This is a genomic window from Streptomyces sp. NPDC050546, assembly GCF_044457425.1.
In the GTDB taxonomy this organism is placed as follows: Bacteria; Actinomycetota; Actinomycetes; order Streptomycetales; family Streptomycetaceae; genus Streptomyces.
This window is the reverse complement of sequence record NZ_JBITGX010000021.1, coordinates 1-112,998: the sequence shown is the minus strand read 5'-3', so window position 1 is coordinate 112,998 and position 112,998 is coordinate 1. Positions and strand designations below refer to the sequence as shown.

General features: G+C 71.3%; 101 protein-coding genes and 1 pseudogene (1 of these 102 only partly in view). 48 read left to right on the top strand and 54 right to left on the bottom strand.

The genetic code is table 11. The features are described 5' to 3' along the window. The 3 genes from ACIBK5_RS37725 to ACIBK5_RS37715 form a co-directional block, all read right to left on the bottom strand. Positions 1–259, bottom strand: the 5' end (the start) of a protein-coding gene (locus ACIBK5_RS37725; protein WP_399027011.1) for a hypothetical protein. It extends 521 nt beyond the left edge of the window; only the first 259 of its 780 coding nucleotides appear in the window; its start codon is at positions 257–259; its stop codon lies off the left edge, out of view. Then, the gene (locus ACIBK5_RS37720) at positions 256–531 is read right to left on the bottom strand and encodes a hypothetical protein (RefSeq protein ID WP_361880148.1); all 276 of its coding nucleotides are present in this window, start codon (positions 529–531) and stop codon (positions 256–258) included. Before ACIBK5_RS37720 ends, ACIBK5_RS37725 begins: the two co-directional genes overlap by 4 nt. Positions 532–913: 382 nt before the next feature. Further along, positions 914–1,708 (bottom strand): hypothetical protein, encoded by a 795-nt coding sequence (locus ACIBK5_RS37715; protein WP_399027009.1) that lies wholly within the window; start codon positions 1,706–1,708, stop codon positions 914–916. A gap of 500 nt (positions 1,709–2,208) precedes the next feature. On the opposite strand from ACIBK5_RS37715, the gene ACIBK5_RS37710 reads away from it, so the two are divergent. Continuing rightward, entirely contained in the window at positions 2,209–2,397 is a 189-nt protein-coding gene (locus tag ACIBK5_RS37710) for a hypothetical protein (protein ID WP_399027007.1), read from the top strand. Between the two features lie 71 nt (positions 2,398–2,468). Here ACIBK5_RS37710 and ACIBK5_RS37705 read toward each other — a convergent pair whose 3' ends face one another. Beyond that, entirely contained in the window at positions 2,469–3,053 is a 585-nt protein-coding gene (locus tag ACIBK5_RS37705) for a hypothetical protein (protein WP_399027005.1), read from the bottom strand. Positions 3,054–3,308: 255 nt separating this feature from the next. Here ACIBK5_RS37705 and ACIBK5_RS37700 point away from each other — a divergent pair, with 255 nt between their 5' ends. Both ACIBK5_RS37700 and ACIBK5_RS37695 read left to right on the top strand, forming a co-directional pair. After that, positions 3,309–5,816: an ABC transporter permease gene (locus ACIBK5_RS37700; RefSeq protein ID WP_399027003.1), complete on the top strand. Its 2,508-nt coding sequence runs from the start codon at positions 3,309–3,311 to the stop codon at positions 5,814–5,816. Positions 5,817–5,913: 97 nt separating this feature from the next. Then, positions 5,914–6,873 (top strand): D-2-hydroxyacid dehydrogenase family protein, encoded by a 960-nt coding sequence (locus tag ACIBK5_RS37695; protein WP_399027001.1) that lies wholly within the window; start codon positions 5,914–5,916, stop codon positions 6,871–6,873. Between the two features lie 174 nt (positions 6,874–7,047). Here ACIBK5_RS37695 and ACIBK5_RS37690 read toward each other — a convergent pair whose 3' ends face one another. The 4 genes from ACIBK5_RS37690 to ACIBK5_RS37675 form a co-directional block, all read right to left on the bottom strand. Then, entirely contained in the window at positions 7,048–7,326 is a 279-nt protein-coding gene (locus ACIBK5_RS37690) for a hypothetical protein (RefSeq protein WP_399027000.1), read from the bottom strand. A 164-nt stretch (positions 7,327–7,490) separates the two neighbouring features. Next, positions 7,491–7,760, bottom strand: a complete 270-nt coding sequence (locus ACIBK5_RS37685) for a hypothetical protein (RefSeq protein ID WP_382494047.1) — start codon at positions 7,758–7,760, stop codon at positions 7,491–7,493. Between the two features lie 159 nt (positions 7,761–7,919). Continuing rightward, positions 7,920–8,198 (bottom strand): hypothetical protein, encoded by a 279-nt coding sequence (locus tag ACIBK5_RS37680; protein WP_399026998.1) that lies wholly within the window; start codon positions 8,196–8,198, stop codon positions 7,920–7,922. Between the two features lie 83 nt (positions 8,199–8,281). Then, positions 8,282–8,560, bottom strand: coding sequence for a hypothetical protein (locus ACIBK5_RS37675; RefSeq protein ID WP_399026996.1), 279 nt, complete (start codon positions 8,558–8,560; stop codon positions 8,282–8,284). A 446-nt stretch (positions 8,561–9,006) separates the two neighbouring features. On the opposite strand from ACIBK5_RS37675, the gene ACIBK5_RS37670 reads away from it, so the two are divergent. After that, positions 9,007–9,300, top strand: coding sequence for a chaplin family protein (locus ACIBK5_RS37670; protein WP_399026994.1), 294 nt, complete (start codon positions 9,007–9,009; stop codon positions 9,298–9,300). 89 nt (positions 9,301–9,389) lie between these two features. Here the strand turns inward: ACIBK5_RS37670 and ACIBK5_RS37665 are convergent, their stop codons facing one another. The 4 genes from ACIBK5_RS37665 to ACIBK5_RS37650 form a co-directional block, all read right to left on the bottom strand. Further along, on the bottom strand, positions 9,390–10,256 hold the full coding sequence (locus ACIBK5_RS37665) for a tyrosinase family protein (protein ID WP_399026992.1): 867 nt from the start codon (positions 10,254–10,256) through the stop codon (positions 9,390–9,392). Next, positions 10,240–10,716 (bottom strand): tyrosinase family oxidase copper chaperone, encoded by a 477-nt coding sequence (locus ACIBK5_RS37660; protein WP_399026990.1) that lies wholly within the window; start codon positions 10,714–10,716, stop codon positions 10,240–10,242. Before ACIBK5_RS37660 ends, ACIBK5_RS37665 begins: the two co-directional genes overlap by 17 nt. A gap of 195 nt (positions 10,717–10,911) precedes the next feature. After that, on the bottom strand, positions 10,912–11,166 hold the full coding sequence (locus ACIBK5_RS37655; protein WP_399027072.1) for a hypothetical protein: 255 nt from the start codon (positions 11,164–11,166) through the stop codon (positions 10,912–10,914). Between the two features lie 551 nt (positions 11,167–11,717). Beyond that, on the bottom strand, positions 11,718–12,419 hold the full coding sequence (locus ACIBK5_RS37650) for a hypothetical protein (protein WP_399026988.1): 702 nt from the start codon (positions 12,417–12,419) through the stop codon (positions 11,718–11,720). Positions 12,420–12,820: 401 nt separating this feature from the next. On the opposite strand from ACIBK5_RS37650, the gene ACIBK5_RS37645 reads away from it, so the two are divergent. From ACIBK5_RS37645 to ACIBK5_RS37610, 8 genes are read left to right on the top strand one after another with little or no spacing between them, the layout of a single operon-like run. Next, positions 12,821–13,906 carry a DUF3344 domain-containing protein gene (locus tag ACIBK5_RS37645; RefSeq protein ID WP_399026986.1) on the top strand — a complete coding sequence of 362 codons (1,086 nt, stop codon included), beginning with the start codon at positions 12,821–12,823 and terminating at the stop codon, positions 13,904–13,906. Between the two features lie 50 nt (positions 13,907–13,956). Continuing rightward, complete coding sequence (locus ACIBK5_RS37640; RefSeq protein ID WP_399026984.1) at positions 13,957–15,207, top strand: glycosyltransferase; 1,251 nt, start codon at positions 13,957–13,959, stop codon at positions 15,205–15,207. Further along, positions 15,204–16,631 carry an exopolysaccharide biosynthesis polyprenyl glycosylphosphotransferase gene (locus tag ACIBK5_RS37635; RefSeq protein WP_399026982.1) on the top strand — a complete coding sequence of 476 codons (1,428 nt, stop codon included), beginning with the start codon at positions 15,204–15,206 and terminating at the stop codon, positions 16,629–16,631. The genes ACIBK5_RS37640 and ACIBK5_RS37635 overlap by 4 nt, the downstream gene beginning before the upstream one ends. A 3-nt stretch (positions 16,632–16,634) precedes the next feature. Further along, positions 16,635–17,975, top strand: coding sequence for an O-antigen ligase family protein (locus ACIBK5_RS37630; protein ID WP_399026980.1), 1,341 nt, complete (start codon positions 16,635–16,637; stop codon positions 17,973–17,975). Continuing rightward, a complete protein-coding gene (gene murJ / locus ACIBK5_RS37625) occupies positions 17,972–19,681 on the top strand; it encodes a murein biosynthesis integral membrane protein MurJ (protein WP_399026978.1) in 1,710 nt (569 codons plus the stop codon). The genes ACIBK5_RS37630 and murJ overlap by 4 nt, the downstream gene beginning before the upstream one ends. Beyond that, positions 19,665–20,429, top strand: coding sequence for a polysaccharide deacetylase family protein (locus ACIBK5_RS37620; RefSeq protein WP_382587397.1), 765 nt, complete (start codon positions 19,665–19,667; stop codon positions 20,427–20,429). The genes murJ and ACIBK5_RS37620 overlap by 17 nt, the downstream gene beginning before the upstream one ends. Before the next feature lies 1 nt (position 20,430). Further along, positions 20,431–21,603, top strand: coding sequence for a glycosyltransferase (locus ACIBK5_RS37615; protein WP_399026975.1), 1,173 nt, complete (start codon positions 20,431–20,433; stop codon positions 21,601–21,603). Beyond that, positions 21,600–22,256: a lipopolysaccharide biosynthesis protein gene (locus tag ACIBK5_RS37610; protein WP_399026974.1), complete on the top strand. Its 657-nt coding sequence runs from the start codon at positions 21,600–21,602 to the stop codon at positions 22,254–22,256. The genes ACIBK5_RS37615 and ACIBK5_RS37610 overlap by 4 nt, the downstream gene beginning before the upstream one ends. A 29-nt stretch (positions 22,257–22,285) precedes the next feature. Here the strand turns inward: ACIBK5_RS37610 and ACIBK5_RS37605 are convergent, their stop codons facing one another. Continuing rightward, a complete protein-coding gene (locus ACIBK5_RS37605; protein WP_399026972.1) occupies positions 22,286–23,569 on the bottom strand; it encodes a glycoside hydrolase family 26 protein in 1,284 nt (427 codons plus the stop codon). A gap of 169 nt (positions 23,570–23,738) precedes the next feature. Here ACIBK5_RS37605 and ACIBK5_RS37600 point away from each other — a divergent pair, with 169 nt between their 5' ends. Both ACIBK5_RS37600 and ACIBK5_RS37595 read left to right on the top strand, forming a co-directional pair. Beyond that, the gene (locus ACIBK5_RS37600; RefSeq protein ID WP_399026970.1) at positions 23,739–25,007 is read left to right on the top strand and encodes an ATP-grasp domain-containing protein; all 1,269 of its coding nucleotides are present in this window, start codon (positions 23,739–23,741) and stop codon (positions 25,005–25,007) included. Further along, the gene (locus tag ACIBK5_RS37595; RefSeq protein ID WP_399026968.1) at positions 25,007–26,275 is read left to right on the top strand and encodes an NAD(P)-binding domain-containing protein; all 1,269 of its coding nucleotides are present in this window, start codon (positions 25,007–25,009) and stop codon (positions 26,273–26,275) included. Before ACIBK5_RS37600 ends, ACIBK5_RS37595 begins: the two co-directional genes overlap by 1 nt. A 188-nt stretch (positions 26,276–26,463) precedes the next feature. Here ACIBK5_RS37595 and ACIBK5_RS37590 read toward each other — a convergent pair whose 3' ends face one another. The 11 genes from ACIBK5_RS37590 to ACIBK5_RS37540 form a co-directional block, all read right to left on the bottom strand. After that, the gene (locus ACIBK5_RS37590) at positions 26,464–27,183 is read right to left on the bottom strand and encodes a chaplin (RefSeq protein WP_399026966.1); all 720 of its coding nucleotides are present in this window, start codon (positions 27,181–27,183) and stop codon (positions 26,464–26,466) included. A gap of 147 nt (positions 27,184–27,330) precedes the next feature. Continuing rightward, entirely contained in the window at positions 27,331–28,839 is a 1,509-nt protein-coding gene (locus tag ACIBK5_RS37585) for a von Willebrand factor type A domain-containing protein (RefSeq protein ID WP_399026964.1), read from the bottom strand. A gap of 325 nt (positions 28,840–29,164) precedes the next feature. After that, positions 29,165–30,031 carry an ABC transporter permease gene (locus ACIBK5_RS37580; protein WP_399026962.1) on the bottom strand — a complete coding sequence of 289 codons (867 nt, stop codon included), beginning with the start codon at positions 30,029–30,031 and terminating at the stop codon, positions 29,165–29,167. After that, a complete protein-coding gene (locus ACIBK5_RS37575) occupies positions 30,028–32,685 on the bottom strand; it encodes a CocE/NonD family hydrolase (protein WP_399026961.1) in 2,658 nt (885 codons plus the stop codon). The genes ACIBK5_RS37580 and ACIBK5_RS37575 overlap by 4 nt, the downstream gene beginning before the upstream one ends. Positions 32,686–32,883: 198 nt before the next feature. Beyond that, positions 32,884–34,275 carry an APC family permease gene (locus ACIBK5_RS37570; RefSeq protein ID WP_399026959.1) on the bottom strand — a complete coding sequence of 464 codons (1,392 nt, stop codon included), beginning with the start codon at positions 34,273–34,275 and terminating at the stop codon, positions 32,884–32,886. Positions 34,276–34,469: 194 nt separating this feature from the next. After that, positions 34,470–35,972 carry a CoA-acylating methylmalonate-semialdehyde dehydrogenase gene (mmsA, locus tag ACIBK5_RS37565; protein WP_399026957.1) on the bottom strand — a complete coding sequence of 501 codons (1,503 nt, stop codon included), beginning with the start codon at positions 35,970–35,972 and terminating at the stop codon, positions 34,470–34,472. A 14-nt stretch (positions 35,973–35,986) separates the two neighbouring features. Then, positions 35,987–37,867: a 3D-(3,5/4)-trihydroxycyclohexane-1,2-dione acylhydrolase (decyclizing) gene (iolD, locus tag ACIBK5_RS37560; RefSeq protein WP_399026955.1), complete on the bottom strand. Its 1,881-nt coding sequence runs from the start codon at positions 37,865–37,867 to the stop codon at positions 35,987–35,989. Next, positions 37,864–38,676, bottom strand: a complete 813-nt coding sequence (gene iolB / locus ACIBK5_RS37555) for a 5-deoxy-glucuronate isomerase (RefSeq protein ID WP_399026953.1) — start codon at positions 38,674–38,676, stop codon at positions 37,864–37,866. The genes iolD and iolB overlap by 4 nt, the downstream gene beginning before the upstream one ends. 10 nt (positions 38,677–38,686) lie before the next feature. Beyond that, on the bottom strand, positions 38,687–39,577 hold the full coding sequence (locus ACIBK5_RS37550; RefSeq protein WP_399026951.1) for a deoxyribose-phosphate aldolase: 891 nt from the start codon (positions 39,575–39,577) through the stop codon (positions 38,687–38,689). After that, positions 39,574–40,524, bottom strand: coding sequence for a 5-dehydro-2-deoxygluconokinase (gene iolC / locus ACIBK5_RS37545; RefSeq protein WP_399026949.1), 951 nt, complete (start codon positions 40,522–40,524; stop codon positions 39,574–39,576). The genes ACIBK5_RS37550 and iolC overlap by 4 nt, the downstream gene beginning before the upstream one ends. A gap of 230 nt (positions 40,525–40,754) precedes the next feature. Continuing rightward, positions 40,755–41,651, bottom strand: coding sequence for an alpha/beta hydrolase (locus tag ACIBK5_RS37540; protein ID WP_399026948.1), 897 nt, complete (start codon positions 41,649–41,651; stop codon positions 40,755–40,757). 117 nt (positions 41,652–41,768) lie between these two features. Here ACIBK5_RS37540 and ACIBK5_RS37535 point away from each other — a divergent pair, with 117 nt between their 5' ends. Next, positions 41,769–42,803, top strand: a complete 1,035-nt coding sequence (locus tag ACIBK5_RS37535; RefSeq protein WP_399026946.1) for a PucR family transcriptional regulator — start codon at positions 41,769–41,771, stop codon at positions 42,801–42,803. 314 nt (positions 42,804–43,117) lie between these two features. Then, complete coding sequence (locus ACIBK5_RS37530; RefSeq protein ID WP_215121270.1) at positions 43,118–43,318, top strand: AlpA family transcriptional regulator; 201 nt, start codon at positions 43,118–43,120, stop codon at positions 43,316–43,318. A 34-nt stretch (positions 43,319–43,352) separates the two neighbouring features. Here the strand turns inward: ACIBK5_RS37530 and ACIBK5_RS37525 are convergent, their stop codons facing one another. Continuing rightward, positions 43,353–44,396 (bottom strand): zinc-dependent alcohol dehydrogenase family protein, encoded by a 1,044-nt coding sequence (locus tag ACIBK5_RS37525; protein WP_399026943.1) that lies wholly within the window; start codon positions 44,394–44,396, stop codon positions 43,353–43,355. Between the two features lie 135 nt (positions 44,397–44,531). Further along, complete coding sequence (locus tag ACIBK5_RS37520) at positions 44,532–46,742, bottom strand: MMPL family transporter (RefSeq protein ID WP_399026942.1); 2,211 nt, start codon at positions 46,740–46,742, stop codon at positions 44,532–44,534. Positions 46,743–46,902: 160 nt separating this feature from the next. On the opposite strand from ACIBK5_RS37520, the gene ACIBK5_RS37515 reads away from it, so the two are divergent. The 3 genes from ACIBK5_RS37515 to ACIBK5_RS37505 all read left to right on the top strand — a co-directional run bounded on the left by ACIBK5_RS37515 (position 46,903) and on the right by ACIBK5_RS37505 (position 50,268). Beyond that, positions 46,903–47,565, top strand: a complete 663-nt coding sequence (locus ACIBK5_RS37515) for a TetR family transcriptional regulator (RefSeq protein WP_399026940.1) — start codon at positions 46,903–46,905, stop codon at positions 47,563–47,565. A gap of 83 nt (positions 47,566–47,648) precedes the next feature. Further along, complete coding sequence (locus tag ACIBK5_RS37510) at positions 47,649–47,888, top strand: heavy-metal-associated domain-containing protein (protein ID WP_399026938.1); 240 nt, start codon at positions 47,649–47,651, stop codon at positions 47,886–47,888. Between the two features lie 142 nt (positions 47,889–48,030). Beyond that, on the top strand, positions 48,031–50,268 hold the full coding sequence (locus ACIBK5_RS37505) for a heavy metal translocating P-type ATPase (protein ID WP_399026936.1): 2,238 nt from the start codon (positions 48,031–48,033) through the stop codon (positions 50,266–50,268). Positions 50,269–50,879: 611 nt separating this feature from the next. Here the strand turns inward: ACIBK5_RS37505 and ACIBK5_RS37500 are convergent. Together ACIBK5_RS37500 and ACIBK5_RS37495 are read right to left on the bottom strand one after the other, a co-directional pair. Beyond that, positions 50,880–52,169: a citrate synthase gene (locus ACIBK5_RS37500; protein ID WP_399026934.1), complete on the bottom strand. Its 1,290-nt coding sequence runs from the start codon at positions 52,167–52,169 to the stop codon at positions 50,880–50,882. A gap of 178 nt (positions 52,170–52,347) precedes the next feature. Then, a complete protein-coding gene (locus ACIBK5_RS37495) occupies positions 52,348–54,618 on the bottom strand; it encodes an ATP-dependent RecD-like DNA helicase (protein WP_399026932.1) in 2,271 nt (756 codons plus the stop codon). A gap of 223 nt (positions 54,619–54,841) precedes the next feature. Between ACIBK5_RS37495 and ACIBK5_RS37490 the strand changes: the two genes are divergently transcribed. After that, positions 54,842–55,012: a hypothetical protein gene (locus ACIBK5_RS37490; protein WP_399026930.1), complete on the top strand. Its 171-nt coding sequence runs from the start codon at positions 54,842–54,844 to the stop codon at positions 55,010–55,012. Here the strand turns inward: ACIBK5_RS37490 and ACIBK5_RS37485 are convergent. Then, complete coding sequence (locus ACIBK5_RS37485) at positions 54,990–55,208, bottom strand: DUF397 domain-containing protein (protein ID WP_399026928.1); 219 nt, start codon at positions 55,206–55,208, stop codon at positions 54,990–54,992. The genes ACIBK5_RS37490 and ACIBK5_RS37485 overlap by 23 nt on opposite strands. Continuing rightward, the gene (locus ACIBK5_RS37480) at positions 55,195–56,019 is read right to left on the bottom strand and encodes a Scr1 family TA system antitoxin-like transcriptional regulator (RefSeq protein ID WP_399026926.1); all 825 of its coding nucleotides are present in this window, start codon (positions 56,017–56,019) and stop codon (positions 55,195–55,197) included. The genes ACIBK5_RS37485 and ACIBK5_RS37480 overlap by 14 nt, the downstream gene beginning before the upstream one ends. Positions 56,020–56,292: 273 nt before the next feature. Between ACIBK5_RS37480 and ACIBK5_RS37475 the strand changes: the two genes are divergently transcribed. Further along, positions 56,293–56,592: a hypothetical protein gene (locus tag ACIBK5_RS37475; protein WP_399026924.1), complete on the top strand. Its 300-nt coding sequence runs from the start codon at positions 56,293–56,295 to the stop codon at positions 56,590–56,592. Here ACIBK5_RS37475 and ACIBK5_RS37470 read toward each other — a convergent pair. Beyond that, positions 56,561–57,433: an alpha/beta fold hydrolase gene (locus tag ACIBK5_RS37470; RefSeq protein WP_399026922.1), complete on the bottom strand. Its 873-nt coding sequence runs from the start codon at positions 57,431–57,433 to the stop codon at positions 56,561–56,563. The genes ACIBK5_RS37475 and ACIBK5_RS37470 overlap by 32 nt on opposite strands. 68 nt (positions 57,434–57,501) lie before the next feature. Here ACIBK5_RS37470 and ACIBK5_RS37465 point away from each other — a divergent pair, with 68 nt between their 5' ends. Both ACIBK5_RS37465 and ACIBK5_RS37460 read left to right on the top strand, forming a co-directional pair. Next, positions 57,502–57,948, top strand: a complete 447-nt coding sequence (locus ACIBK5_RS37465; RefSeq protein ID WP_399026920.1) for a MarR family winged helix-turn-helix transcriptional regulator — start codon at positions 57,502–57,504, stop codon at positions 57,946–57,948. A gap of 218 nt (positions 57,949–58,166) precedes the next feature. After that, complete coding sequence (locus ACIBK5_RS37460; RefSeq protein WP_399026918.1) at positions 58,167–59,108, top strand: MerR family transcriptional regulator; 942 nt, start codon at positions 58,167–58,169, stop codon at positions 59,106–59,108. 323 nt (positions 59,109–59,431) lie between these two features. On the opposite strand, the gene ACIBK5_RS37455 is transcribed toward ACIBK5_RS37460, so the two are convergent. Beyond that, entirely contained in the window at positions 59,432–60,106 is a 675-nt protein-coding gene (locus ACIBK5_RS37455) for an SDR family NAD(P)-dependent oxidoreductase (protein WP_399026917.1), read from the bottom strand. A 129-nt stretch (positions 60,107–60,235) separates the two neighbouring features. Between ACIBK5_RS37455 and ACIBK5_RS37450 the strand changes: the two genes are divergently transcribed. Next, positions 60,236–60,949, top strand: coding sequence for a TetR/AcrR family transcriptional regulator (locus ACIBK5_RS37450; protein ID WP_399026915.1), 714 nt, complete (start codon positions 60,236–60,238; stop codon positions 60,947–60,949). A gap of 289 nt (positions 60,950–61,238) precedes the next feature. Here the strand turns inward: ACIBK5_RS37450 and ACIBK5_RS37445 are convergent, their stop codons facing one another. From ACIBK5_RS37445 to ACIBK5_RS37425, 5 genes are all read right to left on the bottom strand, one after another. Then, the gene (locus ACIBK5_RS37445) at positions 61,239–61,424 is read right to left on the bottom strand and encodes a hypothetical protein (protein ID WP_399026913.1); all 186 of its coding nucleotides are present in this window, start codon (positions 61,422–61,424) and stop codon (positions 61,239–61,241) included. Then, positions 61,421–61,711, bottom strand: a complete 291-nt coding sequence (locus tag ACIBK5_RS37440) for a hypothetical protein (RefSeq protein ID WP_399026911.1) — start codon at positions 61,709–61,711, stop codon at positions 61,421–61,423. The genes ACIBK5_RS37445 and ACIBK5_RS37440 overlap by 4 nt, the downstream gene beginning before the upstream one ends. A gap of 108 nt (positions 61,712–61,819) precedes the next feature. Next, entirely contained in the window at positions 61,820–62,371 is a 552-nt protein-coding gene (locus tag ACIBK5_RS37435) for a hypothetical protein (RefSeq protein WP_399026909.1), read from the bottom strand. 597 nt (positions 62,372–62,968) lie between these two features. Continuing rightward, the gene (locus ACIBK5_RS37430; protein ID WP_399026908.1) at positions 62,969–63,616 is read right to left on the bottom strand and encodes a dihydrofolate reductase family protein; all 648 of its coding nucleotides are present in this window, start codon (positions 63,614–63,616) and stop codon (positions 62,969–62,971) included. A gap of 81 nt (positions 63,617–63,697) precedes the next feature. Next, positions 63,698–64,063, bottom strand: a complete 366-nt coding sequence (locus tag ACIBK5_RS37425; protein ID WP_399026906.1) for a hypothetical protein — start codon at positions 64,061–64,063, stop codon at positions 63,698–63,700. Between the two features lie 200 nt (positions 64,064–64,263). Between ACIBK5_RS37425 and ACIBK5_RS37420 the strand changes: the two genes are divergently transcribed. The 5 genes from ACIBK5_RS37420 to rbsD all read left to right on the top strand — a co-directional run bounded on the left by ACIBK5_RS37420 (position 64,264) and on the right by rbsD (position 70,296). Beyond that, the gene (locus tag ACIBK5_RS37420) at positions 64,264–65,352 is read left to right on the top strand and encodes a LacI family DNA-binding transcriptional regulator (RefSeq protein ID WP_399026904.1); all 1,089 of its coding nucleotides are present in this window, start codon (positions 64,264–64,266) and stop codon (positions 65,350–65,352) included. Continuing rightward, the gene (locus ACIBK5_RS37415; protein ID WP_399026902.1) at positions 65,349–66,869 is read left to right on the top strand and encodes a sugar ABC transporter ATP-binding protein; all 1,521 of its coding nucleotides are present in this window, start codon (positions 65,349–65,351) and stop codon (positions 66,867–66,869) included. The genes ACIBK5_RS37420 and ACIBK5_RS37415 overlap by 4 nt, the downstream gene beginning before the upstream one ends. Next, positions 66,859–68,811, top strand: a complete 1,953-nt coding sequence (locus ACIBK5_RS37410; RefSeq protein WP_399026900.1) for a substrate-binding domain-containing protein — start codon at positions 66,859–66,861, stop codon at positions 68,809–68,811. Before ACIBK5_RS37415 ends, ACIBK5_RS37410 begins: the two co-directional genes overlap by 11 nt. A 109-nt stretch (positions 68,812–68,920) precedes the next feature. Beyond that, positions 68,921–69,910: a ribokinase gene (locus ACIBK5_RS37405; protein WP_399026899.1), complete on the top strand. Its 990-nt coding sequence runs from the start codon at positions 68,921–68,923 to the stop codon at positions 69,908–69,910. Continuing rightward, a complete protein-coding gene (rbsD, locus tag ACIBK5_RS37400) occupies positions 69,907–70,296 on the top strand; it encodes a D-ribose pyranase (protein ID WP_399026897.1) in 390 nt (129 codons plus the stop codon). Before ACIBK5_RS37405 ends, rbsD begins: the two co-directional genes overlap by 4 nt. A gap of 185 nt (positions 70,297–70,481) precedes the next feature. Here the strand turns inward: rbsD and ACIBK5_RS37395 are convergent, their stop codons facing one another. The 3 genes from ACIBK5_RS37395 to ACIBK5_RS37385 form a co-directional block, all read right to left on the bottom strand. After that, positions 70,482–70,985: a GNAT family N-acetyltransferase gene (locus tag ACIBK5_RS37395; RefSeq protein WP_399026895.1), complete on the bottom strand. Its 504-nt coding sequence runs from the start codon at positions 70,983–70,985 to the stop codon at positions 70,482–70,484. Between the two features lie 61 nt (positions 70,986–71,046). Further along, positions 71,047–71,850, bottom strand: coding sequence for a sugar phosphate isomerase/epimerase family protein (locus ACIBK5_RS37390; protein WP_399026894.1), 804 nt, complete (start codon positions 71,848–71,850; stop codon positions 71,047–71,049). 44 nt (positions 71,851–71,894) lie between these two features. Continuing rightward, positions 71,895–72,827, bottom strand: a complete 933-nt coding sequence (locus ACIBK5_RS37385) for a GNAT family N-acetyltransferase (protein WP_399026892.1) — start codon at positions 72,825–72,827, stop codon at positions 71,895–71,897. Between the two features lie 228 nt (positions 72,828–73,055). Here ACIBK5_RS37385 and ACIBK5_RS37380 point away from each other — a divergent pair, with 228 nt between their 5' ends. Then, on the top strand, positions 73,056–73,628 hold the full coding sequence (locus tag ACIBK5_RS37380; protein ID WP_399026890.1) for a dihydrofolate reductase family protein: 573 nt from the start codon (positions 73,056–73,058) through the stop codon (positions 73,626–73,628). Between the two features lie 297 nt (positions 73,629–73,925). On the opposite strand, the gene ACIBK5_RS37375 is transcribed toward ACIBK5_RS37380, so the two are convergent. Further along, entirely contained in the window at positions 73,926–74,975 is a 1,050-nt protein-coding gene (locus tag ACIBK5_RS37375) for a LacI family DNA-binding transcriptional regulator (protein ID WP_399026889.1), read from the bottom strand. A gap of 291 nt (positions 74,976–75,266) precedes the next feature. Here ACIBK5_RS37375 and ACIBK5_RS37370 point away from each other — a divergent pair, with 291 nt between their 5' ends. The 5 genes from ACIBK5_RS37370 to ACIBK5_RS37350 all read left to right on the top strand — a co-directional run bounded on the left by ACIBK5_RS37370 (position 75,267) and on the right by ACIBK5_RS37350 (position 81,437). Continuing rightward, entirely contained in the window at positions 75,267–76,418 is a 1,152-nt protein-coding gene (locus ACIBK5_RS37370; protein WP_399026888.1) for a Gfo/Idh/MocA family protein, read from the top strand. Beyond that, complete coding sequence (locus tag ACIBK5_RS37365) at positions 76,415–77,569, top strand: dihydrodipicolinate synthase family protein (protein WP_399026886.1); 1,155 nt, start codon at positions 76,415–76,417, stop codon at positions 77,567–77,569. Before ACIBK5_RS37370 ends, ACIBK5_RS37365 begins: the two co-directional genes overlap by 4 nt. Continuing rightward, positions 77,566–78,396, top strand: coding sequence for a sugar phosphate isomerase/epimerase family protein (locus ACIBK5_RS37360; protein ID WP_399026884.1), 831 nt, complete (start codon positions 77,566–77,568; stop codon positions 78,394–78,396). Before ACIBK5_RS37365 ends, ACIBK5_RS37360 begins: the two co-directional genes overlap by 4 nt. Positions 78,397–78,828: 432 nt before the next feature. After that, positions 78,829–80,655, top strand: a complete 1,827-nt coding sequence (locus tag ACIBK5_RS37355; protein ID WP_399026882.1) for a glycoside hydrolase family 3 protein — start codon at positions 78,829–78,831, stop codon at positions 80,653–80,655. A 128-nt stretch (positions 80,656–80,783) separates the two neighbouring features. Next, positions 80,784–81,437, top strand: a complete 654-nt coding sequence (locus tag ACIBK5_RS37350; protein ID WP_399026880.1) for a hypothetical protein — start codon at positions 80,784–80,786, stop codon at positions 81,435–81,437. A gap of 26 nt (positions 81,438–81,463) precedes the next feature. Here the strand turns inward: ACIBK5_RS37350 and ACIBK5_RS37345 are convergent, their stop codons facing one another. Then, entirely contained in the window at positions 81,464–82,906 is a 1,443-nt protein-coding gene (locus ACIBK5_RS37345; protein ID WP_399026878.1) for a S28 family serine protease, read from the bottom strand. A 98-nt stretch (positions 82,907–83,004) separates the two neighbouring features. Continuing rightward, complete coding sequence (locus ACIBK5_RS37340) at positions 83,005–83,397, bottom strand: hypothetical protein (RefSeq protein WP_399026877.1); 393 nt, start codon at positions 83,395–83,397, stop codon at positions 83,005–83,007. 206 nt (positions 83,398–83,603) lie between these two features. Here ACIBK5_RS37340 and ACIBK5_RS37335 point away from each other — a divergent pair, with 206 nt between their 5' ends. The 3 genes and pseudogenes from ACIBK5_RS37335 to ACIBK5_RS37325 form a co-directional block, all read left to right on the top strand. Further along, complete coding sequence (locus ACIBK5_RS37335; protein WP_399026875.1) at positions 83,604–83,813, top strand: hypothetical protein; 210 nt, start codon at positions 83,604–83,606, stop codon at positions 83,811–83,813. Beyond that, positions 83,810–84,355, top strand: coding sequence for an RNA polymerase sigma factor (locus ACIBK5_RS37330; RefSeq protein WP_399026873.1), 546 nt, complete (start codon positions 83,810–83,812; stop codon positions 84,353–84,355). The genes ACIBK5_RS37335 and ACIBK5_RS37330 overlap by 4 nt, the downstream gene beginning before the upstream one ends. Before the next feature lie 194 nt (positions 84,356–84,549). Next, positions 84,550–85,905: pseudogene (locus ACIBK5_RS37325) on the top strand (putative bifunctional diguanylate cyclase/phosphodiesterase); the annotation flags it as partial. On the opposite strand, the gene ACIBK5_RS37320 reads toward ACIBK5_RS37325, so the two are convergent. The 3 genes from ACIBK5_RS37320 to ACIBK5_RS37310 form a co-directional block, all read right to left on the bottom strand. Beyond that, entirely contained in the window at positions 85,833–89,567 is a 3,735-nt protein-coding gene (locus ACIBK5_RS37320) for an ABC transporter ATP-binding protein (RefSeq protein WP_399026871.1), read from the bottom strand. The pseudogene ACIBK5_RS37325 and the gene ACIBK5_RS37320 sit on opposite strands and share 73 nt — an antisense overlap. Before the next feature lie 136 nt (positions 89,568–89,703). Continuing rightward, positions 89,704–90,690, bottom strand: a complete 987-nt coding sequence (locus ACIBK5_RS37315) for an esterase-like activity of phytase family protein (RefSeq protein ID WP_399026870.1) — start codon at positions 90,688–90,690, stop codon at positions 89,704–89,706. A gap of 89 nt (positions 90,691–90,779) precedes the next feature. Next, positions 90,780–91,631 carry a serine hydrolase gene (locus ACIBK5_RS37310; RefSeq protein WP_399026867.1) on the bottom strand — a complete coding sequence of 284 codons (852 nt, stop codon included), beginning with the start codon at positions 91,629–91,631 and terminating at the stop codon, positions 90,780–90,782. Positions 91,632–91,774: 143 nt separating this feature from the next. Between ACIBK5_RS37310 and ACIBK5_RS37305 the strand changes: the two genes are divergently transcribed. The 4 genes from ACIBK5_RS37305 to ACIBK5_RS37290 all read left to right on the top strand — a co-directional run bounded on the left by ACIBK5_RS37305 (position 91,775) and on the right by ACIBK5_RS37290 (position 96,162). Continuing rightward, entirely contained in the window at positions 91,775–94,072 is a 2,298-nt protein-coding gene (locus ACIBK5_RS37305; RefSeq protein WP_399026865.1) for a glycosyltransferase family 39 protein, read from the top strand. Positions 94,073–94,220: 148 nt separating this feature from the next. Beyond that, positions 94,221–94,823, top strand: coding sequence for a hypothetical protein (locus tag ACIBK5_RS37300; RefSeq protein WP_399026864.1), 603 nt, complete (start codon positions 94,221–94,223; stop codon positions 94,821–94,823). A 206-nt stretch (positions 94,824–95,029) separates the two neighbouring features. Then, on the top strand, positions 95,030–95,638 hold the full coding sequence (locus ACIBK5_RS37295) for a hypothetical protein (protein WP_399026862.1): 609 nt from the start codon (positions 95,030–95,032) through the stop codon (positions 95,636–95,638). Between the two features lie 101 nt (positions 95,639–95,739). Continuing rightward, positions 95,740–96,162 carry an ATP-binding protein gene (locus tag ACIBK5_RS37290; RefSeq protein WP_399026860.1) on the top strand — a complete coding sequence of 141 codons (423 nt, stop codon included), beginning with the start codon at positions 95,740–95,742 and terminating at the stop codon, positions 96,160–96,162. A gap of 3 nt (positions 96,163–96,165) precedes the next feature. Here ACIBK5_RS37290 and ppk2 read toward each other — a convergent pair whose 3' ends face one another. The 5 genes from ppk2 to ACIBK5_RS37265 all read right to left on the bottom strand — a co-directional run bounded on the left by ppk2 (position 96,166) and on the right by ACIBK5_RS37265 (position 101,737). Further along, positions 96,166–97,158 (bottom strand): polyphosphate kinase 2, encoded by a 993-nt coding sequence (gene ppk2 / locus ACIBK5_RS37285; protein WP_399026858.1) that lies wholly within the window; start codon positions 97,156–97,158, stop codon positions 96,166–96,168. A 32-nt stretch (positions 97,159–97,190) separates the two neighbouring features. Further along, positions 97,191–97,433, bottom strand: a complete 243-nt coding sequence (locus tag ACIBK5_RS37280; RefSeq protein ID WP_399026857.1) for a DUF6411 family protein — start codon at positions 97,431–97,433, stop codon at positions 97,191–97,193. Positions 97,434–97,533: 100 nt separating this feature from the next. Beyond that, positions 97,534–99,219, bottom strand: coding sequence for a thiamine pyrophosphate-binding protein (locus ACIBK5_RS37275; RefSeq protein ID WP_399026855.1), 1,686 nt, complete (start codon positions 99,217–99,219; stop codon positions 97,534–97,536). Next, positions 99,216–100,199 (bottom strand): agmatinase, encoded by a 984-nt coding sequence (speB, locus tag ACIBK5_RS37270; RefSeq protein WP_376388231.1) that lies wholly within the window; start codon positions 100,197–100,199, stop codon positions 99,216–99,218. Before speB ends, ACIBK5_RS37275 begins: the two co-directional genes overlap by 4 nt. A 56-nt stretch (positions 100,200–100,255) precedes the next feature. Next, positions 100,256–101,737, bottom strand: a complete 1,482-nt coding sequence (locus tag ACIBK5_RS37265; protein WP_399026853.1) for a sodium:solute symporter — start codon at positions 101,735–101,737, stop codon at positions 100,256–100,258. A 144-nt stretch (positions 101,738–101,881) separates the two neighbouring features. Here ACIBK5_RS37265 and ACIBK5_RS37260 point away from each other — a divergent pair, with 144 nt between their 5' ends. Next, positions 101,882–103,399, top strand: coding sequence for a helix-turn-helix domain-containing protein (locus ACIBK5_RS37260; protein ID WP_399026851.1), 1,518 nt, complete (start codon positions 101,882–101,884; stop codon positions 103,397–103,399). A gap of 94 nt (positions 103,400–103,493) precedes the next feature. Continuing rightward, the gene (locus ACIBK5_RS37255; protein ID WP_399026850.1) at positions 103,494–104,282 is read left to right on the top strand and encodes a phosphatase; all 789 of its coding nucleotides are present in this window, start codon (positions 103,494–103,496) and stop codon (positions 104,280–104,282) included. A 20-nt stretch (positions 104,283–104,302) separates the two neighbouring features. Here ACIBK5_RS37255 and ACIBK5_RS37250 read toward each other — a convergent pair whose 3' ends face one another. The 3 genes from ACIBK5_RS37250 to ACIBK5_RS37240 all read right to left on the bottom strand — a co-directional run bounded on the left by ACIBK5_RS37250 (position 104,303) and on the right by ACIBK5_RS37240 (position 107,100). After that, a complete protein-coding gene (locus ACIBK5_RS37250; protein WP_399026848.1) occupies positions 104,303–105,187 on the bottom strand; it encodes an acyl-CoA thioesterase in 885 nt (294 codons plus the stop codon). A gap of 35 nt (positions 105,188–105,222) precedes the next feature. Then, positions 105,223–106,380, bottom strand: a complete 1,158-nt coding sequence (locus ACIBK5_RS37245; protein ID WP_391097710.1) for an acyl-CoA dehydrogenase family protein — start codon at positions 106,378–106,380, stop codon at positions 105,223–105,225. Positions 106,381–106,503: 123 nt separating this feature from the next. Beyond that, positions 106,504–107,100 (bottom strand): TetR/AcrR family transcriptional regulator, encoded by a 597-nt coding sequence (locus ACIBK5_RS37240; RefSeq protein ID WP_399026846.1) that lies wholly within the window; start codon positions 107,098–107,100, stop codon positions 106,504–106,506. 87 nt (positions 107,101–107,187) lie between these two features. Here ACIBK5_RS37240 and ACIBK5_RS37235 point away from each other — a divergent pair, with 87 nt between their 5' ends. From ACIBK5_RS37235 to ACIBK5_RS37220, 4 genes are read left to right on the top strand one after another with little or no spacing between them, the layout of a single operon-like run. Next, positions 107,188–108,804, top strand: a complete 1,617-nt coding sequence (locus tag ACIBK5_RS37235) for a carboxyl transferase domain-containing protein (RefSeq protein WP_399026845.1) — start codon at positions 107,188–107,190, stop codon at positions 108,802–108,804. A 14-nt stretch (positions 108,805–108,818) separates the two neighbouring features. Beyond that, positions 108,819–110,732, top strand: a complete 1,914-nt coding sequence (locus tag ACIBK5_RS37230; RefSeq protein WP_399026843.1) for a biotin carboxylase N-terminal domain-containing protein — start codon at positions 108,819–108,821, stop codon at positions 110,730–110,732. Further along, complete coding sequence (locus ACIBK5_RS37225) at positions 110,732–111,691, top strand: hydroxymethylglutaryl-CoA lyase (protein WP_399026841.1); 960 nt, start codon at positions 110,732–110,734, stop codon at positions 111,689–111,691. The genes ACIBK5_RS37230 and ACIBK5_RS37225 overlap by 1 nt, the downstream gene beginning before the upstream one ends. A 5-nt stretch (positions 111,692–111,696) precedes the next feature. Continuing rightward, a complete protein-coding gene (locus ACIBK5_RS37220; protein WP_399026839.1) occupies positions 111,697–112,857 on the top strand; it encodes an acyl-CoA dehydrogenase family protein in 1,161 nt (386 codons plus the stop codon). The last annotated feature ends 141 nt before the right edge of the window (positions 112,858–112,998 follow it).

The following is a 112,998-nucleotide window of genomic DNA, read 5'->3' as shown; positions in this document are numbered from 1 at the left end:
CCAGCCACGGCAGGTCGGCGTCCAGCCATACCGCGCCGCGCCACCGCTGCACCTTGACCTTGAACAGCACCTGGTCATCCACGGACCGGATGCGTTCGTGCTTGCCGTCCTCGTCCGCGAACTGCTCGGACGCTTTGGCCAGCACCGGGTGGTCGATCTCGTCCAGCGGCGCCGTGACCGGCGGCACCGCGAGGCACAAATCCTCGCGTAAGCAGCGCAGTGTCGGGCGGGCCGGGCGCAGCGGGCTGGGTCCGCTCATTCCTCGATTCCCCCGACCGCGTCGATCTCCTCCGCGGTCAGCCCGGTCAGCAGCATCACATCCGACTTCAGCGATCCATCCAGCACACTGAGCGCCTCCACCATGCCGGACCGCAGATCCTCACGGCGCTGCTCCAGATACGCCCGGACCGCCTCAGCCACCAGGTCCTTCTTCGTCAGCCCCAGGAAATGAGCGCCCTGGCTGATCAACTTGTCCGTCGCCGGGTCCACCTTCAGCGGGGACTGGCGTACCGGCTTCGCCGCTGTCGTCATCGATGACACACCTCCGCTGCCATAATACCCAAGTACCTCATGGTGGGGTTGTTGCAGCGTCACCGGACTCGAGCGCCTCCTGGCTCCGGCCGACGGCACGCGCCTTCGCCACCAGAGACGCCCATCGAGCAGAGATCCCGGAATCGACAGCAAGCGCTTTGACGATTTCCGTTCGTGGACGACCTGCGAACACGCAGGTGAGCACATCGCTCGGGCCCGCGCACCTTCTAAGCGCTTGGCCGCAGGTTCGAGTCCTGCCGGGGGCGCACACTCCTACCAGCACAAACGCCCCAGAGGGGGCGTCCCCTTTAGGGCGTTTCGCGTCTCTGACGCCAGTGCTGACGGCAACGACCGCGTGTCGGCGGACGATCGCGCACGCCGCCTATTGCCCCTCGAAGAAGCCGGACTTCAGGTCCCCGATGACGGCGTTGAGTGGATACCCACTCACGATGAACGGTCCACCCCACGGCGCGCTGAGTGCGAAGAGCAACGCCAGGCTCAGCCCGACCACACTCGCGACGCCCACGATGAGCAGCGACGTTCGCAGGCTGCTGCGGAAGACCAGGGCGCCGGAGTTCACGATCAAGGCCAGTCCGCTGACCACAAGTGTGACGACGTAAAGCGACGGGACATCACGCGAGGCGGCCGCGACGCGGGCGCGACGACTACTGGTGACACCGTCCAGGGAGGACAGCAACTCCGTCCCTGCCGCGCTTCCCGCCTCGGGCCGGGCCGCCTCGGCGCGAACACTCCGCTCCATCCGGGCGATTGTGCGAGCGGTGGCCGGGTCGTCACCGGACGCCGCCGCTGTGCCGCTCCACTCCCTGGCACGCGTGGTCTGCAGGTAGTCCAGAAGTGCCGCATGGATCGGCTCCGACTGGACTCGCGGACTTGTCGCCGCCCATGCCAGGCGGGAGGCCGCGGCCGCCTCGTCACTCACCAGCCCCTCGGCTGCACGCAGGTAGCCGGCCTCGCTGGCCAGTGAGAGTGCCGCAAAGATCGCGAAGGCGGCACCGAGTGTCGGCATCAGAGGTGTGGCGATCTGCGGCACCCGATCCCGTTCCCCGACGGGTACGAGCATCCGGACGCCGATGCGCGCCGCGGCCGCGACCAGTAGGGCAAGCAAGAGCCCGCCCACAACCAGCACCACCGCCGGCAGCGAGGTCAACCAGTTCATCAGATCACCTACAGCGTGTTTCCACCCGTGCCCCACGGCGGCGACGCCGAGGCCCCGCGACCAGGAACTTCTCGTCGATCACTTTCAATGAACGCCCCATGATCACAGCTCGAAGTCCTTTGACGCCCCCGACGCCCGGCACGGCATCTCGTTTCGTTGGCCAAATAGCCGAACGGCATGCCGCCAGCGTGCTGCACTTGGCGCGGGTTGCTGTACAGCGGCGGAGTACAGCAACTACCACGACCGCAGCCGATGGACGTCCTGCGGCACGTCGGAAACGAATGCGATCCCACCCCCTTCGACGTGGGGCCGACCTCGTGATCGCCGCCGTCGCGGCCACCGAGGGACTCCCCCTCTTCACCGCCGACCCCCGACGACTTCAAGAGCCTCGACGACTTGATCACCATCGTTCCCGTAACGCGCACGTCATGTGAGACCTCGATCCGCACAGAGACAGCGCCCGGAGCTTCGGTGCCGGTACGCGCCCATACAGTTTCCCGATGACGCCGATCAAGAAGTTCCAACTCACCTTCGACGTCATACCGCCGCCACCGGCGGGGTTTGCCACTTGGGACGATTTCAAGCGCTCGCAGCCACCTGAGAGCAGCGGGATTCCTGGGTTCGCCTGCGTCGATCCCGCACTTGAGGCGGAACGCGCACGACCGGTCCCACGACAGCAAGCGCTTTGACAGCGTTCAATCGCGAGCGACCAGCGAAGACGCAGGTGAGCACATCGATTGGGCCCTGACACCGGCCCGGGTCACGCTCTGGTTGTCAACGGCTCGTGCCGGTGCCAGATCAGGTAGCGGTCCTCGCGGCGTAACTCCGCGGAACCCCACTCGATGCGCATGACGCCCGCCTCCATGGAGCAGGTGTAGGCGACGAGGACGAGTCGTACGTCTTCGGGAAGCAGTTCCAGGTCTGGATGTACCTCGGATTCGTCGAGTTCTCCCCAGTCCAGGTCGAACGCCTGTTGCCTGGGAGGCGGGCCGTGGCGGCGGATCAGGTCTGCTCGGAAGCCTGAGGCCCGACGGAGGCGGGCGGCCGTGACAGGGACGTCCTTCTTCGCGTAGCGGAGGGGGTAGATCAGATGGCCCCGGACGAGCATCATCGTGCGTCCTTGCAGGCGCACGGCTTCCCCGATCCCGGCGATGCCGGCGGCCAGTTCCTCGTACTGCACCGCGTAGAGACCGTGTCCGTAGGCTTCGAGCGTCTGGGTGTGGACGCCCTCGTGCCCGGTGCGGGCCCGCTCATGGGCCCTGACGAGGCAAGCCGGGATGATGTCCGCCAGTTCACCGGCGACGTCTCCGAACGTCTCGCGTGCCCATGGACTGGCTGAACCCACGACGTACCGCCCTTCCCTGGTGATCCTGGAACACAGCACCGAGCAGCATCCGCCTCAACCGTGCGGCGCTCTGGCGGGTCACACAAGGTGGCACCCAGCGCACGAAGGGAGCGCATGCCACCTGAACAGGGTTCACCGCACGTGCCACTCGCGTGCTACAGCCAACGCCCACTTCGAAAGGCACCCGTGTTACGCATCGCATGGCGGACCCTTTCGGGGCGCAGGGCAAGCTGGGCGGCAGGTTTCGTCGTTCTCGTGCTGGCGCTGGTCATGACGACGGCGTGTGCCGTGCTGTTGGAGTCGAGCAACCGCGGGGAGTCATCCGCCGAGCGCTACGCGGGGACGGACGTGGTCGTCGCCGGGCAGCCGTTCGTGCCCCGGGCCGGGGAACTGCGGACGGCGCTGGAGCGGTTGCCGTCCGTCGAGCGAGCCGTTCCGGAACTGTCCTTCCCCAGCACGGCGGTGGACGCCTCGGGCAGGACGGTCGAGGCGCCCTGGGACGGGCCGTCCCTGGGGCACTCGTGGGAGAGTGCGGTGCTCGGCCCCTTCACCCTGCGGCAGGGCCGCGCCCCCGCCGGCGACTCCGAGGTCGTGCTGGACGGCGCGCTGGCCGGGCGCCTCGACGCCGGGGTGGGCGACACCGTACGGCTGGCCGGCCCGGACGGGCTGCGTCCGTATGAGGTGTCGGGCGTCGCCGACCCGCCGCGGCGACTGGCGCGTCAGTACGCGGCGTTCCACGCCTCGCGCGAGGCGGAGCGGCTCGCCGGCTCGGCCCAGCCGGTGCGGGCCGTGGGCGTGCTGGCGAAGGGGACGACGGACACGCAGGCGCTCCGGCGGCAGGTGCAGAAGGCCGTCTCGGCGCTGTACGGCGACGATGCCACATCGCTCGTGGTCGCCTCCGGCGCCGGGCGGGCGGACGCGGAGTTCTGGGACGTGCCGTCCCCGGCGGGCACTCTCTCCTCGCTCGTCGGGACGTTCGGCGTGCTGTCGCTGTTCGTCGCGGGCTTCGTCGTCTCCGGCACTCTGACGCTCGCGGTCGCCGGACGGCTGACCGAGATCGGACTGCTGCGGGCCGTCGCGGCCACCAAGGGGCAGATCCGCCGGATGATCGCGGTGGAGGTGCTGCTGGTGACGGTGGCGGCCGCGCTTCTCGGCGTACCGGGCGGGATCGGCGTGGCCATGCTTCTGCACCGGGTGCTGGTGGACGGGGAGGTGCTGCCTCCGTCGTTCGCCCTGTCCGTGGGGCCGGTCGCGCCCTGGGCGACCGTCGTGCTGGCCGCGATCGTGGCGCAGCTCGCGGCGTTCGCCGCCGCGCGGCGCGCGTCGCGGGTACGGCCGGTGGAGGTGCTCCGCGAGTCGGCAGCTCCGACCCCGAAGCTCGGCCCGCGACGGGTACTGCTCGGTCTGGGCGTGCTGGCCGGTGCGGGCGGCTGTCTGGGCGCGGTGGCGACCGGCCGGCTCGACGGTGGCGGCGGGACGACCGAGAGCATGGTGCTCGTCCTGATGATCGGGATGGCGCTGCTGGCGCCGCTGATCTGCCGGGTCGCCGGTGCCCTGTTCCTGGCTCCGGTGGGGTGGTTCCTGCCCGGGGAAGGTGCGCTGGCGGTCCGTAACCTCCTCCGGCAGAACGCACGGCTGGCCGCCACCGTGACACCGCTCGTGCTCGCCCTCTCCCTCACCGGCACCCTGCTCTGCGTGCCGCTGATCACGTCGCAGGGCGCGCAACGGGCGGAACGGGAGCGCCTGCTCGCGGATCACGTCGTGTCCTCGGCCGGCGGGCCGGGCATCGCGCCGGGCTACGCGGAGCGGGCCGCCCGGCTCCCCGGCGTGGCGGCGGCCTCCGGGCAGTTGTCCGTGGACGGCGAGCTGAGCCGCGCGGACACAGGCCAGGACGGCGAAGCGTCAGTCGTCGGCGGCAGTCTCGTCGCGATGCGGGCCGAAGCGGTGCCCGACCTCCTTGATCTCGGTGTCCGCGCGGGCTCGCTCGCCCGGCTCGGGGACTCGTCCGTGGCGCTCGGCGACAGCGCGGCCCGCGGTCTGGGCGTCACGGTGGGCGACCCCGTCCGGGTGAACTGGGACGACGGCGGCCGGGACACCTACCGTGTCGCGGCCGTCTACTCCCGTGACCGGGACTTCGCCGACGCGCTGCTGCCCCGCGTCTCGGCGGCCCGGCACGCGGCCGCCCCGCTGGACGACACCGTTCTCGTACGGAGCGCCCCCGGAGCCGATCGCAGCGCTGTCGAGCGAGAGCTGAAGGACCTGGCAGCCGATTTCCCGGGCGCGCGGATCGGTGACAGAGCCACGGAGGGCGCGGTGGATTCCGGCGCGGCGGATTCCGGCAAGGCGGATTCCGGCACGGCGGCCAACCTGTTCGTCCTGCTGCTGCTGACCATGATCAACGTGTTCACGGCCGTCGCCGTCGTCAACACCCTGAGCATGGCGACGGCGGGCCGCCGACGGGAGTTCGCCCTGTGGCGCCTGGCCGGCGCACAGTCCGCGCAGGTCCTGCGCATGCTGGCCTGGGAGGCCGTGCTCACCTGCGTGGTCGCGCTGCTGCTTGCTGCCCTGGTCTGCGCGTCGGTGCTGGTGCCACTCAGCATCGCGGTCACCGGTTCCGCGGTCCCGGCCCTGGCCGGTGGGCCGTTGGCCGCGCTGGCCTTCGGCGCGGTGGGGGTCGCCGTCGTTACGGTCACGATCGCCGGCCAACTGTCCATACGGAGCGCGGCGGCCACACCAGGGGGCCTGGCGAGGGCCCTCTCCTGACATACCCCGCCGTCCGCCGCTGAGGGGGCTTCCCGCTGCCCGTCCCAGGCCCGATCATGGTCCTGGAACCGGAGCTGGGCCGAGGAAGGGGTGCGACATGCGGCTGCGCTGTGCTGTGCTGGACGACTTTCAGAGGGTGGCGACCGAGATCGTCGACTGGTCAGCGATCTCGGGCGAGGTGGAGGTCGTTTCGTTCGACACCCATCTGGACGGCGAGGACGCCCTGGCCGCCGCGCTGGCCGGGTTCGACATCGTGGTGACGCTGCGCGAGCGCGTGTCGTTCCCCGGGTCGCTGATCGCCCGCCTGCCCCGGCTGAAGCTGATCGTCGCCTCCGGGATGCGCAACTCGGTGATCGACTACGCGGCCGCCGAGGAGCACGGCGTCACCGTGTGCGGGACGGCCAGTTCCTCCACTCCTCCCGTGGAGTTGACCTGGGCTCTGCTGCTCGGTCTCGCCCGCGGTGTCGTCGAGGAGAGCAACGCCCTGCGCTCCGGAGGCCCCTGGCAGTCCACCGTCGGCGCCGATCTGCACGGGCGTCGCCTCGGGCTTCTCGGTCTCGGGAAGATCGGCAGCCGGGTGGCCCGGGTCGGCCTCGCCTTCGGCATGCGCGTCGGTGCGTGGAGTCAGAACCTCACCAAGGAGCGCGCCGACGAGATCGGCGTCGAACTCGCCCCCTCCCGCGAGGAGCTTCTCGCAAGCAGCGACTTCGTCTCCGTCCACCTCGCGCTGAGCGACCGCACCCGGGGACTGCTCGGGCCCGCCGAACTCGCGCTCCTCAAGCCGACCGCGTATCTGATCAACACCTCACGCGCGGCCATCGTCGACCAGGAGGCCCTGCTCGCCGCCCTGTGCGAGGGCCGGATCGCCGGCGCCGGCATCGACGTCTTCGACATCGAGCCCCTGCCCGCCGACCACCCGATGCGCACCGCCCCCCGCCTCCTCGCCACCCCGCATCTGGGCTACGTCTCCGAGGCCAACTACACGACGTACTACGGTCAGGCGGTGGAGGACATCCGCGCGTTCCTCGCGGGCGAGCCAGTGCGACGGCTGCCCTGATGCCGTAGGGCACGGCACGGGACACGGCAGGAGGGGACACGGCAGGAGGGGACACGGCAGGAGACACACCAATGGCCGGGACCCGGATCGGGTCCCGGCCATCCTCCGCTGCGCGGGTGGACTCTCGCCAGGGGCGCCGACGTGGACAGGGCGGCGCCTCGGGCCCGGCGGGAGTCAGGCCCTCTTGCCGGGGACGACGGCGCTGCTGGTGCAGGAGACCTGGCTGTGCGCCGTCGGGCAGTCCTGCGTCGAGTTGTTGACGACGGTGACCTTGCCGCCCTTGTCGGTGGTGTACTCGTACTGGCTCAGTTCCACGCAGCGAACCTGGCCGTTGCCGTCGTCGACGCACTTGCCGGGGTCACCGAGGGCGGAGGCCTGGGCGGCACCGACACCGATCAGGGCGAAGCTCCCCAGGATTCCCGCTGCCGCCGCGATCTTCTTCGAATTGAGCATTTACCTTTTCCTTTGCGGTCGACTCCCCGCCACCGGGCGAGGAGTCGTTCCTGACGCATATACCGGCCGAGAAGCCAATACCGGCTGAGAAACCAAGAGGCAGGCCCCGCGGCTCGGACACCTGGTTCGAGCCCCGGGGCCTGCCTGCATCACCTGGTCGGTGATTACTTGCCCAGGGAGAAGGCCTGCGAGCAGGTCACAGACTCGCGCTCGCTGTTGTCCTGGTTGGCGAGACCCAGGATGGCGAGGTTGACGTTGACGTCGTCGATGTTGATGAGACCCTCACGCGAGTCGTTCTGCTCGCACGACTGGGCCTGCTTGTTCTCGAGCTTGAACTGCTCGTCGCCGTCCGCAGCGTGACCAACGCCAGCGCCGAGGAAGCTGACGCTGCCGAGCATGGCCACGACGACTGCGGCCTTCTGGTACTTGCGCATTACTTCTCCGATTTCTCGATTTGACACAGACCGTTATGGGCTGGTCACCGACAGTCGCCAACTTTAGGCGGCGTGTGCGCCTCTTGCTGGGGCGAAACGCCCAATCACGTAATTTTCTGGATAAAACCTGTTGTACGACCGCGCCGACCGACGGAGTCGTCAGCCCCTCCGGCCGGGGGCGGTGACGCTGTCGACGCAGCTCACCTGGCTGTGAGCGGTGGGACAGGTCTGCGTCGAGTCGTTGCGGACCGTGACGTTGCCGCTCTTGTCCCTGAGGACCTGATACTCACTCATCTGCACGCAGCTGACATTGCCCTTGCTGTCCTGGACACACGTGCCGGGACCACCCTGCGCGGAGGCCTGGACGGCGCCGACGCCGATCAGGGCGAAGCTCCCCAGGATTCCCGCTGCCGCCGCGATCTTCTTCGAGTTGAACATCTACCTTTTTCCTTCAGCAGGGCGGCAGGCCCCGGGGCTCGGACACATGGTTCGAACCCCGGGGCCTGCCTGGATCAACCTGATCAGTGGCCGCCACGCAGCGAGAAGGACTGCGAGCAGGTCAGCGACTCGCGCTCGCTGTTGTCCTGGTTGGCCAGGCCGAGCAGGGCGGCGACGTTGACGTTCACGTCGTCGACGTTGACCAGACCCTGGGTGCTGTCGTTCTGCTCGCAGGACTGGGCCTGCTCGTTCTCGAGCTTGAACTTCCCGTCCCCGCCCGCAGCGTGACCAACGCCAGCGCCGAGGAAGCTGACGCTGCCGAGCATGGCCACGACGACCGCGGCCTTCTGGTACTTGCGCATTACTTCTCCGATTTCTCGAATCGACACAGACCGTTATGGTCCGGTCACTGACAGTCGCTAAGATAAGCGGCGTTTGCGACTTTTGCCACGCGAAACGCCTTGTTGCGTGGGTTTCTTGTGAAAGTGCACGTCACAGCGCTGCGGCGGTTCCACCAGGTGGTCCATTACGGGCCGCCACGCCGAGCCAACTCCCGTTCGGGCAGCCGCTGCTCACGACGGACGGGACCGGCCCCGCCGCACGCCCGGAGCGGTCCCGGCCGGTAAACGAGGAGACGGCCGGGAACTACGCGGTCGGCCGCCGATGAGCACCCATTTGGCGGAGCCCCTGTTCAAGATGGGTGATCCACAGAAGATTTCTCGTGACCGGTCCGGGGCCGCCGCGTTGAACGGGCAGTGCGGTAGCGCGTACTGCTGCCGCACCTACCTAGTCAGTAAGGGAGAACGTGATGTCTCGCATCGCGAAGGTTGGCGCTGTTGCTCTCGGCACGAGCGCCGTGGTGCTCAGTGGGGCCGGTCTCGCCGCGGCGGACGCCGGCGCCAAGGGCGCGGCCATCGGCTCGCCCGGCGTGCTGTCCGGCAACGTGGTTCAGGTGCCGGTCCACGTTCCGGTCAACGTGTGCGGCAACACCGTGAACATCATCGGCGCGCTCAACCCGGCCGTCGGCAACGAGTGCAAGAACAACGACGGCGACAAGAAGGACAACAAGCGGCACGGCAAGAAGCACGGCCACCGCCACTGACGTCTGCCGCATGACCCGAGAGCCCCGGCCCCCCGAATGCCGGGGCTCTCCCCATGTGTACGAACACCTCGTACGGGTCCGCTGCCCCCTCACGCGTAGCGGTAGATCCGGCCGACGTCCTCCAGTTCCTGCGGCGTCACGTCCCACGGCGGCAGCTTCTGGCGCCGTGCCACGATCCGGCCGTGCTGCCGGTCGCCCCGGCCCGGCGGCGTCGCGGGGAGGTAGCGGGCACCGCGGTGCCGGCGTTGCCAGCGGTACCACTGCAGGTCGATGAAGGCGTGGTGCAGCCAGAACACGGGGTCGTTGACGGAGGCGCCGCCGAGCATGTCCCCGCCGACCCAGCCGTGCACCCGGTTGTGGTTGCGCCAGGACGAGTTGTCCCGGCCGGTGCCCCAGCCCTCCAGCTTGTTGCGGAAGCCCCGGGTGACCGTCGAGTCCCAGGGCGCCACGTCGTAGACGGGGTCCTTCAGCGCCCAGGCCAGCTCGCTCTTCGTGGGCAGGTCCATCGGTCCCCGGGGGCGCCCGAGCTCCCGGGTGAGGAACTCCCTGTCGGTCACGTTCACCTTGATGGTCCAGTTGCCGTGCCGGTAGGCGAACGGGCCGGTCATCACCTGGTGGTCGGAGCGGCGCCCGTCGCCCCCGAGGAGACGGTCCGTCCAGGGCGCGGAGGTGGTCGTGCGATCGCGCGTCCAGTCCCAGTAGGGCACCGTCACCGAGGAGTCCACCCGGCGCAGCGCGCGCTCCAGTTCGAGCAGGAACCGGCGGTGCCAGGGCAGGAAGGAGGGGCCCATGTGCGCGGCGCGCAGCCCGTGCTCGCCGTCCGCCGAGAAGTACTCGACGTGCGTCCGGACGAACTCGTCGTACTCGCCCCGCCGTTTGACCTCCAGCAGCGCCCTGACGAACCGGCGCTGCTCGGCCCTGGTGAGCGTGGCGGCGTCCCTACGTACGTACGCCACGCCGGTCCTCCGTGTGGATGTGCCCGGCGCCTCCCGGTCCCGGAGCGCGCAGCCGCTGGCCGGGGCCGAGTGCGTCGACCGCGGCGCGGGCGGCCTCGAGGGGTGTCCGGTAGGAGCAGTAGTGGTCGACCATGCTCAGCCAGGTGCCGTCGGCCCGGCGCATCAGATGGAGCGGGCGGCCGTCCACGGTGACGTGCCAACGGCCCTGCCCGGCCGGGCCGTGCGGCGGGCTCCAGGCCACGCCGATGCGACGGCCGCGGTAGGTCTCGGCGACGGCGGTGCCGCCCGGGGCGTCCCTTACGAACAGCTGTGGCCAGAAGGCCGCTCCCACCGGGGCCCCCAGTGCCGCGGCGAGGGCGCAGACGCGCAGGCCGCGCGTCACCTCCCGCCGTGTACTGCCTGCCGGCGGGGAGGCCGGCGCCCCGTCCCCCGCCGGTGCTCCGCCGATGCTGACGGCCATGGCCCAACTCCTCGTCCGGTTTCCGGTGTCGTAGCCGTAACCGCCGGACGTCCCGCGCGGTCACCGCCGCGCGGCCAGACAAGTGATCATCGGTGTCCGTCCGGGCGGGGAGGGGCTCGCGTCAGTGGCCGGACATACGGAGGGCCGGTCCTCGGACGTTCCGAGTACCGGCCCTCCGCGGGCGTGCTTCCAGCCCTAGAACCACAGGTTGCCGTGCGCCGGCTTGGCGTCGTTGACCGTGGACGCGGCGTTCTTCACCGTGTGGACCAGCGACTCCTTGCCTTCGGCGGTCACGTCCAGGGGGACCTTGGTGCTCACGCCGCCGGTGAGGTCGGTGGACGCCAGGTCGCGGGAGTTCTCGGCGGCCGGGGCAGGCTGAGCGGCCGGGGCGGGCTGCGGAGCGGGCGGAGCGACCGGGGCAGGCTGGGGAGCCGGGGCAGGCTGAGCCACCGGAGCAGGCTGCGGAGCCGGGGCAGGCTGAGCCACCGGAGCAGGCTGCGGAGCCGGAGCGGGCTGAGCGGCCGGAGCGGGCTGCGGGGCAGCCTGGGCGACCGGAGCGCTCTGAGCGACGGGCGCGCTCTGCGCCGGAGCGGACTGGGCAACCGGAGCGGACTGGGCAACCGGGGCGGCCGGAGCACTCTGGGCCACCGGAGCGCTCTGCACGTCCGGAACGCTCTGAGCGGCGGGGGCGCTCGGGGCGACCATGGCGTCCTGGGCGAACGCCGGGGTGGCGGAACCAGCGGCGATCAAGGACCCGGCAAAGACGGCGGCAGCCTTCAGAGACTTCATCGTGTTCCTTTCTTCGGCAACGCACGTCGCCGGAGTGGTTTCTGTCGCCGTGCCTAACGAGCCCTGGCCTGGGCGGAAACCGGAACTGCCGAAGATTGCCAATACCTCATACGAGATCTATTAAAGGACCGGACTTCGGGCGGTACTTCAGGCTGTGAAAGAACAGCAGTCGTGGCGCCGCTCCCTGAGGCCGGCACCACGACTGGACGGGTTCACGGGGCCGGCGGCAGCAGCGGCGTCAGCACCGAGATCTGGGGCGAGAAGAATTCATCGGGCTCCGCCGCAGGGGTCGTCGAGGTGCTGGACGTCACCGATGTCACGGTGTCCTCGTCCTGGAGCGCCGGGTCGGCCGAGGTCAGTTCGGCGAGGAGCTCGTCCACCCCGCCCAGCAGGTCGTCGACCAGGGGAAGGACGCCTCCGACGCCACCGGTGATCGCCTGCAGCAGGCCGTCGACAGCGCCCAGCACGAGATCCAGCAGGTCGGTCACGGGGTCGGCGGCGCGCCGCTCGGGCACCATGGCGGGCAGGGCGGGCAGGACGGGAGCCGGCAGGATGACCGGCACGGGGGTCAGGGGCGCCACGGGGGACAGGGTCTGCGCGTCGTCCTCAGCGGCCGCCTCGGCCAGGGCGGCCTTCGCGGCGTCTCCCAGCTTGATGGCCTCGGTGGCGGTCAGCCGGCCGTTGTTGTCCCGGAGTACGGCGTTCAGCAGGTCGGCGACGGGGGTGAGCGTGCCCCAGTTGATTTTCCCGATCTGTACGAGGCGCACATCAGCGCCGGGAAGCCGGGCATCGGAGGCCACATGGCCGTGCCCGCGGGCCGAGTCGGCCGCCATTGCGACGGGGCCGGTGATCCCGACCAGAAGGGCGGCGCACAGTGCGCTGGACGCGATGCGCCGTGCGGGCAGAGCACGCATGGAGGTTCCTTTCGACGGCGATGGATCTTGAGCCCACCGTGAAAGAAACAGGGCCTTTCCGCAAGCATTCATAGGCTTTTCGGGAATTCATAATTCCCCCTTTCGCCGCGTCCGGCCTGATCAGACGCTTTGTCACGTCACACGGCCGTGGCCCCCTGATGGAGTAATGGCCGGGCCCCCGCCGGGCGGTGGCGCCGCCCGGCCCCGAGGCGGCCGCCGGAACCCGCAAACCCTTGCGATTTCACGATTCCGACACACTTGTCAGACTTCACCGAATTTCATCGACTATGTCCGATTGATGACTAGAGTTGCGAACCGCCCGACGCACTCCTCAGCGCGGACACATCGCACTCGTGGCGCTGCTGCCACGGCCACCTGTTCCGAAAGGGCAACGACCGGTCATGCGCCATTCCCTGGGCCCGCTGTTTCGCCGCACGACCGTGGGCGTCCTTGCCCTTGCCGCCCTGTGGGCAGCCAGCAGTTGCCCGGCCGCCGCACCGGCCGCCGCGCCCTCGCCGGAGGCCGAGAGCCTCGCCTTCGCCGAGCGGTACCGCGCGCTCCAGCACGGCGGCATCGTACGCGCCGCCAACGCCTCGATCACCTGCCGCGCGGCCCAGCGGCCCTCGTGCCCGGACGCCCAGGCGGGCGGTGTGGCCGCGAACGGCGACTTCGACATGTTCTACGTCGACGTCGACCGCGACCCCAACACCTACAACTCCTCCCGCTCGCAGGTCCGTCTGCCCAGCGGCTCCCGGGTGACCTACGCGCGCCTCTACTGGGGCGGCAACCTGCGGGTGGGCGAGCAGAAGCCGCCGGAGGACAACGGGCGCGTGCTGATCGCCGAACCCGGCGGGGAGTACAAGCAGTTGCTCGCCGACACGCTGGTCGGCCACCGCGTGCTGGACGGCATGGACGCCTTCCAGGCCTCGGCGGACGTGACGGGGCTGGTGCGGGAGGGCGGATCGGGCCTCTACACCGTGGCGCAGATCAACGTCGCCATGGGCAGGTCGACGGCCGGGGCGTGGGGCGGCTGGACGCTCGTGGTGGCCTACGAGAACCCGTCGGACCCGCTGCGGAACCTCGCGGTCTGGGACGGCTTCACCTCGCTCAGGTCCAATGCCCAGGAGATCCGCGTGACCGGCCTGGGCTTCGCCGCGGGCGCGTGGGGCCGTGCGGGCCTGGTGACGTACAACGGCGACCGCGGCACCGGCGGCGACTCGCTCACCGTGGCCACCGGCCAGTCCGGGGTCGCTCTCACCAACGGCGCCAACCCCCGGGACGACGTCCTCAACTCCACCATCAGCGAGCCCGGGGCGGACGCGTCGCGGGTGCCCGCCCACGCCAACACCCTCGGCTACGACTCCGATGTGTTCGACCTCGGAGACGGTCTGCGGCAGGGCGGCGACCAGGCGACCTTCCGGATCCAGTCCCAGCAGGACGCGGCGTGGGCCGGCGTGCTCTTCGTCGCCGTAGACGCACGGCGGTGAGTACGTCGCCGCCCGCCCCGAACGCCTTCGCGAGCGAGGAATCCGCGCACATGCATCTGTCATCCACCGCTCCCCACCCCAGAGTCCTGCATCTCACCCAACCGGTGGACGGCGGCGTGGCGCGCGTCGTGACGGACCTGGTCGCGGCACAGCTGTCGGACGGCCTCGACGTCACCGTGGCCTGCCCCGACAGCGTGCTCACCGCGAGACTGCGGACGCTCGGCGCGCGCGTACGGCACTGGCACGCGACGCGGTCGCCGGGTACGTCCCTCGTCCGGGAGGTGCGGCACCTGGCCCGGGTCATCGACGAGGTGCGTCCCGACCTGGTGCACGCGCACAGCGCGAAGGCCGGGCTCGTCGGACGGCTCGCGGTACGCGGGCGGATCCCGACGGTCTTCCAGCCGCACGCCTGGTCGTTCGAGGCGGTCGGCGGGCCCACCGCGGCCCTGGCGCTCATGTGGGAGCGCTGGGGCGCGCGGTGGGCCTCACGCACGGTGTGTGTGAGCGAGGCAGAGCGCGCGACCGGTATGGGCGCCAGGATCACCGGCCGGTGGACCGTCGTCCCCAACGGAATCGACCCGGAGCGCTTCCACCCGGCCACCGCCGGCCTCGTGCGCTCCGGCCTCGCACCGCTCACCGGCGTCCACCCGGCGGCACCGCTCGTGGTGTGTGTGGGGCGGCTGTGCCGGCAGAAGGGGCAGGACGTCCTGCTGCGGGCGTGGGACGACATCGCCCGCAAGGTGCCCGACGCCCGTCTCGTCCTGGTCGGCGACGGGCCGGACCACGACCGGCTGCGCGAGGACGCCCCGGAATCCGTGGTGTTCGCGGGAGCCGTCGCCGACGCCTCCCCCTGGTACCAGGTCGCCGACCTCGTCGTCCTGCCGTCCCGCTGGGAGGGCATGGCCCTGGCGCCGCTGGAGGCGATGGCCTGCGGGCGGCCCGTGGTGGTCACGGACGTCGACGGCGCCCGCGAGAGCCTGCCGCCCGCCTTCTCCGCCCGGTGCCTGGTCCCGCCGGAGGACCCGGCGGCGCTGGCCGGGGCCGTAACCGAACTGCTGATCGACCCGCTGCTGCGCGAGTCGCTCGGCGAGCAGGGCCGCCGGCATGTGCTGTCGACCCACGACGTGCGGCACACCGCCGAGGCCGTCTCGGACGTCTATCGCGATCTGCTCGGCCCATGGACCGCCGCCAACACCGGCGCTGAGCACGGTCAGCGGCTCGACCCCGGGCGTGGCGCCGAGCCGAACCGGACGACACAGCGCGTCGAGCCCACCGAGTACAGGGAGTCCATCCACTCGTGACCGCCGAACGTACCGTGCCCTCCCCCGGCGTACCGCCACGGGAGCACGGATCCTCACCAGTCTCGGTCATGCCGCCGCGCGGCACCGCCCCCGGCTTGCGGCTGCCCGCGCCGCGGCGCCCGGCCCGGCCCGCGTCGCCCGTGCCGCTGCTCGCAGCGGACGGCGTCGCCGCCCTGGCGGGCGCGCCGGCGCTCAGCGCGGCCCAGCGCCCACTTCTGCTCGTCACCCTGCTGATCCTCGCGTCGCTGCTGCTGCGCCGGCGCGAGGGACGCCCGCCGGTACCGGGGCTGCTGGAGGAACTGCCCGCCGTGTGCGGCCGCGTCGCGGTGGCCTGGCTGGCGCTCGCCGCGCTCCTCGCGGCGTACCGGCCGGAGCACGCGCTGCCCCTCCGTACCGTGCTGACCGGTCTCGCGCTGCACGCGACGGCCGGCTGTGTGCTGCGCGGGGCCGTGCACGCGCGGCGGCGCGCCGCGCTGCTGCGCCACCCGCACACCGCGCTCGTCCTCGGCCCGGTCGCGACCGCGCAGCGCGTGGCCGCCGCCGTCCTGCGTCAACCGCGGTGCGGTGTACGGCCGGTGGGGATCGTCGCCGGGCAGCCGGACGGCACCGAGACCCTGCCGGTGCTGACGACCGCCGAGGAGGTCGAGCGCGCGGTCATCCAGAACGGGGTGCGGGCGGTGCTGGCCGTGCACCCCTCGGTACGCGCCGAACAGGGGCCGCTGCTGCGGGCGCTGGCCGAGTCGGGCTGCGTGGTCTGGGAAGTCGACGCCGACTCCCCGTCGTACGCGACGCGGGAGCGGCTGGCCGGGTTCTCCTGCCGGCGTCTGGACCTGTCCCCGGCCCGGCACGGCGGCGCCGGCAAGCGGGCCCTCGACATCCTGGTGTCGGGGGCGTTGTTGTTGCTGGTCAGCCCGCTGCTGCTGACCTTCGCCGTGGCTCTGCGGCTCAGCGACGGGCCGGGCGTGGTGTTCCGGCAGGAGCGCATCGGCAAGGACGGGGAGCCGTTCACCCTGCTGAAGTTCCGTACGCACCGCCCGGTCGACGAGCACGAGTCGGCGACCCGGTGGAGCGTGGCCAACGAGAACGAGATGCGCTGGTTCTGCCGGATGCTGCGGCGCACCTCGCTCGACGAACTGCTCCAGCTGTGGAACGTGCTCCGGGGCGATATGAGCCTGGTCGGGCCGCGGCCCGAACGCCCCTACTTCGTCGCGCAGTTCGGCCAGACCTACCCCGGCTACTCGGTCCGCCACCGGATGCGGACCGGCATCACCGGCCTCGCCCAGATCCACGGGCTGCGCGGCGACACCTCGATCGAGGACCGCTGCCGGTTCGACAACGCCTACATCGACGACTGGTCCCTGTGGCAGGACGTGTGCATCCTGCTGCGCACCGCGGCCACGGTGGTCCGTCCGACGGGGAGCTGAGAGGTGAGCCTCGCTCTGACACCGCTCCCGCGCCGCGTCGTCGCGCTGACGCCGGCCCTGCCCGTGGTGGCCGTACCCGCTCTGCTGGCCCTGCCCCGGACGACGGACGGCGCGGGGCCCGCCGACGTGCTCTCCGGGCTCGTGGTCGTGTACTGCGTCATCCGTCTCCTGCGCGAACGGCGGCGCCCGCTGACGCCCGTCGCGGCCGTGGTGCTGGGCCTGCCGGTGGTGGGGCTCGCGCTCGCCGCCATGGGGGCGTTCTCGACCCAGGCCGGGCTGACCGGCCTCGGACGCTATCTGCAGACCTTCGTCCTCGTCCCGGCGGCCGTGCTGCTGCTGCTCCGCGACCGGACCGGCTTCCGGCTGGTGGCCTGGTCCTTCGTGGGGCTCGGGCTGTGTCAGGGGGCCGTCGGAGTCCACCAGTTCGTCACCCGGACCGGCGCCTCCTACCAGGGCGCGAACATCCGGGCGGTGGGCACCTTCGGGGCGCACGACGTGATGGGCATGGCGACGGCGGTCTCGCTCGGCCTGGTGTGCGCGGTCGGGATCGCGCTCGGCCGGGTCTCCGCCCGGCAGCGGATCGCCGCCGCCGGGTGCGCGCTGGTGCTGATGCTGCCGCTGGCGCTCTCCTTCAGCCGGGGAGCCTGGATCGCGACCGTCCTGACCTGCACCGTGCAGCTGGTGCTGACCGGGTGGCGGCGCGCGCTGAAGGTGGCCGCGGCCGCCGTCGCCTCGGGCGTGATCCTGGTGGGCGGGTTCGGCGTGGGCTCGGCGCTTCTGCAGCAGCGGATCGACAGCATCGCCCAGGTCGCCGACGCACCCGACCAGTCCGTCGTCGACCGGTACACCCTGTGGGCGTCCGCCACGGACATCTGGCGCGGGCACCCGCTGACCGGCGTCGGGCTGAAGGGCTTTCCCGAGTACCGGGACGGGCACGCCACGCTGGCGCTGTCGTCGGGCAGCGAGACCGACGGCGCGGGAGTGGCGTACCAGCGGCAGCCGCTGCTGTCGCCGCACAACATGTATCTGCTGGTGCTGAGCGAGCAGGGCCTGATCGGGCTGCTCGCGCTCGCCGGGAGCTGGCTGGCGCTGCTGGTGTGCGGGGTGCGGCGGCTGCTGCGCGTCCGCGACCGCGGCCCTGGGCTCGACTGCGGGCTCGTCGCCTGCGGGCTGCTGGTCTGGCTGCTGACCGACTTCGTGTACGGAGACATCGGCGGTCCCTCGACCGTGCTGATCGCCGTCGGCATGGGACTCGTGGCGTGGTGGGCGCTGCCCGGCGACGCGCCTGCGGAGCCGCCCCGGGCCGTGGTGCGGGAGCGCGCCGAGGAGGCCATGGCGCGATGACGGTGGTGCCTTCGCAGACCCCCGGTCCCGAGACGGACGGCGCGACGACCGTGCCCCCGGCGCGTGCCGGTGCCGCCGTCAAGGCCGGGGACGGTGCCGACCCGGCGGCCCCGGCCTCGGGGTCGGCCTCCGGAAGCTTCCTGGCCAGAGCCGCGCTGGTGACGGCGTCGCTGTCCATCGCCGGCTCGCTGCTCGGCCTGGTGCGCGACCAGTCGCTGGCGCGGCTGTTCGGTGCCGGGAGCGACACGGACGCCTTCCTGGTCGCCTGGACCGTGCCGGAGTTCGCCGCCACGCTGCTCATCGAGGACGGGCTGGCGATCGCGCTGATCCCGGCGTTCAGCATGGCGCTGGCCCGCCGCGCCCGGGGCGCCCCTGGCGACCCGGTCCGTGCCCTGGTCGGCGCGACCCTGCCCCGGCTGTGCCTCGCCCTCACCGCGGTGGCCGCGCTGGTCGCCGGCACCGCTCCCTACCTGGTCCAGGCGCTGGCACCCGGCCTGCCCGACCCGCGGCTCGCCGCCGACTGCACCCGGATCACGGCGACCTGTGTGCTGGCCTTCGGGCTCGCCGGGTACTGCAGCGCCGCCCTGCGGGCCCACCGCTGCTTCCTCGCGCCCGCGGCGATCTACGTCGCATACAACACCGGCATCATCGCCGCGATGTTCCTCCTCGGCGAGGGCTGGGGCGTGCGCTCGGCCGCGGTCGGGGTGGCGGCGGGCGGCTGTCTGATGGTGGCGGTGCAGGTGCCGTCGCTGTGGCGGCGACTGGCCTCGCGTACCGAGCCCTTCGCCAAGGCCGGGGCCGTCGTCGAGGAGCGGCCGATGCAGGTCGCCCTGGTCGCCGCCGTCCTCCTGTTCGCGCTGTGCCGCCAGTCGCAGGTCCTCGCCGAACGCTTCCTCGCCTCCGGCCTGCCCGCCGGTGCCATCTCGCACCTCAACTACGCGCAGAAGGTCGCCCAGATCCCGATGACGCTGTCGCTGATGGTGTGCACGGTCACCTTCCCGGTGGTGGCGCGGGCGCTCGCGGACGGCGACACCGCACGGGCCCGCAGCCGCGTGGAGCGGGATCTGGCGCTCGCCGCCGCTCTGGTGCTGATGGGCATGTGCGCGGTGATCGCCTGCGCCCCGCAGATGATCGAACTGCTCTTCCAGCGGGGCGCGTTCACCGCGGGCGACACCGCGGCCACGGCGGACGTCATGCGCGTCTACGCCCTCGGGCTGCTGGGCCAGACCCTGGTGGGAGCCCTCGTGCGCGCCTACTTCTCGGCGGGCCGGGCCAGCTGGTATCCCCTGGGCGCGATGACGGCGGGCATCGTCGTGACGTCCTTCGTCGGCGCCGCGTCCGTGCACCCCTGGGGCGTGGCGGGGATCGCCGCGGCCAACGCCCTCGGCATCACCGTCACGGCCGCCCTGCTGCTCGCCGGGCTGCGCTCGGGCCGGCTGAACAGCCCGCACAGCGTCTCGGTCCGTGTCCCGCAGGTCCTGGCCGAGCTGAGCAGGCTGGTGGGAGCGGCCGTCGTCGCCACGCTCGCGGGGTCGTTCGCCGCGAGCCGGCCGGACTCCCCGGCGGCGGGCCTCGCGGCCGGCCTCCTGACCGTGACCTTCGTCTTCGTTCCGCTCACCTGGGCCCTCGGTGCCCAGGGCTCCGCGTCCGCTCTGCGCTCCCTACGCGCCGTCACACGAAGGCTCGCACATGGCCGCTTCCGTTGATTCCCTCGACACCGGCAGACCCCCGGCCCCGCACCGGGGCCCCGTCCCCTGGGTGGCGATGTACCACTCGGTGGGCGACTGCTCGGACGACCCGTACCGCATCACGGTCACGCCCGAGCGGCTCGACCGGCAGCTGGCGTGGCTGCGCCGCCGGGGGCTGCGGGGCGTGTCCGTGGCCGAGCTGCTCGCCGCCCGCGCCCGGGGCGAGGCACGGGGCCTGGTCGGGCTCACCTTCGACGACGGGTACGCCGACTTCGTCACCGAGGCCCTGCCGCTGCTGCGCCGCTACGACTGCCGCGCGACGCTCTTCGTGCTGCCCGGACGGCTCGGCGGCGACAACGCCTGGGACCCGCTCGGCCCGCGCAAGCCGCTGCTGACCGCGGACGGCATCCGGCACGCGGCCGCCGAGGGCGTGGAGATCGGCTCGCACGGGCTGACGCACGTCGACCTCACCCGGGCGGACAACCTCACCCTCAGGGCGGAGGTCGGCGAGAGCCGGGCGCTGCTCACGGAGCTGACCGGCGCCTGGGTCGACGGCTTCTGCTATCCGTACGGCACGGTCGACGCCCGCGCCGTCGAGGCCGTACGGGAAGCGGGTTACACCTACGCCTGCGCCATCGACCCGGGTCCGCTGACCGGGCCGCACGCCCTGCCGCGTGTGCACGTCGGCCAGAACGACACGGCGATGCGCCTGCATCTGAAGCACCGGCTGCACCGGCTGCGCCGGCGCCCGGTGGAGGGCCTGTGAGATGAGGGCTCTGCACATCATCACCGGCCTCGGCGTCGGCGGCGCCGAACAGCAGTTGCGGCTGCTGCTGCGTCATCTGCCCGTCGACTGCGACGTCGTGACGCTCACCAACCCCGGGGCGGTCGCCGAGGGCCTCACCGCCGACGGGGTCCGCGTCACCCATCTCGGCATGGGCGGCAACCGCGACCTGGGCGCGCTGCCCCGGCTGGTCCGGCTGATCCGCGCCGGCGGCTACGACCTGGTGCACACGCATCTGTACCGGGCCTGTGTCTACGGGCGGTTCGCCGCACGCCTCGCCGGGGTCCGGGCGGTCGTCGCCACCGAGCACTCCCTGGGCGACTCGCAGATGGAGGGCCGCAGGCTGACGGCGGGGGTGCGCCGGCTGTATCTCGCCAGCGAGCGGCTGGGTTCGTCGACGGTCGCCGTCTCCCCGACGGTGGCCGGCCGCCTGGAGCGCTGGGGCGTGCCCGCGCCGCGCATCGAGGTCGTGCCGAACGGCATCGACCTGGACCGGTTCCGCTTCGACGCCGAGCGGCGCGAGCGCACGCGCCGGTATCTCGGCCTGCCGGAGGGCGCGTTCGTCGTCGGCGGTGTCGGCCGGCTCAGCCGGGGGAAGCGGTTCGACGTCCTCGTCCGCGCGCTCACGCTGCTCCCGAAGGACCACTGGCTGCTGCTGGTGGGCGGGGGCCCCGAGGAGCCCTTCCTGCGCCGCACGGCCCAGGAGGCCGGTGTGGCCGGGCGTGTGGTGTTCACCGGCGAACGTCCCTATGTGCCCGACGGTTCGTCAGGACCCGACCTGCCCTCGCTCACCTCGGCGATGGACCTGCTCGCCTCCCCGTCCACCGAGGAGGCCTTCGGCCTGGCGGCCGTGGAGGCACTGGCCGCCGGCCTGCCGGTGCTCTACGCCTCCTGCCCGGCCATCGAGGACGTGCGGCCGCCCGCCGACGCCGGGGTCCGGCGGGTGACCGGCGGCCCCGAGGCATACGCCCGCGCGATCGCCGAGGCACGGGCGGCCGGTACCCGGCCGCGCACGGCCTCGGAGGTCGCGCGGCACTACAGCATCACCCACTGCGCGGCCCGTCTCACCGACGTGTACGCGGCAGCGGTCTCCAGTTCGACGTCCCCCTCTTCCCCCGTCTCTTCCCCTTCGTCTCCGGGAGCCGACTCCTCATGACCGACACTCCGATCCGTCAGCACCGCCTGTCCCTGGCTCGCCTCAGGGAGCTTCCCCTGTGGTCCGTGGTCGCGGCGGGCACCCTCGTCGGGGGCCTGCTCGGCGGTTCGTACGGCCTGCTCACCCCCGCGACGTACACGGCCACCAGCTACGTCATCGCCGTGCCCGCGGGGAAGTCCTCGCCGGACGCCGCCCTCGGGTTCGCCCAGGCGTACGGCCGGGTCGCCACGCAGCTCGCGGTGCTCGGGGACGCGCAGGTGTACGCGGGCGTGCCGGTGCGCACCCTGCAGCGCAGTGTGCGCACGGCGACCTCGCCGGACGCGCCGATGGTCGCCGTCTCGGCCACCTCCTCGCGCCCCGAGCTCGCCGTCGACATGGCCAACGCGGTCACCCGCTCGCTGACCCGGCACGCGGACGACACCCGGGGCAACACCCATGTGCGGCTGGTGCAGTTCTCGCGGGCGGTGGAGCCGAGCGAGCCGACCTCCACGTCGACGGCGGTGACCGGTCTGGTCGGCGCGAGCGCGGGCGGTCTGCTGGGCGGCCTGGCCCTGCTGGCGCGGCCGAGGAAGAACGGCCAGGAGGACGAACCCGCCCCGGCCCCCTCGGTGCCGAGCCCGGCCGCCGCCGCCGATGTCCGCGGACAACGGTGACGACGGCGGGTCGCGTCGGATCAGCCGGACTACCACCAGTCGAAGCGCAGGCAGAGCTTCCCGCCGAGCCACTCCTCCACCCAGCTGCCCAGGTCCAGCGGCGTGCAGTCCGCCGGGGGCGGCGGTGTGCCGGGCGGGGTCGGCTTCGGCGTGGGCGCGAGGGGCGGGGTCGCCTGGTCGGTACGGCCGAACAGGACGGACCGGTAGAGCTGGGACGACTTCGGGTTGGCCCCGCACTGCCACACGCCGTGCGGGCAGTAGTCGGTCAGCGTGTTGTAGAGCGGCTTGTGCTCCTCCATCCAGGCGAGCATGTCCCGCATGTAATCGGCATTGTCACCGTTGCGGAAGAGCCCCCATTCCGGATAGGAAATGGGTTTGCCGTGAGCCTTGGCGAAATCCACGTGGTCCTGCAACCCGTAGGGCTCTTTCACCTGTTGTTCGAACGACATCCCGGCAGGCTGGTCATAGGAGTCCATGCCAATGATGTCGACCGTGTCGTCACCCGGATAGCATTTCGTCCAGGGAACGGCGTCGCGGCCACGGCTCGGCGTGAAATCGAACCGAAATTCCTGACCTGGCACGGAACGCATGGTGGTGACGATCCTGTTCCAGTACTTCTTCCAGGCCTCCGGGTCCGGCCCACAGCGATGGGTGTACGTGGTGCCGTTCATCTCCCAGCCGAGCACGAGGACCGTGTCCGGCACCTTCAACTCCACCAGCCGCTCGGCGAGGACACGGAAGTGGTGATCGAACTCCCCGGCCGCGCCCCGTTGCAGCAGCCGCCGGACCTCGCTGTCGGAGACGCCCTCCTCGTTGCGCTCCTGCATGGGGACGTTGAGGACGAGCATCCGGTCGTCCTTCTTGTTGCGCCAGTGCGCCCACACGTCGAGGAACCCGGGAGCGCCCTCGATGTCGCGCCAGCGGTGGCCCGGCAGATAGGTGTGGCCGGCGCGCAGCTCCGTACCGCCCAGCCAGTGGCTGAACAGCGGCATCCGGGCCACGCCTCGGGCATCGGACTTGAGGAAGACACCGAAGGCCGGGTCCTCCTCGCCCGCCGCGGGAGTGGTGGCGGCCGGGGCCGGGGTAGTGGCGGCCGGGGCCGGAGTCGACGGCTGGGGGACGGCCGGCGGCGCGAGGGCCGAGGGCGTGGGCACGGGCGACGGCGGTGGGGTCGGCGCCGGAGCCCGGGGTTCGGCGGCTCGCGCCACCCCCACCCCGGCCACGGGGGCGGACGCCAGGGCGGCCGACGCGGCGACCGCCGCCGCTCCCAAGGCCAGCCGGCGGACCCCGGCCCGCTTGTGCTGTGGGGCCATGCCTGCTCCATTCTTCGCTCTCGTCCGGACTACTGCCTTGGCTTTTGTTATTGACGGGCAGTCATATGAAGTCAGTCATAGAAAAGGCAATGACGCCACTGCCGTTGCGGCTTTCGAGTGCCGGGCTCGCCCGTGCGGGTGAGCCGACCGAAAAAGAAAGAGAGAATTCGTGTCGCTGCTCGACACCCGCGTCCCCGCTGTAGTAATGCGGATCGACCGGAACCCTTTTCATCACGGAACACTGGGGGCCGCGCGTTCGCTCGGCAGGGCGGGCGTGGAGGTGCACGTCGTCGCTGATTCCGCGGGAAGTCCCGTCGGCGCGTCACGCTACGTACGCCATATGCATTCCCCGCCGCTCCCGGGGGCCTCCCCCGACGACATCCTCGCCGTGCTGCGCCGCGTGGCGGAGCACATCGGGCGGCCCGCCGTCCTGGTCCCGATGGACGACGCGAGCGCGATCGCCGTGGGGCGGATGCGGGACGAACTCGCCCCCTCCTATCTGCTGCCGGCGATGCCGGGCACCCTGGCCGAGCGCGTCGCCGACAAGGCGGAACTGGCCGCCGTGTGCGCGGCCGTCGACGTCCCGTACCCGGAGACGCTGGTCCCGGACAGCCCCGCGGAGGTCGCCGACGCCATGCGGCGGCTCGGGCTGCCGGTGGTGGCGAAGTGGAGCCGGCCCTGGCTGCTGCCCGCCGGCAGCGGGCTGCGCAGCACGGTGCTGGTGAAGTCCGTGCAGCAGGCCCGGGAGCTGTTCCTGCGCACCGGCGAGGCGGGCAGCCGGCTGCTGCTCCAGGCGTATCTGGCACCGGGGCCGGACCGGGACTGGTTCTTCCACGGCTACGCCGACCACGCGGGGACCGTGCGCGGGGGCGGACCCGGCCGCAAGCACCTTGCCTGGCCGCGCGGGGCCGGGCTGACCGCGGTGGGCTGCTGGACGCCCAACGCACAGGTGCAGGCGCTGGCCGAGCGGCTCACCGACGAACTGGGATACCGGGGCATCTTCGACCTCGACTTCCGCCGCTGCGGCACGACGGGCCGCTACCACCTGCTCGACTTCAACCCGCGCACCGGCGCCCAGTTCCGGCTCTTCGCGGACAGCGCGGGTCTCGACGTCGTACGGGCCCTGCACCTGGACATGACGGGCCGTCCGCAGCCGGAGGGGTCCCCGCTGGCGGGGCGGACGTTCGTCGTGGAGAACTACGCGCCGCTGGCCGCCCTGAGCGCGGCGCCGGGCGGCCGCGAACGCGAACTGGCCTGGTACGCCGGGGACGACCGCTCCCCCGGACGGGTCATGTGGGCCCTGTGGTGCCGGCATGTGTCCCGCCGGCTGCGTGAACGGCTGGGCACGACGACGCCGGCGGTGGCGGCGCCGGAGCCCCGGCTGATCCCCCGGGCGGCCTCGCCCTCCCTGACCGACAACGAGAAAGCGAGCAGTTGATGGTGTACGACCTTCTGGTGGTGGGCGCAGGCCCGTACGGCCTGTCGATCGCGTCCCACGCCGCGGCCGCCGGGCTGAACCTGCGCGTGTTCGGCCGGCCCATGGCGTCCTGGCGGGACAACATGCCCCGCGGCATGTTCCTGAAGTCGGAACCCTGGGCGTCCAACCTCTCCGACCCGGCCGGGCGGTGGCGTCTGGACGTCTACTGCGCGGAGCAGGGGCTGACGGCGCGTCACGCGAAGCCGATCCCCGTCGAGGCGTTCGCGCAGTACGGCCTGTGGTTCGCGCGCAACGCCGTACCAGGGGTGGACGAGCGCACGGTGACCCGCGTGTCGGCCGGGCCCGGCGGCTTCACGGCGGTCGCCGAGGACGGGGAGGAGGTGCACGCGCGGGCGGTGGCCCTGGCGGTCGGTGTGATGCCGTTCGTCGAGGTACCGCAGGCCCTGCGCGGACTGCACCCCGCGCTCGTGACGCACAGCAGCCACCACAGCGATCTCGACCGGTTCCGCGGCAAGGACGTCACGGTGATCGGCGGCGGTCAGGCGGCCCTGGAGACGGCGGCGCTGCTCGCCGAACAGGGCACGCGCGTGCGGGTGCTGGCCCGGGCGGAACAGCTGGTGTGGAACGATGTGCCGCCGGCCTGGGAGCGCCCCTGGTGGCAGTCGGCCCGCTCCCCGCACAGCGGCCTCGGCCCCGGCTGGCGGAACTGGTTCTACGCGGAGCGCCCGGGCCTGTTCCGGCGGCTGCCGGAGCCGACCCGGGCACGCATCGCGACGACCGCGCTGGGTCCTGCGGGCGCCTGGTGGGTGCGGGACCGGGTGGAGGGTGTGGTGGAGCTGCTGCCGGGCCATGAGGTCGCCGCGGCCTCCGCGGTGCCGGGCGGGGTCCGGCTGGACACGGTGAGCCGTACGGGCGCCCCGCGCAGCCTGGAGACCGAACACGTCATCGCCGCCACGGGGTTCCGGGCACGCTGCGACCGGCTCGGACTGCTCGCCCCCGAGCTGCGCGGCACGCTGACGGCGCTGCCCGACGGCTCCCCTGAGGTCGGGCACAGCTTCGAGTCCTCCCACCCGGGCCTGTTCCTCGCGGGCCTGGTGACGGCCTCGGGCTTCGGCCCGGCGATGCGCTTCGTCCAGGGCGCGGCCTTCACGGCGTCGACGCTCGTCGCGGGGGTCCGCCGCCGGCTCGGGGCGCTGCCGGCGGCCGGAACCGTCCCCGCGCCGGTGGACGGCAACCGGAGCGAGTCGGTGTCGCCGGTACACCGCTGACGGGGCACCGCACGGTGGCCGACGGGCCGCTGACGGCTACGGAGCCGTCAGCGGCCCTTCCCGTGCGGGGACCCGCGGCCGGGGCATGCGGGGTGGGGGGGACGGCCGACACCCCCCGGATCATGATCGACGGGGGGCGCGGGTGGGGCGCGGGTGCCGGACGGGTCGCGTCCGGCACCCGGGAACAGCTATCGGGACGAGGTGGTGCGCCCGCGGCGGTACATGATCACTCCGCCGACGATCAGGGCGGCGCTGGCGGCCGACGCGGCGGCCAGGGCCTCACTGCCGGTCTCGGCCAGCTGGGGCAGCGGGCCCTCCTCCACTTCCTCCTCCTCGGAGGTGGACGAGGTCTCGGTGTCCGGAGTGGTGGAGTCCGGGGTCTCGTGGTCCGGCCTGGAGGGGACCTCCTTGACCGGAGGCGTCTTCTCCTCGTCCGTCGACGGGGTGTCGTGGCCGTGGTCGTGACCGTAGCCGCCACCGGACGACTCGTTCTCGCAGTCGTTGCCGTACGCCGTGTTGAACAGCGCACCGCCGTTGACGGAGTTGCCGCACACGTTCGTGGGCGCGTCGACCGGCAGCTGCACGTTGTTCCCGGAACCCACACCGGGAGAGCCCTTCACGACCGCGGACGCGTCCGCGCCCGCGCCGTGGCCCTTCGACTTGTGCGAGGTGTTCTTGCAGGAGTTGCCGATCGCCTTGTTGAGCGCCGCGAGTCCGTTGACGGTGTTGCCGCACAGGTTCACCGGCACGTGGACCGGCACCTGGACGCTGTTCCCGGAGAGCACGCCAGGGGAGTCCTTCGCCACGCCGGACGCGTCGGCGTCAGCCAGAGCGGGGCTGCCGTACAGGGACAGAATCCCCGTGGCGGCGGCCGCCGCGAACGCTCCCTTGCTCAGGGTCTGTCGCAATGTAGTTGTCCTCCTGCTTGAAGAATGGGGCAGCGGTGAAAGATCGCAGCGCCGCCCGCTCTACTGCCTCATCAACCCGGCACGGGAGGATTGGTTCCGCAGGTTCACCCGGTTGGCCCGCCGTGCGGGGGAAGGCCGGCAGGCTTCTCAGTCCCGCCCTCGGCCCGCCCGTCCGATCGCCTCGGCGAGGTCGTCCACGGCCCTGTCCCCGGTACGGTCCGCCAACGCGCGGGCGCGGTCGGCGAGTTCGCCGAAGCCGGCCGGGGCTCCCGGGAGACCGTCTGCTCCCGAGCGGAGGGCGTCGGCGAAGTAGGCCGCCGTCGCGGTGACCTGGAAGCGGCTCGGGGCGTCCCGCAGGGAGTCGTGCAGGGCGTCGGCCTCGATGTCGCCCGACTCCTCGTGGGGGGCGCGGCTGTCCGGGTCGAGCCAGCGGACGGTGGCGGTGGCGAGATGGCCCTCGGCGCCCGGCTCGGTGCGGACGGCGTACAGGGCGGTGACGGTGTGGCCGGGGCCGACCTCGCCGCCGTCGACCCGGTCGTCGCGGAAGTCCTCGTCGGCGACGCGGCGGTTGTCGTAGCCGACCAGATGGAACTCCTCGACGGTCTCGGGGTCGAAGGCGACCTGGGCCTTGGCGTCGCGGGCCGTGAGGTCGATGTGGCGCGGGAGCTGCTCGCAGAAGACCTTGCGGGCCTCGCCCGGGTCGGACACGTACACGGTGTGGCCGTCGCCCTTGTCGGCGAGGTTCTCCATGAGGGCGTCGCCGTAGTCGCTGCCCACACCGACGCCGAAGAGGGTGATGCCGTGCTCGCGGCGTTCGCCGGAGATCCGCTCCAGGATGGCGTCGGCGTCGGTGTCGCCGGTGTTGGCGAGGGCGTCGGAGACCAGGACGACCCGGTTGGTGGCGCCCTCGCGCAGGCCCTCGACGGCCTGTTCGTAGCCGGTCTCGACGCCCGCGCCCAGGTTGGTGGAGTCCTGGATCTCCAGCTCTTCGATGGCGTCGTGGACCTCGTCGCGGTTGCCGTCGAGGCGGGTCATGGGCAGGACGGTCTCGGCCTCGTCGCTGAAGGCGACGAGGGCGACCGAGTCGTCGTCGCGCAGCCGGTCCGTCATCACGGCCAGGGACTCCTGGGCGAGGTCCAGGCGGCCCGGTTCGGCCATGGAGCCGGAGACGTCGATGACGAAGGTGAGGGCGGCGGGCGGGCGTTCGCCCGTGCGTTCCGCGGAGCGGGTGGCGAGACCGACGCGGACCAGGGACCAGTCCTCGTCGTCGGTGCGGGCGCCGTCGACGGTGACCGAGAAGCCGTCGCCGTCCGGGCGTTCGTAGTCCTGGCGGAAGCTGTTGACGAACTCCTCGGGGCGGATCGTCGAGGGGTCGGGGGACCGGCCGTCGGCGAGGGCACGGCGGGCGTAGTCGTAGGAGGCGGTGTCGACGTCGAGGGCGAAGGTGGAGAGGTGACCGGGGTCTTCCCGGCGGTCGTCCTCCTGCTCGCTGAGGTCGTCGCCGTACGTGGGCGCGGTCAGGCCCGAGCTGTAGCCGTCCCGGTCGGCGGCCTTGCCGCCCCCGGCGCTGTCGGCGCTTCCGCTGCAGGCGGTGAGCAGGAGTCCGCTCGCCGACGTCAGGGCGAGCAGCAGTTTTCGATTCCGGTACCGCTCCATCGTCGGTGCCCCCTGGGTCCGTTGGTGTCGGCTTCTTGCGACTGTGACGGGGCAGGGGGTGAGAACGTGCGGTACGGAGCGTTGCGGAAGCGTCTCGAAGCGGCCACGGGGACCGGCTTTCGAGACCGGTGGGTGATCCTCCGTTGACCTAAGGCCCTGTCGTCACATTCCCGCCTGCCTCGCGGCGCCTGGCACGCACGCTCGCCGCGTTGCCGAACCGCCCACGTGGCTCCGCCACGAGGGCGCTCCGGCGCCTTGCGATCGCACGCACCAGACACCGCGAGGCCCGCCCTCCGGGCGGACGACGGGAATGTGACGACAGGGCCTAGGAGACGACGTCCTTGCGGGCAAAACCTCGGAAGGCCAGGGCGAACAGCACGAGCGCGTACGTTACGGAGATCGACGTGCCCTGGATCATGTCCGACCACTCCAGTTGCGGGCGGACGGCGTCGAGCCAGGCGTACTGCCAGTGCGCGGGCAGGAAGTGGCGCCAGTCGCCGAGGGCCGTCACCTCGTCGAGGACGCTGCCGATGATGGTGAGGAACACCGCGCCGCCGACCGCGCCGAGCGGTGCGTCCGTCCGGGTCGACAGATAGAACGCCAGGGCGGCGGTGACCAGTTGGGACACCATGATGTACGCGACGACGATCAGGATGCGCTGGGCCGCCGTACCCGTGGACAGACTGCCGCCGGTGGGGAGTTCGAGCGGGCCCCAGCCGTAGGCCGCGGTACCGACGGCGAGGGCGACGACCGGGAGCAGGACCATCGCCGCGAAGCTCAGGGTGAGTCCGACGGCGAGCTTGGACCACAGCAGCCGGGCCCGGGGCACGGGCGCGGCGAGCAGATAGCGCAGGGAGGACCAGCTGGCCTCCGAGGCGACCGTGTCCCCGCAGAACAGGGCGACGGGGATGACCAGCAGGAACCCGGCGGCGGAGAAGAGGTTGACCGCGGCGAAGTTGGCGCCGGACGCGGTCGCGGTGTCCATGAGGTTCACGCGGTTGTTGTTGCCGCCCGGGGCGCCGCCGACCTGGAAGGCGATGAGCAGGATGACCGGCAGGGCGAACAGGACGCCGCCCATGACCATCGTGCGGCGCCGCTTGAGCTGCCGGACCAGCTCGACGCGGAAGGGCAGGGTGCGGCCCGCGCGGTAGCCGTCGGCGACCTCGACGGGCGGCTCGGCGAGCTTGCTCATGCTTCGGCTCCGATCAGGGTGAGGAAGGCGTCCTCCAGGCGGCGGTGGGGGCCGACCGACCGCACCGGTACGTCGAGACGTACGAGTTCGGCGACCAGGCGCTGCGGGGAGCCGTCGGCGTCGAGCTGGACCAGGAGGCCCTCGTCGGTGCGTACGGCCGAGGCGACGCCCGGCAGGGCGGTGACCTTCTCCACGACCGGCTCGTCCACGGGCGTGGCCGTGCCGACCAGCAGCGTGTCGCCCGAGCCGACGATGTCCTCGACCGGGCCCGCCTGGACGAGCTGTCCGTGGTCCATCACGACCAGGTGGGTGCAGGTCTGCTCCACCTCGGCGAGGAGGTGGCTGGAGACGATGACCGTGCGGCCCGCGGCGGCGTAGCGGATCATCACCTCGCGCATCTCGCGGATCTGCGGCGGGTCCAGGCCGTTGGTCGGTTCGTCGAGGATGAGCAGGTCCGGCAGGCCGAGCATGGCCTGGGCGATGGCGAGGCGCTGGCGCATGCCCTGGGAGTAGGTGCGCACGGCACGGGCGAGCGCGTCGCCGAGGCCCGCGATCTCCAGGGCCTCCTCCATGTGCGCGTCCTCGGCGGGGCGGCCGGTGGCGCGCCAGTACAGCTCCAGGTTCTCGCGTCCGGACAGATGCGGCAGGAAGCCCGCGCCCTCGACGAAGGCGCCGACCCGGGAGAGGACCGGGGCGCCCGCGCTGATGGCGTGGCCGAAGACGCGGATCTCGCCGCCGTCCGGCCTGATCAGGCCCATCAGCATGCGCAGGGTGGTCGTCTTCCCCGCTCCGTTGGGGCCGAGGAGGCCCAGCACCTGGCCCTTCTCCACGCGGAAGGAGAGCTCCTTGACCGCGTACCGGTCGGCGGACTTGGCGTAGCGCTTGCTCAGGTCGGTGATCTGGAGGGGGACTTCGGCGAGCGCCGGGTCCGGCGGGGCGGGGGCCGCGGTGCGGCGACGGCCCGTGATGATCAGGGCCAGGGCGATCACGCCGCCGGCGATGGGCATCCACCACACCCAGGCGGGCAGCCCGCCCTCGGTGTCGCGCTGGCCGAGTGCCGAGGGGACCTTCAGATCTCCCTTGAGGGAGACGGTGTACGTCGCCGGGGAGACCGGGGAGGCGTAGCCGAGGTCCGTCGACGCGAGGACCAGACGCAGCCGGTGACCGTCGTCGATCTCGTGGTCGATCGCCGGGAGGGTGATGGTGACGTCCTTGCCCGCCTTGGCGCCCTCGACCCTCAGGGGCGTGACGAGCTGGGAGGGCAGGACCTGCTGGGAGGCGCCGCCCGGGCCGACGTCGTAGACCTTCGCGAAGAGCACGGCGTCGTCGCTGGTGGACTTCACGTGGACGGTGGCGGTGGGCGAGCCGGTGATCTGGACGTCTTCGCCGAAGGGCTTCGACTCGAACGCGGCGAACTGGCCGGGGAAGTCCAGCGAGATGCCGATGCCGAGCGTGGAGAGCTGGCTGAGGCCGCCGGCGCCGCCGAGGCCGGGCAGGGCGGAGACGCCGGGCGGGCTGGCGCCGGGCGGGTTGTCGAAGCTCTGCTCACGGCCGGCCAGGGCGATGGAGCGCTGCTCGGCCTCAAGGCCGGGGTAGCGGTCCGAGGTCACGCCGGTCAGGCGGGGTTCGCCGTCGCCCGAGCCCGTGCCGAGGGTGCGGGTGACGCGGAAGGCGGGGCCGGTGTCGGCTGCCTTGTCGTCCTTCAGGTAGCGGTCGAACCAGGTCGTGACGCGGTCCTGGACGCGGCCGGTCTCCATGTCGCCGCCGTCGTGGCCGCCCGCGATCCAGTCGACGTCGACGGGTGCGCCGTTGGCGCGGATGGCCTTCGCGGCCTGGTCGGCCTGGCCGAGCGGGAAGAGGGAGTCGGACTGGCCCTGCATCAGCAGGGTCGGCACGTCGATGTCCTTGCCGACGGCGGACGGTGAGCGCTCCTCCAGCAGCTTGCGCGCCTCGGCGTCGGGTGTGCCCGACTCGGCGACCCGCTCGTACATCCGGCACAGCGCGGGTTCGAACTTCTCGCAGCCGCCGCCGGAGTTGACGAAGATGCCGGCCCACAGCTTCTTGAACACGCCGTTCGGGAACAGCGCGTCGGCGAGGTTCCAGTAGGTGATCGCCGGGGCGATGGCGTCGACGCGGTCGTCGTGGCCCGCCGTCAGCAGCGCGATGGCGCCGCCGTAGGAGCCGCCGGCCATGCCCACGCGTGGATCTCCGGCCTTGTCGAGCTCGACCTGGGGCTGCTTCGCGAGCCAGTCGATGAGCTTCGAGACATCGGCGACCTCGCCCTTGGGGTCGTTCAGCCCGATCTTCCCGTTCGACTTGCCGAATCCGCGCGCCGACCAGGTCAGCACCGCGTAGCCGTCTCTGGCGAGGCCCTCGGCCTGCTGCCGTACGTCGTTCTTGCTGCCGCCGAAGCCGTGGCCGAGCAGCACGGCGGGGCGGCGGCCGTCGCCGCCGGAGGTGAAGTACGACGTGTCGACGCGCACGCCGTCGCCGGTGGCCAAGGTCCGGTCTTCGCGGTGGACGGGGGGCGTCTCGTCGTTCGCGACGGCCGTCCACGTTCCCGCGCCCGCGAGCACGACGACGGCGGCCCCGGCGGCGAGGAGCCTCCGGGGCCTCCGAAGCAGCCCGTGGAGTCCGGGCAGTCGAAGATCCATGCGTCAACGGTACGGGGTCAACCTGTCGAACAGTTGTCGACCGGAGGCCGAAGTGAGGGCCATTCCAGGGGTGTACACGGGGTTTCGGCGTACTGCGGGTGGTGTACGGCTTCGAGCTCGGCGGGGGCTGTGCGGTACCAGGTGCGGGTGCGTTGTGGCTTGTCGCGCAGTTCCCCGCGTCCTTGGAAAAGCAGGCCCTCACGCCTCCGGAATCGAGACCAGCCAGCGCGTTTCCCTGCGCGGGCGCAGGTACAGCGCCCAGTACAGGGTCGCCGCGGCCGTGATGCCGCCTGTCCAGAGGAGGTACGTCGGGTCCTGCTGGATCAGGACGTAGAGCAGGACCGCGATCAGCAGGAGTGGGGCCGTCGGCCACAGGGGCATGCGCCAGGCCTGGGTGTGGCGGTGGGGGCCGCGGCGGGTGCGCAGGGCGGCGATCGCGACCAGGAGGTACATGCCGGTGACCGAGACGCCTGTGACGCCGTACAGGGTGTCCAGGTTCACGAAGCACAGGGCCGCGCCGGGGACGCCCACGGCGAGGGTGGAGACCCAGGGGGAGCCGAAGCGGCCGAGGCGGGAGAAGAGGGTGTTCACCGGGTCCGGCCAGGCCTTGTCGCGGGCCGAGGCGAACAGGACGCGGGAGTTCTGGATGACCATGACGATCCCGGCGTTGATGATCGCCAGGGCCACGCAGAGGCTGACGAACGTGCCGACGGCCGAGTTGGACCAGGCGGTGACCATGGTGCCGATGTCGCCGCCGGTCAGGGCGGCGAGGTCGGGCGCGCCCAGGGTGATCGCGGCGACCGGGACCAGGATGATCACGGCGGAGATGGCGAGGGTGGCGAGGACCGTGCGGGCGACCGTGCGGCGCGGGTTCTCCAGTTCCTCGGAGAGGTAGACGGCGGTGGAGAAGCCCTGGGTGACGAACAGGGCGATCGCGAGGCCGGAGACCACCAGGAGGGCCGTCACCGTGTCCGGGGTGCCGTTCGGGCCCGCCACCTCCATCGAGACCAGGCTCCCGGTGCCGCGTTCCGCGTGGGTGAAGCCCAGTACCGCCACGACGGCCGCCGCGATGACCTCCAGGACCAGGAAGACGCCGGTGATCCAGGCGTTGGCGCGCAGGTCGAGCAGGCCGGCGAGGGTGGCGAGCAGCATGACCGAGGCGCCCGTCCAGGACGGGTCGAGGTGGGCGACCGGGGCGAGGTAGTCGGCCGTGCCCATCGCGATGACCGGCGGGACGATCATCACGACCAGGAGCGAGAGGACGAAGACGAGCCAGCCGGCGAGGCGCCCGGCCATCGTCGAGACCATCGCGTACTCGCCGCCGGCGCTGGGGATGAGGGTGCCCAGCTCCGCGTAGCAGAACGCCACCGCGACGCAGAGCAGCGAGCCGACGGCGATGGTGAGGGCGGTGGCGGTGCCGAGCGAGCCGAAGAGGTCCGGGACGACCACGAAGAGGGTCGACGCGGGGGTCACGCAGGAGAGGGTGAGAAGGGTGCCGCCGACGACTCCGATGGAGCGCTTGAGCTTCCTGGGGTGACTGTCCGGCGCGTGCGCCACGGCTGTCTCGACAGGGCGGAGCGTGTCGGTCATGCGGCGATTCCCATCGGCTCGGCGGTGGATGTGCGCAGCATCGAACCCCGACGAAAAGCAGCACGTCAATGCCTCTTTGCCTGCGAAATCCGCAGCAGAAAGGCGATCTGACTGTCTTTTTGAGCACCCTGAGGTCAGTGGGAACAGGTCCGGGGGCGCCTGCGAGAACCGCAGGCGCCCCCGGAGAAAAAAACTCAGTGGTTGCGCGGGAAGCCCAGGTCGACGCCCGCCGGGGCGTCGGCCGGGTCCGGCCAGCGGGTGGTGACGACCTTGCCACGGGTGTAGAAGTGCGTGCCGTCGTTGCCGTAGATGTGGTGGTCGCCGAAGAGCGAGTCCTTCCAGCCGCCGAAGGAGTGGTAGCCCACGGGGACCGGGATCGGTACGTTCACGCCGACCATGCCGGCCTCGACCTCCAGCTGGAAGCGGCGGGCGGCGCCGCCGTCCCGGGTGAAGATCGCGGTGCCGTTGCCGAACGGCGAGGCGTTGATCAGGTCCAGCGCCTCCTCGTAGGTCTCGGTGCGCAGCACGGTCAGCACCGGACCGAAGATCTCGTCCTGGTAGGCCTTCGCGGACGTGGGCACCTTGTCGAGCAGCGAGATGCCGATCCAGTGGCCGTCCTCGAAGCCGTCGACCGTGTAGCCGGTGCCGTCCAGGACCACCTCGCAGCCCTCGGCCGCCGCGCCCTCGACGTACGACGCCACCTTGTCGCGGTGCACGGCCGTGATCAGCGGGCCCATCTCGGAGGTCGGGTCGTCGCCGGGGCCGATCTTGATCTTCTCGGCGCGCTCGCGGATCTTCTCCACCAGTTCGTCGCCGATCGAACCGACCGCGACGACGGCGGAGATGGCCATGCAGCGCTCGCCCGCCGAACCGTAGGCGGCGGACACGGCGGCGTCGGCCGCGGCGTCCAGGTCGGCGTCCGGGAGCACCAGCATGTGGTTCTTGGCGCCGCCCAGGGCCTGGACGCGCTTGCCGTTCGCGGAGGCCGTGGTGTGGATGTAGCGGGCGATCGGGGTCGAGCCCACGAAGGAGACGGCCTTGACGTCCGGGTGCTCCAGGAGGCGGTCGACGGCCACCTTGTCGCCGTGGACGACGTTGAACACGCCGTCCGGCAGCCCAGCCTCCGCCAGCAGTTCGGCGATCTTGAGGGAGGCCGACGGGTCCTTCTCGGACGGCTTCAGCACGAACGTGTTGCCGCACGCGATGGCGATGGGGAACATCCACATCGGCACCATCGCCGGGAAGTTGAACGGCGTGATGCCCGCGACGACCCCGAGCGGCTGGCGGATGGACGAGACGTCCACGCGGCTCGCGACCTGCGTCGACAGCTCGCCCTTCAGCTGGACGTTGATGCCGCAGGCCAGGTCGACGATCTCCAGGCCGCGGGCCACCTCGCCGAGCGCGTCGCTGTGCACCTTGCCGTGCTCGGCGGTGATCAGCTCGGCGATGGCGTCCCGGTTGGCGTCGAGCAGCGCCCGGAACTTGAAGAGGATCGAGGTCCGCTGGGCCAGCGAGGACTGGCCCCAGGTGGCGTAGGCCTCCTTGGCGGCGGCGACCGCCGCGTCCACCTCGTCCACCGAGGCGAACGCGACCTTCGTCGTCACCGCGCCGGTCGCCGGGTTGGTCACCGGCCCGTGCGCGCCCGAGGCGCCTTCGACGGTCTTGCCGCCGATCCAGTGGTTGACGATCTTCGTCATGGCCGGGAACTCCTTCACAGATGGCGGCGTCGGGTGGAGACGTGCCGTTCGTACAGCTCACGTGCCTTGACCGCGGACGGCCGTGTCGCGGTCTCGGCCACAGGTACATCCCACCAGGCCTGCGCGGGAGGCGCGCCCGACACTGTGTCTGCCGTTTGGGTCTCGACGTAGACACATGTGGGAGTGTCGGCGGCCCGGGCCTGAGCGAGCGCCTCACGCAGGTCCCGTACGGTCTTCGCGCGCAGCACGCGCATGCCGAGGCTGGCCGCGTTGGCGGCGAGGTCCACCGGCAGCGGCGGCCCCGTGTACGTGCCGTCCTCGGACGGGTAGCGGTAGGCGGTGCCGAACCGCTCTCCGCCGACCGACTCGGACAGCCCGCCGATGGAGGCGTAGCCGTGGTTCTGGATGATCAGGACCTTGATCGCGATGCCCTCCTGCACGGCCGTCACGATCTCGGTCGGCATCATCAGATACGTGCCGTCGCCGACCAGCGCCCACACGGGCCGGTCGGGGGCGGCCAGCTTCACGCCGATCGCGGCCGGGATCTCGTAGCCCATGCAGGAGTAGCCGTACTCCAGGTGGTACTGGTCGCAGGAGCGCGTCCGCCACAGTTTGTGCAGGTCGCCGGGGAGGGAACCGGCGGCGTTGATGATGATGTCCGACTCGTCGGCGAGGGCGTCCAGGGCGCCGAGGACCTGCGGCTGGGTCGGGCGGGTGTCCGGTTCGTCCACCTCGTAGCAGGCGTCGACGCGCTGCTCCCAGCGCTCCTTGTCCTCGGTGTACTCGGTGGCGTACGAGTCGGCGACCCGGTACGCGTGCAGCCGGAGGGCCTCGGTGAGTTCCGTGAGACCGCTGCGGGCGTCGGCGACGAGGGGCTGCCCGGCGAGCTTGTGGCCGTCGAAGGACGCGATGTTGAGGTTGAGGAACCGGACGTTCTCCCCGGCGAAGAGGGTGCCGGAGGCGGTGGTGAAGTCGGTGTACCTGGTCCCCACGCCGATCACCAGGTCGGCGGTGCGGGCCAGCTCGTCCGCCGTCGCCGTGCCGGTGTGGCCGACGCCGCCGACGTCCTGGGGGTGGTCGTGGCGCAGGGAGCCCTTGCCCGCCTGGGTGGAGGCGACCGGGATGCCGGTGGTCTCCACGAACTCGGCGAGTGCCTCCTCGGCGCGGCTGTGGTGGACGCCGCCGCCCGCGACGACCAGGGGCCTGGCCGCCGCGCGGATGATCCCTACCGCCTCGGCGAGTTCCGTCGGGTCGGCGCCGGGACGCCGTACGGTCCAGACGCGCTCGGCGAAGAACTCCTCGGGCCAGTCGTACGCCTCGGCCTGCACGTCCTGGGGCAGGGCGAGAGTGACGGCGCCGGTCTCGACGGGGTCGGTGAGGACGCGCATCGCGTTCAGCGCGGAGGGGATCAGGGCCTCCGGCCGGGTGATCCGGTCGAAGTACCTCGACACCGGGCGCAGACAGTCGTTGACCGACACATCGCCCGCGTACGGCACTTCGAGCTGTTGCAGGACCGGGTCGGCGGGGCGGGTCGCGAACACGTCGCCGGGCAGGAGCAGCACCGGCAGGTGGTTGACGGTCGCGAGGGCGGCGCCGGTGACCAGGTTGGTGGCGCCCGGGCCGATGGAGGTCGTGACCGCGTGCGTGGACAGCCGGTTGGACTGCCGGGCGTAGCCGACGGCGGCGTGCACCATGGCCTGTTCGTTGCGGCCCTGGTGGTACGGCATCGCGTCGGGGTACTCCAGGAGCGCCTGCCCGACACCGGCGACGTTGCCGTGGCCGAAGATGCCCCAGGTGGCGCCGATGAGCCGCTGCCGTACGCCGTCGCGTTCGGTGTACTGGGCGGCGAGGAAACGAACCAGCGCTTGCGCGACGGTCAGCCGGGTCGTCGTCATCGGTACCCCTCCGTATGGTCCGGGTGGAAGCAGATCCGCCACTCCCTCGTGTCACCCGGACCCGCCATGACATTCAGGTAGTACATGTCGTGGCCGGGCTGGGCGATGGACGGGCCGTGCCATCCGTCGGGGACGAGGACGGCGTCGCCGGAGCGGACCTCCGTGAGGACGTCGGAGCCGCCCTCACGCGAGGGGAATACGCGCTGATAGCCGAAACCGTTCGGCCCGTCGATCTCGAAGTAGTAGATCTCCTCCAGCTCCGACTCCTCGCCGGGGCGGTGCTCGTCATGCTTGTGCGGCGGGTACGAGGACCAGTTGCCGCCGGGGGTGATCACCTCGACCGCGATGAGCTTGTCGCAGTCGAAGGCGTCGGCCGAGGCGAAGTTGCGGACGTGCCGCAGGCTGGTGCCGCTGCCACGCTGCTCGACGGGGACCTCCGGCGCGGGGCCGTAGCGGGCGGGGAGTTGTCGCTCGCACTTCGCTCCTGCCAAAGCAAAGCGGCCTCCCGCGCCGGAGGCGATCTGGGCCCGGGTGTCACGGGGCGCGTACGCGAAGTCGGTGGCCGACGCGAACACGCTCCTCCTGCCCGAGAGGTGGAACTCCTCGTCTTCGACGCGCACGGTGCACGCGCCCTTCAGGGGCAGCACGATCCACTCGCTGTCCCCGGTGGTGAAGGTGTGGGTGCCGCCCGGTGCCAGCTCCACGATCCGCAGGCTGCAGTGCGTCCAGCCGGCCCGCTTGGGGTCGATGTCCAGGACGTAGTTCACATCACCGGTGGTGCCCTTGGGAACGTACAGCTCACTGGTCATGAAGCGGCCCTCACAGGAGTCCTACGGCGGTGTCCACGGCGGCGGCCACATCGCCGTCCGCCGGGTACAGCAACGAACGGCCGACCACCAGCCCCCGCACGGTGGGCAGTTGGAGGGCGCCGCGCCACTTCTCGTACGCCCCGGCCTGGTCCTCGGCGGAGCCGCCCACCTCACCGCCGAGCAGGACGGCGGGCAGTGTGGAAGCCGCCATGACCTCGGCCATGTCGTCGGGGTTGTCGGTGACCGGCACCTTCAGCCAGGTGTAGGCGGAACTGCCTCCCAGGCCGGAGGCGATGGCGATCGACTTGGTGACGGCCTCGGCGGAGAGGTCGTTGCGCAGTCGGCCCGTCTCGTCGCGGCGGGAGATGAACGGCTCGACGAAGACGGGGAGCCGCCGGGCGGCCATGGCGTCGATCGCGCGGGCGGTGGACTCCAGGGTGGTGAGGGAGCCCGGGTCGTCGTAGTCGACGCGCAGGAGCAGCTTGCCCGCGTCGAAGCCGAGGCGCTCGATGTCCTCGGGGCGGTGGCCGGTGAAGCGGTCGTCGAGTTCGAAGCTCGCGCCCTGGAGGCCGCCCCGGTTCATCGAGCCCAGGACGACCTTGCCGTCGAGGGCGCCGAGCAGCAGCAGGTCGTCGAGGATGTCGGCGGTGGCGAGGACGCCGTCCACACCGGGGCGGGACAGGGCCAGGCAGAGGCGTTCGAGGAGGCCGGCGCGGTTGGCCATGGCCATGCTGCGGCCGCCGACGCCGAGGGCGCCGCGGGCCGGGTGGTCGGCGGCGACGATCATCAGCCGGCCGTTGTCGTTCAGCAGGGGCCGGCGGGGGCGGCGGGCGGCGGCCTCGGCGATCGCCTCCGGGTGGTGGCTGCGGATGCGGACGAGTTCGGAGACGTCGACGGTCACTTGACGGCCCCCGCGGTGACGGCCGCCTCGATCTCGCCCGGGGTGGGCATCGCGGAGGAGCACTCCAGGCGGGAGGCGACGATGGCGCCGGCGGCGTTGGCGTGCCGCATGGTCTTCTCCAGGTCCCAGCCGGCCAGCAGGCCGTGGACCAGGGAGCCGCCGAAGGCGTCGCCCGCGCCCAGTCCGTTGAGGACGTTCACGGGGAGCGGCGGGACCTCGGCTTGGTCCCCCTTGCTGTTGACGGCCAGAACGCCCTTGGGCCCCTGCTTGACGACGGCGAGCTCCACGCCCGCGTCGAGGAGGGCGCGGGCGGCGGCGTGGGGTTCGCGCACGCCGGTGGCGACCTCCACCTCGTCGAGGTTGCCGACCGCGACGGTGGTGTGGCGCAGGGCCTCCGCGTAGAAGGGGCGGGCCGCCTCCGGGTCGCTCCAGAACATCGGGCGCCAGTCGAGGTCGAAGACCGTCGTGCCGGACTTGGCGCGGTGGGCGAGGGCCGCGAGGGTCGCCGTGCGGCTCGGCTCCTCGCTCAGGCCCGTGCCGGTGACCCAGAAGACGCGGGCGTCGCGGAGGGCGTCGAGGTCGAGCTCGTGGGCGTCGATCTCCAGGTCGGGGGCCTTGGGGCGGCGGTAGAAGTACAGCGGGAAGTCGTCCGGCGGGAAGACCTCGCAGAAGGTGACGGGAGTGGGGAGGCCGGGGACCGGGGTGACCCAGCGGTCGTCCACGCCGAAGTCCTTCAGGGCCTGGTGGAGGTAGGTGCCGAAGGGGTCGTCGCCGGTGCGCGTGATCACCGCGGTCCGCCGTCCCAGGCGGGCCGCGGCGACCGCGACGTTCGTCGCCGAGCCGCCGAGGAACTTGCCGAAGGACGTGACCTGCGGCAGCGGGACGCCCGTCTGGAGCGGATACAGATCCACTCCGATCCGCCCCATGGTGATCAGGTCGTACGCCATCGGATACCCCTCGGTGTCGGCTCTCCCCGGTGTTGTAGCCCCCTTCCCGAAGCCCTGTCAATGTTTTGTCCGGACATTCGGACCAGATCATGACAGCGCTTTCCGCGTGTCCTGGTCCGGGTCTCACGGAGTCGTGCTGTCAGGCCTCGATGCCGGTCCGCTTCTCCAGACGGCTGCCGCGCGGCAGGGTGACGGACATGATGTCGCCGGGGGTCTCCACCGCGATGTGTTCACTCGGCCAGGGCGCGGCGCAGGGCCGCGGTGAGTTCGGCGAGCTGCCGCTGGGAGATGTCGGCGGAGAGGATCGCCTGGGAGCCGTGGAAGGTCCCGGGCCACTGGTGCAACTCGACCGGGACGCCCGCCTGGAGCAGGCGCAGCGCGTACTCGATGCCCTCGTCGCGGTTCGGGTCGAACTCCGCTGTGGCGACGTAGGCCGGGGGCAGACCGGACAGGTCGGCGGCCCGGGACGGTGCGGCGTACGGCGTGGCGGGCGTGGCGCCCAGGTAGTGCTCCAGCGCCGCGGCCCGTACGGCACGCGTGTTCCAGGGCGTGTCGGTGAAGTTGCGCGCCGACCACGTCTGCTGCCGGTCGTCGAGAATCGCCTCGTTGAGCAGCTGGAAGCGGATCGACGGCCCTCGCTCGTCACGCGCCCGCAGCGCCACCGCCGCCGCGAGGTTCGCACCGCAGCTGTGTCCGCCGACCGCGATCCGGTCCGGGTCGATGCCGAGTTCGGCCGCGTGCCCGGCGGCCCAGGTCAGGACGGCCCAGGCATCGTCCAGGGCGGCCGGGAACCGGTGCTCGGGGGCCAGTCGGTACCCCACCGAGATCACCACCGCGCCGGAGGCGGCCGCGATCCGGGCGGCCCAGTGGCGGTCGGTGTCCAGATCGCCCATGACCCATGCACCGCCGTGCAACCAGACGAGAGTGGCCCGTGCCCCGGCCGGACGGTAGATCCGCACCGGCACGTCCGGATCGCCGGGCACCGTGCGGGCCTCGATCTCCAGGCCGGTGGTGTCCGGCGCCGGCGCCGCGGCGGCACGCTCGGCGTAGTTCTCGCGCGCGATGGCCGGATCGGTCAGGTCGGGGCCGGCGAGCATCGGGATGAAGGGTTCGAGTTCGGGATCCATGCCGACATCCTCACGGCCGTCCGCCCCGGGATCACCCGCCAACTGTCGGGCGTTCCAGCCCTGTTGCGCGCCGCCCGGCGCCTGTCCTCCCCGCGAGAGGGCACCTATCCTCCCGCCATGGAGGCACTGGCCCAACGGCTGTCCCAACTGGACCCGCACGCCCAGGGCGCGATCCGCGTCATCGCGTTCTACGACACCCTGATGCGCCGGCGCGTGGACCTCCCGGCGCTGGCCCGGGCCTCGGCGGGGCTGGCCGAATGCACGGCCGGTATCCGGTTGCACGGCACGGGGCGGGCCATCCGCGTCTCGCCCGACGGCCGGGACGTCCCCGCCCCGCCCGCACCCGCTTCCACCACGGTGCCGATCACCCTCGACGAGGAGGAGATCGGCACGGTGTGGCTGGAGCGGCCCGGCACACCCCTGCCGCTCGACGAGGTGCTGCTGGACCGCCTCGCCCTCGCCACCGCCGCGGTCGTCGAGCGCTACGGGCCCGCCCGCACCACCATGGCCGACCCCGCCCTCGTCGAACTGGCCGTCAGCTCCGACTGCGACGAGGCGGGCAGAGCCCGGGCGTTACGGCTCCTGGGTTTCGCCGCCGACCTGCCGGTCCGGGTCGTCGCCGTACGGTCGCGGCTTCCGCTCGACCGGATCGGCGTTCTGCTCTGCCCGTCCCGCCCGGTGAAGGCGGCGCCCCTCGCCGATGTGGGTGTCATCCTGGCCACCACGGTGGACCGGGCCCGGTTCCCGGACGGCGTCCGCGCGGGCATCGGCGCCGCCGAGAGCCCCGACCGGTCCTGGCAGCAGGCCCGCACCGCCCTCCGCTTCACCACTGCGCGCCGGCCGGTCGTCGACCACGACAGCCTGGGGGCGCTGGCCCTGCTCGCCCGGGTGCCCCCGGACGCCGCGCGGGACAACGCCGACGTGGCCGCGATCGCCCGCGTCGCCGAGAGCCCGGAGGACCTGGAGACCCTGGACGCCTACTGCGCCACCGGCTCCCTGCGCCGCGCCGCCGACCTGCTCCATCTGCACCACAGCAGCGTCGCCCGCCGGCTCGAGCAGATCGGAAAGACCCTGGGAATCGAACTCACCGAGCCCGCCGGCCTGTTGCGTGCCGGCCTGGCCCTCACGACCTGGCGCCTCCTCGACGGCTGAGGCGCCGTGCACGAGCCGACGCCCCGGTGCCGCCTCAAAGTGCCGCCTCAAAGTGCCGCGCCAAGGTGCCGCGTCAAGCTGCCCCGCCGACGATCCGGCGCGCGCCTTTGCCCCGGCTGTGTCACAAACGCCCCCTTCCTGTCACACATGTCGCGCGTCCACAGGTCTTCCGTCACACCCGGCCCACAGGCCCTGCCCCATGTCACCGAGCGTCGTTGACCGACCACAGGCTTGTTGATCGCCAGCGCAGCGCCCGGCTCCCCCGGACGGCCGTCCCCGGCCCCCGCCGAGGTGCGCGCGGGGAGGTGCACGTCATGACCGACCGAAAGCTCTGGTCGTACAAGGAGATCGCGGCACACATCAAGGTGCAGCCGGACACCGTGCGGTCCTACCGCAAGCACGGCCTGCTGCCACCGCCCGACCATGTCGAGAGCGGCAAGCCCTACTGGTACGCCGACACGGTCCGGGCCTGGGTCGCCTCCAGGCCCGGCAACCGCGGGCGAAGAGACGACTGACCGCTCGTCGCCGAGGCGCCGGAGTGCCGGGGCGTCAGCTCCACGGCTCGATGACCGTGGCCCCCGCTCCCGGCGCCGTCCCCATCGCCGCCAACGCGGCCGGAACCTCGTCCAGCGTGATCGTGGACGTCACCAGCAGATCGGGCCGCAGCACACCGCCACGGACCAGCTCCAGCATCGGCGGGTAGCAGTGCGCCGCCATGCCGTGGCTGCCGAGGAGTTCGAGTTCCAGGGCGATCACGCGGGCCATCGGGACGGGTGTCGTGCCGGTCGGTGAGGGCAGCAGACCGACCTGGACGTGCCGGCCGCGGCGGCGCAGGCCGTTCACCGAGGCGGCGCAGGTGGCGGGTGAGCCGAGGGCGTCGAGCGAGAGGTGGGCGCCGCCGCCGGTCAGGTCGCGGACCGCCGCCGCGGTGTCCGGCACGGCCGTGGCGTCCAGGCACCGCGTGGCTCCGAACTTCCTTGCCAGGTCCAGCGCCTGGGCCGATACGTCGACGGCCACGACCCGCGCTCCCGACGCCGCCGCGATCATCACCGCCGAGAGCCCCACCCCGCCGCAGCCGTGCACCGCGATCCACTCCCCCGCCGCGACCCGGCCCTGCCGCACCACCGCCCGGTACGCCGTGGCGAACCGGCAGCCGAGGGAGGCCGCCGTCGCGAAGGACAGCTCCCCGGGGAGCGCCACGAGGTTCACGTCGGCGTGGTCCAGCGCCACGTACTCGGCGAAGGAGCCCCAGTGCGTGAAGCCGGGCTGGGTCTGGTGCTCGCACACCTGGTGGTCGCCCGCCGCGCAGGACGGGCAGGTGCCGCAGGCGCAGATGAACGGCGCGGTGACCCGGTCGCCGGGCCGCCATCCGGTCACCCGGGCACCCACCGCCTCGACGACTCCGGCGAGTTCATGCCCGGGCACATGCGGCAGCGCGATGTCCGGGTCGTGGCCCTGCCAGCCGTGCCAGTCGCTGCGGCACAGGCCGGTGGCCTCGACCCGCACGACGACCCCGTGCTCCGCGGGTTCCGGATCCGCGACCTCCCGCACCTCGGCCACTTCCCCGTACCGCTCGAACACCACGGCCCGCATGATCCACCCGCCTTCTCGTTCATGTCCGGATCGCGCACGTCCGGATCGTGCCCGCCTGGATCAACCACGTCCAGGTCGCCCACGTCCGGATCGCCCACGTCCAGGGCCCCGAAGTACCCCTGCCTTCCCGGGCGGTCAGGCATGCGAGGCTCCGACCTTGTCTCTGGCCTCCTCACTCTCCTTCGCCGGTTCCGGTTCGCCCTCGCTCAGGCCGAAGCGCTCGTGGAAGCGGCGCAGCGGGCGCGGGGCCCACCAGGTGGCGCGGCCCGTGAGGCGCATGACCGCGGGGACCAGGAGACTTCGGACGATCATCGCGTCCATCAGGACCGCCAGCGCGATCCCCAGACCGAGCATCTTGGTGTTGGTCACCCGGGAGGTGCCGATCGCGACCATGACCACGGCCAGGATGACCGCCGCCGCGGTGATCAGCCCGCCCGTGCGCGCCAAGCCGTGCCGGACGGCCTGGTCGTGGTCGCCGGTGTGGTCGTACTCCTCCTTGATGCGGGAGAGCAGGAACACCCCGTAGTCCATGGACAGGCCGAAGGCCACACAGAACATCAGGACCGGCAGGGTCGTCTCTATGGAGCCGGGACTGGTGAAGCCGAGCAGGCCGGACAGGTGGCCGTCCTGGAAGACCCAGACGACCGCGCCGAACATGGCCGTCAGACTGAGTGCGTTGAGCACCACCGCCTGGATCGGTATGAGCACGCTGCCCGTGAGGAGGAAGACCAGGAGCAGGGTGACGATCGTGATGAAGACGGCCGCGAGCGGCAGGCGCTCCCCTATGGCGTCCTTGGAGTCGACCAGGACGGCCGCGGTGCCGGTCACCTCGGTGTCGAAGGGGGCCCGGACGTCCCGCAGTTCACCGACCAGGCGCTGGGCCGGATCGTCGACCGCCTCGCCCTTCGGCAGCACGGTGAAGTACGCCGAGTCGCCCTTCACCAGCGGCCCGTCGACCCGCTGCACATCGGGCAGGCCGGCGATCCGCTCCTTGTAGGCGCCGTACTGCGCCTCGGTCGCGCGGCCCTGGGCGAGCACTTCGAGGCCGCCGTCGGGGCTGCCGGGGAAGCCCTCCCGGATGTGCTGCTGCACGACATGGGACTCGGAGGTCGAGGGCAGCTGGCGGTCGTCCGCGGTGCCGAACCTGACGCCCAGGAAGGGCAGTCCGAGCAGGACGAGGACGGCTGTGGTGCCCAGGGCGAAGAACGGGGCGCGGCGCATCACGAGCGTCGCCGTACGCGCCCACGCTCTGCCCTCTTCCCCGGCGGGCTCCGGCCGGTGTCCGCGCCGGAACACGCGCCGCAGGTCCAGGGCGTTGACCCGGTGCCCGAGCAGCATCAGCGCCGCCGGGAGCAGGATCAGCGCGGCAGCCGCGGCCAGCAGCACCACGGCGATCCCGGCGTAGGCGAAGGACCGCAGGAAGTACTGCGGGAAGACCAGCATCGCGGCCAGCGACACCGCGACCGTGAGGGCGGAGAACAGCACCGTGCGGCCGGCGGTGCGCAGGGTCGTGCCGATCGCCGCCAAGGGCTCGGCGCCCGTGGACAGTTCCTCGCGGAAGCGGCGGACGATGAACAGCGCGTAGTCGACGGCGAGGCCGAGGCCGAGGGCCGTGGTGAGGTTGATCGCGAACACGGACACGTCGGTGAGCTCGGTCAGGCCGCGCAGGATCGCGTTGGTCCCGAGGATGGCGACGATGCCGATGCCGAGCGGCAGCAGGGCCGCGACCGCGCTGCCGAAGACCATCACCAGCAGCACGAGCGTCACCGGCAGGGCGATGAGCTCGGCCCGGGTCAGGTCCTCCTGGATGATCGTCTGCATCTCGTGCCGCACGGCGACCGGGCCGCCGACGGTGACCTCCACCGGGCCGTGCGCGCCGCGGTAGTGGGGCGCGATGCGCTCCAGGGTCTCGGCGGCGGTCTTCTCGTCGCCGGTGATACGGGCGGCTATCAGCGCCTCGTGGCCGTCCTCGGCGCGCAGGGCCGGGGCGCCTGACTGCCAGTAGGAGCCGACGCCGGTGATGCCCCGCTCGCTCGCCAGGCGCTGGGTGAGGCGCTTGGCCTCGGCGGCTACGGCCGGGTCGTCGACCGGGGCGTCGCCCGCGTCGACCAGGAGCAGCAGGTTGGGCTGGGAGCCCGGGAACTCGCGCTCCAGGGCCTTGGTCGCACGGGTGGACTCGGCGGCCGGATCCTCCCAGCCGCCGGCGCCGAGCCGGTCGGCGACGCCGCTGCCGGCCAGCACCGCGAGCGCGGTGATCACCAGCGCCACCAGCAGCGACAGTCTGGGCCTTGCGGTCACGAAGCGGGTCCAGCCGCCGGTGCGTGGTGGTGTGTTGACTTCGGTCATCGTGCGGTGTCCCCTTCACCGTGACCCGTGTCCAGGCGCAGCCTGACAGCACGGAGCTGCCATAGACTGGCAAACACGAGAGCTCGCTCGTATTTCTGGCTCCAGAATGCGAGCGGCCGCTCGCGTTTGTCAATCGCGTGATGAGACCTGGGGATAACGCGTGCCCGAGAAGACCGAAAAGCCCGGAACCGACACGACGGCGTCCGAGGACCGGCCGCGCCGTCGCCAGGCCCGCGGCGAGCGCCGGATCACCCAGCTGCTCGAAGCCGCCGCCACGGTCTTCTCCACGACCGGCTACACGGCCGCCAGCACCAACGCCATCGCCCGCGAGGCGGGCGTCTCACCGGGCACGCTGTACCAGTTCTTCCCGAACAAGGAAGCGATCGCGATCGAGCTGGGCGGGCGGCTCATGCACGAGATGCGGCAGTCGTACGACGAGATCCTCGCCCCGATCGACCCCGCGGCCACCCCGATCGAGGAGGTGATCACCGGGACCGTCGACCGCTTCATCGAGTTCAGCTGCCGCCACCCGGCCTTCTTCGCGCTCATGCACGGCCCCGACATCCCCGGGCGCATCGCCGAGGAGCACGACGCGCTGCACACGACCCTGGTCGCCCGGGTCGAGACGATCCTCGCCCCGTTCGTGCCCGACGCGCCCGCCCCCGCCGTCACCCGCACCGCCCAGATGTGCGTCGGCATCTACAAGGCCGGCCTGGAGCTGATCCTGGTCCACGAGGGCGACGAGCGGGAGGCGTACATCCAGGAGCTGAAGGACGTCCTCCTGCGCTACCTGCGCCCCCTGGCCGAGGACGTCGTGTACTGATACCCCCTAGGGGTACAGTGGGGAAGTGTGCGGGCCCCTCGTGGGTCCCCACAGCCCCACATGCCTCGACGAGGAGTAACGACATGACCGCCCAGACCGACACCACGGGCCCCGTCACCACCGTCTACAAGGTGAGCGGCATGAGCTGCGGACACTGCGAGGGCGCCGTCTCCGGCGAGATCTCCGAGATCTCCGGCGTCAGTTCGGTGACGGCCGTCGCCAAGACCGGCGAGGTCACCGTCGTCTCCGCGGCCCCGCTCGAGGAAGAGGCCGTACGCGCCGCCGTCGACGAGGCCGGTTTCGAGCTGGCGGGCAAGGCCTGAGCCCGCACGAAACGCAACCCGCCAGGTCTGAGACGCTCCAGGCCTGGCACTCGTACCGACGTACGGGCCGTACGGCCGCCGCCCCGGCCCGTACGGCCCGTTCCGCTTCCCGGGCGCCCCGCCACCTCCTGGAGTGAAGGACATGACCAGCACCACCGCCCAGGCGCCGCCGGACCGCGAGCCGGCGGCCGCCGAGGTCGAGCTGCTCATCGGCGGGATGACCTGCGCCTCCTGCGCGGCCCGCGTCGAGAAGAAGCTCAACCGCATGGACGGCGTCACGGCCACGGTGAACTACGCGACGGAGAAGGCCAGGGTCAGCTACCCCGCAGGCACCGAGGTCGCCGATCTGATCGCCACCGTCGTGAAGACCGGGTACACCGCCGAGGAGCCCGCGCCCCCGCGCGAGGAGGAACCCGCCGCCGAGGAGGACCCGGAGCTGTCGGCCCTGCGCCGCCGCCTCACCGTCTCGGCCGCGCTCGCCGTGCCCGTGATCCTGCTCGCGATGGTTCCGGCCCTCCAGTTCGACAACTGGCAGTGGCTCTCGCTCACCCTCGCCGCGCCGGTCGTCGTCTGGGGCGGACTGCCCTTCCACCGGGCCGCCTGGACGAACGCCCGGCACGGCGCCGCCACCATGGACACGCTGGTCTGTCTCGGCACGCTTGCGGCGTTCGGCTGGTCCCTGTGGGCGCTGTTCCTCGGCGACGCGGGCATGCCGGGCATGCGGCACCCCTTCGAGCTCACGGTCGCGCGCGGCGACGGCGCCTCCCAGATCTATCTGGAGGTCGCCTCCGGCGTCACCGCCTTCATCCTGCTGGGCCGCTATCTGGAGGCGCGCTCCAAGCGCCGCGCCGGGGCCGCGCTCAGGGCGCTGATGGAACTGGGCGCCAAGGACGTGGCGGTTCTGCGGGACGGGCGCGAGGTGCGGATCCCGGCGCAGCGGCTGGCCGTCGGCGACCGGTTCGTCGTACGGCCAGGCGAGAAGATCGCCACCGACGGCACGGTCGTCGAGGGAGCCTCCGCGGTGGACGCCTCGATGCTGACCGGCGAGTCGGTGCCGGTGGACGTGACGGCCGGGGACACGGTCACCGGCGCGACGGTCAACGCGGGCGGCCGGCTGGTCGTCGAGGCCACCCGGGTCGGCGCCGACACGCAGCTGGCGCGGATGGCGAAGCTGGTGGAGGACGCGCAGAACGGCAAGGCCGAGGTGCAGCGGCTCGCCGACCGGATCTCCGGGATCTTCGTGCCGGTGGTCCTGCTGATCGCCGTCGCCACGGCCGGGGCGTGGCTCGGGCTGACCGGCGACGGTGTCGCCGCCTTCACCGCGGCCGTCGCGGTGCTGATCATCGCCTGCCCGTGCGCGCTGGGCCTGGCCACCCCGACCGCGCTGATGGTCGGCACGGGCCGCGGCGCCCAGCTCGGCATCCTCATCAAGGGCCCGGAGGTCCTCGAGTCCACGCGCCGGATCGACACGGTCGTCCTGGACAAGACCGGCACGGTCACCACGGGCCGGATGACCCTCCAGGAGGTGTACGTCGCCGAGGGCGCCGACGAGAAGGAGGTGCTGCGGCTCGCGGGCGCCGTCGAGCACGCCTCCGAGCACCCCGTCGCACGGGCGATCGCGCTGGGCGCCGAGAAGAGGGCCGGACAGCTCCCGGAGGTCGAGGGCTTCCGGAGTGTCCCCGGGCGGGGCGCACGCGGGCGCGTGGAGGGCCGCGAGGTCGCCGTGGGGCGGCTCTTCGACGACGTACCGCCGGAGCTGGCCCGCGCGCGGGACGAGGCCGAGCGGGCCGGGCGTACGGCCGTCGTGGCCGGCTGGGACGGGACCGCCCGGGCCGTGCTGGCCGTGGCGGACGCGGTCAAGGAGACCAGCGCCGAGGCGGTGCGGGAGCTGCGCGCGCTGGGGCTCACGCCGGTGCTGCTGACCGGGGACAACCGGGCGGTGGCCGAGTCGGTGGCGCGGGCCGTGGGGATCGACCAGGTGGTCGCGGAGGTTCTGCCCGAGGACAAGGTCGACGCCGTGCGGCGGCTGCGGGCCGAGGGGCGGGTCGTCGCCATGGTGGGCGACGGCGTCAACGACGCGGCCGCGCTCGCCACCGCCGATCTGGGCCTGGCGATGGGCACCGGCACGGACGCGGCGATCGAGGCCGGCGATCTGACGCTGGTGCGCGGCGACCTGCGGGTGGCGGCGGACGCGATCCGGCTGTCGCGCCGGACGCTGGCCACGATCAAGGGCAATCTCCTGTGGGCCTTCGGCTACAACGTGGCCGCGCTGCCGCTGGCCGCCGCGGGGCTGCTGAATCCGATGATCGCGGGCGCCGCTATGGCCTTCTCGTCGGTCTTCGTCGTCACGAACAGTCTGCGACTCCGGACATTCCGGTGAAGTCCCCTGAATTCGGCCTAAGTTCGCGGCGAACCTGATATGAGCCCCTCTGGAGTCCCGGGCCCGGCTCACATAAGCTCTTCACAAGGCTCGCGCATCATCCTTACGCTTGAGTCCCGGACGGCATTTCCGGGCTCTTGCGTAGCTAACGGACATATGCAAGAGACGCAGATCACAGTGATGTGAACGTAACCATCGAAGGGGTTCGAAGGTCTAAGTTGACGATGTCAGAGAGCGTCTTGGGGGGCGCGATCTGACATCTGGAGATGTCTTGGGGGACTTCTCCAGAGATGCGTTGCCGGGACACGCACACCGGGAAGCTTTGAGCGGCCCTCCCGGACGTGCGCTGTCCCGGCAGACCGCACACGACAGAGGTACGACGAGTTTTGCTCGTTGTGCTCACAGCGATTCAGGCGCTGTCCTCACAGACGCCCGGCCGGATCCCGTGGGGGGAATCCGCACCGGGACTGGGAAGGCGCCCTGGCCGTCGGCCCGTGGGGGGACCGACGTTCCGGGGCGCCTTCTTCATTGCGTAAGAAATCACGTGAGGGATCATGCGAGAGCCCCCGCATCCGGCAGCCGGATGCGGGGGCTCGGGCGGTACTGGGGCCTCAGCGGGCCTCGACGGGAACGAAGTCGCGCTCGACCACGCCCGTGTAGATCTGTCGCGGGCGGCCGATGCGGGAGCCCGGCTCCTTGATCATCTCGTGCCACTGGGCGATCCAGCCCGGCAGCCGGCCGAGGGCGAACAGGACCGTGAACATCTCGGTCGGGAAGCCCATGGCCCGGTAGATCAGACCCGTGTAGAAGTCGACGTTCGGGTAGAGGCTGCGCGAGACGAAGTAGTCGTCGGAGAGCGCGTGCTCCTCCAGCTTCAGCGCGATGTCCAGCAGCTCGTCGGACTTGCCGAGGGCGGACAGCACGTCGTGCGCGGCGGCCTTGATGATCTTGGCGCGCGGGTCGAAGTTCTTGTAGACCCGGTGGCCGAAGCCCATCAGGCGGACGCCGTCCTCCTTGTTCTTCACCTTGCGGATGAAGGTGTCGACGTCGCCGCCGGAGTCGCGGATGCCCTCCAGCATCTCCAGCACCGACTGGTTGGCGCCGCCGTGCAGCGGGCCCCACAGGGCGTTGATGCCGGCGGAGATCGAGGCGAACATGTTCGCCTGCGAGGAGCCGACCAGGCGGACCGTGGAGGTCGAACAGTTCTGCTCGTGGTCCGCGTGCAGGATCAGCAGCTTGTCGAGCGCGGAGACCACGGTCGGGTCCAGCTCGTACTCCTGCGCCGGGACCGAGAAGGTCATGCGGAGGAAGTTCTCGACGTAGCCGAGGTCGTTGCGCGGGTAGACGAACGGGTGACCGATCGACTTCTTGTACGCGTACGCCGCGATCGTCGGGAGCTTGGCGAGCAGCCGGGTCGTGGAGAGGTTGCGCTGGCGCTCGTCGAACGGGTTGTGGCTGTCCTGGTAGAACGTGGACAGCGCCGAGACGACCGAGGACAGCATGGCCATCGGGTGGGCGTCACGCGGGAAGCCCTTGTAGAAGTTCTTGACGTCCTCGTGCAGCAGGGTGTGCTGCGTGATGTCGTTCTGGAACGTCGAGAGCTCGTCGACGGTCGGCAGCTCACCGTTGATCAGCAGGTAGGCGACCTCCAGGAACGTGGAGCGCTCGGCCAGCTGCTCGATCGGGTAGCCGCGGTACCGCAGGATGCCCGCTTCGCCGTCCAGGTAGGTAATGGCGGATTTGTACGCGGCGGTGTTGCCGTAACCGCTGTCCAGTGTCACCAGACCGGTCTGGGCGCGGAGCTTTCCGATGTCGAAGCCCTTGTCCCCGACGGTGCTGTCGATCACCGGGTAGGTGTACTCGCCGTCGCCGTACCGCAGTACTACAGAGTTGTCGCTCACGTCTTCCCTCACCGACGTTGTGCCTCATCTTCGAGGTTGCCCTGACTGTCTCTACCATCCCCCACTTGGCTCAGGAGAGTGCACTCGGGGTCGACCATCGGGCCTATTGGCGGCACTGAGTGCCGTCAACTTGCTCATCCTGCCCCCTGTCTTCCCCATCCGGAAGCCTCTGTGACCTTCACGACTCATTTGATCGATCATTTTTTTGCGATCCGTACGATCCGAGCCGGAAATCGAGCGCCGTGCACCGCCGCCCCGCCGACACCGTACGCACCGCCTGGCCGATCGCCTTGCGCGAACCGACGAGGACGACCAGCTGTTTGGCGCGGGTGACCGCCGTGTAGAGCAGGTTCCGCTGGAGCATCATCCAGGCGCCGGTGGTGACCGGGATGACGACCGCCGGGTACTCGCTGCCCTGGGAGCGGTGGATCGTCACGGCGTACGCGTGCGCCAGCTCGTCGAGCTCGTCGAAGTCGTACGGAACCTCCTCGTCCTCGTCCGTCAGCACGGTCAGCCGCTGGTCGACCGGGTCGAGCGAGGTCACCACGCCCACGGTGCCGTTGAAGACGCCGTTCTCGCCCTTCTCGTAATTGTTGCGAATCTGGGTGACCTTGTCCCCGACGCGGAAGACCCGGCCGCCGAACCGCTTCTCGGGTGTGTCGGGGCGGCCGGGGGTGACGGCCTGCTGAAGCAGGCCGTTCAGGGCGCCCGCGCCCGCCGGGCCCCGGTGCATGGGGGCGAGCACCTGCACGTCCCGGCGCGGATCGAGCCCGAACTTGGCCGGGATACGCCGGGCCGCCACATCCACGGTGAGCCGCCCGGCCTCCTCGGTCTCGTCCTCGACGAAGAGGAAGAAGTCCTTCATGCCGTCGGTGACGGGGTGTTGGCCGGCGTTGATCCGGTGGGCGTTCGTCACCACGCCCGACTGCTGCGCCTGCCGGAAGACCCGGGTCAAACGGACCGCCGGGATCGGTCCCCCGTCGGCGAGCAGATCCCGCAGCACCTCCCCCGCACCCACACTCGGCAGCTGGTCCACGTCCCCGACGAACAGCAGATGCGCCCCCGGCGGCACGGCCTTCACCAGCTTGTTGGCGAGCAGCAGGTCCAGCATGGACGCCTCGTCGACCACCACCAGGTCGGCGTCGAGCGGACGGTCCCGGTCATAGGCCGCGTCGCCGCCGGGTTTCAGCTCCAGCAGGCGGTGGACCGTGGAGGCCTCGGCGCCGGTGAGCTCGGACAGGCGCTTGGCGGCCCGGCCGGTCGGGGCGGCGAGCACGACCTTCGCCTTCCTGGCGCGGGCCAGCTCCACGATCGAGCGGACCGTGAACGACTTGCCGCAGCCGGGGCCACCGGTGAGGACGGCGACCTTCTCGGTCAGCGCCAGCTTGACGGCGGCCTCCTGCTCGGGCGCGAGCTCGGTGCCGGTACGGCCCTTGAGCCAGGCGAGGGCCTTGTCCCAGGCCACCGTACGGAAGCCCGGCATCCGGTCCTCCTCGGTGCGCAGGAGGCGCAGCAGCTGGGCGGAGAGGGAGAGTTCGGCGCGGTGGAAGGGCACGAGGTAGATGGCGGTGACCGGCTCCCCTCCGTCCGGCCCCGGGACCTTCTCCCGTACGACGCCGGGCTCTTCGCCGTCCTCCCCCGGCTCGGCCAGCTCGGCGAGGCATTCGATGACCAGGCCCGTGTCGACCTGGAGGAGCTTGACCGCGTCCTTGATGAGCTGCTCCTCCGGGAGGAAGCAGTGGCCCTGGTCGGTGGACTGCGACAGCGCGTACTGCAGGCCCGCCTTGACCCGCTCCGGGCTGTCGTGCGGGATGCCGACGGACTGGGCGATCTTGTCGGCGGTGAGGAAGCCGATGCCCCAGACGTCGGAGGCGAGGCGGTACGGCTGGTTCTTCACGACCCCGATCGAGGCGTCACCGTACTTCTTGTAGATGCGCACGGCGATGGACGTGGACACCTCGACGGTCTGGAGGAAGAGCATGACCTCCTTGATGGCCTTCTGTTCCTCCCAGGCGTCTGCGATCTTCTTCGTCCGCTTGGGGCCGAGGCCCGGGACCTCGATCAGCCGCTTGGGCTCCTCCTCGATGATCTGGAGGGTGTCCAGCCCGAAGTGCCGCGTGATCCGGTCGGCGAAGACCGGGCCGATGCCCTTGACCAGACCCGAGCCGAGGTAGCGGCGGATGCCCTGGACGGTGGCCGGCAGCACGGTCGTGTAGTTCTCTACATGGAACTGCTTCCCGTACTGCTGGTGCGAACCCCAACGCCCTTCCATCCGCAGGGACTCGCCGACCTGGGCGCCGAGCAGCGCGCCGACGACCGTGAGCAGATCACCGCCGCCTCTGCCGGTGTCGACCCGGGCGACCGTGTAGCCGTTCTCCTCGTTGGCATACGTGATGCGCTCGAGCACGCCTTCCAGCGTGGCCAGTCGCCGCTCGCCCTGATCGGTCATGGTGGGACCGTACCGCCTGGGTAGGACAACGCCCCCGGATAAAGCGACCGATCAGTATGCGGCCGGGCTCTCACATTTCACGCTGAATTCACAGGGAAGCCCGAAGCTTTACAGTTCAAGCATCGGTGTCGCCCCTTTAGAGCTCCGTACCCGTGGGAGGATCCAGCCGGAATTCCGCCCCACCCAGTGGATTCCCCCCGGACCCGAACAACGGCGAGGAACGATGTCACCCCAGGCCCAGAGCGTCGCCCTGTGGATCGTGTCCCTGGCCATCAACATCACGGCGGCGTGCGCGGGGATCGTGTGGGGCTGGGAGGCCTTCGCGAATTTCCTGATCCCCGCGTTCGGGTCGGTGGTGGGGGCGTCGTTGGTCAGCTACAGCTTGCGGCGGTGAGGTGGCCGTCCTTGAGGGCGGTGACGAAGGCGGTCCAGCCGGTTGCCGAGAAGGTGAGGGTGGGGCCGGGGGTGCATTTGCTGTCCCGGACGGGGACGGAGGTCTGGCCACGGGCCACTTCCAGGCATTCACCTTGGTCGCCACCGCTGTAGCTGGACTTGTACCAGCCGGTGAGGGGGCGCTCATTGCTGACCATTCGCGTGTTCCTCCGCTGCCGCCCTGACTAGGGCCAGTGACTCCTGCTGCGACAACGCGTCGCTCAGGGCCAGAGAGTAAGCGGTCTGACAGGCGCTCACCAGAGCAGGATCGTCCATCAAGTTCCCGGTCTGGAAGCCCTCGACGTAGGCCACCGGGGCCGAGTCCTCGAATGTCATGAGCGTGAGCAGACTCTGCATGAGCGCGTGTGCTCCCACGCCGTAGGGAAGGACGTGCAGGCGCAGCCGTCCCGACTCGGCCATGTCCGCGATCCTGTGCAGCTGTTCTGCCATGACCTGCGGCCCGCCCACGCAACGCCGAAGAACCGCCTCGTCGAGCAGTGTCCAGACCACGGGCTGTGCTGGTCCGTCGAGGATTCGGCGGCGCTTTGTTCGGATGACAACGAGCTCGTCAAGTTCCTCGGGCGTGTGATTCGGCCGGTAGGCACGGAAGAGCGCGCGTGCGTAGTCATCGCTCTGCAGCACTCCGGGAACCAGTGAGAGAGCGAACTGCTGGATCAGCAGGGCCAGTTGCTCAAGCTCGGCCACGGCGGCGAAGTGGTCGGTGTATTTCGACTCCAGATCCTCCAGCCACCGCGCGAAGAACCCGTCCGTCCCCAGCGCCCGGTCGATCCGCAACGCGTCATCCGGCTTCGGCAGGCGTCTGCCGGCCTCGAAGTGGCTGATCAGCGTGGGCGAGCACACGACCTGGTCGCCCAGTTCCTCCTGGGTGAGGCCGACTGCTGTCCGCCTCAGCCGCAGCTCCTCCCCGTACTTCTGACGCGGCGTTCGAAGTGCGCGGCGATCGTCCATGCGGCCAACTCCTCTTCTTGACAAACGCGATGTCAAGCTCCGACCCCTGGCAGCGTAGCGAGGGCCGACCCCACTCTGTGAGTGATTCAGCACAGAACGCAGTCATCGCAGGTGAGAAGGCAGGCCGACAGACATGACAGACCGAATCGCCCGGCTCCTCGAGCCGATCCTCCGCGTCCTGTTCCCGCCTCGTGGGCGGCGGCGGCGATCGTCGGCACGGGTCCCGTGCCCGTACTGCCACGACCGGATGGTCCTGATGGCTGAGGCGGGCGCATGACCGGAGGAGCACACGAACGCCTGCTGCCCTGGACCGGTACCGACGGCAAGCCGTGCTATCTCGTGGGCGACGGAACCGGTTACGTCTCGCGCCTCGCCGACGAGATCGAGGAGCTGCAGCTCGCCATGGCGGACGACCTGCTCGGGCACGCCGCCGGACTCCTCGCGGAGCGCCGGGTGACGAGTGCGGAACTGCACTACCTGGCCCGGCGGCTCACCGAGTCCCTGCGGGACGTCAAACGGGTCGCGGAGAGCAGAGGGGCGCTCAGTCGCCGGGCCGGATCAGGAAGTCGCTGATGAGGCGGCTCGTTGCGGCCGGGGCGGCATGGGGCAGGGCGTGGTGGGAGACGTCGGGCAGGGTGGCCGTGGTGACGCGGGGCAGGAGCTTCCCGGCGCGGGTGGCCACCTTGGACGGGTCGTGGGTCCGGGTGTTCTCGGCGAGGAGCACGAGGACCGGCAGGTCAAGGGCGCGCAGCGCGGTCGGTGTCGGGCGTGGTCCCACCACCGGCCGCACGGAGGGGAAACCGACGGCGGCCTCCTGGAGGGCGAGCCAGTCGGGGTCGAGGGGGACGCCCCTCGTCTCCCACTCCAGGAATTCCCGGACGCGGCGGGGCGTGGGCCGTGCCGCCGCCGGCACGGCATGCCGTCCGTAGGCCAGCTTCAGCTTGGCGAAGCACATGGTCGGGTCCATGAGGACCAGGTGGCGCACCCGGTGGGGCGAGTGCAGGGCGAAGCGCAACGCGATCCAGGCGCCGTACGAGTGCCCGCCCAGGTCGGTCTCCGCGAGGCCGAGTCCCTTCAGGAGCGCGTCCAGCCAGGACACCAGGTCGGCGACCGTACGGGGGTGGCGGCCGGGGGCCGGTGTGCTGCGACCCGGGGCGCCGATCAGGTCGACGGCGTACAGCCGGTGGACATGGGACAGTTCGGCGGCTTGCCGGTACCAGGACGCGGAGGTCGGGCCTCCACCGCCCGGCAACAGGAGGAGCGGAGGTCCGTCGGCCGGGCCGCATATGTTGACGTGCGTCGAGCCGAAGGGCGTGGGCACGGTCGCGGTCTCCCGCTCCGTCGGCCACTTGGCCATGACCTTGTCGTAGGCGGCGAGAAAGTGGTCGGTGTCGTACGTGCTGCGCGCGCTCATGAGCCAGAACCCCTTATTATCTTGCTCAACGAGATACTTGCTCGGCGAGATGGTATCGGAGGCGGCCCATGTCCGACCAGGAGATGGAGCTCGTCCATCTGTTGCGCGCCGTGGTGGTCGACCTGGGGCGGCACAGTGCCCGGTTCGCCCAGCGCAACGGCATGCATCCCACCGATGTGCGGGCGCTGATCGTCCTGATGGACGCCTACCGCGCGGGTGAGGAGACCACGGCGGGGCGGCTGGGGGCCGCGCTCGGTCTGAACTCGGCGGGGACCACCGCTCTGGTGGACCGGCTGGAGCGGGCCGGGCATGTGCGGCGGGTGCGCGGCTCGCGGGACCGTCGCAAGGTCACCATCGAGGTCGACGAGCGCGCGATCGCCCTCGGCCGGGAGCACTTCGGACCCCTGATCGACGGGGCGGTGGGCCTGCTGAGCGGGTACGACGACCGGGAACTGGCCGCGATCAGGGGCTTTCTGACCGGGATGCGGGAGGCCGCGGCCGAGGAAGGCGACTAGATGATTGAGTCCAAGGGCTCGTAGAGACAGGCCGCCAGCGAGCGGTGACGCATGTCGCTGCCATCGCTCGCCGAGCCGGTGCAAGGCGTGCCTGTCGTCCTGGCGGTCGGCGGAGAGCACGCGACGCATGCTTCAGCAACTCGGAGACCGTCTCGGTCGGGGGACGGCTGGGCAACAGCCTTGAGTCTCCACTGACTGGAGACAGCAGAGTGGGGGACATGGACGCTACGACCCTCTACTCGATCGGGGAGCTTTCCCGGCGGACCGGCTTGCCCGTGAGGACCATCCGGTTCTACTCCGATTCGGGGGTGGTAGCGCCGACCACCCGAAGTCCCGCCGGTTATCGGCTCTACGACCTCGACGCACTGCTTCGTCTGGAGCTCCTCCGCACACTGCGCGAGCTGGGCATGGACCTGGCCACGATTCAACGGGTGCTGGACCGCGAGCTCTCGGTGGCGGAAGTCGCCGCCGCGCACGCCGATGCCATGGACGTCCAGGTCCGGGTGCTGCAACTACGTCGGAGCGTTCTGCGAGTCGTGGCCAGATGCGGGTCCAATCCCGAGGAGATCAAGCTCGTGCACAGACTCACGCAGTTGTCCGGCGAGGAACGCCGACGGTTGATCGACGATTTCGTGGAGGGCACCTTCGGGACCGTGGGTGCCGACCCGGCCGCGGCGGTGGCCATGGTTCGCGCCGCCGCTCCCGACCTCCCCGATGATCCGTCCAGCGAGCAGATCGCCGCGTGGGTGGAACTCGCCGAGCTGATCGGCGACGAGGATTTCCGTGCCCGGATGCGCCGGACGGCCATGTGCCAGGCCGCCGGGCGCACGCCCGACATCGAGAGCGATGCCGGCGAGGAACTAATGCAGTTCACCCGTCAGACGGTAGCCAAGGCCATGGAGTTGGGCATCGACCCGCTCAGTGATGGGGTCGCACCCGTCATCGACGACCTCGCGCACCGCTTCGCCGAGGTGTTCGCGCGTACCCCTGACGCAGAATTCCGGGACTGGATGGCCCAGCGGTTCGAAGAAGCACACGATCCTCAGGTGGACCGATACTGGCGGCTGGTGTGGATCGTCAACGGCTGGCAGGTAGTACCGAACCTGATCCCGGTGTACACCTGGCTCATCCAGGCCCTGCGAAATGACCGTGACGCATAGTCACCACGGTGGGCACCGCGCCGGACCCCTGAATGAATCCGGGCGGGACTTCGGCCACCTCTTCCCCTACGTGCCCCAGCAGTCCGGCTACAACAAGCGACTGCGCGTCGACTCCACCCCCGTCGGCTGCGGATGCTCCCGCGAGACGGCCAGACGCGCTGGGGCCAGAGAACTCGTTCCCATGGGGCCAGCAGCCTCGTTCAAAGCCACCGCGGCGCTCGTATGGGTCCCAGTACAGGCGCGCGACCTGCTCGAGGGGCGGCCGCGAGGGAGAGCTTTCGGGGCCGCCCTTCCCGAGGGAGATGTTGGGTGGCTGATGGGCGTCAGAGACTGAAGACGAGTTCGGCCTGGTCGCGCTTGGTGCTGTGCAGGTCCCAGTAGACGGGGGAGATCTCCTCGGGCTGGGCGGTCGGGAATCCGGGGATCGCCGGCGTGCCGATGGACACGTCGATGGCGACGTGCGCCGCCTGGATGCCGGTGCCGTCGAGTTCCTTGTGCAGGTTGATCACCCAGTTGCGCAGGGCCGCGGCGGCGGCGTTGACATTGGCGACCTGCGGCACGGGGTCTACGGAGCCGGCGCCGGTGGTGAACAGCAGGGTGCCCGCGCCGGCCTCCCGCATGGCGGGCAGCACCGCGCTGGTGGCGGCGATCGCTCCGTAGAGCTGGAACTCCATCTCGTGCTGCACGTCGGCCGGCGCGGTGGCGCCCGGGGTGGTCATGGCGGTCTGGAGGCCAGCGACCGGGGAGTATTCCAGGACGTCGATGCCGCCGAAGTGCGTAGCTACGTCCTTGAGTGCCTGGGTGAGGGCGGGGCGGTCGAGAACGTCGGCGGGGAAGGCGGCGGCGGTGATGCCCTCGGCGGCCAGTTCGCCGGCAAGGTCTTCGAGCTTGGCCCGGTTGCGGGCGATCAGTGCGACGTCGTAGCCGCGGGTGCCGTAGGTGCGGGCGATGGCGAGGCCGAGCTGAGGGCCGGCACCGACGATGGCGATGGTGGGCATGAGGGAGCCTTTCACTGAAGAGCAGGTGGATAGGGCTATCCGTTTCAATTCCGGAAAGCCCTATCCGGTTCGCTGCCCACCGTAACACACGAATCGGATAAGGCATTCCGGTTTGCTAGTCTGATCGTCATGAGCCCACGAGACCCGCACGCCGAAGCCAGCGTCGGCGCGACCGTTTCCGCAGGTCAGTCCAGGCGCAGCGACGCGGAGCGCAACCGCGGCCGGATCATCGCCGCCGCGCGCACGGTCTTCGGGCGCGACGGCCTGCACGCGTCGATGGCCTCGGTCGCGCGGGAGACCGGAGTCGGGATCGCCACCCTCTTTCGCCACTTCCCCCGCAAGGAGGACCTGCTCGCCGCGGTCTTCGCCGACCGCATGAAGGCGTACGCGCAGGCCACCGACGCGGCCCTGGCCGACCCGGACCCGTGGCACGGCTTCACCGGCTACATCGAGACGGTCTGCTCGATGCAGGCCGCCGACCGCGGCTTCGCCGACATCCTGACCATGAATTTCCCAGGCGTCCCGGAGCTGGAGAAGTACCACTCTCGGGCGTACGAGGGCTTCCTGGAACTCATCGGCCGCGCCAAGGACAGCGGGCAGCTGCGCGAGGACTTCACCAGCCGCGACCTCGTGCTGCTACTGATGGCCAACGCCGGAGTCCTCGGCGCCACGGCCGATGCCGCCCCGGACGCTTGGCGCCGCCTGGTCGCCTGGATGATCCAGTCCTTCCGGGCCCCGTCCCGCGGCCCACTGCCGGACCCCCCTGAAGACGCTGCGCTGTACGAGGCCATGCGCCGCTCCAGCCAGAGCGCCACCGCCCCCGAGCCCGGAAAGCGACGCTGAATCAGCGACCGGTGGGACAGGGCGACCGCGGTGAGGCCGCCGTCGTTTCCGGGACCATCAAGCAGGGCTCTGAGCCTGGACGCTGGGACACTCTCCATACTTCTGCTCCGCGAGGAGTCAGGGCCACAGGTCGCATCTATGCGCACCCGCCCTTCCTCGCGTGCTGAGTGGACCCTGATGGGCCCTCGGTCAGGGGCGGGCAGCCGTAGAGGTGCGTCCGGCGAGGTTGGCGAAAGAGGGTGGCTTTGTCAGTGAGTGGTTCTCGTGAACAGAGCCACTCAGTGGTTCTTCAACGGCCGTCGCACGGGTCGTCGCCCACAGGCATCGGCTTGGTGTCGGCCGCCAGGCAGGAGGAGTACACCCGCGGCGGAGTGGGCTGCGGCTGTGGTTCCGTCGCGGCGCTCACGGCGATGATCGCCACGGCACCGGCGAAGATCAGCCCCGCCATCACGGTGAGCCCTGTACGGCGGCTCACCGGTCGCCGCTGAAGTGGTCGCGAATTTCATCGCCGCAGTCGTCCGCGCCGACCCGGGTTCGCGTGAAGGCCAGCACGCCGTCGTCGTTGCCTTCCGCCTTGCCCTTGGCCAACTGCGCCTCGATGTCCGCGATGTACTCGGCGCACTCGGCGCTGACGGGCTTCTCCGGCTGCGGGTCAGGCGCCGAAAAGGCGCTCAGTGCGGCGGTGGCAGCGATACCGGCCGCACACAGCACCGCCCACGCGGCAACCCACGTGCGACGGCTCATCCGTAACGGCTTGGGCATTGAGGCATCCTACGAGCGTCGCAGCGGGCTGTCGCCGAAAGGATCAATGAGCCCGCGCGACATGTACGTCACAGCGAAGATCACCCAGCGGGGCCTGGCGTGCCGCAATCAGAGGTGGGCGGCACCGAAGAGGGGGTCGAGCGGATCGCCCTCGTACCCGACGACGAGGCAAGTCGCTGCTACCGGACCCCGGGAGAGCTCCACGAGCCGGGCCAGGACCGCTGCCTCGGACGGAAGTTCATCCAGGTCGATACCGAGCGCCCGAGCCGCACGGTCGCGTCGCTGGTCGAAGTCAGGCAGGTCCTGCCGGTACTCGTCGGCGACCGCCTGGAGTTCTACGGCCGTCCGACCGGGAGCGTCTCGCCACCACGGCGCCACGAGACACAGCTGCACCAACTCCAACAGTCCGAGCGCGAGCGGGCCGGCCTCGCCGTCAAGGCTCACGTACACCACAGGGCGTTCCTCACCGCCCTCGCCGACGAAGCAGAACGCATCCCCCGAACCGGCTCGCGCGAACTGCTCCAGCCTGGCCCCGGAAGCAAGCCGGACCCCTTCCTCCAGCTCGTGGGAGTCCGGGTCCGTCGCGTCAAGGTCCGCGACGGCAGCGAAGAACGCGACGGCCCTCTCATCGGTTCCCAGGAGGGGCAGCAACGCCCCCATCGCGTCGGGGCTCCAGGCGGGTACAACAGCCCCGGCCGGTGCGTTCGATCCGTTCACCCGGCCACCGTATCCCGGCCCCAAGACGTGGTGTGCGCGCCTGGTGGGCCTGGCAGCGGCCCGAACAGACCGCCCGCGCACTGCTGGACGCCTACCGCGCCAGCCCCGGCGAGGTCCGCGACCGGCCCGCGAACGCGGCGCAAGGCGCGCCGTCGGTGGCCCCCATGGCTGTGATGCGCGAGGCGGGGCTCGTCGCTCCACTCGCCGTCAAGGCGGCCACCTGCCTCCATCCCTTGATCGCGTACAACTGGGCGCTGCCACGGTGGTCTCAGATCCCGAACGTCTTCATCCGCACGGATCCGGCTGCCAGGAGTGCACCGGTGCCACTCTTCTTGGATACGGACTCGCATGCGTACACGTGCCGCGGCGGCTGCTTCAACAGCGTCCGCCGCCCTGCTCACCTGACCACCCCGCCCGGCAGCGAATGGCGTGGCTTCGCCCTGTCCGGGTCGCGCCCCGCAGCCCCGGCACGACCTCCCGCCCACCGAGGGCCCTTTCACCGCCTTCAGAACAGGTGGTGCCTCACTCCACCTGCTCTTCTCACCGTCTCCAGAACAAGTGGTGCGTCACCCCGCTCGGGCTCGGCACCACATCGCGGTGGAAGCGGTCCAGCAGTTCGTCGGGCGACTCCCAGAGCCGGGAGCCGGATCCGAGCTTCACCCCGGGCGAGACCGCCACGTGCAGCGTGTCGACCAGGTCCGCGTCGAGGAACTCCCGGATGGTGGCGGCCCCGCCGCCGAGGCGGACGTCCTTGCCCTGAGCGGCCTCCCGCGCCTGCGCGAGGACCTCGGCCGGGTCGCCGCCGACGAAGTGGAACGTCGTGTCGGAGAGGGTGAACGAGGGTCGCTCATGGTGGGTCATCACGAACACCGGTGTGTGGAACGGCGGTTCGTCGCCCCACCAGCCCTGCCACTCGTGGTCCTGCCAGGGGCCGCGGTGGGGACTGAACTTGTTGCGGCCCATGATCTCGGCGCCGATGTTGTGCGCGAAGTCGCGCGTGAAGTAGTCGTCGAGGCCGCGGCTCCCGCCCGGGTCGGTGCGGTTGGGCCAGCTCGCCGTGGCTCCGGCCCAGGCGAACATGGTCCCCGGGTCGGCGTGGCCGAACGGCCGCTCAAGGCTCTGGTTCTCACCGGCGCCGAATCCGTCGCTGGAGACGTTGAAGTTCTGCACGCGCAGCATCTGAGGCACGGGGCTCCTCCTGTGGTCGACGAGGGGTGGACCCCTCCGGCCGGCGAAACTCATCGGCCCCCGGGGAACCCCCTGCCCGTCTCACCCGGACTGCGCCACCACGTGCTCGATGACCTGCTTGAAGTCGTCGGTCGGGGAGAACTCGACGAACTCGCTGTCCTCCAGCGCGAGCGGCACATGGCCCGGGGCCCAGTAGTACGCCTGGCCGGCCTCGTACTCCTCTTCGCCGGAGGGCGTGCGCATCCTGATCCGCCCCTTCAGCAGATAGCCCCAGTGCGGGCACTGGCACGCGTCGTCGGGCATGCCCTTGAGGGCCGGGCCCATGTCCGTGCCCCGGGGCAGGCTGACGTACCCCACCGACATACCACCCCCGATCGGCATGTTGCGTACCTCTACGCCGTCGCCTCCGAGTGCGACGGGCACGTCCTTCCGAGTCGCCGCCGTCATGGCTCCTCCGCTCGCCGTGGAAACGGACCTCCTCCTTCCACCCTGAACCGCCGGGGAGCCTCCCGCGACATCACGATCCGGTTGCGAGGTGCCCCAGGGGTCTTGATTTACCGGCGTGTAATCGATTCCATCCACCCGTCGATGTAATCGATTCCACGAACCCATGACGGGTTCCGTTTCCACAAGGAGGTGGAGCGGCGGTGGCCAGCATCAAGGACGTCGCTGCCGAGGCAGGCGTCTCCGTCGCCACGGTCTCGCGCGTCCTGAACGACCACCCGTCGGTCAGCGCCGACGCACGCGCCCGCGTGCTGGCCGCCGTCGGGGCCCTGGGCTACCGCCCGAACGCCGTCGCCCGCTCCCTGCGCACCGACCAGACCCACACCCTCGGCCTGGTCATCAGCGACGTGATGAACCCCTACTTCACCGAACTGGCCCGCTCCGTCGAGGAAGAGGCCCGCGCGCTCGGCTACAGCGTCATCATCGGCAACGCCGACGAGCGGCCCGACCTCCAGGACCACCACGTACGGAACCTGCTGGACCGGCGTATCGACGGGCTGCTCGTCTCCCCCACGGACGGCGGCTCGCCGCTGATGCTGGACGCCGCGCGGGCCGGGACGCCCATGGTGTTCGTGGACCGGTGGATCCCGGGCGTGGACGTGCCGGTGGTGCGGGCGGACGGCCGGAGTGCCGTACGGGATCTCGTGGCGCATCTGCACGGGCTCGGGCACCGGCGGCTCGCGATCATCGCGGGCCCGGCGGCGACCACGACCGGCCGGGAGCGTGTGGAGGCCTTCCGGGAGGCGCTCGGCGCGTACGGCCTCGAACTCCCCGACGCCTACATAGGGCAGGGCGACTTCCAGGCCGAGAGCGGGCGCCGGGTCACCGAGGGGTTCCTCGACCTGGCCGAGCCGCCCGAGGTCGTGTTCGCGGCCGACAACCTGATGGCGCTCGGCGCGCTGGACGCCGTACGCGCGCGTGGCGTGCGGGTGCCGGACGACATCGCGCTGGCCGCCTTCGACGACATCCCGTGGTTCGTGCACACGGATCCGCCGGTCACCGCGATCGCCCAGCCGACGGGTGAGCTGGGGCGTGCCGCCGTGCGCGCGCTGGTCGCCCGGATCGAGGGCCGGCCCGGGGAGTCCGTCACCCTCCCCGCCCGGCTCGTCGTACGCCGCTCGTGCGGCGAGCCCGCCGCGGCACCCCCCGACCCCCACCCGGCCTCCCCGGAGCCGGACCCTGCACAGGCCCCCGCTGTGCAGCACACCGCCAAGAACAGGAGCCAGACGTGAGCAACGCGGACGAGTTGCTGCGCATCGAGGGCATACGGAAGACCTTCCCGGGCGTGGTCGCGCTGGACAGCGTGGACTTCGACCTGCGCCGGGGCGAGGTGCATGTACTGCTCGGTGAGAACGGCGCGGGCAAGAGCACCCTCATCAAGATGCTCTCCGGCGCCTACACCCCCGACGCCGGGCGGATCCTGGTCGGCGGCGAGGAGACGCGCATCCATGGTGCGCAGGACTCCGAGCGGCTCGGGATCGCCACCATCTACCAGGAGTTCAACCTCGTTCCCGATCTGACGGTCGCCGAGAACATCTTCCTGGGGCGCCAGCCGCGCCGGTTCGGGATGATCGACCGGAAGAGGATGGAGGCCGACGCCGAGGTGCTGCTGAAGCGCGTCGGGGTCAGCGTCTCGCCCCGCGCGCGGGTGCGCGAACTCGGTATCGCCCGCCTGCAGATGGTCGAGATCGCCAAGGCGCTCAGCCTGGACGCGCGCGTGCTGATCATGGACGAGCCGACCGCCGTGCTCACCTCCGAGGAGGTCGAGAAGCTCTTCGGGATCGTGCGCAAGCTGCGCGAGGACGGCGTCGGCATCGTCTTCATCACGCACCACCTGGAGGAGATCGCCGCCCTGGGCGACCGGGTCACGGTCATCCGGGACGGCAAGAGCGTCGGGCAGGTCCCGGCCGCCACGCCCGAGGACGAGCTCGTACGGCTCATGGTGGGGCGGTCGATCGAGCAGCAGTACCCGCGTGAGCGGCCCGAGCAGGGCGACGCGCTGCTCAGCGTCGAGGGACTGACCCGGGACGGGGTGTTCCACGACGTCAGCTTCGAGGTGCGCGCCGGTGAGGTCGTCGGTATCGCCGGGCTCGTGGGCGCCGGTCGTACCGAGGTCGTGCGGGCGGTCTTCGGGGCCGATCCGTACGACAAGGGAGCCGTGAAGGTCTCCGGGGCCGCCCTGAAGGGGCACGACGTCAACGCCGCCATGACCGCCGGCATCGGCCTCATCCCCGAGGACCGCAAGGGCCAGGGCCTGGTGCTGGACGCCTCGGTCGAGGAGAACCTCGGCCTGGTGACGCTGCGGTCGGCCACCCGCGCGGGGCTCGTCGATCTGAAGGGCCAGCGCGAGGCCGCCGCCCGGATCGCCGAGCAGCTCGGCGTGCGGATGGCCGGACTCGGTCAGCACGTGCGCACGCTGTCCGGCGGCAACCAGCAGAAGGTCGTCATCGGCAAGTGGCTGCTCGCCGAGACCAGGGTGCTGATCCTCGACGAGCCGACGCGCGGTATCGACGTCGGCGCGAAGGTCGAGATCTACCAGCTCATCAACGAACTGACAGCGGCCGGTGCCGCCGTACTCATGATCTCCAGCGATCTGCCCGAGGTGCTCGGCATGAGCGACCGGGTGCTGGTGATGGCCCAGGGCCGGATCGCGGGCGAACTCTCCGCCGACGAGGCCACCCAGGACGCCGTGATGGCGCTCGCAGTAAGCAACCCCAGCACAGAGAAGGAGGCCTCCCGTGGCCACTGACACGCTCAAGAGCACGACGGGCGCGGGAGCCGCCTCGGGGGGCCTGCGCCGCCTGCTGCTCGACAACGGCGCGCTCACCGCGCTCATCGTCCTCGTCGTCGCGATGTCGGCGCTGTCCGGCGACTTCCTGACGACGGACAACCTGCTCAACGTCGGCGTCCAGGCGGCCGTGACCGCCATCCTCGCCTTCGGCGTGACCTTCGTGATCGTCTCGGCGGGCATCGACCTGTCGGTCGGCTCGGTCGCCGCGCTGTCGGCCACGGTGCTCGCGTGGACCGCGACCTCGGCGGGCGTCCCCGTCTTCGTCGCCGTCCTGCTGGCCATAGCCACCGGTATCGCGTGCGGCCTGGTCAACGGCATCCTGATCTCCTACGGCAAGCTGCCGCCGTTCATCGCCACGCTGGCCATGCTGTCGGTGGCGCGCGGTCTGTCCCTCGTCATCTCCGAGGGCTCCCCGATCGCCCTGCCCGACTCGGTCTCCCACCTCGGCGACACGCTCGGCGGCTGGCTGCCCGTGCCGGTCCTGGTCATGATCGTGATGGGTCTGATCGCGGCGTTCGTGCTCGGCCGTACCTACATCGGCCGCTCGATGTACGCGATCGGCGGCAACGAGGAGGCCGCGCGGCTGTCCGGCCTGCGCGTGAAGAAGCAGAAGCTCGCCATCTACGCCTTCTCCGGTGTCTTCGCCGCCGTCGCCGGTGTCGTGCTCGCCGCCCGGCTGTCCTCCGCGCAGCCGCAGGCCGCCGACGGCTACGAACTGGACGCCATCGCGGCGGTCGTCATCGGCGGCGCCTCCCTGGCCGGCGGTACGGGCAAGGCGTCCGGCACGCTGATCGGCGCGCTGATCCTGGCCGTGCTGCGCAACGGGCTGAACCTGCTGAACGTGTCGGCGTTCTGGCAGCAGGTCGTCATCGGCGTCGTCATCGCGCTGGCGGTGCTGTTCGACACGCTGCGGCGCAAGGCGGGGGCCGCTCCGGGGGCCGCCGGTACTTCCCAGGGGGGCAAGGGGAAGCAGGCGGCGACGTACGGACTCGCGGCCGTCGTCACCGTCGCGATCGTCGGCGCCACGTCCTTCCTGCACAACGGTTCCTCCGCCGCAAGCACCCCGAAGATGGGCCTGTCGCTGTCCACCCTCAACAACCCCTTCTTCGTGCAGATCCGGGCGGGCGCCCAGGCCGAGGCGAAGAAGCTGGGCGTGGACCTGACCGTCACGGACGCCCAGAACGACGCCTCCCAGCAGGCCAACCAGTTGCAGAACTTCACCAGCTCCGGGCTCGGCGCGATCATCGTCAACCCGGTGGACTCGGACGCGGCCAGCAACTCCGTGAAGGCAGCCGACAAGGCGGACATCCCGGTCATCGCCGTGGACCGTGTCGTCAACAACGCCAAGCTGGACACACTGGTCGCCTCCGACAACGTCGCCGGCGGCGAGCTCGCCGCCAAGTCGATCGGCGAGAAGCTCGGCGGCAAGGGCAAGATCGTGATCCTCCAGGGCCAGGCGGGTACGTCGGCGGCCCGTGAGCGGGCCGCCGGGTTCGAGAAGGGGCTGAAGGCCTACCCGGGCATCCAGGTCGTCGCCCAGCAGCCCGCCGACTTCGACCGCACCAAGGGCCTCGACGTGATGTCGAACCTGCTCCAGGCCCACCCGGACGTCCAGGGCGTCATCGCCGCCAACGACGAGATGGCGCTCGGCGCGATCAAGGCGCTGGGCTCCAAGGCCGGCAAGTCGGTCTCCGTGGTCGGCTTCGACGGCACGCCTGACGGACTGAAGGCGGTCGAGGGCGGCACGCTGTACGCGTCCGTGGCGCAGCAGCCCTCCCAGCTCGGGAAGATCGCCGTGGACAACGCCCTGAAGGCGCTCCAGGGCAAGAAGGTCGAGGAGACGGTGAAGGTGCCGGTGAAGGTGGTCACGAAGGAGAACGTGGCCGGCTTCAGCGGCTGACCTCGCCGATATCGCTGACATCGCAGAAATCGCTGACATCGGGGAACGGCCGGGCGGTACTCAGTGCATGGGCCCGCCCGGCCATGTCACTCACGTGGGGAGACAACTCATGTACGACTACGACCTCCTGGTCGTGGGGTCGGCCAACGCCGACCTGGTGATCGGTGTCGAGCGCCGGCCCGGTGCCGGCGAGACCGTGCTCGGCTCCGATCTCGCCGTCCACCCGGGTGGCAAGGGCGCGAACCAGGCGGTCGCCGCCGCCCGGCTCGGGGCCCGCACGGCGCTGCTGGCCCGGGTCGGCGACGACGCGCACGGCCGCCTGCTGCTGGAGTCGCAGCGGGAGGCCGGGGTCGACACGGTGGGTGTCCTGGTGGGCGGCGCGCCGACCGGGGTCGCCCTGATCACCGTCGACCCGTCCGGGGACAACAGCATCGTCGTCTCGCCGGGCGCCAACGGCCGGCTGGCCCCGGAGGACGTGAGCGCCGCCGCGTGCCTCTTCCAGAGCTCCCGGGTGGTGTCGGCGCAGCTGGAGATCCCGCTGGAGACGGTGGTGGCGGTCGTACGGAACCTGGCTCCGGAGAGCCGTTTCGTACTGAACCCGTCACCGCCGCGCCCCCTCCCGCCGGAGGTGCTGGCGGCCTGTGACCCGCTGATCGTCAACGAGCACGAGGCGAAGGTGATCCTGGGTTCGTCCGCCGTGGGGGACAGCCCGGAGGACTGGGCCCGGATACTGCTCGCGAAGGGGCCGCGGTCGGTGGTGGTGACGCTGGGCGGGGAAGGCGCGCTGGTGGCCTCCTCGGAGGGTGTCTCACGGGTCCCGTCCGTGAAGGTGGACGCCGTGGACACGACCGGCGCGGGAGACGCGTTCACCGCCGCGCTGGCCTTCCGGCTGGGGGCGGGCGAGTCCCTGGCGGAGGCGGCGGCGTACGCGGCCCGGGTCGGGGCGGCGACCGTGACGAAGGAGGGCGCGCAGGCGTCCTTCCCGACGGCGGCGGAGGTCGCTGAGCTGTGCTGTGCTGACCCCGGGGACAACCCCCGGACCCCCGGCCGCCGGCCGGACAGCCCCGGCGCCTCGGGGCCGCAAGGTGGGTCCAAGTGAAGAAGGCCGGAATACTGAACCGCCACCTCGCCGGTGCGCTCGCCGAACTGGGCCACGGGGACGGCGTGCTGGTGTGCGACGCCGGTATGCCCATCCCCGACGGGCCCCGGGTGGTGGACCTGTCCTTCCGGGCCGGGGTGCCGGCGTTCGCCGAGGTACTGGAGGGGCTGCTGGCCGAGCTGGTGGTCGAGGGTGCGACGGCGGCGACGGAGGTACGGGAAGCCAACCCGGAGGCTTCGGAGCTGCTGGCGGGCCACTTCCCCGGGCTGGACCTCGTCCCGCACGAGCGGCTGAAGGAGCTGTCGGCGGGTGCGCGGCTGATCGTCCGCACGGGCGAGGCGCGGCCGTACGCGAATGTGCTGCTGAGGTGCGGCGTCTTCTTCTGAGGGGCCTGAACGGTTTCGAGGGAGCCCGGTCCGTCGACCGGGCCCCCTCGGCTTTTCCCCTCCCGTCAGGAACCCCGCGATCCCCCCAGATCTCCCCCCAGAAGTCCTGACATCAAGTACGACAGCCCAGGGCCGCGAAGGGTTGCACGCTCGGGTAAGAATTTCTTGCCGAATTCTTGAGAAGATCACCGAGCCGGTCGGGTCAGCACCTGGGTGAGACTCCCGTCGTCCTCCTCGATGTCCCTGACGTGCGCGAATCCGATCCTGCCGAGGAGGTGCAGCGAGGCCGCGTTCCGTTCGTCCACGGTGGCGTGCACCTCGCTGAGCCCGAGCGCCCGGAACCCGTACGCCACGAGCGCCTCGGCCAGTTCCGTCCCCAGCCCGCTGCCCCAGGCCTCGGGAGCCAGCGCATAGACGATCTCGTGCCCGTCCACCGCTTCGGTCCGCTTGATCTCCGCGTGCCCGACCAGAAGCCCGTCACGCCGGACCGCCCACACGTCGAACAGGTCCTGGGCGTAGACCTTGGTGAAGATCCGCCCGAACAGGGCCCGGTCGTCCGCCTCGGGCGAAGGACCGTCCCCCATCCACCGGGACACCCTGGTGTCCTGGAACAGGGCGACGAAGCCCTCTTCGTCCTGCGGGGTGTACGGGTCCAGGAGGAGGCGGGGGGTGCGGAGAGTCGGAGGCATGAGCGGGGACGTTAGCGACGTGGGGGCGGGGCGGCAAAGCGGTTTCCGTGGAATCGCCCCGTCACGCCGATTCGGTCAGCAGCCTGCTCAGATGTTCGCTCCCGGCTCCGAGCAGGTCCGGCAGCGGCTGGGCCGTTTCGTACCAGCGCTTCTCGTACTCCCAGCACAGCCAGCCGTCCCAGTTGTGCCGGGAGAGGACTTCCACGCACTCGGCCAGGGGGAGGACGCCCGCGCCGAGGGGCAGCGGTGTGGTGTCCTCGGCGGAGGCGATGTCCTTGACCTGGACGTAGCCGAGGTGGGGGGAGAGCGCCGCGTAGGTCTCCGAGGGTTGTTCGCCGCCCAGCCAGGTGTGCATGACGTCCCAGAGCGCGCCGACCTGGCGGTGGCCGACGAGGCCGAGGACGCGCATGGCGTCGGCGGCGGTGCGGTGCGAGTCGTGGGTTTCCAGGAGGATGCGTACGCCCAGGTCGTTCGCGTACTCGGCGGCCGTGCCCAGGCGCCGGGCGGCCGTCGCGTCGGCCTCCTCGGGGGTCTGGACGTCGAGGTCGCCGCCGGGGAAGACCCGGATGTACGGGGCGCCGAGGTCGCGGGCCAGGTCGAGGAGGGCGCGGATCTCGGCCAGGACGGGTTCGTCGTCGCCCGGCGCGGCGACGCGCGCGTATCCCGCCAGGCCCAGGATCTCTACGCCCGACCCCTTGAACTCGGCCGCCACCTCGGCCCGCTGAGACGGGTCGAGGCCGGTGTGGACCGGTTCCTCCGGGTGGGTGCGCAGCTCCACGCCGTGGTAGCCGTGCGAGGTCGCGAGCCGCAGGACGTCGGGCAGGGGCATGCCGGGGACACCGAGGGTGGAGAACGCCAGCTTCATGTGGACGGACCCTACCCGGCACCACCGCCCGCGACTCCCCTTCATCACTCGGGCGTTGCGGAAAGATCCAGTCGCCAGTCCTGGCCGTTCAGGTCCTGGCCGAAGGAGTGGTGCGGCTTCTCCGCGACCAGCTCGAAGCCGTGGCGCTGGTAGATACGGCGGGCCGCGCCGAGGATGTCGTTGGTCCACAGGACCACCTCGCGGTAGCCGGCCTCGCGGGCGAAGTCGACGAGGGCGCCCACCAGGCGGTCGCCGATGCGCAGGCCGCGCGCGTCGGGCTCGACGAGCAGCAGCCGGAGGCGGGCCGCCCCGGGCGCGTCGTCCCGTACGCACATCACGCAGCCCACCCGCCGGCCGTCCAGCTCGGCGATCCAGGTGCGGTCCAGACGCGGGTCGTGGTCCTCGCCGTAGTCGGCGACGATACGGGCGACGAGGCCCTCGTACTCGAGGTCGAAGCCGTACTCGGCGGCGTACAGCGCGGCGTTGCGCTCCACGATCCAGCCGAGGTCGCCGGGGGTGGGCTGACGCAGGACGACGTCCTCGGGACGCGGGGCACGGCCGTCGCCGAGGAGGGTCCGAACGGTCCGCAGGGCCTCCGCCAGCCGGGGCCGGTCCTCGGCCCGCACCGTGTCCAGCATCGCCCCGACCGTCTCCCGGGCCCGCTCGTCGAGCAGTGCGGCGGCCTCCCGGCCGGGCGCGGTGAGGGTGATGCGGCGGCGGCGCGGATCCGTCTCGGACGGGCCGCGCTCGACCAGCCCGTCCTGCTCGAACTTGTTCAGGATGCGGGTCAGGTATCCGGCGTCCAGATGCAGCTGGGTCCGCAGGTCGGCGGCGTCCGTGCGCGGCGCGTGGGCGAGCTCGTAGAGCACGCGGGACTCGGTGAGGGTGTAGGGGGCGTACATGTGGCGGCCGTAGTCGAGCGCGCCGATGACGTTCGTGTAGAAGCGGTTGAAGGAGCGGATGTCCTGGACGGTCATGGCCTCGACCCCCGGATGTTTGACTCAGTCAGAGATACCGACGAGCCGAGCCTAACGGTCCGGGACATGCGAGGCCAGACGCGAGAAGGATCCGGACGAGAGACGGCCGATGAGTTTTTCCGTATGGCGCAGTCAGAAGACGTGTTCGTGCGTCGCGGCCGCGAGTGTCGTGGAAGCACGCACGGACGAAGTCCGCCGAGAACCCGACATGAGACCGAGGAACCCACGATGCGCACCCTGATCAGTACCGCATTCATCTCGCTCGACGGCGTCGTGGAGGCCCCGGGTGGCGAGCCCGGCTACCGGAACACCGGCTGGACCTTCAAGCACGCCGAGTTCCTGCCCGAGGCGTACGAGATCAAGGACCGGGAACAGAGGGAAGCCACCGCGATGATGATGGGGCGCACCAGCTATGAGGCGTTCAGCCCGGTGTGGCCCGCCATGGAGGAATTCGCCGACTACAACGCGATGCCGAAGTTCGTCGTCTCCACGACCCTCAGCGAGGACGAGCTCGTGAAGAACTGGGGGGAGACGAGGATCCTGCGGTCGCTCGACGACGTCGCCGCGCTGAAGGAGACGGAGGGCGGCCCGATCATCATCCATGGCAGCGCATCCCTCAACCAGGCCCTTTCCGACGCCGGCCTGATCGACCGCTACCACCTGCTCGTCTTCCCGCTTCTGCTCGGGGCGGGCAAGCGGCTCTTCAGCACCACGGACAAGGACGCCCAGAAGCTGAGGCTCGTCGAGCACAAGGCCTACGCCAACGGTCTCCAGAAGAACGTCTTCGACGTCGTTCGCTGACGAGGCGCCGCGCGCTCGGCGCGGCGGGCGTCCCCGGTGGCGGGGCAGCATGAGGACGATGCCGTTCGGAGCGGAGTGTGGGGTGGGGCCCACGGCATGCCGGCCCCGCCCGTCACGTCCCGGCGCCCACCCGGACAACGCCGACCAGCCACGTCTCAGCCCGTCCGGCGCACACCCGAGCAAGCCAGATCAGCCACATTCCAGCCCGTCCGGCGATTGAGGACGAGGCCGTTCAGGCCGAAGCGGGGGCCTGGGGGCGGCAGCCCCCAGCAGCGGGCCGGGCAGCAACGCCCAGGACTAGGAAGCCCTCGGCACCCCGGAGGACCCCCGCACCATCAACTCCCCCCGCACCGACGCGATCCCCCCGGGCGGCGCCTCCTCACGCCCCATCGCGATCCGCCCGGCCCGAGCCCCGGCCTCCCCCAACGGCAACCGCACCGTCGTGAGTGAGGGCACCGCGTCGATACTGAAGGGGAGATCGTCGAACCCGGCCACCGACACGTCCTCGGGGATCCGCCGCCCGGAGTCGCGCAGCGCCGCGCACGCCCCCAGTGCGACGGAGTCGTTCGCGGCGACGACCGCCGTCAGCGACGGGTCACGCCGCAGCAGCTCCAGCGTCGCCTCGTAGCCGGACCTGCGGTCGTAGCGTCCGTGGACCGTCCACCGGGGGTCCTCCTCGATCCCGTGCGCGGCCAGCGCGGCCCGGTGTCCCTCCAGCCGGTGCCGGGTGGTGGTCCGCTCCTCCGGGCCCGCGATGTAGCCGAGCCGCCGGTGCCCGAGCCCGATCAGGTGCTCGGTCAGTTCCTGCCCGCCCCCGCGGTTGTCGAAGGTCAGCGCGATCGCCCCGGTCTCCGGCGCGGGCGGGCGCCCGCACAGCACCACCCGCGTCCCCGCGTCCGTGAGCTTGCGCACCTTCGCGTCCATCGCCGCCTTGTGCGCCGTGTCCTCGATCGCCCCGCCGGTCAGCACCACGGCCGCCGCACGCTGCCGCTGCAACAGCGTGAGATACGTCAGCTCCCGTTCCGGGGAGCCGCCCGTGTTGCAGACCACCGCGAGTCTCTCCCCGCCCGCACGGCCGCCCGGGCCGCCGATCTCGGCCTGGATCGCGCTCGCCATGATCCCGAAGAAGGGGTCGGCGATGTCGTTCACCAGGATCCCGACCAGGTCGGAGGTGGCGGCGGCCAGGGAGCTGGCGGGCCCGTTGAGCACATAGTCCAGCTCGTCCACGGCCTTCAGCACCCGCTCGCGGGTGGAGGCGGCAACGGGGTAGTTCCCGTTCAGCACGCGCGACACCGTCGCGGGCGAGACCTGCGCGCGGGCCGCCACGTCCGCCAGGGTCACCGTCATCTCGTCGTCCTCCGGTCGCGCATCTCGTCGTCGCCCTCGTACACACCCGGAGCCATGACAACGGTTCCGAGCAGGTCGGCAGCCCTGGCCTCACCAAATCCGTGGCCAAGGTTTCCGAGCAGACTTTAAGCCCCCGACCCCCGGTTGTTCGCCCCCTCGAACAACTCGTCCTGGTCACGGTCTTGTCCGGACCATGGTTCAGAGGCTAGCTTCTCCGTATGTAGAAAGCGCTTGCTGCAACGCTCACCAGTGGGCGTACGCGGCGCGACGACCGCGTACGAAGGGAACGACGTGACACGCAAGACGGTGCGTATCGCCATGAACGGCGTGACCGGGCGCATGGGCTACCGCCAGCACCTGGTCCGCTCCATCCTGGCCCTGCGCGAGCAGGGCGGCCTCGACCTCGGCGACGGCACCGTGCTGTGGCCCGAGCCGATCCTGGTCGGCCGCCGTGAGCACGCGCTGAAGGCGATGGCCGAGCAGCACGGGCTGGAGCACTGGTCGACGGACGTGGACGCGGTCCTCGCCGACGAGACGGTGGACATCTACTTCGACTCCCAGGTCACCTCCGCCCGTGAGGAGGCCCTGAAGAAGGCGATCGCGGCCGGCAAGCACATCTACACCGAGAAGCCGACCGCCACCGGTCTCGACGGCGCGCTCGCCCTCGCCCGGCTGGCGGACGAGGCCGGCATCAAGCACGGCGTCGTCCAGGACAAGCTCTTCCTCCCCGGCCTGCTGAAGCTGAAGCGCCTCATCGACGGCGGCTTCTTCGGCCGGATCCTCTCCGTGCGCGGCGAGTTCGGCTACTGGGTCTTCGAGGGCGACTGGCAGGACGCCCAGCGCCCGTCATGGAACTACCGTGCCGAGGACGGCGGCGGCATCGTCGTCGACATGTTCCCGCACTGGGAGTACGTGCTCCACGAGCTGTTCGGCCGTGTGAAGTCGGTCCAGGCCCTCACCGCCACCCACATCCCGCAGCGCTGGGACGAGAACGGCAAGCCGTACGACGCCACCGCCGACGACGCCGCCTACGGCGTCTTCGAGCTGGAGGGCGGCGCGATCGCCCAGATCAACTCCTCCTGGGCCGTGCGCGTCAACCGCGACGAGCTGGTGGAGTTCCAGGTGGACGGCACGGAGGGCTCGGCGGTGGCCGGTCTGCGCAACTGCCGTGTCCAGCACCGCTCGGCCACGCCCAAGCCGGTCTGGAACCCGGACATCCCCGCCACGGAGGTCTTCCGCGACCAGTGGCAGGAGGTCCCGGACAACGCCGAGTTCGACAACGGCTTCAAGGCCCAGTGGGAGCTGTTCCTGAAGCACGTCTACGCCGACGCGCCCTACCACTGGGACCTGCTGGCCGGTGCCCGCGGTGTCCAGCTCGCCGAGCTGGGCCTCGCGTCCTCGGCCGAGGGCCGTCGTATCGACGTACCGGAGATCGGCCTGTGACCATCCAGCTCCCGGACGCGAGCGGGTCCCTGAGGGCGTACGAGCCCCGCCAGGAGCCGCTCGCCCTCACCACCGGTTCCCCGTTCACCTCCCGCACGGTCTTCTCGGCGGCGCATGTCGTCGCCGACCCGTTCGCGGACGTGTCCCCGGACTCGCCCGCGGCCGTCGACTGGGACGCCACCCTCGCCTTCCGCCGCCATCTGTGGTCGCACGGGCTGGGTGTCGCCGAGGCCATGGACACCGCGCAGCGCGGCATGGGCCTGGACTGGGCGGGCGCGGCGGAGCTGATCCGCCGGTCGGCCGCCGAGGCCAGGTCGGTGGGCGGCCGTATCGCCTGCGGCGTGGGCACCGACCAGCTCACCGGCCCGGCGTCCCTCGCCGAGGTCCGCGCGGCCTACGAGGAGCAGCTCGCGCTCGTGGAGCAGTCCGGCGCCCAGGCCATCCTGATGGCGTCCCGGGCGCTCGCGGCAGCCGCCTCAGGCCCCGAGGACTACCTGGAGGTCTACGGCCAACTGCTCCGCCAGTCCGCCGAACCGGTCGTCCTGCACTGGCTCGGCCCGATGTTCGACCCGGCGCTGGAGGGCTACTGGGGGTCGTCCGACCTGGACGCGGCGACGGACACCTTCCTGGAGGTGATCTCGGCCCACCCCGACAAGGTTGACGGCATCAAGGTCTCCCTGCTGGACGCCCGGCGCGAGGTGGACCTGCGCCGCCGGCTCCCCGACGGGGTCCGCTGCTACACCGGCGACGACTTCAACTACCCCGAGCTGATCGCGGGCGACGAGCGGGGCTTCAGCCACGCCCTGCTCGGCATCTTCGACCCGCTGGGCCCGCTGGCGGCGGAGGCGGTCCGGGTGCTCGACACGGGGGATGTGAAGGGCTTCAGGGGGTTGCTGGACCCGACGGTCGAGCTCTCCCGCCACCTCTTCCAGACCCCGACCCGCTTCTACAAGACGGGCGTGGTGTTCCTGGCGTGGCTGGCGGGCCACCAGTCCCACTTCACGATGGTCGGCGGCCTCCAGTCGGCCCGCTCGCTCCCGCACTTCGCGAGGGCGTACGAACTCGCCGACGGCCTCGGCCTGTTCCCCGACCCGAAGCTGGCGCAGGAACGGATGAAGAACCTGCTGTCCTTGTACGGGGTGAACCAGTGACGGAACTCGCGCGTTTCTCCATCAACCAGATGACGGTCAAGCAGCTGTCGATGCCGGAACTGGTCGACACCTGCCGTGAGTTGGGCGTCGTCAACGTCGGCCTGTGGCGTGAGCCGGTCCAGTCGTACGGTCTGGAGGCCACGGCCAAGCTGGTCCGTGACGCGGGCCTGACGGTGACGACGTTGTGCCGGGGCGGCTTCTTCACGGCGATCGACCCGCGGGAGCGGGCCGAGGCCCTGGCCGACAACCGGCGCGCGATCGACGAGGCGGCGACGCTCGGCACGGACACGCTGGTCCTGGTCTCGGGCGGGCTCCCGGCCGGCTCGAAGGATCTGCACGGGGCGCGGGAGCGGATCGCGGACGCGCTGGCGGAGCTGGGGCCGTACGCCGAGGAGCACGGCGTCCGGCTGGCCATCGAGCCGCTCCACCCGATGTACGCCTCCGACCGCTGTGTGGTGTCGACGCTGGCCCAGGCCCTGGACCTGGCCGAACGGTTCCCCGCCCGGCAGGTCGGGGTCACCGTCGACACGTACCACATCTGGTGGGACGACACGGCCCCGGCGCAGATCGCCCGGGCGGGCGCGTCCGGGCGTATCCACACCTTCCAGCTCGCCGACTGGACGACCCCTCTCCCGGAGGGGGTGCTGACCGGCCGGGGCCAGATCGGCGACGGCGCGATCGACATGCGGGAGTGGCAGGGGTACGTGGAGGCGGCCGGGTACACCGGCGCCATCGAAGTGGAGCTGTTCAACGACGGCTTGTGGGCACGGGACGGCCGCGAGGTGCTGGCCGAGACGGCGGCGAGGTTCGTCGAACACACCCGGTGATCCACTCCTGAGCCAGGCTCGCTGCCCCGCCCCGCGGAACCGGGCGGGGCAGCCGCCGTAGCGGTGAGTGGCCGAAAGTGCCGGCTCACACGCCCCGTTGGACCACCGGTTCACCCCGGGTACCGACTTCCGGAAAAACGGCCCGCGCCGGGAACCCGACCCGGACTCCCGTCGTCCAAACGCAGGCCGCCGGAGAGTCACCACGGTGCGGTGTCGGCCCTCGCTGCTGGCTGCGATCGCTGACCTCCCTCTCCGCCGTACCGCGGCCGGCGGCCCCGCCGCCATCGGCGCGTCCCCCTCCGACCGCGCCGGTGGCGGCCCCCGTGCGGTTACCGCGCGTTCCCTTGACTGGCAGAAACTTCCCGGTTATTGGTGACCTCTTGGAAGTTTCCTTCAGCGGATCCGAGCGGATCACCTCCGGAAGGAGCGCACGTGCACGACACCGGCACGGGAAGCACCGCACAGCCCTCCAGACGCACCGTTCTCGCCGCCACGGCCGGGGTCACCGCCGCCCTCGCGGCCGCCGGGCCCTCGTACGCCTCCACCCCACCGGACGACAGGAGACTGCGCGCTCACATCTCGCGGATGACGCTGGAGGAGAAGGTCGGCCAGCTCTTCGTGATGCGGGTCTACGGCCACTCCGCCACCGCCCCCGACCAGGCCGACATCGACGCCAACCTCAAGGAGATCGGGGTCCGTACGGCCGCCGAGCTGGTCGCGAGGTACCGGGTCGGCGGCATCATCTACTTCGCCTGGGCGCACAACACCCGCGAACCGCACCAGATCGCCGACCTCTCCAACGGCATCCAGCGGGCCTCCCTGGGACTCCCCCGCGGGCTGCCCGTGCTCATCTCGACCGACCAGGAGCACGGGATCGTGGCCCGGGTGGGGAAGCCCGCGACGCTCTTCCCAGGAGCCATGGCCGTCGGGGCGGGCCGGTCGCGGTCCGACGCCCGGGCGCTCGGCCGGATCGCGGGTGCCGAGCTGCGGGCGATGGGCATCCGGCAGGACTACTCCCCCGTGGCCGACGTGAACGTCAACCCGGCCAACCCGGTCATCGGCGTACGGTCCTTCGGGGCCGACCCGCGGGCCGTGGCCGGGCTGGTGGCCGCCGAGGTCGCCGGGTACCAGGGCTCCGGGGTCGCCGCGACCGCCAAGCACTTCCCGGGGCACGGGGACACCAACGTCGACAGCCACACCGGCTTCCCCACCATCACGCACAGCCGGGAACTCTGGGAGAAGCTGGACGCACCGCCGTTCCGGGCGGCGATCGCCGCCGGCATCGACTCGATCATGACCGCCCATCTGATGGTCCCGGCCCTCGACGACTCCGGCGACCCCGCCACCCTCTCCCGCCCCATCCTCACCGGCATTCTCCGCGAACAGCTCGGCTACGACGGGGTGGTGGTCACCGACTCCCTCGGCATGGAGGGCGTACGGACCAAGTACGGCGACGCCCGGGTGCCGGTGCTCGCGCTCAAGGCGGGCGTGGACCAGCTACTGAACCCGCCGCATCTGGACCTGGCCTGGAACGCCGTCCTGACAGCCGTGCGTGAGGGCGAGCTGACGGAGGCTCGGCTCGATGAATCGATCCTGCGGGTGCTGCGGCTGAAGTCCAAGCTGGGGCTGTTCCGTGCGCCGTACGTCAGTCAGGGCGGCGTCGACCGGACCGTCGGCATCCGGCCGCATCTGAAGGCGGCCGACCGGATCGCCGAGCGGACGACCACCCTGCTCGTCAACGAGGGCCGGCTGCTGCCGCTGTCCCGGCGCCGCCACCCCAAGGTGCTCGTGGTCGGGGCCGATCCGGCCTCGCCGTCGGGGACGACCGGGCCGCCCACGGGCGTACTCGCGGGCGCGCTGTCGGAACTCGGCTTCACCGCCACCGCCCTGTCGACCGGTACCGCCCCCTCGGCGGCGACCATCGCGAAGGCGGTCGCGGCCGCGCGGGACGCGGACGCGGTGGTGGCCGCCACGTACAACGTCACGGCGGGCAGCAGCCAGAAAGCGCTGGTCGAGCAGCTCGTGGCGACCGGGAGACCGGTCGTGGCGGTCGCGATCCGCAATCCCTACGACGTGGCCCAACTGCCGTCCGTCCCGGCCTGTCTGGCCGCCTACTCCTGGACGGACGTCGAACTGCGGGCCGCCGCACGGGTGATCGCCGGGCGGGTGGAGCCGCGCGGGAAGCTGCCGGTCGCCGTACAGCGGGCGAATGATCCAGAACAGGTGCTGTACCCGATCGGGCACGGTCTGTCGTACTAGCCATACGCCACGGACCGGGCGCACCACCCCCAACGTGCGCAAACCACCCCATGTGCCTGGCGTGCACCCACGATCGCGGGTCACGCTGGGCCAGGGCCCCAGGGCCCTGAGCACTCAGGGGGACGGCAATGCGCAAGACGGGTTCGGCGGGGGTGATGGGCGGGCTGCTCCTGCTGGTCGCGGTGCTGGCCGGGTGTCAGAGCCCGTCGGCGGGCGTGGCGGAGGACGGCCGGCTGGGCGAGCCGGTGACGGGGACGAGCGCCCCGGTCTCGCCGTCGGCGACCCGGCCGTCCGGGTACGGGGCGGTGTTCCTCGCGGTCGACGAGTGCAGTTCGTTCGGTACGACGAGCTTCACCGAGGTGCCGTGCGCCGGTGAGCGGGCGGCGGCCCGGGTCGTGGCGCGGCACGACGGCGCGGTGCGTGACGGGCCGCGCTGCCCGCGGACCACGGACTTCGTGCTGCACATCAGCGAGCAGCGGCCCGCGTCCGACGAGGACGGCGACGGGGCGGTGCCGCGCGGCTACGCCTGTATGCGCAACCTCCAGCCGCCGCACCCCGGCGACCCGGGCGGCGGGGGCGGGCCGCGCACCAACGTCGGCGACTGCGTCTACAGCTCCGGCGACGGGCAGGTCCGCGAGACCGCGTGCGACGGGAAGGGCGAGCGGAAGCCGGAGTACCGGGTGACCCGGGCGGTCACCGGCCGGGCCGACTGCCCCGCCTCGACCGCCCTGTACGTCCGACTCGGCGGCACCCGGCCGGTGGGGTGCGCCCGGCCGCTGTGAGCGGCCGGGCGCGACAGCGACATGCGTTACGGGCGCAGCGTCATCTCACGCTGGGTGTCCCGCTTGTCGAGTTTGGCGTCGAACTTCGCCAGCGGCTTCGCCGCCTGCGGGTCGGCCTGTACCGCGGTGGAGGCGACACCGGCCCAGTCGAGGATGCGGGCGGTGGCGAGGGCCTTCTGCTCGGGCACGAGGCCCGCGACGTTGGCCCCGTGGTTCATGCCCGGAGCGGTCATGACGTAGGAGTCCTTCGCGCCCTTGCCGACGCGGAACGGCTCCGCGCCCCACGGGTCGTTCTCGCCGTAGACGAAGAGCATCTGACGGGCGTTGTGCCGGACCCAGGTGTCGACGTCCCGCATCGCCCCCGGCTGGAACTTCATGGGGATGTCGCGCGGGACGAAGTTGCGCGGCGGCTGGTAGCCGTAGCGGATGTACTTCCTCTCGATGTGCGGGAAGCCGATCGTCGGCGCGCCGAGCTGCGTGCCGGCCTGGTAGTAGTACGGCGTGTAGGTGGTCAGGCCCTGGTCGGCGTAGGCGGAGAAGCCGGCGATCGTGTCGACGGAGGTCCAGATGTCGTCGTCGGTGGCGTTCTTCGCGTCGGCCGGGATCTGGTCGCAGTCCTTCAGCAGGCTGTACTGCCAGAAGCCCCAGACGTAGTCGAGGACGGTCGCCTCGTAGGCCTTGTCGAGACTGCCGATAATCTCGAAGGTGAGGCCGTTCTCCTTCACGTAGGCCGCGTACTTCTTCTCCAGCGGCTCACGGCGGACCAGCGCCTCGCGCTGCACGGCGTTCAGCCGGTCGCGGCACTCCTTGGTGCCGACCCGGGCGAAGAAGCGGTCGTAGGCGGCGTCCTCCTTGTTCACCACGTCGTTCGGGGCGACGTAGGCGACGACGCCGTCCATGTCGCGCGGGTAGAAGCGCTCGTAGTAGGTGGCGGTCATGCCGCCCTTCGAACCGCCCGTGGAGAGCCACTTCTTGGCGTAGACGCTCTTCAGGGCCTTGAAGACGCGGTGCTGGTCGCTGGCCGCCTGCCAGATGTCCAGCTTGGACCAGTCGGCCGGGTCGGGGCGGGACGGGGTGAAGAAGCGGTACTCCAGGGAGACCTGGTTGCCGTCCACGATCTGGGTGGGCTCGCTGCGGCGGGGCGTCGTGGAGACGTTGTAGCCGCTGGTGAAGAAGACCGTCGGGCGGGCGGCGTCCTTGTGCAGCACGGTGATGCGCTGCTGGAACGTGCCCTTGGACGGCTTCCGGTGGTCGACCGGCTGGGTGTAGTTCAGGACGAAGAAGCGGTAGCCGGTGTACGGCTTCTCCTCGACCAGGCTCATGCCCGGTATGGAGAGCAGCCTCTCCTTGATGTCAGTGGTGCTGCCGGTGCCGGTGGCCTCCGGCTCGGCGGCGGTGGCCGCTGACGCCGTGCCCAGTGTGCCTATGAGCACCGTGAGCGCCAGCAGCCATCTGAGCGCCTTGCGCATGCGCACTCCCCTGTGAGACAGATGTGCGCCGGAAGCTAGCGGACCAACTCACCGGAGCACCAGGGGACATAGGGAAAACCCTGTGCGTGGGCGGGGATTCAGCAGAGGATCCAGCCGGTGCTGACGGACTTGGGGCCGACCTTGCCCTTGAGCCAGACGCAGCGGCGCCCGGCGTGCACCGTGACCGGGCCGGCGAGGTAGGAGTATTTGCCCTCGTCGACGACCGGGCGGTTGCCGCGCGCCTGCACGCTCACCGACATCTTCTTCTTCACACCGGGCTTCTTGGTCACGGTCACGGCGCAGACGTAGCCGCCGCGCTTGTAGACGAGCACGACCCCGGTGGAGAACGGCAGGGTGCGGACCTTGCGGCCGGGGCAGGGTGCGCTGGAGGCGGCCTGTGCCTCGCCCGGTGCCGCCACGGCGAGCAAGCCGGAGGCGGTCAGCACGGCCAGGCCGAGCGCGAACCGCCGGCGTATCGCTCCACTGTCCATGTTGCGCCCCTTCCGTACCTCCACTGCACCCATCGTCGTACTGCTGTACGGACGCATGACGTATGGCGGCGGTTGCACACCACGACCACATACCCGACCTTGGAGTGATCCGAGTCACATTCGACGGGGAGTGTCGTTGACTCACACCCCTGCGGCTTCGTACTGGGTGACGGCGGATCCGCACCCTCCGTACCACTGCTGACGGGATGAACGTGCTGAACCTACTTGTGACTCTGGGGCTCACCGGCGCCGCGGCCCTTGCCGCGGCGGGAGTCCAGTGGATACGGGACCGCTCCCGCGAGCGGCTGTACCGCACGATCGCCCGGTCCCTGCCCCGGGGCGGCTCCATGACGGAGCAGCAACCCGACGGTTCCGTCTGGGAGTTGAGAATCCCGCACGACGGGGACGCTCGGTGAGCGAGCCGCTCGTGGCCTGCGAAAGGTTCTTCATGGCGCACTACGACGACCTGGTCGCGATGGCCACGCACATGGTGGCGGGCGATGTCCACCAGGCGGAGGAACTGGTGGCAGACGCATTCGTGCAGGCCCTGCAGGGGTGGGAAAGACTCGACAATCCCCGCACCTGGCTCGTCGCCGTGATCGCCCGCAACGCCATCAAGAGGTCACGGCGCCTGCGCGGCAGACTGCCGAAGCTGGCCCGGATCTGGGCCACGGAGCGTACGGTCACCGGGAACGACCCGGCCGCTGTCGTCGAACGGCAGGAGGACTACGTCCGAGTGATGGAGGCACTGGCCGGGCTCCCCGGCCGGCAGCGCACCATCGCGGTGCTCTGCTGGTGTGAGGGGTGGTCGCAGAAGGACATCGCGGCGGAGATCGGTGTCGCCCCCAGCACGGTGGCCCAGCACCTGGCCCGGGCTCAGGCGAAGATGCGGCGTACCTTCGGCGAGCGTGGGCAGGAACTCAATCTCTTCGCCGACCTGGGGAAGGAGCGGGCGTGAACTGGTTCCGCCGGCACAGGCACACGCTGGACCCCGACCCGCTCGTGAAGGACGCCGTGGTCCGTTCCACCGCGTTGCTGCGGGCCCGGCTCGCCCGTGGCACCGCCGACCGCAAGGCCGGTGTCTTCGCGGAAGTCGTTCGCCGGGCGGCCGCTGCCTCGCGCACCGACTCGGCACGTCTCAGGGCACCGGCCCACGACCCGCTGACCGGTCTGCCCGATCGGCATCTTCTGATGGAGCGGACGCTCATGATGTGCGATGCGGCCGAGCGCACGGGCCAGCGTGCCGCCCTCGTTCTGCTCAGCTTCGAACAGTTCCGGTCGGTGAACTCCGCACTCGGCCATCGCGCCGGTGACCGGCTGCTGCTGCAGATCGCCGACCGGCTGCGGCTGGCACTGCCCCGGGGCGCGGAGGCCGCGCGGCTCGGCGGGGACGAGTTCGCCGTCCTCCTGCCCGTCGCCGACTCCACCACGTCCGCGACCCGGGTCGCCCGGGGCCTGGTCGCCGCGCTCAGCTCCCCGCTCGACCTCGACGGCCTCACCCTCGTCCTGGAGGCCGGCGCCGGCGTCGCCGTCTTCCCCGACCACGGGCCGGACGCCGCGGAGCTGCTGCGGCGGGCGGACGTGGCGATGTACCAGGCGAAGCGGGACCGCACGGGCGTGGAGGTCTACGAGTCCAGGCGTGACTCCAACACCCCCGACCGGCTGGGGCTGCTGGGCGATCTGCGCCGCGCCCTCGACGCGCACGAGGTACAGCTGCACTACCAGCCGAAGGTCCGCTTCGACGGACAGGTCGCCGGCCTGGAGGCCCTGGTCCGCTGGGCGCACCCGGAGCGGGGCAACGTGCCGCCGGACGAGTTCATAGCGATCGCCGAGTCCTCGGGCCTGATGCCCCACCTCACCGAGTATGTCCTGGAGACAGCGCTCGGGCAGGTCGCGCGCTGGCGGGAGCAGGGCCTGTTCGTCCAGGTCGCGGTGAACATCTCCCCGCGCGACGTGCACACCCCGGGCTTCGCCGGTTCCGTGGCCGCCCGGCTGGCCCGGCACGGCGTCCCCGCGAGGGCGCTCCAGCTGGAGATCACCGAAGGTGTCCTCCAGGGGGACCCGCAGCGCGCCGCCGACACCCTCAGCGGGCTCACCGGGCACGGGGTGAGTATGTCCCTGGAGGGCTTCGGGACGGGCTACTCCTCTCTGACGGCTCTGCGGAGACTGCCGTTGAGCGAGCTGAAGATCGACCGCTCGTTCGTGGCCCGGCTCGCCGTCGACACCGAGGACGCCGAGATCGTGCGCTGCACGGTCGACCTCGCGCACTCCCTCGGCCTGCTCGTCGTCGCCGAGGGCGTCGAGGACGACGAGACCTGGGAGCGCCTGCGCGACCTCGGCTGCGACGCCACGCAGGGCTGGCTGGTCGCCGCCGCGATGCCCCCCGACGAGACCACGGCCTGGCTCCGTGACCGCGCCCAGGGGGGAAGCGGCCGTCAGCCGAGCTGGGCTCCGACCGGCTCCTCCGGCTCGGCGGCGCCGGTGAACGTGCGCCACAGTTCCGCGTAGTGGCCGTCGCGGGCCAGCAGCTCGTCGTGTGTGCCGTCCTCGGCGACCCCGCCGTCGTCCATGACGACGACCCGGTCGGCGCGGGCGGCGGTGGTGAGGCGGTGGGCGACGACGAGGGTGGTGCGGCGGCCTGCCAGGCGGTCGGTGGCCTGGTTGACCTGGGCCTCCGTGGCCAGGTCCAGCGCGGCCGTCGCCTCGTCGAGCAGCAGGACGTCCGGGTCGACCAGCTCGGCACGGGCCAGGGCGATCAGCTGGCGCTGCCCGGCGGACAGGTTGCGCCCGCGCTCGGCGACCTCGTGGAGGTAGCCGCCGTCCAGCGTGGCGATCATGTCGTGCGCGCCGACCGCCCGGGCCGCCGCCTCGACCTCGGCGTCGGTGGCGTCCGGGCGGCCGTAGGCGATGGCGTCGCGGACGGTGCCCTGGAAGAGGTACGCCTCCTGCGGGACGACTCCCAGACGGTGCCGGTACGAGGTGAGGTCCAGGGAGCGCAGATCGGTGCCGTCGACGGTGACCCGGCCGCCGGTCGGGTCGTAGAAGCGGGCCACGAGCTTGACGAGGGTGGACTTCCCGGCGCCGGTCTCGCCGACGAAGGCGACGGTCTGCCCGGCCGGGATGCGCAGGTCGACCCCGCCCAGGGCCTCTTCGTCGTCGCCGTAGGCGAAGTGCACGTCCTCGAAGGCGATCTCGCCGCGCAGGGAGAGGACCTCCAGGGGTTCGTCGGCGGACTTCGTCGACGTCGGCTCCCGGAGCAGCTCCTGGATGCGGCCCAGCGAGACGGTCGCCTGCTGGTAGCCGTCGAAGACCTGGGAGAGCTGCTGCACGGGCGCGAAGAACAGATCGATGTAGAGCAGGTACGCCACCAGCGAGCCGATCGCCAGCGTGCCGTCGTCGACCCGGGCGCCGCCCACGATCAGCACGGCCGCCGCCGCCACCGACGACAGGAACTGCACGAACGGGAAGTAGATCGAGATCAGCCACTGGCCCCGGATGCGCGCCCGGCGGTAGTCGGCGCTGCGCTCGGCGAACCGCCGCCCACCGTCCCGCTCACGCCGGAACGCCTGCACGATGCGCAGCCCGGACACCGACTCCTGGAGGTCGGCGTTGACCACCGACACCCGCTCGCGGGCCAGCTCGTACGCCTTCACACTCGCCCGGCGGAAGAAGAACGTGGCGATGATCAGCGGCAGCAGCGTCGCGAAGACGACCAGCGCGAGCTCCACGTCGATCACCAGCAGGGCGACCATGATGCCGAAGAAGGTGACGACCGAGACGAAGGCCGTGACCAGGCCCGTCTGGAGGAACGTCGACAGCGCGTCGACGTCGGTCGTCATCCGGGTCATGATCCGGCCGGTCAGCTCACGCTCGTAGTAGTCGAGCCCGAGGCGCTGGAGCTGGGCGAAGATCTTCAGCCGGAGCGAGTACAGGACCCGCTCCCCCGTCCGCCCGGTCATCCGGGTCTCGCCGATCTGCGCCGCCCACTGCACGACCACCGTGCCCAGCCCGAGCAGGGCGGCCGCCCAGACGGCGCCGAGCGCGGCCTGGGTGACGCCCGAGTCGATGCCGTGCCGGATCAGCACCGGCAGCAGCAGGCCCATGCCCGCGTCGGTGGCGACCAGGGCGAGGCTGACCAGCAGCGGCAGCCCGAAGCCGCGCAGCAGCCGGCGCAGGCCGTAGGACTCCTCCGGCTGGACGGCCCGCGACTCGTCGATGTCGGGGACGTCGGTGGCCGGGGGCAGCGCCTCGACCTGGGCGAGCAGCTCGGGAGTGGCGGGGCTCTCGGCGAGGGCGAGGTCCTTGCGCTCGCGGTCGCCGGTCCACAGCCGTGGCGTGACGCCGCGTTCGGCGTCGAACTCCGCGTCCAGCTCGTCCCGGACGGAGGTGTCCTCCTCGGGACAGACGGGCTGGGTGTGGCCCGGGGAGACCGCGCCCAGCTCGTCGGGGTCGGTAAGCAGCCGCCGGTAGAGGGCGGAGCGGCGCTGGAGCTCCTCGTGGCTGCCGATGTCGGCGAGCCGGCCGCCGTCCAGGACGGCGATGCGGTCGGCGAGGTTCAGGGTGGAGCGGCGGTGGGCGATCAGCAGGGTGGTACGGCCCCGCATGACGCCCTTCAGGGCCTCGTGGATCTCGTGCTCGACCCGGGCGTCCACGGCGGAGGTGGCGTCGTCCAGGACCAGCAGGCGCGGGTCGGTGAGGATCGCGCGGGCGAGGGCGACGCGCTGGCGCTGGCCGCCGGAGAGGGTGAGGCCGTGCTCGCCGACGGTGGTGTCGTAGCCGTCGGGGAGTTCGCTGATGAAACGGTCCGCCTGGGCGGCTCGGGCTGCCTTCTCGATCTCCTGCTGGGTGGCGTCCGGGCGGCCGTAGGCGATGTTGTTGCGGACGGTGTCGGAGAAGAGGAACGAGTCCTCCGGGACCAGCCCGATCGCGGACCGCAGTGACTCGACGGTCAGCTCGCGCACGTCGTGGCCACCGACGAGGACGGCACCGCGGGTGACGTCGTAGAAGCGCGGCAGGAGGAGGGAGACCGTGGATTTGCCGGAGCCGGAGGAGCCGACGACGGCGAGGGTCTCGCCGGGGCGGATCTCGAAGGACAGGCCGTCGAGGACGGGGCTGGTCTTGCCGTCGGCGGCTTCATACCCGAAGGAGACGTCGTCGAACTCCACCGTCGCGGGGGCGTCGGCGGGGAGGTCCTTGGAGCCGTCCTGGAGCGAGGGCTCGGTGTCGATCAGCTCCAGGACGCGCTCGGTGCCGGCGCGGGCCTGCTGGCCGACGGTGAGGACCATGGCGAGCATCCGGACCGGGCCGACCAGCTGGGCGAGATAGGTCGAGAAGGCGACGAACGTGCCGAGCGTGATGTGCCCGCGTACCGCCAGCCAGCCGCCGAGGGCCAGCATGGCGACCTGGCCGAGGGCGGGGACGGCCTGGAGGGCCGGGGTGTAGACCGAGTTCAGGCGGACGGTGCGCAGCCGGCCCGCGAAGAGCCTGCGGCCGACCTCCCTGAGCTTCCCGGTCTCCTGCTCCTCCTGCCCGAAGCCCTTCACCACGCGTACGCCGCTGACGGCGCCGTCGACCACGCCCGCGACGGCGGCGGCCTGGGCCTGGGCGTACCAGGTGGAGGGGTGCAGCCGGGTGCGGCTGCGCCTCGCGATCCAGGCGAGGGCGGGGGCGACGGCCAGGGCGACGAGGGTGAGCGGCCAGGACAGCCAGGCCATGATCACCAGGGAGATCGCGAAGAGCAGGAAGTTCCCGATCGTCATCGGGAGCATGAAGAGCAGGCCCTGGATCAGCTGGAGGTCGCTGGTGGCCCGGCCGACGACCTGGCCGGTGGACAGCTCGTCCTGGCGGCGGCCGTCGAGCCGGGTGATCGTGCCGTACATCTCCGTGCGCAGGTCGTGCTGGACGTCCAGGGCGAGGCGGCCGCCGTAGTAGCGGCGGATGTAGGTGAGGACGTAGACGACCAGGGCGGCGGCGATGAGGAGTCCGGCCCAGGTGGTCATGTCCCTGGTGTGGTCGCTGATGACGTCGTCGATGATCACCTTGGTGATCAGGGGGACGAGGGCCATGACGGCCATGCCGGCCAGGGAGGAGCCGAGGGCGAGCACGACGTCCTTCGGGTGGCGCCATGCGTAGGCCCACAGTCGTCGTGCCCATCCCCGTTTCGGTGTCACACCGGTGCCTTCCAGTTGTCCTGAGCTGCCGGAAGGCACCAACGCGATTGGGGGCGGATTTCATCCCGCCGTGACAGTTTTCCGTCTGTGGGCGGGTGCGGCGCCGTGTCGGCTGGTCGCGCAGTTCCCCGCGCCCCTAGAAGAAGGGGGTCACCCTTACCCGCAAGTAATAGAACCGGGTCGTTTGGACTGCGTTCTGGTTGTCGTCGCTGGCCAGGACAACCTTCAAGCGGCCATGCGCACGGCCCGTGATCACCATGGCCTCGATGTTGTCGAGGAGGGGGTTCGGCTGGGGCTGCTTGGCCGTCGCGCCCAGGGTGGGGCAGGTGGCGAGGTCGGTGAGCAGGGTCTTCCGCAGGGCGTGGCGGGGGTCGGCCAGGTAGAGGCGGACCGTGTTGCCGACGCCGGAGGTGAAGCCGCGTTCCAGGACCAGGAGGCGGCCGTCGGGGGTGGCCTGGATCTCGGAGACGCCCAGGCCGGGGTCCGTGCGGTAGGAGTACTGGCGCCCGAGCCGGAAGTGGCCCCGGTGGCGGTCCCAGGTCTGGAAGCGGACGGTGTCGGCGCTGTCGCCGGAGAGCGGGTACTCCATGGACGCGACCAGGGTGCGACCGCCGGGCAGCAGGGTCAGGCCCTCGAAGGTGCCGTTGGGCTGCGCGCGGCCCGCGGGGGTCACGCGCAGGTCGTCCGGGACCGGGAGACGGTCGAGGATCGTGCCGGTGCGGGAGTAGCGGCGGATGGAGGGCTCGGTCTCCGAGGTGACCAGGCGGGTGCCGTCGCCATCGACCACCAGGCCCTCGGAGTCGAGCGCGGTCCCGGCCTCGTCGGTGAGCGGGAGGACCGAGCGGGGCTTCAGCGTCCTCGCGTCCAGGCGGAACAGCGACGAGCGGTCGGAGAGGGCGGCCAGGGAGCCGTCACGGTCCAGCGCGAGCGCGGAGAAGTTGCCGACGAAGGTGTTCTCGTAGGTCGTCTTGTCGAGCGCGTCGGAGAAGCGGTCGATGGAGACGGACGGCGAGCAGGCGTGCGAAGTATCTGGGGCGTGTGCCTGGGCGGGGCCGGCGGCGGTCAGGCAGGTGGCCGCCGTCAGGCCTGCGGCGAGAAGGGCGAGGCGGGTTCTCGGGGGCATGGGCGTCACCGTAGGACGGGCCGGTGACGCCCGGTAGGCCGCGCGGTGAAAGGTCGGATCGTGGTGGCGGGTCGGATCGCCGTGAAGGGTCAGCTCGCCGCCAGGTCCTTGTGGATGACCTTGGCCACGGCCTGGATGGTGGTGATGCCGTAGTTCATGGTGCTGTTGCCGTGGGTGAGCACGGTCATCACGTAGTCGTGGCCGCCGCCCTTGAACGCGCCGACGCTGTGCACCCGCCAGCCGTTCGTGGAGCGTTGCAGCCAGCCGTTCTTGACGGCCACGGTGACGCCCGAGGGCACCCCGTACGGCGTGCCCCAGCGCTGGGACGAGACGACCTGGCCCATCAACTTCAGGATGTAGGAACGGGAGTTGTCGCTCAGGACCGTGTTCTTGGCCGTGAGGAGCTTGAGCAGCTTCTGCTCGTCGGTGACGGTGATCTGGGTCAGACCCCAGTAGCCGTTCGCACCGGGCTTGGTCTGGCTCATGCCGGCGGCGCTGAGGAAGCCCTTGATCTTCGTCATGCCCAGCTGCTTCCACAGCGTGGAGGTCGCCGCGTTGTCCGACTTGGTGATCATGGCCTTGGCGAGGGTGTTCTCGCGGTCGGTCAGATACCGGTTCGTCTTCTTCGCGTCCCAGAGCAGGGTGGCGAGAACTGTCACCTTGACGACGCTGGCCGAGTCGTAGGCGGAACTCGCGCGCAGCGTGCAGGTCGTGTTGGTGCTGCGGTCGTAGAGGCCGACGGCGACGGTGCCCTTGCGGCCGGCGAGCGCGGCGGTGATGTCCTTTTTCAGCTTGGCGGCCAGGCCGGCCTTGGCCGAGGTGCAGGTCACGGTCGGTGTGGCAGCGGCGGCGGGCGTGGCGGCGGCGACGAGCGGCACGAGCACACCCGTACCCACGGCTGCCGCCAGCACTCTCGCGCGGCGGGATATCCCAGAAGTCATGCACCCTTGACTCGCGGACCAGGGGCAAAGGTTGTAGGCCTTGGTGAAGGCATGTACGAGTCGTTACCGGGCGCTGTGCGTTTCACAGGCGGTGGCCAGCTTCGGCACAGCGGCCACCAACCAGGGCTGTCCACCATGCTCGGGTGACATCTGCCACCGAACCCCAGCTCCGCACCGCAGCCGTGCCTCCTCCACCCGCGCCGGGGGAACGGGCCGCCCCGCGCTGGTCGCTCCCCGCCCTGCTCGCGATCCTCGCCCTGGCCGCGGTGCTCTACTCCTGGAACCTGTCCGGCTCCAGCCTCAACAGCTTCTACAGCGCGGCCGTGCTGAGCGGCACGCAGAGCTGGAAGGCGTGGTTCTTCGGCTCCCTTGACGCCGGGAACTTCCTCACCGTCGACAAGCCGCCGCTCGCGCTGATGGTCATGGGCCTGTCGTGCCGGATCCTCGGGTACGGCACCTGGCAGATGATGGCGCCGATGGTCGTGGCGGCGCTGGCCACGATCTGGATCCTGCACTCCTCCGTGAAGCGGGTGTTCGGGCACGCGGCGGCGGCCGTGGCCGCCCTGGTCCTGGCCCTCACCCCGATCACGGTCGCCATCAACCGGGACAACAACCCGGACACGCTGCTGGTGTTCCTGATGGTGGCGGGCGCCGCGCTCGGCCTGCGGGCCGTGCGGAACGGGCGGCTGCTTCCGCTGCTCGGTTCGGCGGCCTGCTTCGGGCTCGCCTTCAACACCAAGATGCTCCAGGGGTACATCGCGCTGCCCGCCGTGTTCGCGGTGTATCTGTACGCGGCCAGGCCCGCGTTGGTGAAGCGCGTGGTGAACCTGGTGGCCGCCGCCGTGGTGCTGGCCGTCTCCAGCTTCTGGTGGGCGGCGGCCGTGTCGCTGGTGCCCGCCTCCGAACGGCCGTACATCGGCGGTTCGACGGACGGCACCGCCTGGAACCTGATCATGGGCTACAACGGCCTCGGCCGGATCCTCGGCGGCGAGGGCAACGGCGGTGGCGGCGGGGGCGGAGGCGGCGGCTTCTCCGGCACCGCGGGCCTCGGCCGGATGTTCAACGACATCCTCGGCGGCCAGATCTCCTGGCTGCTCCCCTTCGCGGCACTCGCGCTCGTCGGCGGCCTGATGCTGTGCGGACGCGCCCCGCGCACGGATCTCACCCGGGCCGCGTTCGTGCTGTGGGGCGGCTGGACCGCCCTGCACTACCTGACCTTCGCCCTGGCCGAGGGCACCATGCACCCGTACTACACGACCGCGCTCGCCCCGGGCATCGCGGCGCTGTGCGGAGGCGGCGGTGTGATGCTGCTGCGCGCCTTCCGGGCCGACCGGCGGTGGGCGTGGGTGCTGCCGCTCGGGCTGGGCGTCACGGCCGTCTGGGCCGCGGTGCTGCTGCGGCGGGCCTCCGGCTGGAACACCTGGCTGTGGCCTGCGGTCCTGGTCGTCATGGCGCTGGCGATCGCGGGGCTGTTCGTCTTCCGATCCGGCGTCTCGGGCCTTCGGCTGCGGTTGCTTGCCGTGTCGGTGACGGCCGCGATCGTCGCGGCGGTGGCGGGTCCGGCCGCGTACGCCTGGTCGGTGCCTTCCGGGTCGGGCGGCGGCGGTGGCATGGGCGGCACGAACCCGACCGCCGGGCCGTCCACGGGCAGTGGCTTCGGCGGGCCCGGGGGCGGTGGCGGTGGCGGTGGCCGGGGGTTCCCGGGCGGCGGCTCGGGCGGTCCCGGGGGCGGTACCCAGCAGGGCGGGAACGCGCAGGCCGGCGGCGAGAACGCCCAGGCCGACGGCGGCAACGCCCAGGCGGATGGCGGCTTCCCCGGGGGCGGGACGCCGTCCGGCGGGCAGAACGGCCAGAACGGGCAGGCTCCCGGTGGTGCGGGCGGCTCCGGCGGTACGCCCCCGAACGGCACCGGCGGTACGGCCGAGAGCGGCACGAGCGGTCAGCCCGGCGGTACGAACGGCACGGGCGGCGGCCCCGGTGGCGGCATGGGCGGCGGCGGCATGGGCGGTGGCGCGAGCAGTGAGCTCATCTCGTACCTGAAGAAGCATCAGGACGGAGCCGAGTGGCTCCTGGCGGTGTCCAGTTCGCAGGGCGCCGCCCAGCTCATCGTGAGCAGCGGTGAGCCCGTCATCTCCATGTGGGGCTGGTCCGGCTCCGACAAGGCGATGACCCTGGCCAAGCTCAAGGAGCTGGTGAGGAACGGCGAACTGCACTACATCCAGCTCGGCGGCGGCATGGGTGGCGGCCCCGGCGGCGGCAGCAGTGTCAGCTCCGAGGTGACGGCGTGGGTGCAGAAGCACGGCACGGCGGTGAAGGAGAGCGAGTACAGCAAGAGCACGAGTTCGGACTCGAACACGGAGTCGGGCTCCACCTCCTCGTCGCAGTCGAACCAGTCGAACCAGTCGGCGATCTACCGTCTGGACCCGGCCGACGTCAGCTGAATCCCTCCGGATCCCTCTGAATCCCTCGCGATTCGGAACGAACGGCCCCCGACCCCTCGGTCAGGGGCCGTTCCCCTGTCCCCGATCATGGACATCGAGTTCCGGCGAACGGGTGAAGGGAAACGCAGGCGTGGGCCACTGCCTGGAGATGAGCACCGGCGACATGCGGACGGTGGTGCGGCTGCTCACCGCGGTGGAGCGGACCGAGCGGCAGGAGCGCACACTCACCCGGGTGCGCACGGAGTGTGGGCGGACCGACGTCCGGTTCCGGGAGCAGGGCATCGACCTCGACGTCTCCATCAGCCAGGCCCTGGAGGAGCTGATCGAGGGCGCCCCGAGCGCCGACCTCTGTCCCTCGTACAGCTACGCCTTCTACCAGGCCGTCGCGGCGCACTTCTCCGACCCGACCGACCTCGGGGCGTGGCGGCGGCCTTCGTGGTTCCACGCCATGGACGACGAACTGGCCCGGCACGGTGTGCCGTCCGACCTGCTTCCCGGCACGTTCCTGTTCAGCGGCCCGCCGCTGCGCCTCCCCCACCCCGGGGACGCGGTGCCGGCCATCGGGACCCTGCCGGCCCAGCGGGCCGGGGCCCTCGCCGATACCTACGCGTCCGTGCTCGACCGTCTCGATCGCGAGTACCGCGACGCGGCCCGCCGGTTCGCCGAGGTCATGCGGTTCGAGGCGGAGGAGTGGGAGAGTTCGCGGAAGCTCGGGACGAACCCGGACACGATCCTCTTCTGGTTCCACTGACCACTGCGGGAACTCTTGACGCCGTCCTTCCCATCGGGATACTTGCGGTCGACAGCGGGCCAACTGCCGTGTCAGCGAAGAGAGTTCGGAAGAGAGTTCGTCCATTTCGACCTGATACCGCCAGCGGTCCCACATGTCCGAGATCCCGAACGCCGTACGAAGTTTCGCCCCCACGCGTTACGGCCACCCCCACAGGAGGATCCCCCATGAGCTCACGCAAGGCAGTCGTCGCCGCCTTGGCAGCCGCGCTGCTGGCCGGCCCCGGCGTCGCCCAGGCCGCCACGCCGCAGACCACCGTCGCCCCCGCCCCGGCACGCGACCGCGCAGCGGCGGCCACCATCACCTGGTCCCTCGTCCGCGCGAGCAACCCCACCGCGGACCAGCGCTCGGCCTACGACCTGATCACCAAGGCCATGAACGCGGCCGTGGCCCGCTACAACAACCTCAGCGACCTGGGCAAGACCCTCACCGTCCGCTACGAGCCGGGCGTCCCCACCGCCGACGGCAACATCAACGGGACGATCCGCTTCGGCAGCAACCGCAGCTACATGAACGAGCGGACGGCCCTGCACGAGATCTCCCACACCATCGGTGTGGGCACCAGCTCGGGCTGGTCCCGCCTCGGCGGCAGCGGCACCTGGACCGGCGGCCAGGCCACCGCCCTCGTCAGGCAGTACGACGGCTCCGGCGCCAAGATCTCCACCGGCGGCGGGCACTTCTGGCCCTACGGACTGAACTACGACAACGAGTGGTCGGCCACGGCGGCCGACCGGCACGTCCACATCGTCGCCGCGATGGTCCGCGACGGCCTCTAGGCCGCGTGCAAGACCCGGCGTCCGCAGGTCTGTTGCCGCGGGTGCCGGGTACCCGGTTCAAGCACGGGGTGCTGTGCGGTCGAGGGACGGGAGGTCGGGCGGTGGCGGTGAAGGCGATGGGGTGGGCGCACTCGTTCCCCATGTCCCAGGGAGTGCGCGCCGGGCGGCAGTGGACACGCGGGCGTCTCGCGTCCCTGCCCTGGGCCGCTGCCGAGCCGGACACGGTGGACGCCATCGTGCTGGCCGTGTCCGAGCTGATCACCAATGCGCACATCCACGCGCACAGCGACGCGCACCTGGTCCTCACCTGGGACGGTGACTGCCTTCATGTGAGCGTCCACGACGAGGACCCGACGCTGCCGCGCCGGCGCGAAGCCGAGCCGGGGGACGTCGGAGGCCGTGGAGTGGCCATCGTGCGGAAGCTCGCCGACGAGTGGGGGATGAGGTGCCAGCGGCACGGCAAGACGGTGACGGCGTGCTTCCGCCCCGCCGACACCGGAGCCGACGCCGGCCCCGGTGAGTGAGTGTCAGCCGGGCCCGGGGTGCTTGCCGGGCCCGTCGGCGCCGGGGGACAGCGGAGTGGGTGACAGTGTGGTGTCCCCCTCGCCGGGCTCCAGAAGGGTGTCGGCGGCGCCGACGATGAGGGGATCAGGTGTGCCGACCGCCTCGCGGTCCTTGCTGGCGTAGTCGATGCGCGACAGCAGACTGCGCATGGTCTCCAGCCGGGCGCGTCTCTTGTCGTTGCTCTTGACGACGGTCCACGGGGCGTGCGCGCTGTCCGTGGCGCGGAACATGTCGACCTTCGCCTCGGTGTAGTCGTCCCAGAGGTCCAGCGAGGCCAGGTCGGTGGGCGAGAGCTTCCACTGGCGCACCGGGTCGACCTGCCGTATCGCGAAGCGCGTGCGCTGCTCGGAGCGGGACACGGAGAACCAGAACTTCACCAGCACGATGCCGTCGTCGACCAGCATCCGCTCGAAGGCCGGGCACTGGTCGAGGAACAGCTCGTACTCGTCCTTGGAGCAGAATCCCATCACGCGCTCCACGCCGGCCCGGTTGTACCAGGAGCGGTCGAACAGGACGATCTCCCCGGCCGTCGGCAGCTGCGCGATGTACCGCTGGAAGTACCACTGGCCCGTCTCGCGCTCGGTGGGCTTGTCCAGGGCGACCACGCGTGCGCCGCGCGGGTTGAGCCGCTCGGTCAGCCGCTGGATCGTGCCGCCCTTGCCCGCCGCGTCACGCCCCTCGCACACGACGACCACACGTGCGCCGGTGTCCTTGACCCAGCGCTGGAGCTTGAGCAGCTCGATCTGCAGGACGCGCTTGGTCCGCTCGTACTCCTTGCGGCCCACCTTGCGGTCGTACGGATGGTTCTCCTGCCACGTCCTGATGGGACGCCCCTCCGCGTCCAGCACGATCGGCCGCTCCCGCCGGCTGGCATCCACGGTCAGCCCGTCCAGCAGCTTGTCCGCGCCCTGGGTGTCCTCGGTGGCCTCGGTGTCTCCGGTGTCCTCGGTGTTCATCGCCGTGCTCCCCGCTCGGCCCCCACCGTCGGTCAGAAGGGCATGCGGCCGCGCGAGCGGCGACCCGCGGAGCCGCTGCGGCTCACCGCGCGCGAGCTGGTGCGGAACGGCTTGCTGAAGAGCCGGCCCAGAACGCCGGGCGCCTTGCCGCCGGCCCGCGCCCCGGCCCCGAGCGTACGCTGCGTGCCGCGTTCGGGGTGGCGGGAGAGACGGGGCACGAAGAAGGCCAGGACGGCCAGGACCACACACACGCCGATGACGACGGCGACTACCATGATCGACTCCCCTCACAGGTGGACTGACACACGAGTGCCCCGCCCTGGCCCGCCCATGTGAGGGGTGAGGAAACACGGCCTGGCCGGCCCGGCCCGGCGCTCAGTCCAGGTGCGTCGGCGCGAACATCCGCAGCACGGCCGGGAGCAGGACCACCGAGGGACCCGGCGAGGCGAGCGCCTTGGCGAGGTCCTGCTCCAGGGTCTCCGGAGTCGTACGGACCCCGGGGACGCCGAAGGACTCCGCCAGCGCCACATAGTCCGGCCGGGTCAGTTCCGTCGCGGTCGCCTCGCCGAACGCGTCGCTCATGTACTCGCGCAGGATGCCGTAGCCGCCGTCGTCGACGATCAGCCAGGTGACGTTGAGGTCGTACTGGCGGGCCGTCGCCAGTTCGGCGATCGAGTACAGGGCGCCGCCGTCGCCGGAGACCGCGAGGACCGGCCGGGTCGGGTCGGCCGCCGCGGCGCCGAGTGCCGCCGGGAAGCCGTAGCCGAGGCCGCCCGCGCCCTGGGCGGAGTGCATGTGGTTGGGGCCCTTGGCGTCGAAGGCCGACCAGGCCCAGTACGCGAGGATCGTCATGTCCCAGAAGGACGGGGAGTCGGCCGGGAGCGCCTTGCGGACGGAGGCCAGCACGTCCTGTTCCAGGGTGAGTTCCTGGGAGGCGATGCGCTCGGTGACCTTGGCGAGCACCTCGCGAACACGCTCCGGGGCCTCCTCGTCCTGGCGTTCCGACACCGTCTCCAGCAGCGCCTGCAACGCGAGACGGGCGTCCGCGTGGATGCCCAGGGCCGGGTGGTTGGACTCCAGCTTGCCGAGGTCGGCCTCGATCTGGATCACTCGGCCGCGCGGCTTGAACGTGTGGTAGTTCGAGGAGAGTTCACCGAGTCCCGAGCCGACCACCAGGAGGACGTCCGCGTCCTCCAGGAAGTCCGTGGTGTGCCGGTCCTCGATCCAGGACTGGAGCGACAGCGGGTGCTTCCAGGGGAAGGCGCCCTTGCCGCCGGGGGTCGTCACGACCGGCGCCCGGACCAGCTCCGCCAGCTGCCTCAGCTTGCCCGAGGCGTCCGCGCGTACCACTCCCCCGCCCGCGATGATCGCCGGGCGGGCCGCCCTCGAGAGCAGGTCGGCGACCACGGCGGTCAGTTCGGGGCGCGGCGGCAGCTCCTCGGGGAAGGCGTCGCCGCCCGTCACCACCGGGATCGCGGTCTCGGCGAGCAGCACGTCCTGCGGGATCTCCACCCACACCGGGCCGTGCGGGGCCGACAGCGCCGACTTCCAGGCCGCCTCGATCGCGGAGGGGATCTGCGACTGGGTGCGGACGGTGTGGACCGACTTCACGACGCCCCGGAACGAGGCGGCCTGGTCGGGCAGTTCGTGCAGATAGCCGTGCCGGCCGCCGCCCAGGCCGGCGCTGGGGATCTGGCTGCCGATGGCCAGCACGGGCGCGGAGGCGGCCGCCGCCTCTTGGAGCGCGGCCAGGGAGGTCAGGGCACCCGGCCCCGTCGACAGCAGCAGGGGCGCGGCCTCGCCCGTGATCCGGCCGTAGGCGTCGGCGGCGAACCCGGCGTTGTTCTCCACTCGCAGGCCGATGTACCTGAGGTCCGAGCGGCGCAGGGCGTCGAACATGCCGAGCGCGTGCTGGCCGGGCAGACCGAAGACGGTCGTCGCGCCGAGACCGGCCAGCGTCTCCACGACCAGGTCTCCGCCGTTGCGGCCGGGTGGAGGGTTGAGGGCGGCCTCCGTCTGGGCGGGCGTCGGGCGGAGCACCAGGTCGTGGTCGTGAGTCACTTGGCTTCCGAGTCCTTCCGGGCCGCGGCGATCTGGCGGGACATGATCGTGGTCAGTTCGTACGCCGTGTGGGAGGCGGCCACCGACGTGATCTCGGCGTGATCGTACGCGGGGGCCACCTCGACGACGTCCGCGGAGACCAGGTTGCAGGAGGCCAGCCCGCGCAGGATCTCCAGCAGTTCGCGCGAGGTCATGCCGCCGGCCTCGGGCGTGCCCGTGCCGGGCGCGTGGGCCGGGTCGAGGCAGTCGATGTCGATGGAGATGTACAGCGGCCGGTCGCCGATGCGCTGGCGGAGCTGGTCGGCGACCTCGTCGGCGCCACGCCGGTAGACGTCCGCCGAGGTGACGATGCCGAAGCCCATCTTCTCGTCGTCGGTCAGGTCCTGCTTGCCGTAGAGCGGGCCGCGGGTGCCGACGTGGGACAGGGCGGAGGTGTCGAGGATGCCCTCCTCCACCGCGCGCCGGAAGGGGGTGCCGTGGGTGTACTCGGCGCCGAAGTAGGTGTCCCAGGTGTCGAGGTGGGCGTCGAAGTGCAGCAGGGCGACCGGGCCGTGCTTCTTCGCGACCGACCGCAGCAGGGGCAGCGCGATGGTGTGGTCGCCGCCGAGGGTCATCATGCGGGCGCCGGTGCCGAGCAGGTCGTCGGCGGCCGCCTCGACGGTCTCCACGGCCTCGTTGATGTTGAACGGGTTGACGGCGATGTCGCCGCCGTCCGCGACCTGCGCGAGGGCGAAGGGCGAGGCGTCCTGCGCCGGGTTGTAGGGGCGCAGCAGCCGGGACGCCTCGCGGATCGCGTTGCCGCCGAAGCGGGCGCCCGGCCGGTACGAGACACCCGAGTCGAAGGGCACGCCCACCACGGCGACATCGGCCCGTCCGCCGACCTCGTCCAGCCGGGGAAGCCGGGCGAAGGTCGCGGGGCCCGCGTACCGCGGCACACGGGAGGAGTCGACGGGCCCGCGGGGAGTCTCGTTGCTGCTCATGAAGAAATGCTCTCTTTCCTACGCTTCATCGCGTATGTACTGCTTGCCTTATGACCTTACCGGGGAGTCGCGGCCGGTTCGGACGCGAGTTCGGACTCGGGTTCGGGTGCCCGCCCCGCGAGCCGCTCGCGCCAGGCGGCGAGGACGGCGGCGTCGGTGGCCGGGGTGGCGAAGGAGACGGCCAGATAGGCGGCGAGGGAGGCGAGCAGCCCGTAGTAGACGGGCTCGTTGGCGAGGATGCCGTACGTCGCCATCAGGGCGATGACCGCGAGACCGCCGACCACGACGGAGGCGAGAGCGCCGTACACGGTGCCCCGCTTCCACACCAGGCCGCCGAGGATCGGCACGAGCAGACCGCCGACGAGGAGGTTGTACGCGACGGTCAGCGCCTCCACCACGTTGTCGATCGCGATGGCCGTGCAGATGACCGCGAGCCCCATGATCAGGATGAAGGCCCGGTTGCCCTTCACCTCGTCGTGCTCATCCGCTCCTTCGGCCGGCGCCTTGACCATGCCCCGCAGCCGGGACCAGATGTCGTTGTTGGCGACGGTGGCGCAGGCGATCAGCGCGCCGGAGGACGTCGACATCACGGCGGCCAGGGCGGCGGCCAGCACCAGCCCGCGCACTCCGACGGGCAGTTCCTCCTTCACTATGGTCGCGAAGGCGTCGTCCGGGCTGCCGAGCTTCGGGTACAGGACCTTGGCGGCGGTACCGATGACGGCACCGGCGAGGGCGTACGCGAGGCAGTAGGTACCGGCGACGGTCCCGCCCCACTTGGCGGTGGTGTCGCTGCGGGCGGTGAAGACGCGCTGCCAGATGTCCTGCCCGATGAGCATGCCGAAGGTGTAGATCAGCACATAGGTGAAGATCGTCTCGCCTCCGATGCCGAGCGGGTCGAAGTACTCGGTGGGCAGCTGGGCCTTCATCTCGCTGAAGCCGCCGGCCTTCACCACGGCGATCGGCAGCAGCAGGAGCAGCACACCGATGGTCTTCACGACGAACTGCACCATGTCCGTCAGGGTGATCGACCACATCCCGCCGAGGGTGGAGTACGCGACGACGATCGAGCCGCCGAGGACGATCGCGAGCGTGCGGTTCATGTCGAACAGGACGTCGAAGATCGTGGCGTAGGCGATGGTCGAGGTCACCGCGAGCATGAGGGTGTACGCCCACATGACGACACCGGAGATCACCCCGGCCCGGCCGCCGTAGCGCAGGTCGAGCATCTCGGAGACGGTGTAGACCTTCAGCCGGGCGATGCGGGCGGAGAAGAAGACGGACAGGGCTAGCAGGCCGAGGCCGATGGTGAAGACCATCCAGGCGCCGGAGAGGCCGTACTGGTAGCCGAGCCCCACACCGCCGATGGTGGAGGCGCCGCCGAGGACGATCGCCGCCATGGTGCCGGAGTACATGGCCGGGCCGAGCCGGCGGCCCGCCACCAGGAACTCGCTCTTGGAGCGGGCGCGGCGCATGCCCCACCAGCCCATGGCCAGCATTCCGGCCAGGTAGACGACGATCACGAGGTAGTCGACGGCCATGGGGCCTCCTTCGCGCACGCACAGGGCGCAGGGCTCGGTCGCGGGGGACGAGGTTGACGAGCACTGACACTAGGTGGCCGGAAAGCGACTGCGAAGTGTACGTTTCATCCATTCGAGCGGCCTTGGCTGGAGGTAACGCACACCATGCCGGACCCGGCGGTTCCCCCGACACCTCCCGTCCTCCTCACGTCCCTGCTGGCCAGGGAGGACCTCTCCCTGCGCCGGATCGCCGGTCCGGAAGACCCCAGGACGGTCGTCCACTGGGTGCACACCTCGGAGATGGCGGACCCGTACCCGTATCTGCTGGGCGGGGAGCTGCTGCTCACGGCGGGCGTGCACATCCCCGAGGCGGCGGGGTCGGATGGGGGTCCCCCCGGTCGAGCGAAGTCGAGACTGGGGGAGTACTTCGACGACTACGTCTCGCGGATCGTGGCGGCGGGCGGCGCGGCTCTCGGCTTCGGGGTGGCGCCGGTGCACGACACGGTGCCGAGGGCGCTGGTCACGGCCTGCGAGACACACGGCCTGCCGCTGCTCGAGGTGCCGCCGCAGACCACCTTCTCGGGCGTGGCCCGCGCGGTCTGGCAGCTGATGGCCCAGTCCCGCCTGGCCGAACTCCGCCGTGTCACGGAGGCCCAGCAGAGCCTCGCCTCCGCCGCCTCCCGCCCCGACCCGGTCCCCTCGGTCCTCCGCCAGCTCGCCCAGCGCCTGAGCGGGTGGGCGGTGCTGTACGGACCGGAGGGGGCGGAGATCGCGGGGGCGGGGCGGAGGCCCGGGGAGGAGGCGGCGTCGGCACTGGAGGGGCTGGCGGGGGTGGTGCGGCCTGGAGGTGAGGGGCCCGGCGGGTCCCCGCACCCCACCTCCGCCACCGACACCACCGCCGGTCTCCACCTCGCCGCCTACGCGCTCGGCGCCGGACACGGGTTCGTGCTCGGGGTCGCGACGCCGCAGCGGGCCCCCAGCGACCACACCGTCGCCTCCGTCGCCGCCGTGCTGCTCTCCCTGCTCACCGGCGAGCAGCAGAGCGGCACCGGTGCCGCACGATCGTCCGCGCTGGTGCGGCTGCTGCTGGGCGCGCCGCCCGCGGAGGTCGCGTCGCTGCTCGGGGGTGAGAGGTGGGTCGTCGTGCACGCCCGGCCGGAGAGGGACGGCGCTCCGGACGCCGTCGCGGCCTCCGCGCTGGGTGCCGCGCTCGGATCCGCCCTGGTCGACCCGGCGGGCGACGTCGTACGGGTCCTGGTCCCGGCCGACCGGGCACCGGCCCCGCTGCCCGGCTGGACCCTGGGCGTCAGCGCCGCCGTCGCCCCGCACGACTGGCCCGCCGCCGACACCCAGGCGGCCCGCGCCCTGGCCCGGGCCCGCGCCACCCGGACCCCGCTGCTGCGGCACGCCCCGCGCCCCGCCCTCGCCGACCTGGTCCCGCCCGACGAGGCGTCGGCCCACGCCCGCACCCTCCTCGCCCCCGTCACGGCACACCCCGCGCTCACCGAGACCCTGCGCACCTGGCTCTCCCTGCACGGCAGTTGGGACCGCACGGCCGTCGCCCTCTCCGTGCACCGCAACACCGTGCGCCAGCGCATCACCCGGTGCGCGACGCTGCTGGAGACGGACCTGGAGGACCCGGACGTAAGGATGGAACTCTGGTTCGCGCTACGGCACATCTGAGTACGGGAGCGGTGCCCCTTCTAGGTACGTGACGCACATCCCAGCGTTCGATACGCCAGGGACGCCCACAGGCGGCTGCCTCACAATGGTTGGCATGCCGATACCCGGGACACCCAGCCGCGCCGAACTCGTCGACCACCTCGTCAGGACGCGCATCGCGGGCGACGTCGCCACCCCCCGCGAGAACAACCTCTCCCACTACCGCAAGCTGGCGAACAACGACCGCCACTACTGGCTCGGCCTGGAACTCGGCGCCCGCTGGACCGACGAGCAGGACGTCCTCGCGGTGATGGCGGAACGGGTGGGCGTGAACGACGACCCCGAGCACCGGTACGGCCAGGACACCATCGACCCGGAGCTGACCGTCGCCGGGCTCGAGCGCATGGCCGGGCGGCTGCGCAAGGCGGCGGACGGGCAGCAGCGGGTGCTGTTCGCCACCGGCCACCCCGGCGGCCTGCTGGACGTGCACAGCTCGACCGCGGCGGCGCTGCGCGCGGCGGGCTGCGAGATCGTCGTCATCCCGGACGGCCTGACGACCGAGGAGGGCTACGTCATGCAGTTCGCGAGCGTGGCGGTGCTGGAGCACGGCGCCACCCTCTGGCACACCCACTCGGGCGAGCCGATGAAGGCGATCCTGACGGCCATGGAGCGCGAGGGCCGCCCGCTGCCCGACCTGGTCGTCGCCGACCACGGCTGGGCGGGGTACGCGGGACAGCACGGCGTCGACTCCGTCGGCTACGCCGACTGCAACGACCCGGCCCTGTTCATCGCCGAGGCCGAGGGCACCGTGCAGGTGACGGTGCCCCTCGACGACCATGTGGTCAGCCCGCGCCACTACGACCCGATGACGGCGTACCTGCTGGCTGAGGCGGGCCTCGGCTAGAGGTCTTCGTCAGGTCTTCGTCAGGTCTCGTCGCGCGGGACGCGGACCACGCCCTCCTGGATCACGGAGATGGCGAGGCGCCCGTCCTGCGTGTAGATACGGGCCTGTCCCAGTCCCCGGCCGCCGTACGCGGACGGGGACTCCTGGTCGTAGAGCAGCCACTCGTCGGCCCGGAACGGCCGGTGGAACCACATCGCGTGGTCCAGCGAGGCCCCGACCACGTCACCGACGGCCCAGCCGCCGCGCCCGTGCGCGAGCAGCACGGAGTCGAGCAGCGTCATGTCGGAGACGTAGGTGGCGAGGACGATGTGCAGCAGCGGTTCGTCGACCGCGCCGCCCAGCTTGCCGTTGGTCCGGAACCACACCTGCGAGTGCGGCTCACGCGGCTCGCCGAACTTCCCGTACGGCGGTTCCTCGACGTACCGCAGGTCGACGGCCGCCCGTGCCTCCGCGAACTTCTCCACCACGGCCGGGTCGATATGGCCGTAGCCGCGCAGTCGTTCCTCGCCGGTGGGCAGCGTGGCGGGGTCGGGCGCGGCCGGCATCGGCTCCTGGTGGTCCAGCCCGTCCTCGTACACCTGGAACGACGCCGAGAGGTGGAAGATCGGCTTGCCGTGCTGGACGGCGACCACCCGGCGGGTGGTGAAGGAGCGGCCGTCGCGGATCCGGTCGACGGTGTAGACGATGGGCGCGCCGGGATCCCCGGGGCGCAGGAAGTACGCGTGCAGGGAGTGCGCGGGCCGGTCCTCGGGGACCGTCCGCCCGGCGGCGACGAGCGCCTGCGCGGCGACCTGCCCGCCGAAGACCCGCGGGACGACGGCGGACCGGGACCGGCCGCGGAAGATGTCCTCCTCGATCTGCTCGAGGTCGAGCAGATCGAGGAGGTCCTGAAGTGCCTTACTCATGACAACTGTTGTACCGGCCAGTCACTACGGTCGGTTTACAGGCCCATGTCCTTCGCGATGATCGACTTCATGATCTCGCTGGTGCCGCCGTAGATGCGGTTGACGCGGTTGTCCGCGTACAGGCGGGCGATCGGGTACTCGTTCATGAAGCCGTAGCCGCCGTGCAGCTGGAGGCAGCGGTCGATGACGCGGTGGGCGACCTCGGTGCAGAACAGCTTGGCGGAGGCGGCCTCGGCGGGGGTGAGCTCACCGGCGTCCAGGGCTTCGGTGGCGCGGTCGGCGACGGCCTCGGCGGCGTCCACCTCGGCCTGGCAGGCGGCCAGCTCGAACTTGGTGTTCTGGAAGGACGCGACGGTCTTGCCGAAGACGGTGCGGTCCTGGACGTACTGCTTGGCGAACCGTACGGCGGCCTTGGCCTGGGCGTAGGCGCCGAAGGCGATGCCCCAGCGCTCGGAGGCCAGGTTGTGGCCGAGGTAGTAGAAGCCCTTGTTCTCCTCGCCGAGCAGGTCCTCGACGGGGACCTTGACGTCGACGAACGCCAGCTCGGCGGTGTCGGAGGTCTTCAGGCCGAGCTTGTCGAGCTTGCGGCCGACGGAGTAGCCCTCGGCCTTGGTGTCCACGACGAAGAGGGAGATGCCGTGGCGGCGGTCCTCGGCGGTGGGCGCGGAGGTGCGGGCGCAGACGATCATGCGGTCGGCGTGCACGCCGCCGGTGATGAAGGTCTTGGAGCCGTTGAGGACGTAGTGCGTGCCGTCCTCGGAGAGCTTGGCGGTGGTCTTCATGCCCGCGAGGTCGGAGCCGGTGCCCGGCTCGGTCATCGCGATGGCCCACATCTCCTCGCCGGAGACGAACTTCGGCAGGAACCGCTTCTTCTGCTCGTCGGTGGCGAGCAGCTTGATGTAGGGCAGGCCCAGCAGGACGTGGACGCCGGAGCCGCCGAACTGGACACCGGCGCGAGCGGTCTCCTCGTACATCACGGCTTCGAACTTGTAGCTCTCCAGGCCCGCGCCGCCGAACTCCTCCGGCACGTTGATGCCGAAGACGCCCAGCTCGCCGAGCTTGTAGTAGAAGTCGCGCGGCGCCTGACCGGCGGCGAACCACTCGTCGTACACCGGTACGACCTCGGCCTCGATGAAGGCGCGGATGGTCTCCCGGAACGCCTCGTGATCCTCGTTGAACACCGTACGGCGCACGCCGCCACCTCCACGGACCTCGGTATGTCTAAGCGCTTGCTCACCCCAAGATACCGGCGAGTATCAACAAGCGTCCAGAGTGTGGGTGGTAACGCTCGTCACGCCACCGGGCACTCGGGCCCGTCACTCACCCGCCGCCGCGAACGCCCCCCGCGCCATCCGGTGCAGCAGCTCCGCCACGGCACCCCGCCCGGCCAGCGCCCCGGCCCTGCCCAGATGCGGCGTCGAGTTCAGCAACCCGAACACCGAATGCACGGCCGACCGCGCGGCGGGCTCCGCCAGCCCCGGATAGACCTCGCGCACCACACCGACCCAGAGCTCCACATACTGCCGCTGGAGCTGGCGCACCATCTTGCGGTCGCTGTCCCGGAGGCGGTCCAGCTCCCGGTCGTGCAGGGTGATCAGTGGACGGTCGTCGAGCGCGAAGTCGATATGCCCCTCGATCAGCGAGTCGAGGACCGCCTCCGCCCCGACCTCCCCGTCCGCCTCCGCCAGCCTCCGCTTCGCCCCGGTCAGCAACTGCCCGCTGATCCCGACCAGCAGCTCCGCGAGCATCGCGTCCTTGCCCGCGAAGTGCCGGTAGAGACCGGGCCCGCTGATCCCCACCGCGGCGCCTATCTCGTCGACTCCGACCCCGTGGAAGCCCCGCTCGGCGAAGAGCCGGGCGGCCTCCTTGAGGATCTGCTCGCGGCGGGTGGGTGCGTCGGTCCTGGTTGCCATGAAAACAATTCTAGACAGGGAGGTTAGCGGTCGTTAACCTGAAGGAAATGCGTTAACGCTCATTAACAAGGTGAGGGGACCCGCAGGATGTACGAGGCACCGGAGCTCACGACCGCGGCAGACCCCGCGTCGGAGCCCTTTCGGGCCAACGAGGAGGCACACCGCACCCTCGTCGACGAGCTGCGCGCCAAGCTGGCCACAGCCGGCCAGGGCGGCGGCGAGCGGGCCCGCGCCCGCCATACCGCGCGCGGCAAGCTGCTCCCCCGCGACCGCGTCGACACCCTCCTCGACCCGGGCTCACCGTTCCTGGAGCTGGCCCCGCTCGCGGCCGACGGGATGTACGAGGACCAGGCCCCGGCCGCCGGTGTCATCGCCGGCATCGGCCGGGTCAGCGGCCGCGAGACCGTGATCATCGCCAACGACGCCACGGTCAAGGGCGGCACGTACTACCCGATGACGGTCAAGAAGCACCTCCGCGCCCAGGAGGTCGCCCTCGACAACCGCCTCCCCTGTGTCTACCTGGTGGACTCCGGCGGCGCCTTCCTCCCCATGCAGGACGAGGTCTTCCCGGACCGCGACCACTTCGGCCGGATCTTCTACAACCAGGCCCGCATGTCCGGCGCCGGCATCCCCCAGATCGCCGCCGTCCTCGGCTCCTGCACGGCCGGCGGGGCGTACGTCCCGGCGATGAGCGACGAGGCGGTGATCGTCCGCGAGCAGGGCACGATCTTCCTGGGCGGCCCGCCCCTGGTGAAGGCGGCCACCGGCGAGGTCGTCACGGCGGAGGAACTGGGCGGCGGAGACGTCCACTCCCGCGTCTCGGGCGTCACCGACCACCTCGCGGAGAACGACGCGCACGCCCTGCGCATCGTCCGCACCATCGTCTCCACCCTCCCCGCGCGCGGGACGCTCCCCTGGGAGGTCACGGAGGCGACCGAGCCCAAGGTCGACCCGCAGAGCCTCTACGGCGCGGTCCCGGTCGACTCCCGCACCCCGTACGACGTGCGCGAGATCATCGCCCGGGTCGTCGACGGCTCCCGGTTCGCCGAGTTCAAGTCCGAGTTCGGGCAGACCCTGGTCACCGGCTTCGCCCGGATCCACGGCCACCCGGTGGGCATCGTCGCCAACAACGGCATCCTGTTCTCCGAGTCCGCCCAGAAGGGCGCCCACTTCATCGAGCTGTGCGACCAGCGCGGCATCCCCCTGGTCTTCCTCCAGAACATCTCCGGCTTCATGGTCGGCAAGGACTACGAGGCGGGCGGCATCGCCAAGCACGGCGCCAAGATGGTCACGGCGGTGGCCTGCACCCGCGTACCGAAACTGACGGTCGTCGTGGGCGGCTCCTACGGCGCCGGGAACTACTCCATGTGCGGCAGGGCGTACTCCCCCCGTTTCCTGTGGATGTGGCCCAACGCCAAGATCTCCGTCATGGGCGGCGAGCAGGCCGCCTCGGTCCTCGCGACCGTCAAGCGCGACCAGCTGGAGGCGCGCGGCGAGTCCTGGCCGGCGGCGGACGAGGACGCCTTCAAGGCCCCGATCCGCGCCCAGTACGAGCGGCAGGGCAGCGCCTACTACGCGACGGCGCGCCTCTGGGACGACGGCGTGATCGACCCGCTGGACACCCGTCAGGTCCTGGGCCTGGCCCTGACCGCGTGCGCCAACGCGCCCCTGGGTGACCCCCAGTTCGGCGTCTTCCGGATGTGAGGGGACGGACGACGATGTTCGAGACAGTGCTTGTGGCCAACCGGGGCGAGATCGCCGTACGCGTCATCCGTACGCTGCGGTCGATGGGCGTGCGCTCGGTGGCCGTCTTCTCCGACGCGGACGCCGGCGCCCGGCACGTCCGCGAGGCGGACACGGCGGTCCGGATCGGACCGGCCCCGGCGTCCGAGAGCTATCTGTCGGCGGAGCGCCTGCTGGAGGCCGTCGCCCGCACAGGCGCCCAGGCCGTCCACCCCGGCTACGGCTTCCTCGCCGAGAACGCCGCCTTCGCGCGCGCCTGCGCCGAGGCCGGCCTGGTCTTCATCGGCCCTCCCGCCGACGCGATCTCACTGATGGGCGACAAGATCCGCGCCAAGGAGACGGTCCAGGCGGCCGGAGTCCCCGTGGTACCCGGCGGACGGGACCCGGACCTGGCCGAGGCGGCCCGTGAACTGGGCGCGCCCGTACTGCTGAAGCCGAGCGCGGGCGGCGGCGGCAAGGGCATGCGGCTGGTGCGGGACCTGACCCGGCTGGAGGAGGAGATCGCGTCGGCCCGCCGCGAGGCCCGCGCCTCCTTCGGCGACGACACGCTCCTCGTGGAGCGCTGGATCGACCGCCCCCGGCACATCGAGATCCAGGTCCTGGCCGACGGCCACGGTCAGGTCGTGCACCTCGGGGAGCGCGAGTGCTCCCTCCAGCGCCGCCACCAGAAGATCATCGAGGAGGCGCCGAGCGTCCTCCTCGACGAGGAGACGCGTGCCGCGATGGGCGAGGCGGCGGTCCAGGCGGCCCGCTCCTGCGGCTACCGGGGCGCGGGCACGGTGGAGTTCATCGTCAACGGCGCCGACCCGTCCTCGTACTACTTCATGGAGATGAACACCCGCCTCCAGGTGGAACACCCGGTCACGGAGTTCATCACCGGCCTCGACCTCGTCGAGTGGCAGCTGCGGGTCGCGGCAGGCGAGCCTCTCGGCTTCGCCCAGGAGGACGTCCGCCTCACCGGTCACGCGGTGGAGGCCCGTATCTGTGCCGAGGACCCGGCCCGCGGTTTCCTCCCCTCCGGCGGCACGATCCTGCGGCTCCGCGAACCACAGGGCGACGGCATCCGCACCGACTCGGGCCTCACGGAGGGCACCGAGGTCGGCAGCCTCTACGACCCGATGCTCTCCAAAGTCATCGCGTACGGCCCCGACCGCGCTACCGCCCTGCGCAGACTCCGCTCGGCCCTGGCGGAGACGGTCACGCTCGGGGTGCAGACGAACGCCGGCTTCCTGCGCCGTCTGCTCGCCCACCCGGCGGTCGTCGCGGGCGACCTGGACACCGGCCTGGTCGAGCGCGAGGTCGAGGGACTGATCCCCGCGGACGTACCGGAGGAGGTCTACGAGGCGGCGGCGGCCGTGCGTCTGGACGCCCTGACGCCCCAACCCGGCGGCTGGACGGACCCCTTCTCGGTCCCGTCCGGCTGGCGTCTGGGCGGCGAGCCGAAGCAGCCGGCCTTCCACCTGAGGGTCCAGGAGGAGCTGGAGTACACCCCACGCGGCACCGCCGCGGTCACCGGCGACCGGGTCGCGGTGACGCTGGACGGCGTCCGCCACACCTTCCACCGCGCCGCCGACTGGCTCGGCCGCGACGGCGACGCCTGGCACGTACGCGACCACGACCCGGTCGCGGCGTCGCTCAGCCGCGCGGCCCACGCGGGCGCCGACTCCCTCACCGCGCCCATGCCCGGCACGGTGACGGTGGTGAAGGTCGCCACCGGCGACGAGGTGACGGCGGGCCAGAGCCTGCTGGTGGTGGAGGCGATGAAGATGGAGCACGTCATCTCCGCCCCGCACGCCGGCAAGGTCACGGAGCTGGACGTGGCGCCGGGCTCCACGGTCGCCATGGACCAGGTCCTGGCGGTCATCGCACCCCACGAGGAGGCGGAGTGATGACATCCGACGGTCTCCCGATGACGGTCCCGGCCGAGGACCTCCCCTCCCGCGTCCGCATCCACGAGGTGGGCGCCCGCGACGGCCTGCAGAACGAGAAGGCGACGGTCCCCACGGAGATCAAGGCGGCGTTCATCCACCGCCTGGCCGACGCGGGCCTGTCGACCATCGAGGCGACGAGCTTCGTCCACCCCAAGTGGGTCCCCCAACTGGCGGACGCGGAACAGCTGTTCCCGATGCTCGGCGACCTCGACGCCGCACTCCCGGTCCTGGTCCCGAACGAACGCGGCCTGGACCGCGCCCTGGCACTGGGCGCCCGGCGGGTCGCGGTCTTCGCCAGCGCCACGGAGTCCTTCGCCAAGGCCAACCTCAACCGCACGGTGGACGAGGCGCTGGCGATGTTCGACCCGGTCGTCACCCGCGCGAAGGCGGAGGGGTCCCAGGTCCGCGGCTATCTCTCCATGTGCTTCGGCGACCCCTGGGAGGGCGCGGTATCGGTCCCGCAGGTGGTGAAGGTCTGCAGGGCCCTGGTGGACATGGGCTGCGACGAACTGAGCCTGGGCGACACGATCGGAGTGGCCACCCCCGGCCATGTGGTCGCCCTCCTCGCGGCGCTGGACGAGGCGGGCATCCCGCCCACCACCCTCGCCGTGCACTTCCACGACACCTACGGCCAGGCTCTCGCCAACACGCTCGCGGCGCTCCAGCAGGGCGTGACGACCATCGACGCCTCCGCGGGCGGCCTGGGCGGCTGCCCGTACGCGAAGTCGGCGACCGGCAACCTCGCCACCGAAGACCTCGTGTGGATGCTGCGGGGCCTCGGCATCGACACCGGAATCGACCTCGGCCGCCTCGTCGCCACGAGCGTCTGGATGGCCGCCCATCTGGGCCGACCCAGCCCGTCCCGCACCGTCCGAGCCCTGTCCCACGAGGACCTCGTGGACACCGAGGAGCACTGATCACGATGGATTACCGACTCTCCCCCGAACTGGAGGAACTCCGCCGCACGGTCGAGGAGTTCGCCCACGAGGTGGTGGCACCGAAGATCGGCGACCTCTACGAGCGGCACGAGTTCCCGTACGAGATCGTCCGCGAGATGGGCCGCATGGGCCTGTTCGGCCTGCCGTTCCCCGAGGAGTACGGCGGCATGGGCGGCGACTACCTTGCGCTGGGCGTGGCCCTGGAGGAGCTGGCGAGGGTCGACTCCTCGGTCGCGATCACGCTCGAAGCCGGGGTCTCGCTGGGCGCGATGCCGGTCTACCGCTACGGCACGGAGGCCCAGAAGCGCGAGTGGCTCCCCCGTCTCTGCTCGGGCGATCTCCTGGGCGCGTTCGGTCTGACGGAACCGGACGGCGGCAGCGACGCGGGCGCCACCCGTACGACGGCCCGCCTGGACTCCGCCACCAACGAGTGGGTGATCAACGGCACGAAGTGCTTCATCACCAACTCGGGCACGGACATCACGGGCCTGGTGACGGTCACGGCGGTCACCGGCCGGTCGGCGGACGGCAAACCGCACATCTCCTCGATCATCGTCCCGTCCGGCACCCCCGGCTTCACGGTCGCGGCCCCGTACTCGAAGGTCGGCTGGAACGCCTCGGACACCCGCGAGCTGTCCTTCTCGGACGTCCGGGTCCCGGCCGCGAACCTCCTGGGCGAGGAGGGCCGCGGCTACGCCCAGTTCCTGCGCATCCTCGACGAGGGCCGCATCGCGATCGCCGCCCTGGCGACGGGGCTGGCGCAGGGCTGCGTGGACGAATCGGTCAAGTACGCCAAGGAGCGCCAGGCCTTCGGCAAGCCCATCGCCGCCAACCAGGCCATCCAGTTCAAGATCGCCGACATGGAGATGAAGGCCCACACGGCCCGCCTCGCCTGGCGCGACGCGGCAGTCCGCCTGGTGTCCGGCGCCCCCTTCAAGAAGGAAGCGGCCCTCGCCAAGCTCCACTCCTCCACCATCGCCGTCGACAACGCCCGCGAAGCCACCCAGATCCACGGCGGCTACGGCTTCATGAACGAGTACCCGGTCGCCCGCATGTGGCGTGATTCCAAGATCCTGGAGATCGGCGAGGGCACGAGCGAGGTCCAACGCATGCTGATCGCGCGAGAGTTGGGCCTGGCGGGCTGAACGACCGACTGAGACCTGCGGAAGGGTGCGGTGATCCGGATCACCGCACCCTTACCCCGTTAAGCGCCGCCGGGCCGGGCGCCCCCCCCCCGGGCCCCCGGCCCCCGGGGGGGGTTTGGGGGACACAACGTTTAAAAACCC

Coding starts and splice junctions, on each gene's coding strand:
- ACIBK5_RS37720 (WP_361880148.1), bottom strand. CDS start 531: ATGACGACAGCGGCGAAGCCGGTACGCCAGTCCCCGCTGAAGGTGGAC.
- ACIBK5_RS37715 (WP_399027009.1), bottom strand. CDS start 1,708: ATGAACTGGTTGACCTCGCTGCCGGCGGTGGTGCTGGTTGTGGGCGGG.
- ACIBK5_RS37710 (WP_399027007.1), top strand. CDS start 2,209: ATGACGCCGATCAAGAAGTTCCAACTCACCTTCGACGTCATACCGCCG.
- ACIBK5_RS37695 (WP_399027001.1), top strand. CDS start 5,914: ATGCGGCTGCGCTGTGCTGTGCTGGACGACTTTCAGAGGGTGGCGACC.
- ACIBK5_RS37690 (WP_399027000.1), bottom strand. CDS start 7,326: ATGCTCAATTCGAAGAAGATCGCGGCGGCAGCGGGAATCCTGGGGAGC.
- ACIBK5_RS37685 (WP_382494047.1), bottom strand. CDS start 7,760: ATGCGCAAGTACCAGAAGGCCGCAGTCGTCGTGGCCATGCTCGGCAGC.
- ACIBK5_RS37680 (WP_399026998.1), bottom strand. CDS start 8,198: ATGTTCAACTCGAAGAAGATCGCGGCGGCAGCGGGAATCCTGGGGAGC.
- ACIBK5_RS37675 (WP_399026996.1), bottom strand. CDS start 8,560: ATGCGCAAGTACCAGAAGGCCGCGGTCGTCGTGGCCATGCTCGGCAGC.
- ACIBK5_RS37670 (WP_399026994.1), top strand. CDS start 9,007: ATGTCTCGCATCGCGAAGGTTGGCGCTGTTGCTCTCGGCACGAGCGCC.
- ACIBK5_RS37660 (WP_399026990.1), bottom strand. CDS start 10,716: ATGGCCGTCAGCATCGGCGGAGCACCGGCGGGGGACGGGGCGCCGGCC.
- ACIBK5_RS37650 (WP_399026988.1), bottom strand. CDS start 12,419: ATGCGTGCTCTGCCCGCACGGCGCATCGCGTCCAGCGCACTGTGCGCC.
- ACIBK5_RS37645 (WP_399026986.1), top strand. CDS start 12,821: ATGCGCCATTCCCTGGGCCCGCTGTTTCGCCGCACGACCGTGGGCGTC.
- ACIBK5_RS37640 (WP_399026984.1), top strand. CDS start 13,957: ATGCATCTGTCATCCACCGCTCCCCACCCCAGAGTCCTGCATCTCACC.
- murJ (WP_399026978.1), top strand. CDS start 17,972: ATGACGGTGGTGCCTTCGCAGACCCCCGGTCCCGAGACGGACGGCGCG.
- ACIBK5_RS37620 (WP_382587397.1), top strand. CDS start 19,665: ATGGCCGCTTCCGTTGATTCCCTCGACACCGGCAGACCCCCGGCCCCG.
- ACIBK5_RS37615 (WP_399026975.1), top strand. CDS start 20,431: ATGAGGGCTCTGCACATCATCACCGGCCTCGGCGTCGGCGGCGCCGAA.
- ACIBK5_RS37610 (WP_399026974.1), top strand. CDS start 21,600: ATGACCGACACTCCGATCCGTCAGCACCGCCTGTCCCTGGCTCGCCTC.
- ACIBK5_RS37605 (WP_399026972.1), bottom strand. CDS start 23,569: ATGGCCCCACAGCACAAGCGGGCCGGGGTCCGCCGGCTGGCCTTGGGA.
- ACIBK5_RS37595 (WP_399026968.1), top strand. CDS start 25,007: ATGGTGTACGACCTTCTGGTGGTGGGCGCAGGCCCGTACGGCCTGTCG.
- ACIBK5_RS37585 (WP_399026964.1), bottom strand. CDS start 28,839: ATGGAGCGGTACCGGAATCGAAAACTGCTGCTCGCCCTGACGTCGGCG.
- ACIBK5_RS37580 (WP_399026962.1), bottom strand. CDS start 30,031: ATGAGCAAGCTCGCCGAGCCGCCCGTCGAGGTCGCCGACGGCTACCGC.
- ACIBK5_RS37575 (WP_399026961.1), bottom strand. CDS start 32,685: ATGGATCTTCGACTGCCCGGACTCCACGGGCTGCTTCGGAGGCCCCGG.
- ACIBK5_RS37570 (WP_399026959.1), bottom strand. CDS start 34,275: ATGACCGACACGCTCCGCCCTGTCGAGACAGCCGTGGCGCACGCGCCG.
- mmsA (WP_399026957.1), bottom strand. CDS start 35,972: ATGACGAAGATCGTCAACCACTGGATCGGCGGCAAGACCGTCGAAGGC.
- iolD (WP_399026955.1), bottom strand. CDS start 37,867: ATGACGACGACCCGGCTGACCGTCGCGCAAGCGCTGGTTCGTTTCCTC.
- iolB (WP_399026953.1), bottom strand. CDS start 38,676: ATGACCAGTGAGCTGTACGTTCCCAAGGGCACCACCGGTGATGTGAAC.
- iolC (WP_399026949.1), bottom strand. CDS start 40,524: ATGGCGTACGACCTGATCACCATGGGGCGGATCGGAGTGGATCTGTAT.
- ACIBK5_RS37540 (WP_399026948.1), bottom strand. CDS start 41,651: ATGGATCCCGAACTCGAACCCTTCATCCCGATGCTCGCCGGCCCCGAC.
- ACIBK5_RS37535 (WP_399026946.1), top strand. CDS start 41,769: ATGGAGGCACTGGCCCAACGGCTGTCCCAACTGGACCCGCACGCCCAG.
- ACIBK5_RS37530 (WP_215121270.1), top strand. CDS start 43,118: ATGACCGACCGAAAGCTCTGGTCGTACAAGGAGATCGCGGCACACATC.
- ACIBK5_RS37525 (WP_399026943.1), bottom strand. CDS start 44,396: ATGCGGGCCGTGGTGTTCGAGCGGTACGGGGAAGTGGCCGAGGTGCGG.
- ACIBK5_RS37520 (WP_399026942.1), bottom strand. CDS start 46,742: ATGACCGAAGTCAACACACCACCACGCACCGGCGGCTGGACCCGCTTC.
- ACIBK5_RS37510 (WP_399026938.1), top strand. CDS start 47,649: ATGACCGCCCAGACCGACACCACGGGCCCCGTCACCACCGTCTACAAG.
- ACIBK5_RS37505 (WP_399026936.1), top strand. CDS start 48,031: ATGACCAGCACCACCGCCCAGGCGCCGCCGGACCGCGAGCCGGCGGCC.
- ACIBK5_RS37495 (WP_399026932.1), bottom strand. CDS start 54,618: ATGACCGATCAGGGCGAGCGGCGACTGGCCACGCTGGAAGGCGTGCTC.
- ACIBK5_RS37490 (WP_399026930.1), top strand. CDS start 54,842: ATGTCACCCCAGGCCCAGAGCGTCGCCCTGTGGATCGTGTCCCTGGCC.
- ACIBK5_RS37485 (WP_399026928.1), bottom strand. CDS start 55,208: ATGGTCAGCAATGAGCGCCCCCTCACCGGCTGGTACAAGTCCAGCTAC.
- ACIBK5_RS37480 (WP_399026926.1), bottom strand. CDS start 56,019: ATGGACGATCGCCGCGCACTTCGAACGCCGCGTCAGAAGTACGGGGAG.
- ACIBK5_RS37475 (WP_399026924.1), top strand. CDS start 56,293: ATGACCGGAGGAGCACACGAACGCCTGCTGCCCTGGACCGGTACCGAC.
- ACIBK5_RS37470 (WP_399026922.1), bottom strand. CDS start 57,433: ATGAGCGCGCGCAGCACGTACGACACCGACCACTTTCTCGCCGCCTAC.
- ACIBK5_RS37465 (WP_399026920.1), top strand. CDS start 57,502: ATGTCCGACCAGGAGATGGAGCTCGTCCATCTGTTGCGCGCCGTGGTG.
- ACIBK5_RS37460 (WP_399026918.1), top strand. CDS start 58,167: ATGGACGCTACGACCCTCTACTCGATCGGGGAGCTTTCCCGGCGGACC.
- ACIBK5_RS37455 (WP_399026917.1), bottom strand. CDS start 60,106: ATGCCCACCATCGCCATCGTCGGTGCCGGCCCTCAGCTCGGCCTCGCC.
- ACIBK5_RS37450 (WP_399026915.1), top strand. CDS start 60,236: ATGAGCCCACGAGACCCGCACGCCGAAGCCAGCGTCGGCGCGACCGTT.
- ACIBK5_RS37440 (WP_399026911.1), bottom strand. CDS start 61,711: ATGCCCAAGCCGTTACGGATGAGCCGTCGCACGTGGGTTGCCGCGTGG.
- ACIBK5_RS37435 (WP_399026909.1), bottom strand. CDS start 62,371: ATGGGGGCGTTGCTGCCCCTCCTGGGAACCGATGAGAGGGCCGTCGCG.
- ACIBK5_RS37425 (WP_399026906.1), bottom strand. CDS start 64,063: ATGACGGCGGCGACTCGGAAGGACGTGCCCGTCGCACTCGGAGGCGAC.
- ACIBK5_RS37405 (WP_399026899.1), top strand. CDS start 68,921: ATGTACGACTACGACCTCCTGGTCGTGGGGTCGGCCAACGCCGACCTG.
- ACIBK5_RS37395 (WP_399026895.1), bottom strand. CDS start 70,985: ATGCCTCCGACTCTCCGCACCCCCCGCCTCCTCCTGGACCCGTACACC.
- ACIBK5_RS37390 (WP_399026894.1), bottom strand. CDS start 71,850: ATGAAGCTGGCGTTCTCCACCCTCGGTGTCCCCGGCATGCCCCTGCCC.
- ACIBK5_RS37385 (WP_399026892.1), bottom strand. CDS start 72,827: ATGACCGTCCAGGACATCCGCTCCTTCAACCGCTTCTACACGAACGTC.
- ACIBK5_RS37380 (WP_399026890.1), top strand. CDS start 73,056: ATGCGCACCCTGATCAGTACCGCATTCATCTCGCTCGACGGCGTCGTG.
- ACIBK5_RS37375 (WP_399026889.1), bottom strand. CDS start 74,975: ATGACGGTGACCCTGGCGGACGTGGCGGCCCGCGCGCAGGTCTCGCCC.
- ACIBK5_RS37350 (WP_399026880.1), top strand. CDS start 80,784: ATGCGCAAGACGGGTTCGGCGGGGGTGATGGGCGGGCTGCTCCTGCTG.
- ACIBK5_RS37345 (WP_399026878.1), bottom strand. CDS start 82,906: ATGCGCAAGGCGCTCAGATGGCTGCTGGCGCTCACGGTGCTCATAGGC.
- ACIBK5_RS37340 (WP_399026877.1), bottom strand. CDS start 83,397: ATGGACAGTGGAGCGATACGCCGGCGGTTCGCGCTCGGCCTGGCCGTG.
- ACIBK5_RS37335 (WP_399026875.1), top strand. CDS start 83,604: ATGAACGTGCTGAACCTACTTGTGACTCTGGGGCTCACCGGCGCCGCG.
- ACIBK5_RS37315 (WP_399026870.1), bottom strand. CDS start 90,690: ATGCCCCCGAGAACCCGCCTCGCCCTTCTCGCCGCAGGCCTGACGGCG.
- ACIBK5_RS37310 (WP_399026867.1), bottom strand. CDS start 91,631: ATGACTTCTGGGATATCCCGCCGCGCGAGAGTGCTGGCGGCAGCCGTG.
- ACIBK5_RS37300 (WP_399026864.1), top strand. CDS start 94,221: ATGAGCACCGGCGACATGCGGACGGTGGTGCGGCTGCTCACCGCGGTG.
- ACIBK5_RS37295 (WP_399026862.1), top strand. CDS start 95,030: ATGAGCTCACGCAAGGCAGTCGTCGCCGCCTTGGCAGCCGCGCTGCTG.
- ppk2 (WP_399026858.1), bottom strand. CDS start 97,158: ATGAACACCGAGGACACCGGAGACACCGAGGCCACCGAGGACACCCAG.
- ACIBK5_RS37280 (WP_399026857.1), bottom strand. CDS start 97,433: ATGGTAGTCGCCGTCGTCATCGGCGTGTGTGTGGTCCTGGCCGTCCTG.
- speB (WP_376388231.1), bottom strand. CDS start 100,199: ATGAGCAGCAACGAGACTCCCCGCGGGCCCGTCGACTCCTCCCGTGTG.
- ACIBK5_RS37265 (WP_399026853.1), bottom strand. CDS start 101,737: ATGGCCGTCGACTACCTCGTGATCGTCGTCTACCTGGCCGGAATGCTG.
- ACIBK5_RS37260 (WP_399026851.1), top strand. CDS start 101,882: ATGCCGGACCCGGCGGTTCCCCCGACACCTCCCGTCCTCCTCACGTCC.
- ACIBK5_RS37255 (WP_399026850.1), top strand. CDS start 103,494: ATGCCGATACCCGGGACACCCAGCCGCGCCGAACTCGTCGACCACCTC.
- ACIBK5_RS37250 (WP_399026848.1), bottom strand. CDS start 105,187: ATGAGTAAGGCACTTCAGGACCTCCTCGATCTGCTCGACCTCGAGCAG.
- ACIBK5_RS37240 (WP_399026846.1), bottom strand. CDS start 107,100: ATGGCAACCAGGACCGACGCACCCACCCGCCGCGAGCAGATCCTCAAG.
- ACIBK5_RS37235 (WP_399026845.1), top strand. CDS start 107,188: ATGTACGAGGCACCGGAGCTCACGACCGCGGCAGACCCCGCGTCGGAG.
- ACIBK5_RS37230 (WP_399026843.1), top strand. CDS start 108,819: ATGTTCGAGACAGTGCTTGTGGCCAACCGGGGCGAGATCGCCGTACGC.
- ACIBK5_RS37225 (WP_399026841.1), top strand. CDS start 110,732: ATGACATCCGACGGTCTCCCGATGACGGTCCCGGCCGAGGACCTCCCC.
- ACIBK5_RS37220 (WP_399026839.1), top strand. CDS start 111,697: ATGGATTACCGACTCTCCCCCGAACTGGAGGAACTCCGCCGCACGGTC.